The following is a 112,757-nucleotide window of genomic DNA, read 5'->3' on the forward strand; positions in this document are numbered from 1 at the left end:
GGTCGGTGGCGGAGGGACCCCCTCCGCCACCGACCGCACGGCCGTGCGCCTACCGGGCGCTCAGCGCCGCGGCCACGTCCATCACCAGCGGCTCGGTCGGGTGGACCCGCTCGACGTCGGCAACGGCCGCCATCAGCTCGAAGACGTCGGTGCCGGTGGCCTCGGCGCAGCGGGTGATCAGCGGGAAGAAGCTGGAGTGGGTCTGGGTCAGCCCGCCGACCACCTGGTAGCTGCGGTCGTCGTGCAGCCGGGCCAGTGGCCGCACCGCGGTCTCGCTCAACTGCGCCAGCGCACGGTAGTCGTAGCCGCAGTCGGCTCCGCCGCCGTGCAGGATCGCGACGAAGGACTCGGTGACGGTGTTGCCCGCGCCGCGGCCGATGCCGTCCAGCGTGGTGTCGATGTAGCGCGCGCCGGCCCGGGCCGCCGCCAGCGCGTTGGCGTTGGCCAGGCCGAGGTTGTCGTGGCCGTGGAAGCCGAGCGGCACCTCCAGCTCGCGGCCGACCTGCTCGAAGAGCTCGGTGACCTCCCACGGCAGGAAGCCGCCCACCGAGTCGACCAGGTAGACCGACTCGGCACCGTACTTGGCGCACTGGGCGGCGGCGCCGGCGACCCCGTGCGGGTCGAGCACATTGGTCTTCATCAGGTTGACGAAGGTGCTCATGCCCAGCTCCCGGGCGAGGTCGATGAAGGCCTCGGCGGGGGCCACGTCGGTGATGTCCACGCCGATCCGGACGAACTGCATGCCCTGGTCGGCGGCCCGCTTCAGGTGCTCGAGCTCGGCGATCCCGGGGATGCAGAACATGCCCCAGCGGGCCGCTTGCAGGACCTCGGTCGCGATCTCGAAGCAGCGGTCGTCGTCGACCAGCATCGGCTTGGCCAGTGCCTCGGCCGCGTTGAGTCCGAGCCCGTGGCCCAGTTCGATGAGCCGGATTCCGGACTCCTCCAGTCCGGTCAGCACATTTCGGATGGTCTCCTCGGTGAAGCGGAAATCCACCGAGTAGCTGCCGTCCCGGAGCGTGCAGTCGAGGATTTCGACCGTGCCAGGAGCGGCGCTGCCTGCGGTTTCGTGCGAAACGCCTGTCATTGAGCACTCCAGAATTCGAGAAATCGCGGCGAGCGGAACGAAGAAGGGCTCGGGCCGGGCGGCACTCGTAGTCAACCAGCCCTGGAACAAGGGGGGTTCGGCCGTTCGGGCCCGAGGCAGCATCGACCTTGAGCCTATCCGTGAATTCGCCCGAGCGACCGGCACAATGACCGGCACAACGGCAGCCTGGAGGTGCCTCTCGGGTATGCCGGCGAAGCCTTGTCGGAACTGGTGGGGACTGCGAGACTCGACAGGGGAATGCGCTGCAATGCGACCGCAGATTGATGTTTCGAGAGAGAGTGGATCGATGGCCGACGTCCTGACCCAGAGCCAGCTCGACTCCTATCGGGAGCAGGGCTTCCTTGTTGTGGAAGGCATCATCGAAAGCAGTGTCGTGGACCGTGCGCGCGGCGTCGTCGACGCGCTGCTGGCCTCTTCGGAGCTCGGCAGCGTGGCGGAGACGGAGCCCGGCGACAGCTCCAAGGCCCGCCGCATCTGGGCGCCGACCAGCCGGGACAAGGTCTTCGGCGAGATGGCCGAGGACACCCGGCTGCTGGACGCCGTGTCCCAACTGATCGGGGAGAACCTGGTCCTGCAGTACTCCAAGTTGAACGTCAAGGCGCCGCGGGTGGGCAGCGTCGTCGACTGGCACCAGGACTTCGCCTACTACCCGCACAGCAACACCGACCTGGTGGCCGTGCTGATCTACCTGGACGACGCCACGCCGGAGAACGCCTGCCTGAAGGTGGCGGCCGGCTCGCACCGCGACGGGCTGCGCAGCCACGAGGTGGACGGCTACTTCGCCGGCAAGATCACCACGCTGGAGGGGGTCGGGGTGGACCCGGCCACCGTGGTGGACTGCGTCGGGAAGGCCGGCACCGCCGTCTTCCTGCACCCGCTGGTGGTGCACGCCTCGGAGCGGAACACCTCCGACCGCTACCGCCGCGCCTTCATCCCCGCCTACCGCGCGGCCGACGCCTTCCCGCTCTACTACGGCCCGCACGCCGCGCACAACGAGCCGACCGCGAAGCTGGTGCGCGGCGTGCCCTCGAAGACCGCGCGCGGCGAGGGCGGCGTGTGGCGGCTGCCGATCGCGGCGGCCGAGTTCAACTCGCTCTTCGAGATCCAGGAGGGCGCCCACCTGAAGGCCGACCGCAAGGCCACGACCGGCTACTTCTCCCACGAGGCGCCGGCGGACGACGAGAGCTGAGTGGGGGCCGCGCTCGGCCGAACTCGCCCGCCCACGGGCGAGTTCGGCCGAGTGGCCCTCGTAGGGTGGTCGGCGAGGCCGGTGGACGCCGGCCCAGGTCGACAAGGATGGACGCCGTGCCACACGCCATCACCGCGGACGGGACCCGCATCGCCTACCAGACCCAGGGCGCGGGCGCCCCGCTGCTGCTGCTCGCCGGCCAGGCGAACAACCACCACTGGTGGGACCAGGTCCGCGACGACTTCGACACCGCCCGCCGCACCATCACCCTCGACTACCGCGGCACCGGCGACAGCGACAAGCCCGAAGGGCCGTACAGCACCCAGGGCTTCGCCGAGGACGCCGTCGCGGTGCTGGACCACCTGGGCGTCGACCGGGCCGACGTCTACGGCACCTCGATGGGCGGGCGGGTCGCCCAGTGGCTGGCCGTCCGCCATCCGCAGCGGGTCCGCTCGCTGGTGCTCGGCTGCACGTCGCCCGGCGGCCCCAAGGCCTTCGAACGCGACGACAGCGTGCGCCGCGCACTCGCCTCTCCGGACCCGGCCGAGCGCCTGCACACCCTGCTCGACCTGATGTACACCCCGCAGTGGCTGGCCACCCACCCGGGACCGCACCGCACCCTCGGCGACCCGGCCATGCCGCCGCACGCCCGGCGCGCCCACCTGCGCGCCAGCAACGGGCACGACGCATGGGACGCGCTGGCGCAGATCCTCGCGCCCACCCTGGTGCTGCACGGCACCGACGACCGGTTCAACCCCACCGCCAACGCCGCCCTGCTCGCGGAGCGGATCCCCGGCGCGCAGGTCCGGCTGATCCCCGGCGCACGCCACGCGTACTTCGAGGAGTTCCGCGACCTGGCCGGCCCGCTCGTGCTGGACTTCCTGGACCGAAAGGTTTCCCCTGCATGACCCAGTCAGCCGACTCGTCACGGACCGCCGTCCTGCCGGTCCGGGACGAACTGCGCGGCCTGTCGCCCTACGGCGCGCCCGCCCTGGACGTCCCCGTCAGCCTGAACGTCAATGAGAACCCCTACCCGCTGCCCGAGCCGCTGGTCGAGCGGATCGCCGAGCGGGTGCGGGCGGCGGCCCGCGACCTCAACCGCTACCCGGACCGGGACGCCGTCGAGCTGCGCGCCGCGCTGGCCGCCTACCTGAACCGCAGCGGTGCGGCGGAGTTGACGTACCGTCAGATCTATCCGGCCAACGGCTCCAACGAGGTCATCCAGCTGCTGATGCAGGCCTTCGGCGGCCCCGGCCGCAGCGCGCTCGGCTTCGAACCCTCCTACCCCGTGCACCCGTTGATAGCCCGCGGTACCGGGACCGAGTGGATCGCGGTCGCGCGCGACGAGGAGTTCGGAGTGGACCCGACCGCGGCACGGGCGGCCATCGCCGAGCGGCGGCCGCACCTCGTCCTCCTCACGGCGCCGAACAACCCGACCGGCACGGCCCTTTCGGCCGAGCTGGTGCTGGACCTCTACGAGGCCGCGCAGCAGGCCCGGCCGTCCCTGGTGGTGGTCGACGAGGCGTACGCGGAGTTCTCCCACCACCCCTCGCTGCTGCCGCTGCTGCGGGACCGGCCGAACCTGGTGGTGACCCGCACCATGTCCAAGGCCTTCGGGGCCGCCGGACTGCGGGTCGGCTGCCTGGCCGCCGCTGAGGCGGTGGTGGACGCCGTGCAACTCGTCCGGCTGCCTTACCACTTGTCCTCGCTGACGCAGGCCGTCGCGCTCGCCGTGCTGGAGGACAGCGCCCAACTGCTGCGCCAGGTCGACCTGCTCAAGTCCGAACGGGACCGGGTCAGCGCGGAGCTGCGCGCGCTGGGCTTCCAGGTCACCGAATCCGACGCCAACTTCGTGCAGTTCGGCCGATTCGCCGAGCCGCGCCGTGCCTGGCAGGCGATCCTCGACCGGGGCGTGCTGATCCGCGACAGCGGGGTGCCGCAGCGGTTGCGGGCCTCGGTGGGGACGCCGGCGGAGAACGACTGCTTCCTCGACGCGGCCCGCGCGGTGCGCTCGTTGGCGCACTGACCGGTTCGTCCCGAGACGGCGGCTTCCAGGTCCGGCGGCCGCCCCCCTGTGAAAGGTCCTCAACGTGCCCACCCATCTGCCCGTCTTCCTCGTCACCACCTGGTTACTGGCCATGCTGCCGGGCGTGGGGCAGGCGCTGATGCTCCGCCAGGCCCTGGCCGGCGGGCTGCGGACGGCCTGGGCCACCATCGCGGGCAACGCCACCGGGCTGGTGCTCTGGTCCACCGCGGCCGCCGCCGGGCTCTCCGCCATCCTGCTGGCCAACCCCCGGATATACGCGGCGATCCGGATCATCGGGGGAGTCCTCCTGGTCGCCCTGGGGATCAGCACCCTGTACACGCGCCGCACGGCGCGCGGGCGGGCGGGCGAAGCGACCCCCACCGCGCCGAGCACCGAGGCCGGCCCGCGCACCGGGTTCTGGAAGGGCTACCTGCTGGGTCTGAGCACCAACCTGGGCAACCCCAAGGCGGGTGTCTTCGCGGTCTCCGTGCTGCCGCAGTTCGTGACCACCAACGGCCCGGTCCTGCTCTCCAGCCTTGCCCTCGGGGGGCTCTGGGCCATGGTGAACGCCACCTGGTACGTGCTGTTCACCTTCGCGGTCGGCCGGGGCCGGGCGCTGGTCTCCCGGCCGGCCGTCCAGCGCGGGCTCAGCGCGGTCACCGGGGTGGTGCTGATCGTGGTCGGCGCGGCCGTCGCCGCCGGTGCCTGAGGCGGCACCGGCGCACGTCCCGACAGGCCGCGCCGGCCGAGGTGTCAGGCCTTCCGGTGGCGGATCACCAGCGCCGCCACCAGCACGGCGGCCGCCGCCACCGCGGTGCCCAGGACGAAGGCCGCGTCGATGCCCTGCACCAGGCGGTGCGCCGCGCTGCCGGTGCCGTGCCGGCTGGTGTTGCTGAAGAGCGAGACCAGCACCGCCGTGCCCACCGTGCCGCCGGTCCACTGCAGGGTCTGCAGCAGCCCGGCCGCCGCGCCGGACCGGGCCGGTGTCACACCGCGCAGCACCAGTGCGCTCATCGGCATGAAGCTCATGCCGCCGCCCAGCCCGATCAGCACCAGCGGGCCCAGCAACTGGGCGGGGTAGCCGCCGTGTTCGGACAACTGGGTGAGCCAGACACCGCCGAGCACCACCAGCGCCGCGCCGGTGACCAGCACCGCCCGGATGTTGACGCGGGCCAGCGCCCGGGGCATCAGCCGCACGGTGGTGAACAGCACCAGGGTCATCGGCAGGAAGCCGAGCCCGGTGCGCAGCGCGCTGTAGCCCAGCACCTCCTGGAAGTAGAGGGTGAGCAGGAAGAAGAGCGGGAACATGCCGGCCGGGATCAGGAACATGTTGAGGTAGGCGCCGATCCGGCCCCGGTCGCGGAGGAACTCCAGTGGCAGCAGCGGCTGGCGGGCCTTCAACTCCACGGCCAGGAAGGCGGTCAGCAGCAGCGCGGCGGCGGTCAGCGTGGCCAGTGCCAGTGCGTCGGTCCAGCCGCGGTCGGCGGCCCGCAGCACGCCGTAGACCAGCACGGTGCTGCCCAGGGTGCCGGTGATCGCGCCGGCGACGTCGAACCGGCCGGGCTGCCGCTCCGGCTCCTGGATCACCCGGGGCGCGGCCAGTGCGACCACCACGCCGATCGGCACATTGATCAGCAGCGCCCAGCGCCAGGAGAACCAGCTGGTGAGCGCCCCGCCGAGCAGCATGCCGAGCGAGCCGCCCAGCCCGGCGCCGGCCGAGTAGAAGCTGAGCGCCCGGTTGCGGGCCGGGCCCTCGTCGAAGTTGACGGCGATCAGCGCCAGCACATTGGGCGTGCTCAGCGCCGCGCCGACGCCCTGCACGGCGCGGGCGGCGAGCAGCAGTCCGGCGTTGGGGGCCAGGCCGCCGAGCAGCGAGGCGACGGTGAACAGAGCGACACCCGCGCTGAACGCGCGGCGGCGGCCGAGCACATCGCCGACCCGGCTGCCGAGCAGCAGTAAGCCGCCGAAGGTCAGGGCGTAGGCGTTGGGTACCCAGGACAGCGCGGTGGCGCTGAAGTGCAGTTGGCGCTGCAGCGCGGGCAGGGCCACGCTCACCACGGTGGCGTCGAGGGCGATCAGCATGTAGGCGCCGAGCAGTACGGCCAGGGTGGCTCCTGAACCGCGGTCGGACACCGTGGCGGTGTTGGATACGGGGGCAAGGGTCGTCATGGGTCGGACTCCAGGGCAGAATAAGCGGAGGAAGTCTCCAGTTGACGGTCAGAAATATACGGAGACACTCTCCGTTTAGCAAGGAGGTACGTACGCCATGTCAGCTCCCGAGTCCGGCACGGCCGTTGACGTGGCGTCGGGCGTCGCGCCGGCGCGGCCGATGCGCGCCGACGCCCGACGCAACTACGAGCGGCTGGTGAGCGCGGCGGCGGAGGCGTTCGCCGAGCGCGGCGAGCGGGCCTCGATGGACGAGATCGCCAAGCGGGCCGGCGTCGGCGCGGGCACCCTCTACCGGCACTTCCCGGCCCGCGAGGACCTGGTGGCCGTGGTCTACCGGGGCGGCCTGGAGGAGACCTGCGCCAAGGGGCGGGCGCTGCTGGCCGAGCGCGAGCCGGGCGACGCGCTGTACGCCTGGCTGGAGGTGATGGCACTGCACTGGCGGGCCATCGGAGAGCTGCGGACCCTGATGAGCGCCGTCTTCGCGGAGCGAGGCGACCTCAAGGAGAGCTGCCACGACCTGATCTTCGGCATGGCCGACGAGCTCATCGACGACGCCAAGGCGGCCGGGACGGTGCGCGGCGATCTGACCGCGCCGGAGGCGCTGCGACTGGTGCACGCCACCGTGGTGGCCTGCGAGTCCAAGCCGGGCACCGTGGAGGTCGCGCTGGAGCGGATGCTGGAGCTGGTCACGGACGGGCTGCGCCCCCGCGACTGAGCCGTGCCGGGAGGGCGTTCGCCCTCCCGGGTTCCGCACACTCATTGAGTCCGTATGCGAATCAACGACTTGTTGAATTCGGCCCCCGGAAGCCTTGACGCCCCAACTGGCCGCCGCCTACCGTGATTCCGCATAACAGAACTGAGCTTCCGCGATGTGGAATCGAGTAGGAGCAGGAGTCAGCCGATGCCTCGAATGACAGCCGCCCGCGCGGCAGTTGAGATCCTCAAGCGCGAAGGAGTCGAGGTCGCGTTCGGGGTGCCGGGCGCCGCGATCAACCCGTTCTACAAGGCGATCAAGGAGGGCGGCGGGATCCGGCACACCCTGGCCCGGCACGTCGAGGGCGCCTCCCACATGGCCGAGGGCTACACCCGGGCCAAGGCCGGCAACATCGGGGTCTGCATCGGCACCTCGGGACCGGCCGGCACCGACATGATCACCGGCCTCTACTCGGCGATCGCCGACTCCGTTCCGATCCTGTGCATCACCGGCCAGGCGCCGGTCGCCAAGCTGCACAAGGAGGACTTCCAGGCGGTCGACATCGCCGCCATCGCCCGGCCCGTCACCAAGGCCGCCACCACCGTGCTGGAGGCGGCCCAGGTCCCCGGGGTGTTCCAGCAGGCCTTCCACCTGATGCGGTCCGGCCGTCCGGGCCCGGTGCTGATCGACCTGCCGATCGACGTCCAGCAGACCGAGATCGACTTCGATCCCGACACCTACCACCCGCTGCCCGTCCACCGGCCGACCGCCACCCGGCCCCAGGCCGAGCGGGCGCTGTCCTACCTGCTGGCGTCCGAGCGCCCGCTGATCGTGGCCGGTGGCGGCATCATCAACGCCGACGCGGCCGACCTGCTGGTCGAGTTCGCCGAACTGACCGGCACCCCGGTGATCCCCACCCTGATGGGCTGGGGCGCCATCCCCGACGACCACGAGCTCAACGCCGGCATGGTGGGCGTCCAGACCGCGCACCGCTACGGCAACGCCAACTTCCTCGCCGCGGACTTCGTGCTCGGCATCGGCAACCGCTGGGCCAACCGCCACACCGGCTACCGGCTGGACGTCTACACCGAGGGCCGCACCTTCGTCCACGTCGACATCGACCCCACCCAGATCGGCCGGATCTTCGCCCCCGCCTTCGGCATCGCCTCCGACGCCAGGGCCGCGCTGGAGCTGTTCATCGAGGTGGCCGAGGAGCTCAAGGCCGCCGGGCGGCTGCCGGACCGCGCCGACTGGATCGCAAAGACCCAGGAGCGCAAGGCCACCCTGCTGCGCCGCACCCACTTCGACGACGTGCCGATGAAGCCGCAGCGGGTCTACGAGGAGATGAACAAGGCCTTCGGTCCGGACACCCGCTACGTCACCACCATCGGCCTGTCCCAGATCGCCGGTGCCCAACTGCTGCACGTCTACCGGCCGCGCCACTGGATCAACTGCGGCCAGGCCGGGCCGCTCGGCTGGACCATCCCGGCCGCGCTCGGCGTCGCCACCGCGGACCCGGCGAGCCCGGTGGTCGCGCTCTCCGGCGACTACGACTTCCAGTTCATGCTGGAGGAGCTCGCGGTCGGAGCCCAGCACCGGATCCCCTACATCCATGTGCTGGTGAACAACGCCTACCTGGGCCTGATCCGGCAGGCGCAACTCGGCCTGGACATCGACTTCCAGGTCAACCTGGAGTTCGAGAACATCAACGCGCCCGAGCTGGGCGGCTACGGCGTCGACCACGTCAAGGTGGTCGAGGGGCTGGGCTGCAAGGCGATCCGGGTCACCGACCCCGGCGAGCTGGGTGCCGCCTTCGAGACAGCCAAGAAGCTGGCCGCCGAACACCGGGTGCCGGTGGTGGTCGAGGCGATCCTGGAGCGGGTCACCAACATCTCGATGAGCCCGACCGCCGACATCGCGCAGGTCGTCGAGTGGGAGGAGTTGGCCACCGAGCCCGGCCACGCGCCCACCGCCATCAAGACGTTGAAGGGACAGCCGCTCCCAAGACACCGAGGGCCCGTCGGACGGTGATGTCCAACGGGCCCCCAGGGCCTGATTTCTGATGCTCCGTCAGGAGTTGCAGGGATTGCCCCGGCCGAGCCCGTAGTCGCCGCTGATCCGGTAGGTGCCGGGAGTCGGCGCATAGAGCTCCGTCCAGTCGCCCGACTGGCGCAGGCAGCCGTGGTTGCTGTCGAGGTGCCCCACGCCCAGCCACGGCGACCACGGCACCTTCAGCCGCACCGTGCCGCCGACCGGCATGTCGACGGTCATCGAAGCCGCACCCGCGTGCTCCACCACGGCCGGCGGATCGGCCAGCGGGGTGGCGTCGGCCACCTGGTAGACCGTCCAGGCGCCGTGCTGCCAGACCTGCTTCAGCCAGGGCTGGCCGGCCCGGATCAGCGCCGCCTCATCGGTCGCGCCGTTGTCCGGCTTGTCCGAGGAGAGCGCCACATAGCCGACCCCCCACTGCCGCAGCCAGCCGTGGTAGTCGTCGGCGGTGAGCTTCTTGGTGGCGTAGAACAGCGGGTTGCGGGTGACGTCCGCCTGCCGGTTCCAGCCGCGCGCCAGGTCGACGTACGGCGCCACCCCGCTGGCCTCCCAGTGCGAGGAGAGCGGCACCACCTCGACCCGGCCGCGGTCGGCGCCCAGCTGCTGCAGCTCGTTGATCAGCGCACCGCCGTCCCGGGCCGCCGGGGCCTTCGGCGCCGTCGCCAGCAGGTCGCCGATGGTCCGGCCGGTGATCCAACCGGCCACCGACAGGAAGGCGATCAGCGTCAGCGCCGCCCGCTTGCGGCTCTGCGCGCTGCTGGTCAGCGCGGCCAGCAGCGCGGTGCCCGCGAACAGCAGGCTGAGCCGCTCCACATTGCTGCCCACCGGCGACGGGATCAGGAAGACCAGCACCGTGCCGATCACATAGACGATCCCGGCCCGGCGCACCGCCGCCCACTCGCGCGGCACCAGCAGGATCACCGCCAGCGCCGCCGCCACCACCAGCACCATGTTGTGGAACGAGAACGGCTGCACCCCGCTGAACGGGAAGAGCAGCGTGGTCGCGCCGACCACCACCGCGGGCGCCAGGAGGAGCGGGTAGCTGTCCCGCCGCCGCCCGGTCAGGAACAGGCCGGCCGCCGCGACCTCAAGGAACACGCCCACCACCGGGCTGCTCATGGTGCCCAGTGCGGCCAGCACGAAGAGCAGGGTGCCGCGCAGTCGCGGGCCGGCGCAGGTGAAGGCGACCACAGTGGCGGCCAGGCCGAAGGCCAGCCCCAGCGCGAAGGTCACCCGGCCCGAGGCCACGTCGCACCAGAGCGCGAAGGCCGTGAACAGCGCCGGCCACATCGGCCGGGACACGCCCGACCGGGTGAGCAGCAGGGCACCGAAACCCGCACTGGCGATGCCGGCCAGCGCCCCCGTGGTCCGCACCCCGAGGAAGCTCATCAGATAGGGCGACAGCACGCTGTAGGACGCGATGTGCATCCCGCCGTACCAGGACAGGTTGTAGGCCGAGTCCGGATGCTGCCGGGCGAAGTCGGTCCAGGCGTACTGGGCGGACAGATCGCCCGCGTCATTGGCCAGCCAGAACACCCAGACCAGATGGAGCAGGGCGGACAGCACGGTCGCGGCGACCACCGGGTGGCGCGGGGCCGCCCGCAGAGTCCGGCGCAGCGAACTGCGCAGTGCGGGCAGCCGGGCGGCGGGAATCGCCGATCCCACGGTGGACATAGCGGATCTCTCTCGAAGTCGAGTGTTTCGACCCAATAACTTACGTGGTGATGCCGCGCGGCCACGCCGCGGCCCCGGACCCTCGCCGTGGGTCCGGGGCCGCGGTCCGCCCGCCGTGAGAGGGCGGCGGACGGAGTCCGGGTCACGCACCGTCCCTGGGCGGCCCGGAGTCTGGGGGTCCGCGCAGGTCAGCCGCGTGCGGTCAGCTCCTGGGCGGCGCGGGCGCAGGTCAGCGCGATCCGGTCCTCGTCCGCCGTGGTCAGCCGGCCCCGCTCGACGACCGCGTTGCCGTTGACGAACAGCACCGACAGCGGCGGCAGTGCGCCGAGGACCAGGGCGGCGACCGGGTCGGCGATCGAGGAGTGCATGATCCCGTCAACCTTCCAGAGCGCCAGGTCGGCCAGCTTGCCGGCCTCGATCGAGCCGATCTCGTGCCGGCGGCCGAGCAGCCGGGCGCCGCCCATGGTGCCCAGGCGCAGTGCGCCGCGGGCGGTCAGCGCGTCCGGCCGGCCGTGCAGGCGGTTGATCAGCAGGGCGTTGCGCAGCTCGGTGCCCAGCTCGCCGGACTCGTTGGAGGCGGTGCCGTCCACGCCCAGGCCGACCGGGACGCCGGCTCTGATCATGTCGGGCACCCGGGCGATGCCGGCCGCCAGCCGGGCGTTGGAGGACGGGCAGTGCGCCACGCCGGTGCCGGTCTCGGCGAACTTGGCGATGTCGGAGTCGTCCATGTGCACGCAGTGCGCCATCCAGACGTCCTCGCCGAGCCAGCCGGTGGACTCGAAGTAGTCGGTCGGGCCCATTCCGAACCGCTCCTTGCAGAACTGCTCCTCCTCGGCGGTCTCCGAGCCGTGGGTGTGCAGCCGCACGCCCTTGCGGCGAGCGAGCACGGCGGACTCGCGCAGCAGCTCGGTGGAGACCGAGAACGGCGAGCAGGGGGCGAGCGCGATCTGCAGCATCGAGCCGAACGAGGAGTCGTGCCAGCGGTCCACGGCGGCCTCGCTGGCGCTGAGGATCTCGTCGGTCCCCTCCACGGCGTGGTCCGGCGGCAGCCCGCCGTCCCTGCGGCCGCGGTCCATCGAGCCGCGCAGCGCGGTGAAGCGCAGGCCGAGCCGCTGGACGGCCTCGATCGAGGCGCCCAGGACGTCACCGGCGCCGCGCGGGAAGACGTAGTGGTGATCGCTCGCGGTGGTGCAGCCGGACTTCAGCAGCGCGGCGGCCGAGCCCAGCGAGGCGGCGTGCACCAACCGGTCGTCGATCCGGGCCCAGGTCGGGTAGAGCGCGACCAGCCAGTCGAACAGGATGTCGTCCTGGGCCAGGCCGCGGGTGATCCACTGGTAGAAGTGGTGGTGGGTGTTGACCAGCCCGGGGGTGACCAGGTGGCCCGCGCCGTCGATCCGGCGCACCACGCCGTCCAGCCACTGCGGGGCCGGGCCGTCGCCGACCGACTCGATCAGATTCCCGTTGAGCACCACGTGCCCGCGGGCGTACTCGGTGTCATCGGCGTCGACGGTGGCTATCGCCGCGTTCTCGATCACGACCCGCTGGCCGGCGGGCGGCGGTTGGACTGCCATGTGGGGGACTCCTCGCTGGACTCTCGCTGGGCTGGCGCTGCGCTCTCGCTGGGGCTCGCGCTCGGCTCTCTAGCGCACCGAAATGGCGGGGGTCACGCCGTCGCGGTGCACGGTGCCCTCGATCAAGCCGTACATCCGGTCGGCGGCGTAGTACACCTCGTTGTCGTTGGTCAGGCCGAACGGCTCCAGGTCGACCAGGAAGTGGTGCTTGTTCGGCAGCTCCAGGCGGACCTCGTCCACCTCGGCGCGGTTGTCGAGCACCCGGGTGCCCATCGCGTGCAGGGTCTGCTGCAGCGAGTAGGAGTAGGTCTCGGCGAAGGCCTCCAGCAGGTGGCGGCGGACCTGCCGGTAGCTGCGGTCCCAGTCGGGCTGGTCCTGGCCGTCGGCACCGGAGTAGGAGTACCGCCAGCGAGCGGTGACCTGGGTGGCCAGGATCCGGTCGTAGGCCTCCCGCAGGGTGGTGTACCCGTCCTTGATGAAGCCCCAGAACTCCGAGTCGGTGGTGTTCATCACGACCAGGTCCTGCAGGCCGGAGATCACCTGGACCCGCTCGCCGTCGAACACCACCTCGGTGGTGCGGACTTCACCGCCGTCGCGGACGAAGGAGTGGCCGGCCTCGCCGGTACCGCTGGAACTGGCGGGGGTCTCGATCCGGTTCCAGGCGTACTCCTCGATCCGGATCCGGGCGCTGTGCACCACACCGCGCTCGGTCGCGCTGACGAAGTGGCGGGCCAGCAGGATGCCGAACGCCTCGGCCGACTCGATGCCGTACTGCTTGGCGAAGGCGAAGACGGTGTTCTTGGTGGTGTCGGTGGGCAGGCAGTTGGCGTTCGACCCGGTGAGGTGAACGTCCGCGAACTCGCCCTGGAGGGCCACCGACACATTGAGGTCCTTGATCGAGTGCCGGGTGCCGTCCCGCTGGACGCGGACGATCCGGTTCTCGGCCTTGCCGTACTGGTTCTGACCGAGCACGTGGGCCATGGTCGGCTCCTTGGTGTCTAGCTTCCGCGATAGACGGAATATCCGAAGGGATTCAGCAGCAGCGGCACGTGGTAGTGCGGCTGCGCGGGCGCGACCGTGAAGACGATCGTGACCTCGGGGAAGAACGGCGTCCCGGTCGACGAGCGCGCGTAGTACGCCGCGGTGTCGAAGGTCAGCCGGACGACCGAGCCCGCCTCCACGGCCGGCAGGTCCTTGACCCGGCCGTCGGAGTCCGTGGCGGAGGTGCCGAGCACCGTCCAGCCACCCCCGGTGCTGAGCGCCAGCTCGACCGGGACGCCCTCGGCCGGGCGGCCCAGGCTGGTGTCGAGCACATGCGTGGAGATGCCGGTCATGGCGTGAACGACCTTAGCTAGTGCTTGATGTGACGAGAGGTCAGAAATCGACGGTAGCTCAGCTGGTCTCGTTCAGAAGCCGGTTGAGGCGGATGTCGTTGATCTTGCGCAGTTCGCCGCGCACGACCTGTGCCTCGGCGGCCGGAGTGTGCGGGTAGCGCTCGCGCAGGGCGGCGAGCATGCTGTCCGCGGTGCGGTCGGTGGCGCAGATCAGGAAGACGTGGCCGAACTTCGCCTCGTAGGCGGTGTTGGCCCGGTCGAGTTCGTCGAGCAGCGCGCGGTCCGCGCCGCGGATGCCGGCCTGCTCGCGCTCGGAGGCGGCGTCGCCCGGCCTGGGCGTGCCGATCCGGGCGTGGCCGGCCATCGCCTCCGCCAGGTCGGCGGTGCTCAGGGCGGCGGTGGCCGCCGCGTTGGCGGCCAGCAGGGCGGCCCGGTCGGACCAGGGGCGGGTGGCCGTGACCGCGGCGGCCCAGCGGGTGCTGGTGCAGATCTCCAGCAGGAGCCCCAGCAGTTCGGCGGGCTCGGCGGTGGCGAGCGCCTTCAGGGCGCCGGGTGGGTCACCTGAGGTGTGGGGGTGGTTGGTCACGAGTGGACCTCCTGGGGAGTGGTGCCACTCGCACAAGGTAGATCCACCACCCCCGACCGTCAACACTTTGTTGAAGCTTGCCGATCAGGCCTGACGATTCAAGTAGTTGTACACCGTGAAGCGGCTGACGCCCAGCGCGGCCGCCACCGTCTCCACGCCGTGGCGGACGGTGAAGGCACCGCGCTCCTCCAGCAGGGCCACCACACGCTGCTTCTCCTGTCGGTCCAGCTCGCTGAGCGGCCGGCTGCCGAACTGGCGGGTCGTCTCGGCCAGCAGTCGGTCCAGCGCACTGCTCAGGTGCGGCAGTCGGACGGCGACCGCCGGGACGCCCTCCCACTCCAGGACCACATCGTCGGGCCGGGCCTCGGCCGGGTCCAGCGGGGTGGCGCCGACGGCGTCCAGCAGCGGCTTGATCGCCGCGGCGAGCGGATGCTCCTGGGCGTCGGTCACGGCGCGTCCACCTCCTCGCCGGCCGGCAGCACGCTCACCTGGAACGAGATCCGGTTGGCGCCGGCCTCCAGGCTGTCGTGCAGCAGTCGAGTGACCGCGGCCATGACCCGCTCGGCCTCGCCCGTGGCGCTGGTGCCGAACGGGCCGACCGTGACCTCCAGGCCGGCCTCGTCCACCACCCGGCGGGCGGCGGCCGCGTGGTCCGGGAAGGCGTCCAGTTCAAACGGTTCTGTCGTGAATTCCACCATCAATCGCACGCGTTCACTGTAGCGAGCGGCGGGTCCGGGGGAAGCCGGTGCGCACTGCCGCCTTCAACAAAGTGTTGCAGAAGCCTTGACAGTGCTTCGGGCGGACATGGCAAGCTTCCGGTGAGCAGAAACCAACTTTCGTATTGCGGAATTTGAGTGAGAGAGAGGGATATGGCCGCCGCCTCCGCGTTCGCGTCCATCGGCGGACGCGCCACCGTCAACCTGTCGATCCTGTTCGCCGAACTACCGCTGCTGGAACGCCCCGCCGCAGCGGCCGCCGCCGGATTCACCAGCGCCGAGCTGTGGTGGCCGTTCGGCACCCAGGCCGTCCCGAGCGAGGCCCAACTCGACGCGCTGCGCACCGCGTTCAAGGACGCCGGGCTGCGCCTCAGCGGCCTGAACCTGCTGGACGACCTGTCGGCGGGCGCCAAGGGCACCGTCTCGCTGCCGGCCGCGAGCGAGCGTTTCCGGGCGAACCTCCCGGTGGCCGCGGCGCTGGCCGAGTCACTGGGCGCCGGCGCGCTGAACGCCCTCTACGGCAACCGGATCGCCGGATCCGACCCGGCCGCCCAGGACCAACTCGCCCTGCAGAACCTCACCTTGGCGGCCCGGGCCGCCCACTCGATCGGTGCCGTGCTGCTGATCGAGGCCCTCAACCGCGATGACGCACCCGACTACCCGCTGCACACCGCCGCCGGCGCCGTCGCCGTGGTCGACCGGATCAACGCCGCCACCGGGCTCGGCAACGCCAAGTTCCTCTGCGACCTCTACCACCTGTCGGTCAACGGCGAGCAGTTGGAAGCCGTGATCGACACCCATGCGGACCGGATCGGCCATGTGCAGATCGCCGACAACCCCGGCCGCCACCAGCCGGGCACCGGCTCGCTCGACCTCGCCGCGCTGCTCGACCGGCTGACCGCGGCCGGCTACAGCGGCCCGATCGGCCTGGAGTACCGGCCCGCCGCGGGGGTCAGCGCCGACAGCTTCGACTGGCTGCCGCGCGAGCTGCGCGCCGCGCGCTGACGGCCCTCTTTCCTACCGAAGGCCCCTTTCGATCCAAGGAGTGGCACGATGAGTCGCAGGATCGCCTTCATCGGCCTCGGCATCATGGGCAGCCCGATGGCCGCCAACCTGGTCAAGGCCGGCCACCACGTCACCGGCTACAACCTGACCCGGCCCCAGATCGACGCCCTGGTGGCGGCGGGCGGCCATGGTGCCGGCAGCATCGCCGAGGCGGTGCGGGAGGCCGAGGTCGTCATCACCATGGTCCCGGCCGACCCGCAGGTCGAGGAGGTCATCCTCGGTGCGGGCGGCGTGCTGGAGCATGCCAAGCCCGGCACCCTGGTGATCGACATGTCCTCGATCACCCCGCAGACCTCCGGCAAGGTCGAGGTCGCGGCCAGGGCGAAAGGCATCCGCACCCTGGACGCCCCGGTCTCCGGCGGCGAGGCAGCGCTGTCGATCATGGTCGGCGGTGCGGCCGAGGACTTCGCCGAGGCCAAGCCGCTCCTCGACGCCCTGGGCACCACGGTCGTCCATGTCGGCCCGGCCGGCGCCGGGCAGACCGTCAAGGCGGCCAACCAGCTGATCGTCGCGGTCAACATCCAGGTGCTGGCCGAGGCCGTGGTCTTCCTGGAGAACACGGGCGTCGACCTGGCGGCCGCGCTGGAGGTGCTCGGCGGCGGCCTGGCCGGCTCCACGGTGCTCAACCGCAAGAAGGCCAACATGCTCGGCCGCGAGTTCACGCCCGGCTTCCGGATCGACCTGCACCACAAGGACATGGGCATCGTGACCGCCGCCGCCCGCGCCGTCGGGGCACCGCTGCCGCTCGGCGCGGTGGCCGCCCAACTGGTCGCCTCGGCCCGGGCCAACGGCGACGGCTCGCTGGACCACTCGGCGCTGCTGCGCGGCGTGGAGCGACTGGCCGGGCGCGACCCGCGCTGACCTCGACTCCTCCTGGTGGCGTGTACCTGTCCGGTCGTGCCCGCGCCACCAGGAGGGCACCACCTGCGAAGCCGGCCACCCGGCCCGTCGCAAGATGGACCGCAGCATCGGTCCGACCCGGAAGTGAGCCGCCGAATGTCCGTCACCCCCGTCCAGGGCCATGTGGTCGTCGCCCCCGACAAGTTCAAGGGCACCCTGACCGCCGCCGAGGCCGCCGCCCGGCTGGCCGCGGGCATCCACCGGGTGGCGCCCGGCGTCGAGGTCCGCCAACTCCCGGTCGCGGACGGCGGCGAGGGCACCCTGGACGCCGCCTTGGCGGCCGGATTCACCCGGATCCCGGCCAAGGTGTCCGGCCCCACCGGGCTGCCGGTGGACGCCGCCTTCGCGCTCCGGGGCGACCTCGCCGTGATCGAGCTGGCCCAGGCCGCCGGCCTGGCCCGGCTGCCCGGCTGCCGCACCGCACCGCTGGCCGCCGGCACCTACGGGGTGGGCCGGCTGATCGGACGGGCCATCGGCGCCGGCGCCCGGCGGATCGTGCTGGGCCTGGGCGGCAGCGCCAGCACCGACGGCGGGGCCGGTCTGGTGCAGGCGCTCGGCGTCGGCCTCTACGACGAGGACGGCGCCGAACTCCCCCCAGGCGGTGCGGCCCTGCGCCGGCTGCACCGCCTGGAACCCGGCTCACTGGCGGACACCCTGAGCGGGGTGGAGATCACCGTCGCCTGCGATGTCGACAACCCGCTGCTCGGCCCGCGCGGAGCCACCGCCGTCTACGCCCCGCAGAAGGGCGCGGAGGGCGTCGAACTCGCCCTATTGGAGGCCGGGTTGACGCACTGGGCCGACGTGGTCCGGGAGACCACGGGCCGCGAGGTGCGCGACGCACCCGGCGCCGGAGCCGCCGGCGGGGTCGGCTTCGCCGCCCTGGCGCTGCTCGGTGCCACCATGCGACCCGGCATCGAGCTGCTGCTCGACCTGCTGGGGTTCGACGAGGCCGTGCGCGGGGCGCGGCTCGTCGTGACCGGCGAGGGCTGCCTTGACGAGCAGACACTGCACGGCAAGGCGCCCGCCGGAGTCGCCGCGGCGGCCACCAGGGCGGGGGTCCCGGTGGCCGCGGTGGCGGGCCGCGTCGACCTGCCCGAGAGCGCCTGGCGCCGGGCCGGCTTCATCGCCGCCTACGCCCTCGGCGACCTGGCCGAACAGCCCGGCGACAGCCTGACCAGGGCTGCCGAGCTGGCCGAACGCGCGGGGGAGCGGCTGGCCGGGGAGCTGCTGGCGCGGGCCTGAAGTAGGCCGGAATCCCGGCGCGTTGATGCATTGACGTTTTGTTGAAGGCGGACCTAGGCTCCCAGCCGATCCCACCGCGGCAACCCTTCCCGGAGGTTCGTGATGCAGCAGTCGAGTGCGGTGATCCGTTCCCGCCGCGTGGTCCTCCCGGACGGCGAGCGGCCGGCCGACGTACTGATCCGGGACGGCCGGATCGAGCGGCTCGGAGCTTACGGTTCGCTCACGGGTGCCGAACTCACCGACCTCGGAGACACCGCCCTGCTGCCCGGCCTGGTCGACACCCACGTGCACGTCAACGAGCCGGGACGCACCGAGTGGGAGGGCTTCGCCACCGCGACCCGGGCCGCCGCCGCCGGCGGCGTCACCACCATCATCGACATGCCGCTCAACTCCATACCGCCCACCACCACGGTGGCCGGCCTGGCCGCCAAACGCCGCGCGGCCCACGGGCAGACCTGGGTGGACCTGGGCTTCTGGGGAGGCGCCGTCCCCGGCAACACCGCCGAACTCCAGGGCCTGCACGAGGAGGGGGCGTTCGGCTTCAAGAGCTTCCTGTCACCGTCAGGGGTGGACGAGTTCGGGCACCTCGGCCCGGCCGAGCTCACCGGGGCGCTCACCGAGCAGGCCCGGCTCGGCGCCCTGGCGATCATCCACGCCGAGGACCCCGACGAACTGGCCTCGGCACCCCAGCTGCCCGGCAGCCACTACCGCGACTTCCTGGCCTCCCGCCCCGCAAGCGCCGAATCCGCCGCCGTGGCACGGCTGCTGGCCACCGCCCGGCGAACCGGGGCCCGGGTGCACATCCTGCACGTCTCCTCGGCCGACGTGCTGCCACTGCTCGCCCGGGCCCGGGCTGACGGCGTGCGGGTGACCGCCGAGACCTGCCCGCACTACCTGACCCTGGCCGCCGAGGAGATACCGGACGGCGACACCGCCTACAAGTGCTGCCCGCCGATCCGCGACGAGGCCAACCGGGACCGGCTCTGGGCGGCCCTGGCCAACGGGGAGTTCATCGGCATCGTCTCCGACCACTCGCCCGCCACCAGTGAACTGAAGCTCCGTCAGGAGGACGGCGGCAGCGGCGACTTCGCCAAGGCCTGGGGCGGCATAGCCTCGCTGCAGCTCGGCCTGCCGGCGATCTGGACCGAGGCCCGCCGACGCGGCCACCAACTGGCCGACGTGGTCCGCTGGATGGCCGCCGGACCGGCCGAACTGGTCGGCCTCACCGGCACCAAGGGCGGCATCGCGGTGGGCTGCGACGCCGACCTGGTGGCCTTCGACCCGGAGGGCAGCTTCACCGTCGACCCGGCCGGCCTGCAGCACCGCAACCCCGTCACACCCTATGCGGGCCGCACCCTCACCGGCATCGTGCGCACCACCTGGCTGCGCGGCCGACGGGTCGACGTTGCTGCCGAGCCGTTCGGCCGGCAGCTGCGCCGACCTCAACTGAGTTGAAGGAGCCATGTTATGACTGATCGTCAGATTCCGACCTTCACCGAACTGGTCAACCTCGCCTCCCGGCTGCTCGGCGCCGGGGTGGTCGCCACCAACGAGGACACCTTCGCCGACGCCGAACACCTGCTGCTCGCCGAGCCCGCCGAGTTCCGCCCGCACACCTTCGGACTCAAGGGCCAGATCATGGACGGCTGGGAGTCCCGGCGCCGGCGCGGCCGCAGCGCCGAACAGCCGCACCCCACCGACGAGGACCACGACTGGGCCATCGTCCGCCTCGGTGCCGCCGGCCGGATCCACGGCGTGATCGTGGACACCGCGCACTTCACCGGCAACTACCCGGAGAGCGGCTCGGTGCAGGCCGCCTCGATACCCGGCCACCCGTCCCCCGAGGAGGTGGCGGCCGCCGCATGGACCGACCTCGTGCCCCGCACCCCGCTGCGCGGCGACACCGCCCACGAGTTCGCGGTCACCGACCCCACCCGCTACACCCATGTGCGGCTCAACATCTGGCCGGACGGCGGCGTCGCCCGGCTGCGGGTGCACGGCGAGGTGCTGCCCGACCCGCGCGACCTGGCCGGCCTCACCTTCGACCTGGCCGCCCAGGAGCACGGCGGGGTGGCCGAGGCCGCCTCCGACCGCTACTTCTCCTCCCCGCACAACCTCAACGCTCCCGGCCGCGCCACCGTCATGGGCGAGGGCTGGGAGACCCGGCGTCGGCGTGACAAGGCCAACGACTGGGTGCGGATCGCCCTGGCCGGGGGCGGTGAGGTCCTGGCCGTCGAAGTGGACACCAGCCACTTCGTCGCCAACGCCCCCGGCTGGGCCGACCTGCTGGGGTACGACGCCACCGGCGGCGGCGATCCGGCCACCGACCCCGAGGGCTGGTTCGAGATCCTGCCGCGCACCCGACTGCAGCCCGACACCCGGCACCGGCTGCGGCTGTCCGGCGCCCGCCCCGCCACCCATGTGCGGCTGGGCGTCTACCCGGACGGCGGCATCGCCCGGCTGCGCCTCACCGGCCGGCTCACCGAGGCCGGGCGGGCGAGCCTGGCCCTGCGCTGGTTCAACGCGCTGCCCGCCGCCGAGGCCACCGCGGCGCTGGTCGCGGCCGGGCTCACCGACGCCGAGGCCGCCGCCCTGACCGCAGCCCGCCCACTGACCGGCGCCGCCGACCTCCCGGCCGCACTGCTGGGCGGCTGATCCGACTGCCCGTCGGGTCCCGATGAGCCGCCCGGGGCCGCGACTCGGGTGTGGCCGATGCGGCCCGGGGCGTGGGCGTCTTCCCGTGGTGGCACAGTTGCCTGCCCGTCGAGTCTCTGGTGACCTATCGCGGGCCGCGACCTGGGTGTGGCCGATGCCGCCCGAGCCCCGAGGCCTGGGCGCCGGGCATGGCGTGCTGCCACGGCGGTACAGGTGCCTGTCCGTCGGATTTCCGGTGGGCTGCCGCGGGCCGCGACCTGGGTGTGGCCGATGCCGCCCGAGCCCCGAGGCCTGGGCGCCGGGCATGGCGTGCTGCCGCGGTGGCACGGTCGCCCGCGCCGGGCGGCCCCGGCCCCTTCGCAGGGCCGGGGCCGCCCGGTCGGTGCTCACGCCTGCGCGGTGACGGCTCCGCCCGACGCGTGCGCGCTCCCCGACTGCCAGCGGTACTCGCTCACCTGGCCGCCGTGGACGGCGACCCGGGCCTCGACGAGCCCGCCGGTGCGCCAGATCAGGTAGTCCCCCTCGGGAAGGGGGGAGATGACCGCGCAGTGGACGGTGCGGCCGGCCAGATGGCGCGGGCGCACCGCCGCGTGGGTCCGAGCCGCGGCGCCCCCGGCGAGGCTGACCTCGATCTCCAGGCCGTCCTCGGCCGGGCTCGTGTGGATGATCAGGGCGCCGAGGGTGCCGCCGATCTCCAGGACGACGCTGCCCTCCCGCGAGGGTGCGGGAAGCGGCGGGTGCGAGTGGGAATGCGGCATGGCGTGCTGCTTTCGCTGGTGAGAGGCGGCTCAGTTGGACGGGTTGTGGTAGCCGTCGTACGGGACGCCGAGGTAGGGGAAGACGTTGAGGTAGGGGTTCTTGAGGTCGGCCGGGGTCAGGCCGTCGGTGATCACGCCCGCAGCCGCGTCCGGGGTGAACGAGCTGTCGACCAGCGGGATGGTGGCACCGGCGATGGCGCGCAGTTCGACGGTGACGACGTCGTCGAAGACGCGCCGGCCGTTGGGGAACCCGGCCGCGTCACCGGCGATCAGGCCCAGGATGTCGGGCTTGGTGGCCGGCGGCACGGCCACGTTCAGCCGCAGCATGTCGGCCTGGGTGTCGCCGGTGAAGTTCTGGAAGCCGGGCACCACTCCGGTGGGGATACCGGTGAGCAGGATGGCCAGCAGGTCGGCGCGCGGCTTGGTGTAGGCGGCCAGGTTGGGGAAGACGCCCGGGTACTCGACGGGCAGCAGCTTGGCCAGCTCCGGCATCGCGACGTACTGGGCGAAGTTCTTGTCGTCGGCCGGCGGCTGGGTGTTCCACAGGTCCTTCTTCCCCATCGGGATCACGACCTCGTTGACGAGGGGGTTACCGAGGCGGGAGACCTGGACGAACGGACCGGACTCCGTGTTGTGCCCGTCGGGGTCGATGACCCGGGCCCGGCGGCGGGACGCGGTGGTCCACACCCCGATGGTGGCGAGCGGGTCTGCGACACCGCTGGGCTTGCGGTGGTCCTTGGTCAGGTCGGTGATCGGTACCTGCAGGGCGATGCTGTGGACGTTGAGGGCCTTGGGGGTGTTCACCCCGGGGGCGGGCTCGGTGAAGGCCGGCATCACGTGCAGCTGCTGGAACGGGCGCAGGGTGAGCAGGTCGAAGATGGAGCCGAGATCGACGTAGAAGCCTTCGGCACGCTGGCCGGCGAACACCTTGGCGCCGTCCGCCAGCCGGTGCACCGCCTCGTTCGCCAGGGTCGTGTAGTCGGGGGTGGAGAGCGGTCCGATGTTGCACGGCGGGCAGCTGAGGTCTTCGGCGATGACCCGTCGGCGTTCGCCCTCGACCCGGGTGACGCTGTAGGTCTGGCGGCGGTTCCAGTTCGGGGAGTCGAGCGAGTTGATCGGCCCGGTGTTGTACAGGAAGGAGTCGGGGTTGCGGACCTCGACGCGGAACCGGAACTCGTAGCTGATGTCGGGGCGGCCGTCGTTGTCGTTGTCGATGTGGATCGCGTAGAGGACGTCCTCGCCGAACTCGTAGAAGTTCGGGCCGCCGGCCGGGCCCTGCAGCGGGATGTAGTTGGCGATCAGGGTGACGGTGTCGCAGTCGTCGGGGCTGACGAAGGCGTAGACGTCGGTGCTGTCGGCGACCGGGTCCTTGGAGATCTCGGGGGCTTCGCGGTGGGACGACACAGGAGCCTCGCTCGGTGGGTGTTGGGTGGTGGGTGGTGGCTTCTGGCAGGTTGGCGGGCCGGTCGGCCCCGACGGGCGCTGCCGCCGGGGCCGGCCGGTGCGGTTGGCTGGTTCAGTCCAGGGCGCGGACCAGGGCGGCGGCCAACTCCGGGTCCTGGACGCGGTGGTGCCGGTGGCCGCTGAACAGGTCGAGGTGGCCGGCCCGGACATCGCGTACGTGCACGATCACGGGTTCGTCGTGGTCGGCGGGCGGGTGCGGCGCACCGGCGCCGGCGGTGCGATCGTCGGCCGGCGCGGCACTGGCGGCCGTGGTTCCGGCGAGCAGGTTGACCGCCAGTCCGGCGGCACCGACCGCGGCGGCCTGGCTCATCAGGCGGCGACGCGAGACGCCCTCGGGTGGTGTGTCCGCGGCGGAGTTCTCGACAGGCATGCACTGCCCCTTCGTTCGGTGGGATGGCCGACGCGCCGAATGGAGAACCGCGTTTCACCGTGCACGAATGACTGTGCCCCGCGATTCGCTGATGCGGTGCGACACGGCCGATCGCAGCAAGACAGCCGCCGGTGGATTCACGAATAGACCGCTCAGCGGTCACGCGAAAGTGAATCGGCGTCAGCTCCCGGTGGTCAAGACGACACGCCTGAACGCCTTTTTCCGTCCACCGCTTGGCAGGCCAAATCGACGTATGGAATAGGCCGGGCCCCCGGAAATCCGCAGCGGACTCCAGGCGGCCGGCATCAATGGCGGTGACTTTGCGAAGGCCTGGTCCGGCTGGGATCCGCCTCCGCACGGGCTGACGTTCCGTCAGTACCCCCACGGGTGCGTTCTCGCTCGCCGGACCGACTTCCAGGGGCACCCGCTCCCGGGTGATGGCAGTCGGGAGCGGCCACCAGCCTACCTGTCAAGAGTGTCAGGCCCCTTGCCCGACTGGCATATGCCATTCGGCCAATACCCGTCACCTGCGGGAATTCGTCCCGTCCGACGAACCTGGCAGCCCGTCGGAAGATAGGCTGGAGGTTGGCCCCGCCGGTTGCGGCCGACGGGGCTGTCGAGTGCGGCGGAAGGAGCGGACCATGCCGGTAAACGGCCAGAGTGGTCAGATCGCGCTGGACCAGGGCGCAGCGGGACCACAGGGCGCGGTTCGCGGTGCCCTGCGGCTGCTGGAGGCCGTCGACCGACACCCCTACGGCGCCACCCTGCGCGACCTGGCACGCGAGACGGCGATGAGCGAGCCCGCCGTGCGCGAGCTGGTCAACCTGCTCAGCGCGGAGGGTTATCTGCAGTCGGTGGACGGCACCTGGCTGCTCGGCGGCACCTTCGCCATGCTCGGCCAGAGCAACCGGGAGCAGCTGGTCCGGATCCGCCTCCAGCACAAGCTCACCGAACTGCGTGACGAGCTCGGCGCCGCCGTCTACTTCAGCCGGTACCACGACGGCGAACTGCGGGTCGAGGCAGTGGCCGAGGGCGAGCACGCGCCCGCCGTGCACGAGTGGGTGGACTTCAAGGCCACCGCGCACGCCAGTGCGATCGGTAAGTGCCTGCTCAGCCAACTCGACCACGACGGCCGCCTGGACCACCTGTCCCGACATCCGATCGCCCGCCTCACCTCACGCACCATCACCGACAGCGAGCAGCTGCTGCACCGCCTGGAGCGCCAGTCGGGCGGCACGCCGATGCTCGACCTCCAGGAGTACGCGCTCGGCACGGTCTGCGCGGCGGTGCCGGTCACGGCCGGCAGCACGGTGGGCTGCCTGGCGATGTCACTGCCGGTCGGCAGCGCGCACCGGCTGCGCGCCGCCGCCGAGTTGCTGGCCGAGCGGGCGGCGCCGCTGATGCTGGCGATGGCGGTCTGACGGGCTGCGGTGGGCCCTTGGCCTCGGCCGTGATCACCCCTGGTTCGCGTCGTTCGGTCAGATGATCGGGCGGTGGTGCCGGCGCACGGCGTCGACGATCCGGTCGGTGAACGGGTCGTGGCCGTCCGCCGGGATCCGGGGGACGACGAACGACGTGCCGTCGCGGGCCAGCAGTCGGTAACCGAGCAGGCGGCCCGTGCCGCCCTGGCCGACCCGCTGCTGGTGGATGCCCCGGAGGCCGGCGATCTCAGACCATGGGACGGCCCGGGCGCCGGACCGGTCGGTGTGCACGAGCCCGCCGTCGTACAGGTACAGCGCCCCCTACCTCCCGGAGGGCACCCTCGTGGTCCACCCGGTCACCAAGGACCTGGAAGACCTCGGCGGCACACGCGCGGGCGACGCGGCGGCCCAGGTGGCCGGCTGGCCGAAGGTGCTGGCGCTGCTGGCGGCCGCCGGCCACTGACCTGCACGGGCGCTCGCCGACCCGGGCCACCCCCGTGAGGGGCGGCCCGGCTAGAGTCGGCCTGGGTAACCGAGTGTTTCCACAAGGAGCATGACGGATAATCAGCAGGTATTACCATGACTTGACCTTGCCGTCGCGCTCTTGGGGAGGGAAGCACGTGCCGAACCGCACCACCACGGACGAGGAGTTCGACGCGGATCTCGCGGGCATGCTGGCCGCGCCGCACGCCGTGCCACTGGGCCTGAAACCCGACGTTCCGTGGTTCGACTTCGACCTCGTGATCGAACTCGGCCTGGGCTACCTCAACCGCGGCGAGTCCACCGCCGCCGAGGCCGTCGCCACCGCCGCGCTGGCCTCGCGCAGCGCCAAGGTCCAGGCGGCGGGCCAACTGGTGGCCGCCCTGCTCCAGTTGAGCCGCGGCCGGTACCGCCGGGCCTGGGCTGCGACTGGAAAGGCCGCCAAATTCAGCGACCCGGACGTGGCGGCCGAGGTGGCTTTCGTGCGGGGCCTGATCCTGGAAGGCCGCGGAAACAACCGGGACGCGAGCCACCAGTACGGGGTGGTCGCCCAATCCGGGCGGTACCGGAGCGTCGGCCGCGCCGCGCTCGCCTTCGGCGAGATGCTCGCGCGCGAGAGCGGCAGCTGGGATCCCGACGCCTACGAGGTGCTCGGCGCCGCCGTCGACAGCGGCTTCCCCGAAGCCGCCGGCCCCGCCCTGCTCGCCCAGGCGACGCTGGTCGACCGCGGCCCTGACCGGGACATGGCGGAGTTCCTCTACCGCGAGGCGACCGGCGCCTCGATCCCCAGGACCGCCGCACAGGCCGCCTTCCACCTCGGCGACATCCTGCGGGAGCGCGGGGACCTGGCCGGCGCCCGGGAGCAGTTCAGGGCCGCAAGCCGGTCCAGCGACCCGGAGTTCTCCGCGAAAGGCGCGCTGAACCTGGGCGTCATGCTCATGGAGGCCGGCCAAGCCGCCGAGGCCATCGAGCTCTTCGACCTCGCCGCAGCGTCCAGCCACGAGCCCGCCGCCGCCCGCGGCCACTGCCACCTCGGCCTGCTCGCGATCGACGCCGGCGACCCCCGGACCGCCGAGCACCACCTGCGGATCGCCCTGCGCTGCAAGGACCCCCAGGTCCAGGCCGCGGCTCGGACCGGACTCGACCACCTCCGCAACGGCGGCAGGTGACGCGGCCCGCCAAGCCGCTTCCCCAGCCCAAGCCAGTCGCGGTCCGGGGGGTGTTCGCCGAGACGCCGTGAACTCCACCTCGTCGCGCAGATACCGTGGCCGCCCGTCGGCCAGCGCCTGCATGGCGGCGTCCAGACTCGGGGTCGGGCCGGGCTGGGAACTCCCGGCCCGGGGTTCCGGTCAACGGGCCCGTTCAGTGGGGCGGTCGCAGGCCGTTGAAGATCACCGAGAAGATGCGCTCCCGGCCCGCTGGGTCCGCGCTCAGGCGCTCCACCATGTCGGCGGTGCCGACCAGTAGGGCCTGCAGCTCCGGGACACCCAAGTCGGGCCGCACCGCGCCCGCTTGCTGGGCGCCGGTCAGGACCTCGGTCAGCCGGGCTCGGAGCACCTGGACCGGCTCCTGGAGGCTCTGGTGCACGTCGATCCCAGCCGCCGCCAGGGCCCGGGCGTACTCGTTCTTGCCGGCCGACTGGTCGATCACCAGGGTGAAGGTGGCGAAGAAGGCTGCGGCCGGGCCCTGCTCCGCCAGCAGCCGGGCGATCTCGGTGCTCAGTGTCTCCAGGCGGCGCAGTAGCACGGCCTCCAGCAGCGCCTCCTTGGTGGGGAAGTGCCGGAAGAGCGTGCCGACGCCGACGCCCGCCGCCTTCGCGATCTCCTCGGTGGTCACCGAGACGCCCCGGTCGGCGAACACCTGGGCGGCCACGTCCAGCAGCCGGGCCCGGTTGCGGGCCGCGTCCGCCCGTAGTGGGCGCGCCTGATCAGTGCTCACGTCGTCCTGGTCCTTCCCATCGCTGGACAACCGGAGTGGCCAGTCCGTATCGTCGCTCCCAGAGAAACCGGAGTCGTTAGTCCGATTCTAGCGATCCGTATGCCTTGGGGGTTGATCATGTCCGAAACCGCAACACCGCGCGAGGTCTTCGAGAAGCTGCACGCCGGAATCACCTCCGGTGAGTACGCCGGCCTGGCCGATCTCTATGCCGAGGATGCCGTGGTGGAGGCCGTCTTCGAGCCGCTCGCGCCGCGCCGGATCGAGGGCCAGGCCGCGATCCGGGAGCGCTTCGGGATGGTGCGCGAGAACGTTCCGTTCACGCTGACCGGGAAGAACCAGGTGATCCGCGAGACCGACGATCCGGAGGTGATCGTCGCCGAGTACGACTACGAGGTGTACCAGAAGTCGACCGACAGCACCTTCGAGGTCTCGAACATCCAGGTGCTCCGGGTGCGCGACGGCCTGATCGTGCACAGCCGGGACTTCCACGACCACCTCGGCTTCATCAAGGCCCGCGGCGGCCTGTCCGAGCTGGTGGAGAAGCTCCAGGGCGAGTGACGGCCACCTGACGGCCGGCTGACGGCGGCGGGGGGGGGGGGGGGGGCCCCCCCCCGCCCCCCCCCCCCCCCCCCGGGGGGCGCGGGGGGGGGCCGCCCCGGGGGGGGCGCCCCGCCAGGGCCCGGGGCCGCGGTGGCGGTTGGGGGTCGCCAGCCGCGGGGGGGGGGGCGCCGCCCCGGGGGGCCCGGGGGGGGGGCGGGGGGGGGGGGCCCCCCCCCGGGGGGCCCCGGCCCCGCGCCGCCGTTCGCGTGCCCGTGCTCCGCCTCAGTGCTTGGCGAACATGCTGTCCATGAAGTCGATGATCTGCTGGTCGGTCACGCCCTTGGCCATCCGGTGGCCCATCGCCAGGTCCTTCTCGGTGATGATGCCGACCAGCTTGCCGTCGTCGATCACGGGCATCCGGCGGATCTGGTGCTGCTCCATCTTCTTCAGCACCGCGTCCATGTCGTCGTCGGCGCGGACGCAGTGCAGGTGGCCGGCAAGGTCCATGGCCCGCATCGTGTCGGGGTCCTTGCCGGCGCCGAGACACTCCAGCACGATGTCACGGTCGGTGATGATGCCCTTGAGCTTCTTGTCCGGGCCGCAGATCGGCAGCGCGCCAACTCCGCTGGCCCTCATCATCTTCGAGGCCTCGCGCAGCGTCTCGTTGGCGTCGATGCATTGCGCGTTGGCGTGCATGATGTCACGGGCGGTGATCATAGTTCTGCTCCTCTCCTGCCGGACGGTACCGGCGACCTCACGCTAGGTGCGGAGAGGGCGGGTGGCGACCGGGGTTGGACCGTTCGCGATCTTATTAGACCTACTGTCGATAAGAACGCTGCAAACCCTTGTGAGGTGAGGTACCGGCCAGTAGTTTGAGGTGCTGCCACCTCAAGGTCAGTTGCCCCACACCCGCAGGTCAGGAGGGCCCCATGCCCAGAACCGCCGCAGAGGTCCACACCGACCTCGTGCTGGAGCCCCGCGATGTGAAGTTCGACTGGAGCCGGCTGCCGCTGCACTGGATCCCGGACGAGCCGTTCGCCACCCACACCATCAATGTGCTGCACCTGCTGCTGCCCGAGGGTGAGCGCTGGTTCACCGAGGTCTTCAAGGACGCGCTGCCGCTGATCACCGACGAGCAGCTGCGCGAGGAGGTGCTCGGCTTCATCGGCCAGGAGGCGATCCACGCCGAGGCCCACCAGGAGGTGCTGGACCACCTGCTCGGCCAGGGCCTCGACCCGCGCCCCTACGTGCGCCAGATCGCCTGGCTGTTCCAGCGGATCCTCGGCCCGAAGCCGCACCTAAGCCCCCGCCAGCGGCGCGAGAACGTCATCGAGCGGGTGGCCTTCGTCGCCGCGATCGAGCACTTCACCGCCTTCCTCGGCAACTGGGCGCTCAACTCACCGGGCTTGGAGCGGGCCAAGGCCGACCCGACGATGCTCGACCTGCTGCGCTGGCACGGCGCCGAGGAGGTCGAGCACCGCAGCGTCGCCTTCGACCTGCTGGTCCACCTGGACCGGGGCTACGGTCGGCGGATCCGCGGCATGGTGCTCGGCGGGCCGCTGCTGGTGCACCTGTGGGTGCGCGGCGTGCGCTACCTGCTGGCGGCCGACCCGGAGCTGCGCGGCCGGCTGAAGCCCAGCTGGCGGCAGGCCTGGGACGGCGCGCAGCGCGGCATGCTGCCGGACCCGATCCAGTCGCTCCGCTCCGGGCTGCGGTACTTCAAGCTCCGCTACCACCCCACCCAGGAGGGGTCCAGCGCCCAGGCGCTCGGCTACCTGGCCACCTCGCCCGCCGCCCGGGCCGCCGCGACCCGCTGAACCACCCCTCCAGGAGCCCCAGATGACCCCACCGGCCGCCGACCCGGCCACCGAGCCCGCCGACCCGGCCACCGAGCCCGCCGACCCGGCCACCGAGCCCGCCGCCGCGAGAGCCGCCGCCGAACGCACGGCGGAAGCCGAGCCCGCCGCCGCCGAACGCGCGGGGGCTGCCGACCCCGCCCCCGCCGGACGCCCGCAGGCCACCGGCCCCGCCCCCACCCTGGCTTTCGGCCGCACCAGCCGGCACGACCTGGACACCCCGCCGCCGGACCTCTACGGCCGCCCCCGCGCCGACCGCTTCTTCAGCCTGCTCACCCGGTTCAGCGACCTCTACACCCCCGCCCTGGCCAGCCCGCCGCTGCGCCGCAGCCCGCGCCGCCCGCCCAGCCGCGGCCGCGCCCCGCTGGTCCTGGTGGTGACCGCCCACCGTCCGGTCGCCGACGACGTGGTGGAGCTGCGCCTCGCCGACCCGGCCGGCAGCCCGCTGCCCCCCTGGCAGCCCGGCGCCCACCTCCAACTCACCCTGCCCTCCGGCCGGGTGCGCCACTACTCGCTCTGCGGCGACCCGGCCGACCGCGGCGGCTACCGGATCGCGGTGCGCCGGATCGCCGGCGGTGGCGGCGGGTCGGTGGAGATCCATGACGAACTCCACGTCGGTGCCCGGCTCACCGTCCGGCGCCCCCGCAACGGCTTCGTCTTCTGCGCCGAACCCAAGCTGCTGCTGATCGCCGGCGGCATCGGCATCACGCCGCTGCTGCCGATCGCCCGTGACGCCCAGCACCGCGGCCTCGACTGGCAGTTGGTCTATGCCGGGCGCAGCGCCGAGACCATGCCGTTCACCGAGGAGCTGACGGCGCTGGCCTCCATGGGGGTCCCCCCGGCCGGAGGCTGGGGGAGGGTCACCCTGCTGGTCGGCGGCACACCCACCGGCGAGCAACTGCTGGCCCGGGCCGGCCGGGGCGCCGCCGTCTACTGCTGCGGCCCGACCCCCATGCTGGCCGCCGTCCAACAGGCCTTCGACGCCTCGCCCGCCACCGCGCTGCACTTCGAGCGGTTCGGCGCCGCGCCGGTGCGCGACGGCCGGTCGTTCACCCTCAAGCTCTCCGGCAGCGGAGAGGAACTGGCCGTCCCCGCCGACAAGTCCGCGCTCGACGTGCTGCGCGAGGCCCGGCCCGGCACGCCGTACTCCTGCCACCAGGGGTTCTGCGGCACCTGCCAGGTCCGGGTCCTGGCCGGCACCCCCGAACACCGCGATCGCCGGCTCACCGCCGAGGAGCGCGCAGCCGGCGCCCTGCTGCCCTGCGTGTCCCGGGCGGCCGAGGGCGAGACCCTGGTCCTGGAGGTCTGACCGATGGCATCCACCTTCAACTACTCCGACGCCGACCTGGCGAAGTTCCGCGAGATCCAGCAACTCGCTTACGACTGCGCGGAGAAGACCGCCGCCTGGATCGAGCCCGGGGTCACCGAGCGGCAGGCCACCGACCGGCTGCGCCGACATCTGGTGGCCGCCGGGGTGACCGACTTCTTCCACGTGCCGTTCGCCTGGTTCGGCGACCGCACCGCGTTCCGGCACTTCCACACCCCGCTGCAGTTCTTCGCCGGCGGGCGGGTGCTGCAGGAGGGCATGCCCTATGTGCTGGACTGCGCACCGGTGGTGGACGGCTACACCGCCGACATCGGCTACGGCGGCAAGGTCGGCGAGAACCGGATCTGGGACCGGCTCGCCCAGGACCTCCAGGTCTACCGGGAGTTGATCCTGCGCGAGGTCAAGGCCCGCAAGCCGCTGAACGAGATCTACGCCGCCGTCGACGCGCAGATCGCCGCGCACGGCTACGACAACCGCCACCAGGTCTACCCTGGGCGGGTGATCGGCCACCAGGTGACCCGCAACACCAGCCGGGCCCCGGCCGGTGTGAACCTCTTCGGCTTCGGCCTGCGCACCCTGCAGACCCTGGGCCGCGAGCTCATCGCCGAACGGCTGCACGGCCGTTCACCGCTCTGGGCCGACGGCCGCTCCTCCCAGCACGCGCCGACGCCCGGCCTGTGGGCGGTCGAACCGCACATCGGCTTCCGCGACACCGGCATCAAGTTCGAGGAACTGCTGGTGGTCACCGAGGACGATGCCTACTGGCTGGACGACGACCTGCCGCACGTGCGGCGCTGGACCGAGCCCGCCCGTGGTGGGTCCGACCGTACCGAGCAGGCGGAGGCCACCCGATGAGCGACCGTACCGAGCAGGCGGAGGCCACCCGATGACCGACCGTACCGAACCTCGCCGCCGCTTCGTGCACTCGGCCGGCATCGACCTCGCCGTCTTCGAGCAGGGCGATCCGGAAGGCCCCACCGTGCTGCTGGTGCACGGCTACCCGGACACCCATGTGGTGTGGGACGACGTGGCCGCCGACCTCGCCGCCGACCACCACGTGGTGCGCTACGACGTGCGCGGCGCCGGCGAGTCGGGGATCCCGGACAGCCGTGAGGGCTACCGCCTCGCGCTGCTGGCCGCTGACCTGTTCGCGGTGGCCGACGCGGTCAGCCCCGACCGGCCGGTGCACGTGGTCGCCCACGACTGGGGCTCGCTGCAGTCCTGGGAGGCCGTCACCGAGCCCGGTGCGGAGCGCCGACTCGCCTCCTACACCAGCATCTCCGGGCCCTGCCTGGACCACATGGGCCACTGGATCCGGCACCGGATGCGCCGCCCGACCCCCCGGCACCTGCGCCAACTGCTGGTCCAGGGTGCGCACTCCTGGTACATCACCGCCTTCCACCTGCCGCTCCTGGCACCCGCCACCTGGCGGTTCGGGCTGGCCCGGGCCTGGCCGCGGGTGCTGCGTGACCTGGAGGAGGTCAGCCCCCGGGCGGGCCACCCGCAGCCGACGCTCCGTCAGGATGCGGTGCGCGGGATCGAGTTGTACCGGGCCAACATGCGGCCCACGCTGCGCTCGCCGCGCGAGCGGCCCACCAAGGTGCCGGTGCAGCTGATCACGCTGCAGCGCGATCACTACGTCAACACCTTCCTCTCCGAGGGCCTGGAGCGCTGGGTGCCGGATCTGACGCGCCGTCAGTTGAACGCCACCCACTGGTCGGCGCTGCTGGAGCAGGGGCCGAAGGTGGCCGGGATGGTGCGTGAGTTCACCGGCCGGATCGAGAACGGGAGTTCGGGAGTGGGAAGCAGCACTGGGCCGCTGGTGGTGATCACCGGGGCGGGCAGCGGGATCGGGCGCGCCACCGCGTTGGCCTTCGCCGAGCAGCAGCAGGCCACCGTGGTGGTCTGCGACCTGGACCTGGCCGCCGCCCAGCGCACCGCCGAGCTGGTCGACCTGCTCGGCGGTGCGGGCCACGCCTACCAGGTGGACGTCAGCGACGGCCCCGGCATGGACGCCTTCGCACAGACCGTCGCCACCGGCCACGGCGTGCCGGACGTGCTGGTCAACAACGCCGGCATCGGGCACTCCGGGACCTTCCTGCAGACCACCGAGAAGGAGTGGCAGCGGGTCCTGGACGTCAACCTGTGGGGCGTGATCCACGGTTGCCGGGCGTTCGGCAGCCTGATGGCCGAGCGCGGCCAGGGCGGACACATCGTCAACCTGGCCTCGGCGGCCGCCTATCTGCCGTCCAAGGTGCTGGCCGCCTACGCCACCAGCAAGGCCGCGGTGCTGATGCTCTCCGACTGCCTGCGCGCCGAACTCGCCACCAGCGGAATCGGGGTGAGCGCGATCTGCCCCGGCATCGTCAACACCAACATCACCCGCACCTCCACCTTCTCCGGGCTGACCGCCGAGCAGCAGGCCGCCAAGCAGGCCCGGGTCAGCAAGCTCTACGCCCGGCGCGGCTTCCCGCCGGAGAAGGTGGCGGCGGAGATCGTCAAGGCGGTGCGCACCGGCAAGCCGGTGGTGCCGGTCACCGCGGAGGCCAAGGCGGCGCGGCTGGTCGGGCGGCTCTGGCCGGGGGTGCTGCGGCAGTTGGCCAAGCTCAACGCGGGGTGATGTCACCCGTCGCAGGCCGGCCCGAGCCCGGCTTCGGCGACTCGGTGTGTTCCAGCAGCCCCGAGGTGATGTCCAACACCTCGGGGGTGGTGGAGAGTTCATAGTGCAGCCGGTCGGCCGGCACACCGCCCCGATGGAGCCGCTCGACCATGCTGATCACCATGGCATCCGGCCCGGCCAGGAAGACCTCATGGTCCTGCCAGTTCCCCTGGGCCGGGACTACCTCGGGCAGCCGCCCCTGCACCCCGGCCCAGCCGATTTCGTCGGACACCACCGGCACCAGCAGCAGCCGGGGAAAGCCGGCGGCCAACTGCCGCAGTGCGTCCAGGTCGTAGAGGTCGCGCTGGTAGCGGGCGCCGACGAACAGGTGCAGGGTGAGCGGGCGGTTGTGCGTGATCATCGCCTCCACCAGCGCCTTGATCGGCGCCAGCCCGGTGCCGCCGGCCACGCAGACCACCCGGCGGGCCGGCCGCTCGGGCAGCACCAGGGTGCCGCGGCCCGGCCCCAGTCGCAGCACATCGCCGACGCGGGTGTGCTGGACCAGGGCGTTGCTCACCCAGCCGGCTGGTACGGCCCGCACCTGCAAGCTCAACAGGCCGTCCTGACGTGGGGCGTTGGCGATCGAGTAGGGCCGCCAGACCCGCGGCCAGCGCGGCGTCTCCACGGTGGTGTACTGGCCGGCCCGGTAGGGGAACGGGGCGTGCGGGCGCAGGGTGATCACCGCCAGATCGGATCCGCGCCGCTCATGGCCGACCACCTCGGCGTGCCAGAACGGCGGGGTGCGGTCGGCCTCGGTCTCGGCGGCGCCGCTCATGGTGGCGGCGATCTGGTGGTAGGCGATCGTCCAGGCCCGCTCATGGGCCGGGGTCCACTGCGGACCGGCGAACCTGGCCAGGGTGGCCAGCAGTGCCTGGCCCACCGCCGCGTAATGCTCGCTGCGTACCCCGTACTTGCGGTGGTCGCGGCCTAACTGCTGTAAGAAGACCGTCAGTTCGGCGGGCCGGTCGAGCATCCGGACGGCGCCGGCCAGGGCCTGGAAGAGCCGGTCGCGCTGCACGTCCATGGCAGCCGGAAACAGCTCCCGCAGCTGGGGGTTGTGCAGGAACAGGGTGGCGTAGAAGTGGGCGGCGAGTTTGTCGCCGTGGTCCCGGAGCAGGGCGAAGCTGCTCCGGATCAGCGTGAGCTGGTCGGTCTCGGTCATGGTGGCGGGGGTGGTGACCGTTCGTCAGGGACGGGATGGCGAGCCCGTCGTGTCGTGTTCCTGACAGGCTGATTTGAGACAACTGTGCGTTGCTGAAACGGCCTTCAGAACCATACACGTACCGCGACGGCTGGTCATCCGATTGTGTGCACGGCCTGTAGTGACTTGGTGCACGGATGAGTTGCCCGTGGGCCAGTCGATGTTGTCAAGCCCGTCAATGAAACCGTCGCCGGTGGCAAGGAGCGCGGGGTGCCGCCGGGCGACCCGATGGGACGTCAGGCGTTCTGGGTCCGGCCCGGCCGACCCCAGCCGGGCCGGACCCAGAACGATGCCGCGCCCTGATGGACTCGGGGGAGACCATCAATGGCGGCAGTACCGGCAGCCGAACCCATGCATGAACGGCTGCCGGAGGTCCGACCGCTGGTGTGCCCGGGGAAGCCCTCCAGCGGTCGGAAGTCTGCTGGTCCTACTGCCTGTTGCGGCCTCCCGCCGGCTGGCTCTGGCCCTGGGCGGGGTGCGAGTGGTCGGGCCCGCCGCCGTTCCCGTCGGGGTCGCCGGTCGGCCCGGGGGCCGGGGCGGTGGGCTTGCCGTGCGCACCGCCCGAGCCGGCGCCACCCGAGTCGTCGCCCTGGTGGCCGGGCGGCCCGTGCTGGTCGCCGGATGATGAGGACGTGGTCGCAGTCGCAGTCGGCCTGTCGAGGTCCGGCGACCGCCGCGCCAGGTCGGCGCAGTACGCCCGCACCCGGTTCGAGCCGCCCGCCGCGCGCGTCAGCGGCTCGAACCGGGAGTCCGAATTGCCCTGCTGGTCGTCCTGCGGCCAGACCTTGCACAACGCCAGCAGTGCGGCCGAAGCCGGCCCGGAGAGCTGGGCCGACGGATCACCGGACGGGCTGTTCGAGGGCCCGCCGGTCGGCTTGCCGGACATCGTCGGGCTGCCGGGCTGCGGCCGGTCTGCCTGCGGGCTGCTGGTGCGGGGCGCGGTGGAGGAGTGGAGGTGGCCCTTGCCGGGCATGGTGCCCGCCGGATCGGAGGCCGCGGTGTTCTGCGCGGACAGGTTCGGCGAGTCGCCGCCGAGCACCGCGGGCAGATGCCCGGTGCCGGCCGCCACCGCGACCCCGCCGAGGGCCGTCACCGCGAGCGCCGCCACCGCGGCGCGGGCGCCGAGGAACCGCGCGGCGACGCGCGGGCGCGCCGGGACGCACTCGGCCATCGGGCGGCTCCTCTGGATGGGAATGGCGGCATGGGTCGGGGCGAGCCGAGCGGCCTCCCGAAACGCGGCCACCGCCTCCTCCTCACCGGTCAGCTCGCCGTCGGTCGCCGGGGCAGCCGCGGCCGCGAGCACTCGGGAGAGGGCGCCGTGACCACCGTCCGTACCGACGGCTTCACCGCCGAGCAGCTGCTCGGCGACGTCGCGGTCGATCCGACGGGATCGGTTGGTGCTCATCTCATGTCCTTCAGCGTCGGGGCCCCGGGCGGTGTCACACCTTCGGCCGGGTTTTTTCTCGGCCGGCCGCGCAGCTGGGCCACGGCGCCTCGCGGTGCGGGTGTGGCCGTGGGGGACTCCAGCAGCTTGGCGAGCCGGCGCAGGCCCCGGTGGGCGGCCATCCGCACGGTACCGGCCCGCTTGCCGAGCACGCGGGCGGCAGTCTCGGCGTCCAGCTGCAGCACCACGCGCAGCAGCACCGCCTCGGCCTGGTCCTTGGGCAGGCCGGCGATCATCGCCAGCGCCTCCTGGGTGCCGACGGTGGCCAGGGCCGCGCCCTCGGTGTCGTCGCCGGCCGGGAGCTCGGTCAGGTACTCCTCCGGCAGGTCGGCGGCCGGGCGGCGGCGCTTGGCCCGCAGGTGGTCCATCGCGCGGTTCCTGGCGATGGTCGCGGCCCAGCCCCGGAAGCCGTCCCCGTCGCCCTGGAAGGTGTGCAGGTCACGGGCGATCTGCAGCCAGGCCTCCGAGGCGACGTCCTCGGCGTCGGCCCCATCACCTCCCACTACTACCCGCAGATAGCGCAGCAGCAGCGGCTGCACCGTGCGGAACACCTGTCTGAAGGCGTCCTCGTCGCCGGCCTGGGCAGCCCGGACGGCGCGGTCGAGCGCCTCCGCTGCCTCGGGCTCGGCGCCTGGTGGTGCAGCGGCTGGCGGGGTCGGGGGCGGGCCGGCGGCATCGGCGAACCCGAACTGATCTGCGTTTTGCACTGCCACATCATCCGCCATCGAAGCGGCCCGAGTGGCCACCCGAGCCCCCAGAGTGCGTGCACGCGCCAAAGGCGTGGGCGGATACTCAGGAAACCAGCCTGACGGATGATCAGACTGGGAGGTTCCTGGGAACTGACGAGGGCTCAGGCTGTGATTCAGGCGACCCGGAACGCACCGCTCCGGGGTCGCTCCAGGTCGTGGTGGATCGGCCCGGTGCCGGCCGACAGCGGCAGGCAGCCGCCGCCGCGCCGGCCGGCCACGATCTCGGCCGCGATCGCCACCGCCGTCTCCTCCGGGGTGCGGGCACCCAGGTCCAGGCCGATCGGCGAGTGCAGCAGGGCGATCTCCGCCTCCGTCAGGCCGGTCTCGCGCAGCTTGGCGTTGCGCTCCAGATGGGTGCGGCGCGACCCCATCGCCCCGACGAAGCCCACCGGCAGCCGCAGCGCCCGCTCCAGCAGCGGTATGTCGAACTTGGCGTCATGGGTGAGCACGCAGATCACCGTGCGGCCGTCCAGCCGGTCGAGCTGCGAGTCCAGGTAGCGGTGCGGCCAGTCCACCACCACCTCGTCGGCCTCGGGGAACCGGCGCGCGGTGGCGAAGACCGGCCGGGCATCGCAGACCGTCACCCGGTAGCCGAGGAACGTGCCGATCCGGACCACGGCGGCGGCGAAGTCGATCGCGCCGAAGACCAGCATCCGCGGCTTGGGGACGAAGGACTCCACGAAGAAGGTGACCGTGCCGCCGACCGATCCCGCGGACGTGTCCGCTGATATCGCTGGAGTGCAAGGGCGGCCGTCCAGCGCCAGGGTCACCGTGCCGGTGCGGCCGGCGTCCAGCATCGCCCGTGCCTGCGCCACCAGCGAGCGTTCCAGCTCGCCGGTCAGCGAAGGGAGGCTGCCGTCGTGGCCGCCACCCGTGACGGCGACCGTGGCACCCAGCAGCCCGGCCGGACCGTCGACCACCCGGGCCAGTGCCACCGGAGTGCCGGCGCCGAGGTGGGCGATCCCGGCGTCCAGCCCGGCATCGCCCCCCGGCACCACCGGCTGCACGAACACCTCCAGGACCCCGCCGCAGGTCAGGCCGACCGCGAAGGCGTCCTCGTCGCTGTAGCCGAACCGCTCCAGCACCGGCCGCCCGGTCTCCAGCGCCGCCCGGCACAGCTCGTAGACGGCCCCCTCCACGCAGCCGCCGGAGACGCTGCCGATCGCCTCCCCGACGTCGTTCACCGCCAGCGCGGCCCCCGGATCGCGCGGCGCGCTGCCCGAGACGCCGACCACGGTCGCGACGGCGAACGGGCGCCCGGCGGCGTGCCACGCCCGCAACTGTTCGGCGATGTCCTGCATGTCGGCGGCTCCTGTCCTTACACAACGATGGTCTCAAAGATCGATACCGCAGTGCGTTCCCTCCGTGCCCCGATATCGCCGGATCAGTGCACGCCCAGCCATTCCTTGATCGGAGCGAGTGCGAAGTACACCAGGAACACGGCGCCGAGCACCCACATCAGCGCCCCGGGCTCCCGCCACCGGCCGGTGCCGGCCTTGATCACCAGGTGGGAGACGACCCCGGCGGCCACCCCGGCGGTGATGCTGTAGGTGAACGGCATCAGGGCACAGGTCAGGAACGCCGGGATGGCGGTCGCGCGGTCGCCCCAGTCGATGTGGCGGGCCTGGCTCATCATCATCGCGCCGATCACCACCAGCGCGGCCGAGCCCACCTCCACCGGCACCAGGCCGGCGATCGGCGCGAAGAACAGCATCAGCGCGAACATCCCGCCGGTGGCGACGGAGGCGAGGCCGGTGCGGGCGCCGTCGCCGACCCCGGTGGCCGACTCCACGAAGACCGTCTGCCCCGAGGCGCCGGCCAGGCCGCCGAGCGCGCCGCCGGCGCCGTCGATGAACAGCGCCCTGGACAGGCCCGGCATCCGGCCCTGGGCGTCCGCCAGACCCGCTTCGGTGCCGACCCCGATGATGGTCGCCATCGCGTCGAAGAAGCCGGCCAGCACCAGGGTGAAGACCGCCACCGAGGCGCTGATCGCCCCCAGGCCCTTGCCGCCGAACGCGCCGAACAGGTCGACGCGGCCGAGCAGGCCGAAGTCGGGGGCCGCGACCGGGCTGCCGTGCAGGGCGGGCGGTGCGCTGCCCCAGGACTTGGCCGGAAGGTGCGCAGCTGAGTTGACGAGCATGGCCGGCACGGTGCCGCTCGCGATGCCGATCAGGATCGCCCCGCGGACCTGGCGGGCCAGCAGCACGATGATGACCAGCAGCGTGACGGCGAAGCAGAGCACCGGCCAGCCGGTCAGCTCGCCAGCCGGCCCGAGCGACAGCAGGGTGGGCCCGCCGCTCTCCACCACGCCCGCCTTGTGCAGGCCGATCAGCGCGACGAACAGGCCGATCCCGATGGTGATCGCGTGCTTCAGCGGCAGCGGGATCCCGTTCATGATCTTCTCGCGCAGCCCGGAGACCACCAGCAGCACGATCAGCAGGCCGTAGACCACGCACAGGCCCATCGCCTGCGCCCAGGTGGTGTGCGGGACCACCAGCGCCGAGACCGCGCCCGAGACCGACAGTCCGGCGGCGGCCGCCAGCGGCACATTGCCGACCACGCCCAGCAGGATCGTGGTCACGGCTGCCGCCAGCGCCGTGGCGGTGGTCAGTTGGGCGTGGTCGAGCCGGGCGCCGGTGGCGTCGGGCCCGCTCAGGATCAGCGGATTGAGCAGGATGATGTAGGCCATCGCCATGAAGGTGGTGAGGCCGCCGCGGAGCTCGGCGCCGACGGTCGAGCCGCGGGCGGAGATCCTGAAGTACGCGTCCAGGGCGCCGAGTTGGGTTGGGGCGCCGGACGCGGCGGGTCTGGTGTCGGTGGGGTCGGGCTCCGTCGGAATCCGGGTCATGTCCACTCCCAAGTGTCAGTGGGGGTTGGGTGTGGGCGAGTCGACCTGGCGGGTCATGGGGGAACCGGGCAGGGGGACGGTTTCGACTCACGAGGGACGTTGCTACAGCGTCCCGGTGAGGTGCTCGGGACGGACCGGGATGCGGTTGAGGGCGATCCCGGTCGCCTGGCGGATCGCGGCGACGATCGAGGGGGTTGCGGAGACGGTGGGTGCCTCGCCGACCCCGCGCAGCCCGTACGGGGCGTTGGGGTCCGGCAGTTCGAGGATCTCCACCGGAATCGGCGGGGTGTCCAGGATGGTGGGGATCAGGTAGTCGGTGAACGAGGCGTTGCGCACCTTGCCGTCCCTGACGATGATCTCCTCTATGACCGCCAGGCCGAGCGCCTGGGTGCAGCCGCCCTGGATCTGGCCGACCACCGAGAGCGGGTTGAGCGCCTTGCCGACGTCCTGGACCGCCGTCAGCTCCACCACCTTGACCAAGCCCAGCTCCACATCCACGTCCACCACCGCGCGGTTGGCGCAGAAGCTGTACTGCACGTGGCCGAAGCCCTGGCCGGTCTCCGGGTGGAACGCCTCGGTGGGGCGGTGGTGGTGCTCGCGGGTCAGCTCGATCGCCTCGTCGCCGAGCAACTCCACCATGGGGACCAGCACTCCGGCGGACTTCGAGACCACCTTGCCGTCGACCAGCTCGATGTCGTGCTGCGTCCAGCCGTACCGCCGGCGGCCCTTGGCGATCAGCTCCTGCCTGACCGCCTCGGCGGCCAGCTTGACCGCGCCGCCGGTCATGTAGGTCTGGCGGGAGGCGGAGGTCGAACCCGCCGAGCCGACCTCGGTGTTGGCCGGGTGGATGGTCACCTGCTCGACGCCCAGCTCGGTGCGGGCGATCTGGGCGTGCACCGTGATGCCGCCCTGCCCCACCTCGGCCATCGCGGTGTGCACCATGGCCACCGGCTCGCCGCCGATCACCTCCAGACGCACCCGGGCGGTGGAGTAGTCGTCGAAGCCCTCGGAGAAGCCGACGTTCTTGATGCCCACCGAGTAGCCGACGCCGCGCACGATGCCCTCGCCGTGCGAGGTGTTGGAGCACGCACCGGGCAGCACGCGGATGTCCGGGTCGGCCAGGTCCAGCGGTGGCGGCAGCGGCATGTCCTTGACCCGCTGCAGCAGTTCGGCGACCGGGGCCGGCGAGTCGATCCGCTGCCCGGTCGGCATCACGTCGCCCTCCGTCATGGCGTTGAGCTGGCGCAGCACCACCGGATCCATGTCGAGTGCGGCGGCCAGCTTGTCCATCTGGCTCTCGTAGGCGAACGCCGCCTGCACCGCGCCGAAGCCGCGCATCGCCCCGCAGGACGGGTTGTTGCTGTACAGCGCGAGCGCGTGCATCCGCACGTTGGGGATCACATACGGTCCGTTGCCCAGCGAGGCCGCGTTGCCCACCACGGCCGGGGACGCGGACGCGTAGGCGCCGCCGTCCAGCACGATCCGGGCGTCGGAGAAGACCAACTTGCCGTCCCGGGTGGCGCCGTGCTCGTAGGTCAGGCGCGCCGGGTGGCGGTGCACGTGGCCGAAGAAGGACTCGTCCCGGGCGTAGACGATCTTGACCGGCTTGCCGGTGCGCAGCGCCAGCAGGCAGGCGTGGATCTGCATCGAGAGGTCCTCGCGGCCGCCGAACGCGCCGCCGACCCCGGCCAGGGTGAGCCGCACCTTCTCCTCGGGCAGGCCCAGCACCGGGGCGATCTGCTGCCGGTCCACGTGCAGCCACTGCGTGGCCACATAGAGGTCGACGCCGCCGTCCTCGGCCGGCACCGCGAGACCGGACTCCGGGCCCAGGAAGGCCTGGTCCTGCATGCCGACCTCGTACTCGCCCCGGACGATGACATCCGCCATCGCCCGCACCTCGTCGGTCACGCCCAGACCGTGGACCAGCTTCTGCTGGTGGCAGATGTTGCCGTAGCCGTGCGACTTGTACTCGTACGGCTCATGGACGTAACCGTGGACCTCCGGGTGCAGGCACTGCTCCTCGGTGACGATCGGGGGGAGCACCTCGTACTCGACCTCGATCTTCCGCACCGCGCGGCGGGCGGTCTCCGGATGGTCGGCCGCCACGATGGCGATCGCCTCGCCGTGGTAGCGGACCTTGTCGATCGCCAGCGCCGGCTGGTCCGCGATCTCCAGGCCGTAGAACTTGGCGCCGGGGATGTCCTCATGGGTCAGCACCGCGTAGACGCCCGGCAGCTTGACCGCCTGCGAGACGTCCACCGAGAGGATGTTCGCCCGTGGATGCGGCGAGCGCAGCGCCATGCCCCAGAGCATGTCCTCGTGCCACAGGTCGGAGGAGTAGGCGAACTCGCCCTTCACCTTCAAGGTGCCGTCCGGGCGCAGCGGGGAGCCGCCGATGCCGTCCTTGGACGCCTGGTTGAGCTTCCGCAGGTTCTTCTGCTCCTGGAGCGTGCGCTCGCTCATTCGGTGGCCGCCTTCCGGGCCGAGGCCAGCCGCACCGCGTCCATGATCTTCTCGTACCCGGTGCAGCGGCACAGGTTTCCGCTGAGCGCCTCCCGGATGTCGGTGTCGCTCGGCTGCGGGTCGCGGGCCAGCAGCGCGTCGGTCTGCACCAGCAGCCCCGGCGTGCAGAAACCGCACTGCACCGCGCCGGCGTCGATGAACGCCTGCTGGACCAGGCCCACTTCACCGCTCGCCGGATCGGCCAGGCCCTCCACGGTGCGCACCTCGCGGCTCTGCACCTGCCCGGCCGCGACCAGGCACGAGCAGACCGGCACCCCGTCCAGGTAGACCGTGCAGGAACCGCATTCGCCCTGCTCGCAGGCGTTCTTGGAGCCCGGCAGGCCGACCCGCTCGCGCAGCACGTAGAGCAGGCTCTCGCCCTCCCACACGTCGTCCGCCTCAACGGGCCTGCCGTTGGCGGTGAAAGTGACCCTCATGCCGCGCTCCTGATCTGCTTGCCGTAGTCGTTCCAACACCAGGTGAGGGTGCGCCGGGCCATCACCGCCAGGGTGTGCCGCCGGTAGTCGGCGGTGCCGCGCACGTCGTCGATCGGCGAGGCGGCCGCCCGGACCAGCTCGCCGAACCGCTGGACCACCTCGCCGCCGAGCACCTCGCCCGACTCCCACAGGCCGCGCTCGGCGAGCACACCCTCCAGGTACCGCTCCGCCTCGACCGCCCGGCGCGGCGTCGGGGCCGCCGAGCCGATTCCGGCGCCCACCGTGCGGCTCCTCGGGTGCAGCGCCAGGCCGAACGCGGCCACCGCGATCACCATGGCGTTGCGGGTGCCGATCTTGGAGAACTGCTGCGGGCCGTCCGCGACCGGGATGTGCACCCGGCGGATCAGCTCGTCCGGCTCCAGCGCGTTGCGCTTCACCCCGAGGTAGAAGTCGTCGATCGGGATCAGCCGGGTGCCGCGCGCCCGCGAGGCCGCCTCGACGAAGACCTCGCGGCCGGCCGCCAGCAGCGCCGGGTGCGAGTCGCCGGCGGGGGAGGCGGCGCCCAGGTTGCCGCCGACCGTGCCGCGGTTGCGGATCTGCGGCGAGCCGACCGTGTGCGCCGCCAGCGCCAGGCCCGGCAGCGGGCCGGACAGCTCCTCGATGATCCGCGCGTACGGCACCGCGGCGCCGAGCCTGACGACCTCGTCCTCGATCGACCACTCGGCCAGCTCGGTGATCCGGTTCAGGTCGAGCAGCGCCGCCGGCCGGTGCACGTCGAAGTTGATCTCGACCATGACGTCCGTGCCGCCCGAGATCGGCAGCGCGGTCGGACACTCGGCCTTGGCGGCGAGTGCCTCGTCCCAACTGGCGGGCCGCAGGAACTCCATGCGGGTGTCTCCTCACCTCGGTCACCGCGGCGTGTCCGGCGGCGTACGGCCAGTGAACCGCCGTCCGGAGCCGGCGAGGCAGTCACCGATGGCATGAAGCCCGTGCGCCGCCGCCACCCGGCATCCTGTACGTTCCTCTAAGAGGGCCCAAAGGCGCCGCTGAGCATGGCCAACGCCCTGCGAGCCCGACGCCCCGGCCGTCCCTATAGACCGTAATCCGGCGATGACGTCCGAAGCGACGGCGCCGCGCACCGGCCCGCAGCGAAGACCCGCGGCATCGGGCACACTGTCCTCCCGTCCCGACCACCCGGTCACCCACCTGGTCACCCACCGTTCAGACGAAGGAGTCAGCGGATGCGCGTCCGTGACCTGCTCGCCCCCGGCGCACCACGGCTGCGCCTGCTGGCCGCCGAGGAAGAGCTCGACCGGCAGGTCACCGGGGTGATGACCACGGACCTGCAGGACCCCAGCCGCTATCTGCACGGCGGCGAGCTGGTCATCACCGGCATGCTCTGGCGCACCGCACCGGCGGACTCCGAGCGCTTCGTGCGCACCCTGGCGGCCGGCGGGGCGGTGGCGCTGGCGGCCGGTGCGGCCGAGGTCGGCCCGATCCCCGACGACCTGATCGAGGCCTGCCGCCGGCACCGGATGCCGCTGCTGGCCGTCCCCGACGACATGGCCTTCGCCACCCTCACCGAGTACGTCGGCCGCCAGGTCTCCGCCGACCGCGCCGCCGACCTGGCCGCACTGGTCGACCGGCACCGCCAGCTGGTCTCCGCGGCCGGAGGCGGCGGACTGGACGCCGTCCTGCAGCTGCTCGGCGGTGACCTCGACCTGGACTGCTGGGTGCTCAGCCCGACCGGCCGGGTGATCGCCGGGCCGGCCGAGCACCTCGGCGCCGCCGACCGCGACCAGCTGGTCCGCGCCCACCTGGCCGCCCAGCGGCAACGCCGCCGCCCGCCGCACCGGGCCCAGTCGGCCACCGGCACCTACTCGCTGCTGCCCGCACCCGCCGACCCCGAGGCGGCGGCCCCGCTCGCCGACTGGCTGCTGGCCGTCGCCGGCGACATCACCGAGTGGACCGCCAAGCGCCAGCAGCTGGCCGAGAACCTGGCCGGGCTGGTCGCCGCCGAACGCACCCGCCGCGACGAGGACCGCCGGCTGCGCCGCCGCCTCGCCGACGAGATCCTGGCACTGCTGCAACGCGACGCCGACCCGGCCGAGATCAGCCGCACCCTGCACGCCTCCGCCGTGATGGCCGGATACCCGAGCTCCGCAGCCAACTCGCCCACACCCGAGGAGACTTGGCTGATCATCAGCGCCGAGGGAGTGGGCCTGCCGGAAGGCGCGGTGCGAGCCGTCCTGGAGGAAGCGCTCACCGACACCGCCGACCGCGCGCTGGTCGCGGGCAACGGCACCGGCGCCGTGGTGGTGCTGCCCGCGCCCGAGGCGCCCGTGCCGGCCGACGCGCTGCGCGACCTGCTGGCCCCGCTGGAGGCCGGGCTCGGCTCGGCCGGCCGGATCACCGTCGGCGTCTCCGCCCCCGCCCAGGCGGCCGGCGCCCTGCGCGGCGCCCTGGAGGAGGCCCGGCACGCCCGCCGGATCGCCGCCTCCCGGGTCGGCCGGGTCTGCGTGGCCGGCCCCGAGGAGCTCGCCTCCCACGTACTGCTGCTGGCCGCCGTGCCCGACGAGGTGCGGCGCGCGTTCCGCAGCCGGCTGCTCGACAAGGTGATCGGCTACGACCTGGAGCACCAGGCCGACCTGATCCGCACCCTGGAGGCCTTCCTGCGGTCCGACGGCTCCTGGACCCGCTGCGCCGCCCAACTGCACGTGCACGTCAACACCCTGCGGTACCGGATCGGCCGGATCGAGGAGCTGACCGGCCGTGACCTGTCGCGGCTGGAGGACCGGGTGGACTTCTACCTGGCGCTGGAGCTGGCCTGACGAGCCCCGTGCGCAGAACGGCGCCTGACGGATCACCGGATCCGTCAGGCGCCGTTCGTCGTGGTGTCGGCGCGTCGTGGTGTCAGCGCGGAGCCGGGATGATGCCGCTCAGCCACTGGAAGATGCCCGGGATCATCGGGCGCCACAGCGACGGGGTGTGCGCACCGGGCGTCAGCTGCACGGTCACCGAGGTGGGCGACTTGGCGGCGGCGGCCAGCGCCTGACCGTCCTCGTAGCCGTCGCCCTTGCCGCCGCTCTGGTACAGCGCGACGTGCGGCGGGGTGGTGGCGTGCTCCAGGATGTAGAGCGGGTTGGCGGTCTGCCGCAGCGGGTCCTTGGCGGTCAGCGACAGTTCCTCGGCGTGCGGGTCGTTGTAGCCGGAGAGGCTTATCCCGGCGCGGAAGCGGTCCGGGTGCAGCAGCGCCATCCGGTCCGCGCAGTGCGCACCGGCCGAGTACCCGAGGATCGCCCAGCCGTCCGCCGAGGTCTCGGCTCGGAAGTTGTCCATGATCATCTGCGGCACGTCCCGGGAGAGCCAGGTGTCCGCGTTGACCTTGCCCGGCACATCGGCGCAGCCGGTGTCCACGGTGGTGCTGATCAGCTGGGTGCGCGGCGAGATCAGGATGAACGGCGTCACCTTGCCGGACTGCATCAGCGGCTTCAGCTGCTCGGTGACCTTCAGTGAGCCGAACCAGGCCTTCGAGGACCCCGGGAAGCCCGGCAGCATCTCGACCACCGGGAACTTCTTGTCCTTGTACGCCGGGTCGTTGTACTGCGGCGGCAGCCACACGTTGACCTCGGCGGTCACCCCGGACAGCTGACCCTTCAGGTCGGTGGTCTGCACGTCCTTCGGCACCAGCGGGTCGTCCACGGCCTTGAACTGCTGCAGCGCCTTCGCCGGCTTGGCGTCGCTGCCCGACCCCGGCCCGCCCTTCTGGCCGGCCGCGGCTTCGGCCGGCGGGGCGGGCACCGCCTGCACGTGCTCGTCCGAACCGAGCAGGTCACTCCAGCTGCCGTAGATCATGTTGGCGTTGTTCACCATCACGAAGACCATGGTCACGGCGGTCGCCTGGCAGAACAGGATCATGATCAGCCGGGCCAGGAACTGCACCGGCTTGGGGCCGCCGACCCGCCCCCAGAGCAGCATCGCCAGCAGGATGGAGACCGGCACCAGGATGATCGTAAGGATCAGGAAGGGCTGACCTGTCAGTTGCATCTATGTATCTCGTATCCGGGATTCCTATCGCCCGGACCCCCATGGCCGGTGCGCACTCACTTATACGGGGACGCGGTGAACGCATGATCGGTTACCTCAAACCTGAGAGGAACCTGAGAGAAAGATCACGTGTACTTGAATGTCCCCGTTGTGACCGTCACTAGTTTGACACCTGTCCGGGGGCTCCTCGTGCACCGGAGGGTCCCATCTTCAGGATTCGATCAGCGGCTTCCCATCTGACGGGGCGTATCGTCTCCGCGTGAACCAGTCCTCCGCCCGTGGTGGCCAACCCGTCCTGCCCGCCCTCCTCGGTCTCGGACAGCGCGGCCTCGGCCAGCGGGCCGGGCGGCCGCACCAGACCGACGACTACCGCGACCGGCGCCGCCGCACCCTGCCAGCCGGGGTGCTCCGGTTGCCCACCATCGGGATCGACATCGGCGGCACCAAGGTCGTCGCCGGGGTGGTGAGCGGCGAGGGCACCATCGTCGAGCAGCTGCGCGCGGACACCCCGGACAAGAGCAAGAGTCCCAAGGTGGTCGAGGACGTCATCGTCGAACTGGTCCTGGAGCTCGCCGACCGGCACGACGTGCACGCGGTCGGCATCGGCGCCGCCGGCTGGGTCGACTCCGACCGCTCCCGGGTGCTGTTCGCCCCGCACCTCAACTGGCGGGACGAACCGCTGCGCGAGGCCCTCAGCGACCGGCTGAAGTTCCCGGTGGTCGTCGAGAACGACGCCAATGCCGCCGCCTGGGCCGAGTGGCGGTTCGGCGCCGGGCGCGACGAGGACCTGCTGGTGATGATCACCCTGGGCACCGGGATCGGCGGCGCGCTGGTCCGTCAGGGCCGGGTGGACCGGGGGCGGTTCGGCCTGGCGGGGGAGTTCGGCCACATGCAGGTGGTGCCCGGCGGGCACCGCTGCCCGTGCGGCAACCGGGGCTGCTGGGAGCAGTACTCCTCCGGCAACGCCCTGGTCCGCGAGGCCCGCGAGCTGGCCGCCGCCGAGTCACCGGTGGCCCAGCCGCTGCTGGCCCGGGTCGGCGGCGACGTCACCGCGATCACCGGGCCGCTGGTCACCGAGTCCGCCCGGGCCGGCGACCCGATGGCCGTGGAACTGCTGCACGACATCGGCAGCTGGCTGGGCGTGGGCCTGGCCAACCTCGCGGCCGCCCTGGACCCGGGCCGGTTCGTGATCGGCGGCGGCGTCTCGGCGGCCGGCGACCTGCTGCTCGGGCCCGCTCAGGACGCCTTCCGCCGCACCCTCACCGGCCGCGGCTTCCGCCCCGAGGCGCAGATCGTCCCGGCCGCCCTGGGCAACGAGGCCGGCCTGATCGGCGCCGCCGACCTCGCCCGGGCGGTGGCCCGCCGGTTCCGCACCGTCAAGCGATCACGGGCGGAGCGGTAGCTCCGTCAACTCGCCAGCTTCGGTCGGACGTTCGTCGGCTCAGGCATTGAGGGCAGCCGGCAGTTCGGCGGCCCGCAGCAGCCCGTGGATCGGGCCCAGCGCGGGCCGCCGGCGCCCCGTCAACTGGTCGACGATCACCGCGCAACCCGCCCAGCCCGCCCCGCACTCCAGCACCAACTCGCGCACCGCGGCCGCCTGGCTGCCGGTCTCGATCCAGTCGTCCACCAGCAGCACCCGGTCCCGCTCGCTCAGCGCCGCCCGCTGCAGCCGCAGCGTGTGCCGCAGACCGCGGTAGTCCCGATCGGTCTCCCGGGTGAGCTTCTCGCCCGGGAACAGCCCGGCCGCTTTGCGCACCGGCACGAACCCCACGCCCAACTGCACGGCCACCGCCGCGCCCAGCAGGAAACCGCGCGACTCCAGCCCGACCACCGCCGTCACGCCCGCGCGCCGGAACGGCTCCGCCAGCCCGCGCACCACGGCCGCCAGCGCGGCCCCGTTCCGGAAGACCGCCCAGACGTCGGCATGCCCGCCGTCCCAGCGGAAGTGTTCCAGCACCGCCTCTCGTGCGTTGATCTGCTTCATGTCCCGAGTCTCCCGATCGCCCTGACGGTGCATCAAGCGGTTTACCGGCGGCGCGGCGCGCGCGTGGCGGGCCGCCGAGGCGGTTGCATGGCCGGGTCGGTTGCATGGCCGGGCGGTTCACGCGGCCGGGTCGGTTGCATGGCCGGGCGGTTCGTGTGGCTCGGCGCGGGAGAGGCGAGGGAGACCGGATGGCTCAGCTGGTGCAGGCTGCTACGGCTGATCCGGTGCGGCGGCGGGTGCGGCACGGGGAGCGGGTGCTCGGCTGGCTGACCACCACCGACCACAAGGCGATCGGCAACCTCTACCTCACCACCGCCTTCGGGTTCTTCCTGTTCGCCGGGATCCTGGCGATGCTGATGCGCGCCGAGCTGGCCCGCCCGGGGCTGCAGTTCTTCACCGCCGAGCAGTACAACCAACTGTTCACCATCCACGGCACCGTGATGATGCTGCTCTTCGCCACCCCCACCTTCGCCGGCTTCGCCAACGCCGTGATGCCGCTGCAGATCGGCTCGCCCGACGTCGCCTTCCCCCGGCTGAACGCCTTCACCTACTGGGTGTTCCTGCTCGGCGGCCTGATGGTGGTCGGCGGCTTCTTCACCAGCAACGGCGCCGCCTCGTTCGGCTGGTTCGCCTACGCGCCGCTCAACGGCCCCGTGCGCAGCCCCGGCACGGGCGCCGACCTGTGGACCATGGGCCTGGTGGTCGCCGGCCTGAGCACCATCCTCGGCGCGGTCAACTTCATCACCACCATCGTCTGCCTGCGCGCCCCCGGGATGACCCTCTTCCGTATGTCGATCTTCACCTGGAACGTGCTCTTCACCTCGATCCTGGCGCTGCTCGCCTTCCCCGTGCTCACCGCCGCGCTGCTCGCCCTGGAGGCCGACCGCCGGTTCGGCACCCACGTCTTCGACCCGGCCAACGGCGGCCCGCTGCTCTGGCAGCACCTGTTCTGGTTCTTCGGGCACCCCGAGGTCTACATCGTCGCGCTGCCGTTCTTCGGCATCATCAGCGAGATCCTGCCGGTCTTCAGCCGCAAGCCGATCTTCGGCTACTACGGCCTGATCGGCGCCACCATCGCGATCACCGCACTGTCGGCGGTGGTCTGGGCGCACCACATGTTCGTCACCGGCCAGGTGCTGCTGCCGTTCTTCTCGCTCACCTCGCTGCTGATCGCGGTGCCGACCGGCGTGAAGTTCTTCAACTGGGTCGGCACCCTGTGGGGCGGATCGCTCTCCTTCGAGACCCCGATGCTGTTCTGCCTGGGCTTCCTGACGACGTTCCTGCTCGGCGGTCTGACGGGCGTGCTGCTCGCCGCCCCGCCGATCGACTTCCATGTCTCCGACAGCTTCTTCGTCGTCGCGCACCTGCACTACGTACTCTTCGGCACGGTGGTCTTCGCGACCTTCGGCGGGTTCTACTTCTGGTGGCCCAAGATGACCGGCCGGATGCTCAACGAGCGCCTCGGCAAGGTGCACTTCTGGCTGCTCTACCCGAGCTTCCACACCACCTTCCTGGTGCAGCACTGGCTCGGCGCCGAGGGCATGCCCCGCCGCTACGCCGACTACCTGGCCTCGGACGGCTTCACCACGCTCAACACCATCTCCAGCATCGGGTCGTTCACGCTGGGCCTGTCCACCCTGCCGTTCCTCTACAACGTCTGGCTGACCGGCCGAACCGGTCGCAAGGTGACCGAGGACGACCCCTGGGGGTACGGCCGCTCGCTGGAGTGGGCCACCTCCTGCCCGCCGCCACGCCACAACTTCCGTTCCATGCCCAGGATCCGATCCGAGTGCCCGGCCTTCGACCTGCACTACCCGGACCACAGCAGGGCTGTCGAGGCGGAGCGGGAGGAGAGCACCCGATGAAGGCGGAGGCATGGCTGTTCACGGGCTGGGCCGGCTTCTTCGCCGTCCTCGCCACGGTCTACGGGGTGTTCGCCCACGAGCCCGCGGGGAAGGCCGCGTTGGTGGTGGCGTTCCTGATGTCGTCGCTGGTGGCGGCCTTCTGCTGGGCCCAGCATGTGAAGCGGGGGCGGCGGCTCGCCGATGATCCGAATGCCGAAGTCGCCGACGGCGCAGGCCCGTTGGACTTCTTCGCGCCGTCGAGCATCTACCCGCTGTGGACGGCGGTGGGCGCGGCGCTGCTGGCGCTGGGGGTCATCTACGGCTGGTGGCTGACGCTGATCGGGTTCGGGGTGCTGGCACCGGGCGTCACGGGGTTCGTGTTCCAGTACGCGCTGCGGGAGGAGTGAGGCGGCGGGGCCGGCTCAGTCGGCCTGGCCGAGGTCCTTGCCGTAGCAGATCTCCACGTACGGACCCGTGCAGTACGCCGGGATCTCGCGGTAGCCGTTGCGCACGTACAGCGAGCGGGCCTCGATCAGGTCGAGGCGGGTGTTGAGCACCATCCGGGAGGCGCCGAGCAGGCGCGCCTCGCGCTCCAGCACCTCCAGCATGAGGCCCGCGCCCTGCTTGCCCCGGAAGGCGGGGCGCAGATAGACCCGGGTGAGCTCGGCGCAGTCGGCATCCAGCATCAGCACCCCGCCGCATGCGGCGGCCTCGCCGTCATAACGGCCCACCACGAACTGCCCGGTGGGCGGGGTGAGCAGCTCCACGCCGTCGTTGGTCAGGCCCTCGTCGATCTCCTGCGAGGTCGCGGGCCGCTGCCAGTAGCGGCTGGCGACCTCGTCGTAGTAGTCGCGCCGCAGGCTGGTCGCGTCCGCGGTGTCGAAGGCTTCGGGGGCCAGGTGCCAGGAGGTCATGGGACCTCTATAGCGGGGGTGCGGTGTCCGTGCCAAACGGTTTGGTCGCCCGGCTGCACGGCGAGCCCGTCGGCTGCGCCGGTCTGAAGCTGCCGCAGGGCGCCCCGGCCGAGATCAAGCGGATGTGGGTCGCGCCCGGCGCCCGGGGCCCCGGCCTCGCCCGCCGGTTCCTGGCCGAGTTGGAGGCGCGAGCTGCGCAAGCCGGCTGCACCGTGGTGCGGTTGGACACCAACAAGGCGCTCACCGTGGCGATCGGGCTGCACCACTCCTACCGCTTCCAGGAGGTCGCCGCCTTCAACGACGAGCCGTACGCCCACCATTGGTTCGAGAAGCGGATCGGCGAGCCTTGAGGGAAACGCAGGGGAACGCAACACCCCCGCCTCGGTGGCGAGGCGGGGGTGGGGGAGGGCGACTTCCCTAGAGGCCAAGGCGCTTGCGGATGCTGTCGATGCCGTCGGCCATGGCGATGAACTCTTCGGGGGTGTAGCGGGTTCCCTGGATGTCGGGGTTCTGGCTGTCGCCCATGTAGATGCCGATTAGGTGGTCGCCCTCGTCCTTGATGGGCGCGAAGGTCACGCACGAGCCGTTCGTCTGGCTGAGCGGTGACTTGAAGCGCTCGGAGACGGGTGGGGTGACATTGTACAGCTCTTGCTTCTGCATGTTCATAGTTCCTTGAGTGCGGCGCTGATCAGGTCTACGGAGTCAGCAGGGCTCAGCGCATTTCCTTGCAGATAGTCAAACAAGCGACGCCGAGCGCGCACTTGTTTGGAATCCTCCATGATCGCAAGACCGGTTCCGGTGTCCATGGTGGCAACCCCGGGATCAGCGGGGATAGGGAAGTCCAAGATGGTGAGGTTCACTTGAGACGCTGCGGCGGCCCCCGCACTGAAGGGGATGACGCGCACGGCGATGTTCGGCATCGTCGCCATCTCAACGATCTGTTCCAGCTGACCCCGCATGACCTGTGCGCCACCGACCAGCGCACGGACGGCGGCCTCTGAAAACAGAGCGTCTACGACCACTGGCCGATGGGTGCGGGTGACAATCTCCCGACGCCTCACCCGGACGGCATGCTGTGCGGCATTTCGCTCCGCGCCGACCTCACGTGTGCCGAACTCGTCGAGGCTCTGCATGTACTGCTTGGTCTGGAACAGCCAGGGGACCAGACCGCCCGTCGCAATGCTGAACTTCGACGCACTGTCCTCAAGCTCGATGAGCCTGACCAAGTTCCGTGGCAGGTGGGCCACATACTCCGTCCACCAGACCGCCTCGGTCTCCCTGGCCTGCCGGATCTCGGCAAGCAGGTCGAGCCGCGTCGCCTGGTCCACGTCGTAGAGGTCGAGCATCTTGCGCAGCTGCTGGTCCGTGGGGAGTTGGCCGCCGTTCTCGATCAGGGAGACCAAGTCCTGGCTCTTGCCGATGGCCTTACCCACCACCGCCTGAGTCAGGCGTGGCCGAACGTCCATTCGTAGGGCCTTCAGTCGACGGCCGACGTTCGCCATGGCGCGGGATGTCTGTGGCTTCGTCACCACGCGCTCTACCTCCTTGTCCGGCAGCCACGTTCTGGGACGAGAGTAGCGCGCTGAAAAGTCACCATGACTCACACGAGTGAACTTTGATGGATCATCAGGGATCGGCTTGCGTGCGAGACCCTCGTACGAGGAACATCTCTCCCGTACCAACCGCGATGAGCCGGTTGCGGAGTGTAATGCGCCCTAGATGGTGCACGACTCCTCCGGCTGGATCTGTGGAGGGGTCGTGCACAATCTGCTCGATCACGTTCATTTGGGTGACCAAGTCCGACTGATTCGGTCCGAAGATTTCGCAGCGGAGCCCGTATCGGTCCCAGCGGTCCGACGATTCATCAGATGGTGCTGCGAGACCGTCGGTGGCGATCCGGATGCCTGCGAACTCCTGGCAAGCGAACTGGCTACCAATGCGGTCAACCACGCCAATACACCCTTCCGGGTGACCTTCGCCGCGCTGCGCGGCCAGCCGGTCCGAGTCGAGGTGCGGGACTGGTCGCTCCGGCTCCCGGAACCGCGCGCCGCCGACCTGGACGACGCCGGCGGCCGGGGCTTCGAGCTGGTCGATGCGCTGGCCGCCGAGTGGCACATCGACGTGAACGAGGCGGGCGGCTACAAGGTCGTGTGCTTCACGCTGGAGGGAGACGCGGCTTGAGGAACACCGGCATGCCCGACTTCCGCGCCACGGCGAGGTTCAATCAGCCCGGACGTCCCCGCGCGGGTCGACCGGCGTGAGGATGCCGAGTCGGTCCTCGATCGCCTGGGCCGCAGCCAGACAGAGGTCTTCCCGGAACGCGCGCCCGACGATCTGCACTCCGGATGGCAGGCCGTCGGTCAGACCGGTCGGTACGGCCACCCCGGGCACGCCTACGAAGCTGGTCACGGTACACAGGCGCATCCCCGACCCGACCCGGTCCCGCCCTGCCCTGTCGCGCGACTCCAGCCCCGGTGCGACGGGTGGTTCGGTGAACGACGGGCCCAGCAACAGCGGGTACTCGTGGAGGAATTCGGCCCAGGAGCGGCGGATGTTCATCCAGGTGCCCATGAGCTTCATGAATTCGTCCGCAGTCGCGGGCGGGGTCCGCTGCATCGCCAGCTCGATGTAGCGGTCGCCGCCGTCCCCGAGGAGCCTGCGCACCGCCGGCCAGGTCGGGGCGAACTCGGTCACGGTGATCCGGCCGTACGCCTCCAGGGCTTCATCCAGTCGCGGCACGTCCGGCACCTCCCGCACGTCGTACCCGGCGTCCCGCAGGGCCTCGGCAGCGGCCGCGATGGCTCCGCGCACCGCGGGGTGGACGCCGTGCCCGCCGGGATCCGCCACGACCGCGACCTTCACCGGCCCGGGGAGCGGCTCGCCGTACGCGGGTACCGGCACGGCTCGCGGGTCGCGCGGATCGGCGCCCGCCAACACCTCGTACGCCAGCCGCAGATCGGCGACAGTCCGGGCGAACGGGCCGTCGGTGACCAGCATCTGGGACGCCGGGCCGGGATCGTCCGTGCCGAGGATGCGGTGGTCGGCCGGGAAGCGGCCGGTGGTCGGCTTCAGTCCGGCCACACCGCAGAACTGGGCTGGGACCCGCACCGATCCGCCGGAGTCGTTGCCCAGGCCGAGCGCGGCCATACCGGTCGCGACGGCCACCGCGTCGCCCCCGCTCGTGCCACCCGGGGTGCGAGTGGGATCCCAGGGATTGACCGTGTCGCCGAAGAGTTCGCTGCGGGTGTGCATCCCGGCCAGGATCAGCGTGGGCATGTTGCTGTGCCCGATCGGGATCGCGCCGGCCGCGCGCAGCCGCGCCACCGGGGGCGCGTCGGCCGGCGCCACCAGATCGCGGAAGCGCGGAGTGCCGAACGTGGTCGGCACGCCCTCGATGGCGGTGCTCTCCTTCACCGTGAACGGCACTCCCGCGAGCGGACCCAGCTCCTCGCCCGCGGCCCGCCGCCGGTCCGTCCGCACGGCGGCCTCCCGGGCCCCCTCCGCCAGGAGCTGGGTGACCGCGTTCAGTCGCGGGTTGACCTCCGCGATGCGCTCCAGATGGCTGTCGACCAGTTCGGCCGCCGAGATCTCACCACCGCGCACCGCCGCCGCCTGGGCGGCGGCCGACATCTTCCACAGGGCGTCCCGCATGCTCGCACCTTTCCCCATCCACGTTCCGATGCACTTGCATCGGAACTGTAGCCTGGGAACCGATACGAGCGCATCGAATAACGGGAGGCGACCGCCCATGCCCAGGCAGGTGGACCACGAGGGCAGACGCCGCCGGATCGCCGAGGCCGTCTGCCTCCTCGCCGACGAACACGGGCTGGAGGGCGTCACCCTGCGCGACGTCGCGGCCCGCGCGCAGGTGTCGATGGGTGCCGTCCAGCGATGCTTCCGGACCAAGGAAGAGATGCTCGTGTTCGCGCTCGGGCACATCGGCGAGCGGATCACCGAGCGCGTGCAGGCCCGCCTCGCCGGGAGTCCGGCCAAGTCAGCCGACACCGCCCTGGGCCACGCGGTCACCGAAATCGCACTGCTCCGGGAGGAACACCGCGCCGAGGCACGGGTCTGGCTCGCCTTCGTCGCTCAAGCGGCTGTCAGCGAGTCGCTCGCCGACACGCTGAAGACCAACTACGCAGCCCTGCAGGAGGCGTTCACCCGACTCATCCGGGAAGCCGGCGCGAACGCCGAGCACGCCGTCTCCCTCGACCCGCAACGAGAGGCCCGCACCCTCCTCGCCCTGGCGGACGGTCTCACCGCGCACGTCCTCATCGGCCATCTCACCCCGCAAGAGGCGGCAGACGTCCTCCACGCGCACCTGGCCAACCTCTGGGACCGGCCGTCCGGCCCGGTCACATCACCCTGAACGCCCCCGGCCAAGCGCGGTCCGACCGAGGCCCACCGCCCTATCGCCGTCGGCGACAGCAGAGTTGGGATCTGTACAGGCCACGGCCCTGCTGCGAAGTGCATCATGCGGGGCCGGGAACGGATGCCGCGTTTCGGCCGTCCAAGCGGCATGACGGCCTTACGTGTGTTCCTCTTCTGTCTGGGGATCGTTCTCCTCCTGGGCGCGGCGGTGACCGCGCTCGTCCATGTGGCCGAGCCGATCCCAGGCATGCACTGCTTCGCAAGGACCGAGACGGGTCGGGTCTGTCCGGACGTGAGGTATGTCCGCCACACCGGGATCGCCATCGGCATGGCCGTGGCCGCCGTCGCGCTGATGGCCGGCAGCCTGCTCCGCCGGCGCCGTTCCTGACTGCCACTCAGGTCGCAGTGCGCGCATGACTGGCTGGCCGCGCATGAAGCCGGCCCCCCTCATCGGGCCCCTTGGAATCGGTCATCTAGGCTGGCGCGGTGACTGATCATCAGGAGCGGGTGCAGCCGTCGGGAGTGTGGGCCACGGCGGTCGGGGTGGCCAGGGTACGGGCGCTGGAGACCGAGCGGGAGGACGCGCTGTTCCGCGACCCACTGGCACAGGCCTTCGCCACCGCCGGCGGCCTGTGGCCCTCCTCGCCGCCGCCCGATGACGAGGCCGCGCGACGCCGCCGGCTGGCCGTGTCGTTCTCCATCGTCATCAGGACGAAGTTCCTCGACGACTTGTTGCAGCAGGCCGCCGCGTCCGGGGTCCGGCAGGTCGTGCTGCTCGGCGCCGGCATGGACAGCCGGGCCTTCCGGATGGACTGGCCCGAGGGCACCCGGCTGTTCGAGGTCGACACCGCCGCGCCACTGGACTTCAAGGCTTCGGTGCTGCGCCAGGAGCGGGCCGTCGCACGCTGCGAGCGGATCACCGTCGCGGTGGATCTGCGTGAGGACTGGCCGGCCGCGCTGGCCGCCGCAGGGCACGACCCGGCCCTGCCGACCGCGTGGATCGCCGAAGGACTACTGATCTATCTGCCCGAGGATGCGGTGGAGCTACTGCTGGCCCGGATCAGCGCGCAGTCGGCGCCAGGCAGTCGGATGGGGCTGACATTGGGTTCGCGCGGCGTGGTCGAGCGCTTCGGCGGGGACGCCGCGCCGGGATCGGCGGCCTCCATGTGGGTCTCGGAGATGCCCGACGACCCGGTGGGCTGGCTGGCCGGGCACGGCTGGGAGGCCGACAGCCACACCCTGCGCGAGCGCGCTGCCGCCTACGGCCGCCCGATCAGCACCCCGCCGCAGGGCGAGGAGCGGCCCGGCGGACTGATCTCGGCGGTCCGCCGGTAGAGCGCCTCCCGGTTCCCCTGTTCGCCCCGGATGCCTTTCAAACGCCCGCTGCATCGACGCCGCTGTCACCTGGCTCCGCACGGACGGCTTCGACGTCCGCGACGAGGACGGCGTCCGGCGTTCGCCCCTACGTGCATCTGACTAGAACGGCTGGCGGTCCGGTGCGCACACCTGCCCGCGCGGCGGCAGGTGGCCGTCGACCAGGTAGCGCTCCTCGTAGCCGGCGGCACAGCTGCTCGGGTTGCCGAGGACGGTGTGCCCGTAGCCGTCGACGGTCAGCAGCCGGCCACGGGCAAGAGTGTCGGCCATGGCGTGCGAGCCTTCGTAGGGCCAGGCCGGGTCCCCGGTGTTGGCGACGACCAGGATGGGTGCGGACGTGGGGCGGTTCCATGGGCCGTCGTAGCGGTCGCGGGCGGCTTCGGCCGGCCAGGCCGCGCATCGCTGGGTCTGCCAGACCCAGTACGGGCCCACGGCACCGGAGCGCGCTCCGGCAAGATCGGCCAGGCCTGCGTAGTCCGCGTCCATGGCCGGGTTGGCCGTGTCGGCACACAGCACGCCGAGGGTCTGCGCCTGGCTGGGCAGGCCACCGGTGGGCGGTGCCGCCGCCGGCGTGTCGAGGGCGGTCCACAGGCCCTGCAACTGCGCGCCCAGGGCTGCCCAGCCGGTGTCGGGGAAGCCCGGCACCGGCGACGCCGCGTACAGCATCGACGTGACGATCGAGACCGCGGACGCGTAGTCGTACGTCAGTGCCTGCGGCGGGGTGCCGACCGTGACCGGCCCACGGCGCAGCCGGTCGAGCAACTGGGTGAACTTGGCGCGGGTCGCCTCCGGACTGCCCGCCGAGAAGGCGCAGGCCGCGGGGTCGGCGGCACCGCAGCGGTCGAGGAATGCGTCGAGCGCGCGGGCCGAGGCGAGGTCGCTGCCGGTGCGCAGGAACGGCGTCAGAGCGCGGTCCTGCGGGTTGCGGCCAGTGGTCCAGGCGACCGGGTCGATGGCGCTGTCCAGGACCATCGCGCGAAGCCGGCCGGGGAACAGGTTGGCGTAGGTGGCTCCCAGCAACGTCCCGTACGAGGTGCCCAGGTAGCTGAGCTGCTTGTCACCGACGGCCTGGCGCAGCACGTCCAGGTCGCGGGCGACGTCTGCGGTGGAGAGGTGGGCCAGCAGGCCCGTCCTGTCGCTGTCGGCGCACTGGCGGCCGAAGCGTGCGTACGTGTCGGCCCAGGCCGACTGCTGCTCCTCACCGACCGGGAAGCCTGCGGGGAGTCGGCTGAGCAGGCTTTGTTCGGCGGCGGGGTCCGTGAAGCAGTGGAGCGTGGTGGAGCTGCCGATGCCGCGCGGGTCGAAGCTCACGATGTCGAACTGCTTGCGCACTTGCTCCGGAAACAGGTCGTACACGGCGGGCAGGGCCTGGGTGCCGGATCCGCCCGGGCCGCCCGGGTTGTAGAACAGCGAGCCGATCCGGTGCGCGGGGTCGGTGGCGCGGTGGCGGATGACGGCGAGCTGGATCGACTGCCCCTGCGGGGTGCGGTAGTCCAGGGGCACCTGGGCGGTGTCGCACTCGAAGTGCTCCACGCAGGGCTGCTTCCAGTCCAGTTGCGGCACAGGTGGAGACGGCGCGGCCGCCGTGGCTGCGGATGGGGTCAGGCCGGCCAGCAGGAGCGCGGCGGCGGCAGCGGCCACCATGCGGAAAGCGGAAGTGAGGCGGGGTCGGGGCACAGATGGCTCTCTCGTTCGATGTCCTGATCGGGCGTCACCGAGTCTCATGCCGACGGCTGTCAGCACACCGACAGCTCACTGTCAGGCCGCTGGTGGCGACCCGGATGCCTGCGAACTCCTGGTCGGTGAGCGCCTGCCCTACTCCCGGAACGCGACGCACTACGCTGGCCGGACGGGGACCCAACTCACCGCGAATCGGGGACCGATGACCGCCACCGCCGACCGCATCCGCCACCTCCTCGCCGAGGGCGTCACCCGGCGCGCGTACCCCGGTGCGGTGTGGGCCGTCGGCGACGCGACGGGCACCCAGGAGGCGGGCGCCGTAGGCCTGCTGGATCCCGATCGCCCCGCTGAACCCATGCGCCCCGACACCCTGTTCGACCTCGCCAGCCTCACCAAGATCCTCGCCGTCTGGTCCGCCATCGGCGCGCTCTGGGAGGCCGACCGCCTGCCACTCGACCAACCCCTGCGCACCTACTGGCCCGAGGTGGCCGCCCACCCCCTGGGCGAGGTGACCGCACGCCACCTCCTCACCCATACCGCCGGCGTCCCCCTGTTGGCCGAGCTGAAGCAGCGCTACGGCACCGACCCCGCCGCCATCCGCGCCGGTGTCCTGCGCGAAGCGCTGCACCGGCCGCCCGGCGAGGCCGTCGAGTACACCGACCGTGCCGCGCTGATCCTCGGCTACCTGGCCGAGCACCTCACCGTGCAGCCCCTCGACCGCCTCGCCGCCACCGGGATCTGGGGCCCGCTCGGGATGCACGAGACCCGATTCGGGCCGCTCCCAGCCGAGTTGACCGCCCGCTGCGCCCCCACGGAGTTCGACCAGGACGAGGGCATCCGCTTCAAGGGCATCGTCCACGACCCGTCGGCTCGCCTGCTCGGCGGTGTCTGCGGCATCGCGGGTGCATTCGCCACCGCCGGCGACGTTGGCCGCTTCCTGCGCTACCTGCTGGACCCCGCCACCGCGCCCGCACCGCCGCCCGTGTTCGGCCCGGCCTGGACCGAACTGTCGCTCGCCGTCCACACCGGCGCCCTCGAACCGCCGCGCGGCCTGTTCTGGCACCCCGCTCCGGGAACCGACCTCGCCGACCGGATCTGGGCCCACACCGGCTTCACCGGCACTGCGATGTGGCTGTCCCCGAAGCGAGGACACTGGGCGGTCCTGCTCACCAACAAGGTCTACTACACGACGGATCGGCAGCCGATGGGCGATCTCCGCGACGAATTCCGGCGGTTGGCGCTGCCCTGACCTCAACCCTTGCGTGCTTCAGCGCAGTTCGCTTCGATCCAGACCGCCGCGAGGTCGGCGGCCGTGATTGTCAGCCGCCCCGGACGGAAGGCCAACTCATGGGTGCAGCCCTGCTGATGGGGGAGGATCTCGTCCAGGATGAGCGGTCCGAGCTCCTCCCGGATCGCACCTTCGAGCCGGATGTCGGTCACACCCTGGTAGCGGATGACCAGATCCTCCTCGTGCTTCCAGCAGTTGTGGCGGAACCGCAACTCCAGGGCGTCGGCCTCGCCCGCATCGGACAGGAACCCATCGAGCGTCAGGTCCTTCACACAACGCTGGCCGGTGAAGTTGTAATGCTCCGGGTCGGTGGCGAACGCCGCCGCGCCCGCGGGCAGATCGGCGCCCAGCTCGGGGAGCATCGCGAGGTAGGGGTGAGGGTCGAGGACACCGGTCAACTTGCCGATCGTGGCGTCAAGGTCGACGTACCGCACGCTCGTTGCTCCCCCCTGCGGGCCCGATGCCCGTCTCGAATCAGTCGCCGCGCAGGCCCTCGGCCAGCCCCCTGAACCAGACGCCGAGGTTGCCCGACGACCGGAACCTCCAGGCGCTGATGGCCACCCAGGCGGCCAGGTAGACGGGAATCAGCGGAATCGGGAGGAGCCGGTACGCGACCCAGACGCGATTACGGGCCACCATCCGATAGTAGGGCTTGTGCCGGGCGGGGTTCGTGGCCGGGTGGTGCACGCCTCGACCCCAAGGGCACATGGTCGGGCTCGCAGCCGTTGCCGACGATCACGATCCGAAGGTCGACATCGCACTGGGACAGCAACGACTCCATGGCCACCCGCAGTTCGGCGGGACGGTCGTTCATCGTCAGCAGCACGGCGTCGACACTTGGCTTACCGGACACGCCTACTCCAGGACTCGCGGCACGGGCAGTCCAACCCTGGGGCACTGTCGGTAGTCAAGCGAACACGGTACCTAGCCACGCAGCCCCGGCAGGCCCAGGGATCGCAGTTCGGTGATCCGCAGCAGGCGGGCGAGGAGTACGAAGAGCAGCAGCATCGCGCCGCCGCCCGCCGTCAGGGTAAGTAGTGGGCCCCATAGCGGGGTTGTGGTGGGGAGCAGGTGTGCCGCGCCCCAGGCCGTGAGGGCGGCGGTGGCTGCGGCGGCGGTGAGTTTGGCGTAGGTGCGGCTGAGTTGCTTGCCGTCGAGGCGGCCGGCCATGCGGCGACGCAGGCGTTGTGCGGTGATGAGGAGCCCGATGCCGTAGGAGAGGCTGTAGGCGGCGGCCATCCCGGTGACCGCCCAGCGGGTGGGGAGCAGGAGGTGGCAGGCGGTGGCGAGGGCGATGTTGCTGCCGGCGATCCAGGTGGCCATCCAGAACGGGGTGCGGGAGTCCTCGAAGGCGTAGAAGCCGCGCAGCAGCAGGAACTGGGCGGAGAAGGGGATCAGGCCGAGGGCGAGGGCCTGGAGCATGTAGCCCATGGGCCGGGTGGTGGAGGTGTCGGCGGCGCCGTGGGCGAAGAGCAGGGTGGTGATCTGCGGGCCGAAGAGGAGGAAGAAGAAGGCGCAGGGGACGATCACGACGCCGCTGACCCGCAGCGCTCGGGAGAGGTCGTCGCGCACGTCGTCGATCCGCTTCTCGGCCGCCGCGCGGCTGAGTCGTGGCAGCAACGCGGTGATCAGTGAGACGGTGACGATGGACTGCGGCAGGACCCAGATCGTCTGGGCGTAGCTGTAGGCGGTGTTGCCGACTCCGGCGTCGCGCATGGCGAGGTCGGCGGCGTTGGCGTAGTTGGTGACCACGGTGATGGCCGCCTGGTTGGCCAAGGCGAACAGCAGCGTCCAGCGGGCCGCGCTGACGCTGGAGCGCAGCCCCACGCCGCGCCAGTCGAAGCGGACCCGCCAGCGGAAGCCGGTCTCGCGCAGGTAGGGGACGAGGGCGAGGGCCTGCAGGGCGATGCCGGTGGTGGTCCCGATGCCGAGGAGGCGGACCTGGGCCGGGGTGACGTCGCTGATGCTGTGCGGCGTGGTCATCAGTGCCGTGTAGAGGCCGAACAGGGTGATCAGGACCACGTTGTTCAGTACCGGAGTCCAGGTGACGGCGCCGAACCTCTCGCGGGCGCCGAGGAGTTGGCCCAGAACGGTGGTCAGTCCGTAGAAGAATATCTGGGGCAGGAGGAACCGGGCGAAGACCACGGTGAGTTGGAAGGCGTCGTGGTGGGCGGGTGAGTCGGGCAGGTAGAGGCCGACGATCTGCGGGGCGGCCAGCACGGCGCCCGCCGTGCCGATCCCGAGGGCGCACAGCACCAGGGTCAGCAGGCGCTGCTCGTGGGCGCGTCCGCCGTCGGCGTGCTCCAGGCGGGCGCGGACCAGCTGAGGTACGAAAGCCGCGTTGAGCGCGCCGCCGATCAGCAGCGCGTAGAGGCTCACGGGCACGGTGTTCGCGGTGTTGTAGGTGGTCGCCACCAGCGCGGCTCCCAGCGCGGAGCCCTGCAGGACCAGGCGGATCAGGCCGGTGGCGCGTGAGACCAGGGTGCCGATCGCCATCAGTGCGGAGGAGCGGGCGAGCCCGCCGCCCCCGCGCGAACGGCGGGCGGCGTGGCGGCCGCGCGGCCGGCTGTCAACGTTCCCTGCCGGCAGGGCTTTCTCTGTCCGGTTGACCATGCTGCCACTGTAGGGCGGCAGGGCAGGCGAGCACGGCCTGATGATCCATCAAGTATGCACTCGGTTAGCCGTGGTAGGTGTCCGCACCCGCCAGGAGGACGTCCACCGAGCGGTCGTGGACGGTGAGGCTGAGGCAGAGCCGGCGGCGGTCCAGGAGCCAGCCGTTGGGGCGGCAGCCGGAGTTGTCGCGGTCCAGGTGCCAGCCGCGGTCGTTGGTCAGGGTGGTGCGCAGGCGGCCGGCGATCTCGTCGCCGGAGAGGCCGGAGGGGCTGCCGACCTCCACCCCCGAGCTGCAGGTGCCGGAGCCGCAGACGCCGTTGTCGTCCTTGGAGAGCAGGGTCAACCCCGAGGGCAGGGGGAGGACTTCGTCGGTGGACGGGACGAAGGAGTCGTGAGTGAACATCAGGTAGACCGGGGTGCCCAACAGGCCGAAGAAGACGAGGTAGGCGACCAACGCCACCCAGGCACCGCCGGATCGGCCGGAGTACACCCGCTTGGCGCGCGGTCCGCGAAGCCCCCGTTCGGCCAGCGCCCCGGCGGCGATGAGGAGCAGTGCGGCGGGGGCCAGGCCGACGTAGACCTCGGCCTTCGCTCTGGTGGTGAACCAGTCTTCATGGACGCCGGTGACCAGCACCGCGCAGCCCGTCAGCAGCAGTCCCACCAGGGTGCCCACGACGGGCGTCCGCGCCAGCGCGAGCCAGCAGGCCAACGGCATGAGGGCGAAGAGCAGTTCGACGACGATCACCGGCACACACCATGAGCTTCGGACATGCGCTAGATCATCACAAACGATCCCTGGCTCAGCAAGGGTCGGCCCGCTCCGCGATCAGTGCGTCCAAGCCCGCCAGGATGCGGTCCAGGCCGAACTCCAAGGCTTGGTTCTGGCCCCCGGATTCGGCGACCGAGGCCATCGCGGTGGCCACGGCCGGAAAGCGGTCCCGCTGGGTGGTCATCAACTCACCCAGTACGGCGGTCAGCTGGGACTCCGGCTGGGCGCTCGCCCGGGCCTGCACGGCGATCCCGCGAGCGTGGCCGGCCAGCAGTGCGAGGGCGTCGAGCTGCTCGGCGCCGGTGAGCCGGGTGTGGGCGAGGGCCGAGACGCCCCGCTCCATCCAGGAGACCTCGGCGGGCCCGATCGGGCGCGGGCCGACGGTGGCGTCCAGCAGCCACGGGTGGTGCGCGAAGACGGCGTACAACCGGCGCGCCCAGTCGCCGAGTTGCCCCCGCCAGTCGGCTTCCCGGCTCGCCGGGGGCTCGCCCATCGCCTGCTCCACCATCAGCGCGATCAGCTCGGCCTTCCCCGGCACATAGCGGTAGAGCGACATCTTGGTGTAGCCGAGCGCCCCGGCAAGGCGCTGCATGGACAGCGCCGCCAGGCCCTGCGAGTCCGCGATCTCGATGCCGGCCTCTGCGATGCCTGTCAGCGAGAGCGCCGGCTTCGGGCCTCGGGTGGGCTTCGGGGGTGGGCCCCACAGCAGGCGCATGGCCGCATTCGGTTCGTCGCTCACTGCCTGCCCCTTGCCGCTCGCCCAAAACTGTGTCTACAGTACACACATCAAATAGTGTCCAGTGGACACAGTTGACATGAGGGGGCAGGAATCATGGGCAAGACTGTTCTCATCTCCGGCGCGAGCATCGCCGGTCCGGCACTGGCCTATTGGCTCGCGCGGAACGGCTTCGAACCCACCGTGGTCGAGCTCGCACCCGCGATCCGCGCCGGCGGCCAGGCGGTGGACTTCCGGGGCGAGACCCACCTGACCGTGCTGGAGCGGATGGGCGTGCTGGACGAGCTGCGCCGGATCAGCACCGGTGGCCACCCGATCACCTTCGTGGACGAGAAGAACCGGCAACTGCTGCACCTGCCGGCTGAGTTCGCGGGCGGCGCGGTCGAGGTGGAGCGCGGCGACCTGGCCCACCTGCTCTACGAACACAGTCGCCCCGGCGCCGACTACCTCTTCGGCGACTCGATCACCGGCCTCGCCGAGACGGCCACCGGAGTCCACGTCACCTTCCGGCACGCCGCACCGCGGGAGTTCGACCTGGTGATCGGCGCGGACGGGCTGCACTCCAACGTCCGCCGCCTCGCCTTCGGCCGTGAGGAGCGCTACGTCACCCACCTCGGCTACTACGCGGCCACCTGGCAACTCCCCGACCACCCTGGCCTTGCGCACGGTTCGGTCGGCTACAACGCCCCCGGCCGGCTCGCCAGCATCGGCGCGGGCCGCCGCGATCCGCAGACCGCCGGTGCCTTCGCGGTCTTCGCCTCACCCCGGCTCGACTACGACCGCCATGACCTGGACCAGCAGAAGGCCCTGATCACCCAGGCCTTCACCGGTCTCGGCTGGGAGGTCCCGCGGATGCTCGAATCCCTGCACACGGCAGAGGAGTTGTACTTCGACTCGATCAGCCGCGCGGATCTGCCCAGCTGGTCGTCCGGGCGGATCGCCCTGGTCGGCGACGCGGCCTGCGGCGCCACCATCGGCGGCATGGGCACCGGCACCGGCATCGTCGCCGCCTACGTCCTCGCCGGTGAACTCGCCCTCGCCGACGGCGATCACCGCGCCGCCTTCCCCGCCTACGAGCGACGGCTGCGCGACTATGCCCGGACCTGCCAGCAGGGCGGCGACCGAACCGGCAGGTTCCTGGCGCCCAAGTCCCGCACCGGTCTGCGACTGCGCAACACCCTGCTGAGCCGGCGCGCCATCCTCAACTGGATGCTCAAGGCGGGCGAGAAGGTGGCGGAACTCGCCGAGCTGCCCGACTACCCCGCCAGGCTCGGCCACCGGGCCGGTGTGTGAACCGGGCACGGCGATCCAGGTAGCGCGAAGGCCCGCCCGGCCGCCGTGATCCGTCTCAGCCGCTGACCCGCCCCACGTGGTCGGCGCCGGTGCCCGGGAGGTAACGCGGAATCGCCTCCGGGTGGAGCCGGCCGCCTGCCGTGAAGACCGTCTCCTCGTAGGCCCGGATGGCGGCCCGCTCCTCGGGCGTCAGCCCGCCCTTCGCCAGGCCGGGCGCCAGGTGCTTGAACTGGTAGTCGGAGTGGTCGTGTCCGGGAGCGAGGATCAACTCCGGCATCCGTCGCCGGAGTTCGGCGATCTGACGGATCGAGGCATTCTGGTTGGGCACCCAGTCGCCCGCCCCGAAGGCCTGGACGTCATCGTTGGCGAGGTGGCGCAGGGTGTAGAGGGTGTCGCCGGTGATCAGCAGCTGGTAGCCGTCGAGTTGGACCAGCACGCAGAGGTGTCCCGGAGTGTGGCCCGGAGTGGGCAGCACCTTGACGGTGCCGTCGGCGGTGAGGTCATGGCTGGCGTCGAAGTTCTGGTGGCCACCCGAGTCGTAGTCGATGGTGGTGATCTTCCGGGCCGCCTCCAGCGACGGCTGGTAGACCATCGGGAGGAAGCCGAAGAGCTTCCAGTGGCGATTGGTCCACTCGTCCTTGCTGATCACCAGTTCGGCGTTGGGGAGGTAGGAGAGGCCGCCGATGTGGTCCTCGTGCAGATGGGTCGCCACGACCTTGCGGACATCCTCGGCGCGGTAGCCCAACCGCGCCAGTGCAGCGGGGAGCTCCTCGTCGCGGCTGAGCTGGTACTCGTCCTCGTCGAAGAGGTAGTGGGCGATTCCCCGGTAGTAGTCGCCGTGTTCATGGGTCTGCTGCCAGTTGATACCGGCGTCGACCAGGATCAGCCCCTCGTCGGGGTGGTCGATCAGGTAGGCATGGATCGGGACGATGATGAAGTGCTTCTTGTCGGTGGCGAACCGGTAGACCGCCTGCATACCGCGCCAACCGTCCAGGCCGCCATAGAACTGCCCGAACGGGACTTTTGTAGACCCCAGTCTCACTGAGAAAACCTTGATCATGCGCGATAGCTTTGCGCAGTCAGATCCCTGGAAACAAGGGGGTGTTCAACGTGGCTGGCGTGTTCAACGCACCCGGTCCCGGTAGTACCACCCGCTCAGCGCCGCCCGCAGCCGCTCCCGCCGCGAGTCGTCGGCGGCCGCCATCGGCTCCGGTGCCCGGTCCATGGCCAGAGTAAACTTCTGACCACTGGTCAGTGGAACGTGGTCCTGCTCGAAGCCGCCCGCCGCCGACTGCCGCACGAACCCCGTCGGCACCCCGGAGTCGAACCGCTTCCGATCCCGCGCCTGAAGTGCCAGGCAGAGCCAGCGAGTCAGCCAGAACGCCGCCGCCGGTGCCACGAACAGGCCGACCCGCAGCACCCAGTTCAGATCGTTCACCGAGATGTCGAACCAGTACGCCAGCACGTCCTGCCCGCCGGCCATCAGCAGCACCGCGTACCCGGTGAACCCCGCCACCCCCACCGCCGTGCGGGTCGGCCGGTTGCGCGGCCGGTCGCACAGGTGGTGCTCGCTGCGGTCGCCGGTGATCCACTGCTCCACGAACGGATACGCGTACAGCGCGATGAACAGCACGATCGGGAACACGATCGTCGGCAGCAGCGGGTTCCACGACACCGTGTGCCCCCAGAGCCTGGTCTCGGTTCCCGGCATCAGCCGCAGCGCACCCTCCAGGAAGCCCATGTACCAGTCGGGTTGGGCATCCGTCGAGGCCTGGTCGGGGCGGTACGGGCCGTAGTTCCAGATCGGGTTGACCTGCCCGACCGCCGCCAGCACCGCCACCACCCCGGAGACCAGCGCCAGCAACGCGCCCGTCTGCACGGCGAAGTGCGGGAAGGCCGGCTTGCCGACCACATTGCGGCCGCTGCGGCCCGGGCCGCCCCACTGGGTGTGCTTGAGGTAGAACACCAGGATCAGATGCACTGTCACCAGAGCCAGCAACAACCCTGGCAGCAGCAGCACATGGGTGGTGTAGAGGCGCGGCACGATGTCCTGGCCGGGCCACTCGCCGCCGAACGCGAAGAACGCGAGGTAGGTGCCGACCAGCGGGACGGCCAGCATGAACCCGTGGGCGGTGCGCAGACCGGTGCCGGAGAGCAGGTCGTCGGGGAGCGAGTAGCCCGCGAAGCCCTCCACCAGGGCGAGTTGGAAGAGCGTCAGGCCGATCAGCCAGTTGATTTCGCGCGGGCGGCGATAGGCGCCGGTGAAGAAGATCCGCAGCAGATGGGCCCCGATCGAGGCCACGAAGACCAGCGCCGCCCAGTGGTGCACCTGCCGGATCAGCAGCCCGCCGCGCACGTCGAAGCTGATCCGCAGGGTGCTGGCGTAGGCCTCGGTCATCCGCACACCGTGCAGCGGCAGATAGCTGCCCTGGTAGACCAGCTCGCCCATCGAGGGCCTGAAGAAGAACGTCAGGTAGACGCCGGTGAGCAGCAGCAGGATGAAGCTGTAGAGCGCCAGTTCGCCGAGCAGGAACGACCAGTGGTCGGGGAAGACCTTGCGCACCAGGCCCTTGGCCGCGTCCAGGAACGGCAGCCGCCCGTCGAGGTAGTCGGCCCCGGCCTCGGCGTGCTCGGCCAGCTCCCGGTGCCGCGAGTCCACGGCGGCGTGCCGGGCCTGCTCCCGCTGTCCGCGCAGCTCGGTCACCCGCGCCGCCTTGTCCCGCCTCAGCTGCTCGTTCCGCAACCGCCGCCGCATCCGCCGCGCACCTCTCCTCGGTTCCCCTTTCGGCCCAGTCTGGGCGCGAGGGGGCCGCCCGAGTGGCAGCGCGGGCCGCCGGGGCGCGGGGTTCACCACAATGGCGCCGCACCGCACTGTTGTCCGGGCGCTCGCGGTATGAAAGAAGAGGGGACCTGACGCCGACTCAGGAGGTCCGCCCGATGCGCCTGCCGACCCGTTCCGCTTTACCCGTCGCCCTCGCCCTGGCCGCCGCCGCGCTCTGCACGACCGCTCCCGCCCAGGCGGCCACCGCTCCCGCCTGGGCCGCCACCCCGCCGCCCAAGGTCCCCGAGGCGGCCGGCTACGGCGGCGCCGTCGCCTCGGTGGACGCCGACGCCACCGCCACCGGCATCCAGGTGCTCCGCAACGGCGGCAACGCGGTGGACGCCGCGGTGGCGACCGCCGCCGCGCTCGGCGTCACCGAGCCGTACTCCTCCGGCATCGGCGGGGGCGGCTACTTCGTCTACTACGACGCGCACAGCCGCCAAGTGCTCACCCTGGATGGCCGGGAGACCGCGCCGAAGGCCGACGACTCCTCGCTCTTCCTGGAGAACGGGCAGCCGCTGCCCTTCACCGACGCCGTCACCAGCGGCCTGTCGGTCGGAGTGCCCGGCAGCCTCGCCACCTGGCAGCAGGCGCTGAACCTGTGGGGGAGCCGCCCACTGGGCGAGCTGCTGAAGCCGGCCGAGAAGCTCGCCGACCACGGCTTCGTCGTCGACCAGACGTTCCACGACCAGACCGCGCAGAACCAGGACCGGTTCAAGGACTTCCCGGCGACCCGGCAGCTCTTCCTGCCGAACGGCCGGCTGCCGGTGGTCGGTTCGGTGCTGAAGAACGCCGACCTGGCGAACACCTACCGCGAGATCGGCCGGGACGGCATCGAGGCGCTCTACCAGGGCGACATCGGCCGGGACATCGCCGACACCGTGCAGCACCCGCCGGTCGACCCGGCCGGCACCCGGGTGGCGCGCCCCGGCAAGCTGGCCCCCTCCGACCTGGCCGCCTACGCGGTGCACCAGCAGGCGCCCACCCACGTCAACTACCACGGCTACGACGTCTACAGCATCGCGCCGTCCTCCTCCGGCGGCACCACGGTGGGCGAGGCACTCAACCTGCTGCAGGCGAGCGGCGACCTGTCGAAGGCGGACGACACCCAGTACTACCAACGGTTCCTGGAGGCCAGCCGGATCGCCTTCGCCGACCGCAACCGCTGGGTGGGCGACCCGGCGTTCAACCAGGTGCCGGCCGGCCGACTGCTCTCCGAGCGGTTCGCGGACTCGCGCGCCTGCCTGATCAACCCCGACCACGCCCAGACCAGCCCGCTGGCCCCGGGCGACCCGTACCACCCGGGCAGCTGCCCGTCGACCGCAGGCCCGGCCGTCCAGGAGACCCACGAGGGCCCCAACACCACCCACCTCACGGTCGCCGACCGCTGGGGCAACGCGGTCTCCTACACCCTGACCATCGAGCAGACCGGCGGCAGCGCGATCACCGTGCCCGGCCGCGGCTTCCTGCTCAACAACGAGCTGACCGACTTCTCCTTCGCGCCCAACACCCCCGGAGTGCCCGACCCCAACCTGCCGGGACCCGGCAAGCGGCCGCGCTCGTCGATCTCGCCGACCATCGTGCTGCGCGACGGCAAGGTGGCGTTCGCCGAGGGCTCGCCGGGCGGGGCCACCATCATCACCACGGTGCTGCAGGTGCTGCTCGGCCGGATCGACCGCGGCCTCAGCCTGGAGCAGGCGATCGCCGCGCCCCGGGCCAGCCAGCGCAACCTGGCCGCCACCGAGGCCGAGCCGGCGTTCCTGGCGCTGCCCGAGCTGAACGGGCTGAAGACGCTGGGGCAGACCTTCACGCTCAATCCGGAGATCGGTGCGGCCACCGGCGTGGAGCGGCTGCCGGACGGGCGCTGGCTGGCCGCCGCCGAGCCGGTGCGCCGCGGCGGCGGGTCGGCGGCGGTGGTCCGGCCGGACCGCTGAGGAGCCGACCTGACCGGACCTGTCGGTGGGCGGCGGTAGATTCGAGGACGGGTGACCTCCGGGCGCCCGTCGTCAGTCGTTGAACGTCGTCAGTCGTTGAACGTCCTCAAGCGTTGAACATCGTCAGGCGTTGAACATCGTCAGGCGTTGAACATCGTCAGGCGTTGAACGTCCGTAGTCGTTGAATGTCCGTTCCGTCCGCTAGCTAAGGCCTTCGTCGTGACCCTGCGCATCGCCACCTGGAACATCAACTCCGTGACCGCGCGGCTGCCCAAGCTGCTGGAGTGGCTGGAGAGCGCCAAGCCCGATGTGCTCTGCCTGCAGGAGCTGAAGGTCGCCACCGACGCCTTCCCCTATGACGCGGTGCGGGAGCTCGGCTACGAGACCGAGGCGCACGGCACCGGGCGGTGGAACGGCGTGGCGATCATCTCCAAGGTGGGCTTCGCCGATGTGGTGCGCGGCCTGCCCAACCAGCCCGGCTACCAGGCGGACGACGCGCTGCTGCCCGAGCTGGAGCCGCGCGCCATCGCGGCCACCTGCGGGCCGGTGCGGGTCTGGTCGGTCTACGTGCCCAACGGGCGCGAGGTGGGCCACGCGCACTACCGCTACAAGCTGGACTGGCTGGCGACGCTCCGTCAGGACATCGCCGAGGACGCGGCCGCCGAGCGCCCGTTCGCGGTGCTCGGCGACTACAACGTGGCCCCGACCGACGAGGACGTCTTCGACCTGGCCGCCTTCGAGGGCCAGACCCACGTCACCCCGCTGGAGCGCCAGGCGCTGGCCGACCTGCGCGCGGCCGGCCTGTCCGACGTGGTGCCGCGCCCCCTCAAGTACGACCGCCCCTACACCTACTGGGACTACCGCCAGCTCGCGTTCCCGAAGAACCGCGGCATGCGGATCGACCTGGTGTACGGCAACGCCGCGTTCGCCGCCGCCGTCAGCGACAGCTACGTCGACCGCGAGGCCCGCAAGGGCAAGGGCACCTCCGACCACGCGCCGGTCGTGGTCGACCTCGACCTCTAGTCCCAACGCCGTTCAGTTTGGGCGTGGGGGTCGTTTGTCAGGACCGGTAGGCAAAGCAGCGGAGCTGCCGTAGAAGAGGTCTGTCACTCCAAGACATCCTCACCACGGGAGCCCCGCTGTTGAAACAGACTGCCACAACGCGGACGGCCAATGTAGCGAGTGGTGCGTTCGCGCCGGGTCATATCGGCGAGTTGACCCGGATCGTGCTGCTGACCACCCTCACCGATCCATCCCCGCACCCGGCACACGAGCTCATCCGGGTCTACCACGAGCGCTGGGAGGTCGAAACGGCGTACCCGGAGCTCGAGTCCACGATTCTGGGTGGACGGGTCCTGCGTGCCCGCATCCCCTCCGGGGTCGAGCAGGAGGTCTGGGCTCTGCTGGTGACCTACCCAGGCGCTGCGGATCGCCATGCCGGACGCGACCGACAGCGTCCCGGGCACCGATCCGGACCGGGCCGGCTTCACCGCCGCGCTGGCCGCCGCCCGCGACCAACTCGTCCTGGCAGCGGGCGTCATCGCCGACACCGTCATCGACCTGGTCGGGGTCATCGGCCGCCACATACTGGCCCACCTCCTGCCCCAGCGGCGGGTCCGCACCAAAGACCGCATCGTCAAACGAGCGATCTCCAAGTACAACGCACACCGACCCGCCATCGACCGAGCCAGCTACAAGGCCACCATCAGCATCACCATGCTGACAATCGACCCTTGACGCCACCCAACCCGGCCCAACTGAACGGCGTTGCTACTAGCCGTTCCCGATGCGCTTCCGCGCCGCCGGCACCGTCCTGCCGACCACGGTGGCGAGTGTCGCTCCGAGGACGCTGACGCCGACCAGGGGCAACCAGGTCGCGGAAGCCCCCGTCGACAGTAGTCCGGAGAGCACGATCGGGACGGCTGCTCCGGCGAGGGTCACGGCGAGTTGGTTGAAGGCGAGGTACCGGCCGCGCAGGGCGTCCGGGGCGCTCTCCGCGGCGATCGTCGAAGAGACCGGGCCGCCGAGGATCTCGCCGAGCGTGTATAGGGCTGCGCCGAGCAGTAGGACGCCGACGACGACGGCGGTCACGGCCATGCCGTCGGCGGCGAGGAACAGCAGGTAGCCGACGGCGAAGGCGACGTGCCCTGCGACGAGGACCCGGCTGCGGACGCGTCCTCGCAGCCGGCCGACGACGACGCTTTGACCGAAACCGACCATCAGGGTATTGAGCACGAAGGCCGCCCCGGCCGTCCAGCCTGGCAGCCCCAGCACGTGGACGGCGTAGACCGGGATCGCGATGCTGAAGGAGTACAGGGAGACGGCGAAGCACAGCTGCTGTCCGACGACCGGCAGGAACCGCCAGTCCCGGAGCACTCGCCGCCAGCCTCCGGCGGCGTCGCGCCCGGCTTCCGGCCTGGCGTTCGGAACGGCCCGCATCAGGGCGAAGGCGGCTACGTACGACACGGCGTTGACGGCCACGATCGCGGTGTAGACGCTGTGTGTCCCGACACCGACGGCGACGGCGGCCAGGAGTCCGCCGAGCGCGTATCCGAGGTTGCGGATGGACCCGAGCAGGCCGAACCAGCGCTCGCGGTCACTGGGAGCGGCCAGTGCCGTGACGGTCACGCCGTAGCAGCCGAAGAACACCGCGCGGCCGGCGCTGTTCACCCAGGCGCAGACGGCGATCTGCCAGGTGTGGTCCACGACGAGATACCCGGCGAAGCCGAGGGCCTGGGCCAGGTTGGCCGCCTGCAGCACCGGCTTGGAGCCGTACCGGTCGATCACCCCGCCGACGAGGGGGCCCGCCGGGAGCGCCAGCAGCCCGCCCGCCGTCAGCGCCGCGCCCACCTGCACCAGCGACAGCGAGGTCGTCGCCAGGAAGTACAGCATCGTGACGGGGATGAAGACCCCCGTGCCGACCGAGTCGATGACGATCGCCGCCACGAAACGGCCGTGCCCGGCTATCGAGAGACGGGCAGGGGGAGTGGTTGCGGGTGCGGTTGCCGTAGCGATCACGGCACGACGGTATAGCAGCAACGCCGTTCAGTTGGGCCGGGTTGGGTGGCGTCAAGGGTCGATTGTCAGCATGGTGATGCTGATGGTGGCCTTGTAGCTGGCTCGGTCGATGGCGGGTCGGTGTGCGTTGTACTTGGAGATCGCTCGTTTGACGATGCGGTCTTTGGTGCGGACCCGCCGCTGGGGCAGGAGGTGGGCCAGTATGTGGCGGCCGATGACCCTGACCAGGTCGATGACGGTGTCGGCGATGACGCCCGCCGCCAGGACGAGTTGGTCGCGGGCGGCGGCCGGCGCGGCGGTGAAGCCGGCCCGGTCGGCTCCGCTGCTTTGCCTACCGGTCCTGACAAACGACCCCCACGCCCAAACTGAACGGCGTTGCCTCTAGTCCTGCGCGCGCTGGGCCTCCGCCTTGAGGGCGGCGGTGGCCAGCAGGTACTGGGCCACGAGGTAGGTCGACATGATCCAGAACTCGTGGCCCGGGAGCTGCTTCCAGCCGGCCAGCCGGGTGGCGATCAGGGTGTCGGAGAGCAGGAAGAGCCCGCCGCCCAGGCCGGCCCGCAGGCCCAGGCCGGTGGAGGCCACCGCCGTACTGGCCAGCAGCAGGCTGTAGCCGGCCACCGGGACCTTCAGCGCGCCCAGCCCCGGCCAGAGCTGGTTGAGCAGCACCGCCCAGGCCAGCGCGTAGCCGGCCGCCACGATGGCGAGCCGCCGACGGTCCGTCATCGCGCCCTGCTTGGCGAACATCGCGATGTAGCAGACGTGTGCCGCCGCGAAGGAGCCCATGCCGGCTAGGAAGGCGGGCTCGGAGTCGAACTGCAGCAGCACGTCGCCCGCGGCACTGGCCACCAGCGCGGGGGTGAGCAGCGACGGCGTCGGCCCCTCGGTGGCGACCGCGTGCGCGGCCAGCAGCGGCATCAGGGCGGGCTTGGTCGCCTGCTCGGCCACCGAGGTGCCGGTGAGCAGCGAACCGAGGTGCGCGGCCGAGGTCGCGGCGAAGGCGGAGAACAGGCCGCGGGCCCGCCCGGCGAGACGGCCGCTGGTGGTGAGGCTGTGCAACATGCGCTGATGCCCTCCGGGCTGGGGACGGGGATCCCGGGACAACGGATCTCCGGTGTGAGTTGGTACGGGAACTCCGGCACGATAATTGACGTGGCGGGTCGGCCGGAAGACATTGTTACCGACGCGTAGAGGGCGCACCGACCCGCGTCGTCCACGGGCGCCCCGTCAGGTGCCTTAGGCTGTCCCGTCGGGAGTCATCGGTGGCTCCCGCAGCAAGGCGGCAGGCAAGACGGCAGGCGAGACGGGCGGCACGGCGGAGGGGCGCGTGAACGGGGGCGGAGCGCTGCACGGCACCGAACTGCCCGGCGGCACCATGACCCTCCGTAGGCGCACCGAGTTCGCGGCCCCCGCCGCCGAGCCCACCCGCAGCCGGCAGCCCGAGGCCGACCAGCTGCTGCTGCTGGCCCGCCGGTTCGCCGCATGCGAGCCGTGCCAGGCGCACGAGCTGTTCACCGACGCGTTCGGCCTCTACGGCGCCCGGCACTTCGGGACCGCCCCCGCGCCGGCCGCCGCTGATCTGCCGGCGGTCAGCTGGTGGCACGGCCCGACGGTCCATCAACCGCTGCCCCGGGCCCGGCGCGGCCGCCGCCCGGCCCCGGCCGGTACCGTACCGGCCGTCCGCGGCAGCGCGGGACGGCACCGCAAGCGCGAGGCCAGCGCCGTGCAGGCCACCGAGCGGCGGGCCGCGGCCCGGCTGCTGCTGGCCCAGCCGCTGGTGACCGCCGACGCACCGGCGTTCGTCCTGATCAACCGTCATGTCGCGTGGCTCACCGAGCGGTTCGCCGAGCTGCTCGGCTATCCGCTGCTCGCCGGGGACGGCTTCGCCCGGCTGGTCAAGGCCGAGCTCGGCCCGGGCGCCGGGCGCCAGTTGCTGCTGGCCGGGGCCCCGGGCACGCCGCGGCGCTATGCGGCGCTCGCGGCGGCCCTCGCGGTGGTGCTGCTCGGCCCGGACCGCTGGCCCCCGGGTCAGCTCGCCGCCCGGATCGCCCAGACCTGCGCCGCCGAGTCGGTGACCGTCGAGACGGCCGACGTGGCCGCCGCCGTCGCCCAGCTGACCGAGTGGCGGGCGATCACCGAACTGCCCGAGGCCTGGCACGGCGCGAACCATGCGCTGGCCGCCGCGCTGGCCGCCGCCTGCCGGCCGGCCCAGCCGGAGGACCCGCCGGTGCCGCGCACCACCATCCCGGTCGCGGTGCGGCGGCGGCTGGCCGAGACCCCGGTGCTGCTGGTGCAGGAGCTCACTGGGCTGGAGCACGAGTGGCTCTGGGAGGCCCGGGAGCGGGAGGCGGAGCTGTTCGCCGACTTCCTCGGCCTGGTCGCCGAGATCCGGGCGGAGGGTGTGGCGCTGCTCGACCCGGCCGGCGAGCTGACCGACCTCAGGCTGCCCGGCCCCGGGCCGCTGGCGGAGGCGGCGCTGCTGCTGGTGGAGCGCCTGGTGGAGGAGCTGCGGCCGCTGCCGGGCGAGCCGGCGGAGGTCGGGGTGCCGATCGCGGAGGCGCTGATAGACGGGATCCTCGGGGACGTCGCCGACGAGTGGCACCCGGAGGAGCCGGGGGGCGACGCCGAGCGCCGGGCCCATCTGTCGGACCGCGCCGCGTTCCGGCGCGAGGTGCTGGAGCTGCTGCATCGCCTGGGCCTGATCGCCCCGGACCCGGCGGCCGCGGCCGGCCGGGGCGGTTGGCGGCTGCTGGCGCCCGCCGCCCGCTACGCGGCGGAGCTCGGCGAGCTGCCGGCGGGCGGGACGGGGCGGCACTCCCGTCGCTGAGGGACTGCCTGACGGGACCTCAGAGTTGACGGGGTGTCAGGGTCGGTGGGCCAGTGCTTGACCAGAGGTCACCGTCAGTGCGCCGCGCCCGCGTTGACCGAGACCTGCTGGTGCCCGACGGTCTCCACGGTGGCACCCACGCCGAGGCCGCCGAGCGCCACCGAGGCGGCCACCGCGGCGCACGCCAGCAGTCGGCGGTGGCGCTTGGGCAGCGGAAAGCGCACCTGGTCAACGGGGTCGTGACCGCTCAGCGGTGAGCGGTCGGGGAAGCGCGGTTCGTCCATGATGAGGAGCATTCCACTCCGGTGTTAAACGATGACGACACCGGGATGAACGCAGCCCAGGTGGCACACATCGAAACGGATCATGGCAAGTCCGACTTACGTAACGTCACATCACTTCGGGTCTGAGCTCCCGGAGCAGGGTCTCCTGGACGGCGGAAGCCACCAGCACCCCGTCGCGGTCGTAGAACTCGCCGAGCGCCAACCCGCGCCCGTCCGACGCCGACGGGCTCCGCTGGGCGAACAGCACCCACTCGTCGGCCCGGATCGGTCGGTGGAACCACATCGCGTGGTCCAGCGAGGCGAGCGACACCTTGGTCGGGTCGGTGCGCTGGAAGGGGTGCTTCTGCACGTGCAATGCGGTGGTCGAGGCCAGCGTGAGATCCGAGAGGTAGGTCAGCGCGCAGGTCTGGATCAGCGGGTCGTCGGCGGGCAGCGGGGTGCCGGTGCGCAGCCAGACGAACTGCTGCGGCACCCCGGGCAGCTCCGGCGGCATGCCCGGTGCGTCCGGCGGGACGAACCGGATCTCCAGCGAGTGGTAGCCGAGGGCCTTGCGGAAGTCGTCCGGGTCGTTGGCGGCCCAGGTGGGGAACGGGTCTTCCAACCCCTCCGGGCCCGGCACCGGCGGCATGGTGCGCTGGCGCTCGCGGCTCGTCTCCAGGACCTTGAACGAGGCGGACAGCGTGAAGATCGCCTCGCCGCGCTGCACCGCCGTGACCCGGCGGGTGGCGTAGGAGCGGCCGTCCCTGAGCCGCTCCACCTGGTAGACGATCGCACGGCGCGGATCGCCGGGGCGCATGAAGTAGCCGTGCAGCGAGTGCACGTGCCGTGCCGGGTCGACGGTGCGACCGCCCGCGGTGAGGGCCTGCGCGGCCACCTGGCCGCCGAACGCCCGCAGCGGGGCGCCGGCGTGGCACCAGCCGCGGTAGAGGTTCTCGTCCAGCTCCTCGATCCGCAGCAGGTCGAGGAAGTGTACGGGCTTGGGCTCGCCCGGTTGCTGCTCGCGGGCCGGCGCGTCGATCGTCATCCCGACATACTGGCAGATCACCACGCCAGTGTTACTGCTGGGTAGCCGGGGCGCCCGGCCGCCCTCAGGCCGGGACCTCGTCCTCCTGCCCGGCCGCCGCCAGCGCCGACTCCGCGTCCGCCGGCGCGAGCCCGTCCACCGGAACCGGCAGGCCGGGCGCGGCCACCGCGTGCCACCACGGCTCCAGCGCGGGCGGCGCGGCCGGCTCGAACGGCCGCCCGATCACCGGCACCGCGACCTCGGCACCGAGCACCGCGGCCGCCGCCAAGGTCCGCTCCACCGGCTCCTCCCAGGCGTGCTGCGCCAGGTTGAAGGTGCCCCAGTGGATCGGCAGCAGCAGATCGCCGCGCAGCTCCAGATGCGCCCGCACGCCCTCCTCCGGGGTCATGTGCACCTCGGGCCAGAACGGGCTGTAGGCGCCGACCTGCACCATGGTCGCGTCGAACGGGCCCAGTCGCCGCCCGGTCTCGGCGAACCCGGGGAAGTAGCCGGTGTCGCCGCTGTGGAAGACCCGGTGCTGCGGCCCGGCCACCGCCCAGGACGCCCAGAGGAAGTGGCTGCTGGTCCGCGGACCGCGACTGCAGTAGTGGCGGGCCGGGGTGGCGGTCAGGGTGAGACCGGCCACCTCGGCCGACTCCCACCAGTCCAGCTCGGTGATCCGCTCGGCGGGCACGCCCCAGTGCTCCAGGTGCGCGCCGACCCCCAGCGGGGCCGCGAACTGCGCACCGCTGCCGATCAGCGCCTGGATCGAGGTCATGTCCAGGTGGTCGTAGTGGTCGTGCGACACCACCACCACGTCCACCGGGCCGAGGTCGGCGATCCGGATCGGCATCGGGTGCAGCCGCCTGGGACCGATCCCGGAGAACGGCGAGCAGCGCAGCCCCCAGACCGGGTCGAACAGCACCCGCCGCCCGTCCAGCTCGGCCAGCACGGTGGCGTGGCCGAGCCAGCTCAGCCGCAGGCCCGAGGCCGGCGGTTCCGCCAGCTCCGCCGATCGCAGCCGGTGCACCGGGATCGGGCGGGTCGGCGCCCGGCGGGCGCGGTTGCTCGCCAGTTGGGCCCGGGTGATCTCCAGCGGCGAGCGCTCATAGACCACGCGGCGGGTCGGCACCGGGTTGCGGAAGGCGCCGTCCACGAAGTTGGGGCTGGCCAGGATCCGGGCCAGCCGCGCGCCGGTCGGTTCGGCGCCGAAGGCGTCCGTCCGCACTCGCCGCCAGCCGGCGGCCGTCAGGTCGCGAAGCCGGGTGATCGGAGAAGAGTCGGGAGCGGAGCCGAGCACAGCACCTCCAAGACGCGTGGACGTCGACGGCGGCGCGGCGAACGGAGCCGCGCCGTGACGTCCGGCAGCCGCTCGATACGATCACCATCTCGTCCGCAGCGTACCGAAGGGGCCTCGTTGGGGCGCGGTAGATGCGCGGGACGACCGCCGTTCGGGCGTGCCCGGACCGACAGTGCGTCAGTTGTGCGCGCCTGACGCACCGTCGGGTGCCCTTTGGAGAGGGGTCAGAGGTAGAAGCGGGTGATCGTCTCGGCCACGCAGTGCGGCTTGGCGCTGGCCTCGCTGCTGACCGTGAACCGCACCACCGCTTGGCGCCCGCCCGGCACCTCGGTCACCGAGAGCAGCTCGGCGGTGGCCCGCACCGGGGTGCCGACCGGCACCGGGGCCGGGAAGCGCACCTTGTCGGAGCCGTAGTTGACCGCCATCCGCACCCCGCCGACGCTGTAGCACTCCTTGGCCAGCAGCGGGATCAGCGACAGGGTCAGGTAGCCGTGTGCGATCGGGCCGCCGAACGGGCCCTCCTTGGCGCGCTCCGGGTCCACATGGATCCACTGATGGTCCCCGGTGGCCTCGGCGAACAGGTTCACCTGCTCCTGGGTGACGGTGTGCCAGGCGCTGCTGCCGAGCTCGGTGCCGACCGCCGCGGTCAGCTCGTCGAGGGAGGCGAAGGACGTCATGGGGCGCTCCACGGCCGGTCGGGGGCACGGACGGGCGGACGGCCTACCACCCGTGCTGGGGAGCGTAGTCCTACCGGTCGGTCAGTTGTTCCCGGGGCCGGAAGCAGTCGCGGACAGGGCCCTGCCGTGCAGGCGTCGGCCGGTCACCAGGTCCGTCGTCAGCCGGACGAACAGCGGCTCGGCCGTGCTCGCCCAGGGCCGCGGGCCGGTGCGCAGCAGCCGTGCGTGCACCGCCGGATCGCGGACCACCTCGGCCCGGCCGTGCACCACCACGCTCCAGCCGGTGCGGCTCGCCTCGTCCAGCCGATCGGCCTGGAAGACCGTCACCGCGCCGTGCAGCGCCCGGGCCGCCGCGCCGTCCGGCACCAGCGCGAGCAGCAGCCGCCCGTCCGCCTCGAGCTGGAACTCCACCGGCACCACCCGCAGCAGCGCGTGCTCGGTGTACACCACCCGGCCGATGGGCACGGTGCTGAGCAGCCGAAGGCACTCGGCCTCGCCCAGATCCTCGATACGGTCGACACGGTCCATATCCCGATGGTGCGCCCAGTGCGGCGGGGGACAGTAGGGCCCATGGTCCCGGAGCGGACCGGAGAACACAGGGAGTGCCGGACGACGGAGTGCCGGCGAACGGCGGCGACACGGTGACGAGGGGTGCGGGCGGATGACGGCGGGGACTTCTGGGACTTCTGGGGCGGCCGGGACAGCGGGGGCTCCGGGAGCGGCGAGCGGCGTCGACCTGGTGCTGATCGGCGCCGACGGCGGGCCGGACAAGGCCTTCGCGGGTTCGGCGCAGGTCGCCCTCGGCGCCGAGGCGCTGGCCCGGGCGCTGCCGCCGGTCTGCTTCGACACCGGCAGCCGGGGCTGCCGGGTCACCGTGGTGCCGCCCGAGGCGGACGCCAACGCGATGCTGACGGCGCTGCGGGCGGCGGCCCGGCAGGAGGGGCGCTACCTGGTGGTCGGGCTGCTCGGCCAATTGGTCGCCGACCCGCGCGGGCGCCGGCTGGCGCTGGTCACCGCCGGCAGCACCGCCGACAACGCCTACCGCCGCGGGCTGGCCTGGGACTGGGTGGTGAGCACCATGGTGCACGGCACCCAGGCGGAGGCGCTGCTGCTGGTGGACGTGGTGGCCCGCCCGGACACCTGGGCGCTGCTCTCCGGCGCCTCCCAGGAGGTGGGCGAGCTGCTGACCCACTCCCGGGTGCCGCTCTGGGGCCGGATCGGTCCGTTCCCGACCGGCCGCCGCAGCCGCTCCGCGACCGTGCCCGGCGGTGAAGGATCGTTCAGCTGGGCCCTCTCCCGGGTGCTGGAGCGCGGGGTGCCGACGGCTCCGCCGGCCGTCGGACCGGCGGACATGCAGGACGCGGTGGCTGCAGAGCTCGCCTGGGGTGAGCTGGCGTCAGGCATCCCGGGCAGACTGCTCGTCCCTCCTTCGGGTGGCCGGTTGTTGCTCCGAAATCGGGCGGCGGTGCGTGGTGCGCTGGCCGGATTGTCGGTTTCCGAAGAACTGTTGGCTGTTCTGTGGCGCGAAAACACCACAACGGATCCGGGTTCCGACTAAGGTCAGAGCCCCGAGGTGTTGCCCCGGGCGGGTGTGGTGGCGAACAATCTGCCTCACATCGTAATTCGGCAACGGACGGCGCCTTTCGGTCAAGCAGGGACGCCGCCAACTCCGGCCAGCTGTCGGGCAGTCGCGACAAGGTGGGGCTATGGGCCGTGACAGGGCTTTGTTACGCCTACGGGTACGCCTACGGGCGATCGGGGTCGGCGCGGCGCTGCTGCTTTTCACCGCGGCCTGCGCACAGGGCGGCGCGGGGAGCGCGAGTCATTTGTCAAGCGCTGATCCCAGTGGGGTGATTGGTACCAATGGGACGGTTGGGGGCGGCGAAACCGGTGGGGGGAACGGGGTTTCGACGGGTGCCGGTGCGGGCAGTTCGACCAGTGCGTCGGGCGGGGGGGATCAAGCGCCGACGAGCGGCCCGCAGGAGGCCGTCGGTCGGGTGGTGCTGAAGACCTATCAGGACTGGTGGGCGGCGCAGGTGAAGGCGTATGCCGGGGGTGATCCCCAGGGGGCCCAGGTGCGGGTGTACTCCGCCGATGTGGCGCTGGCGAATGTTCTTATGAGTTTACGTTCGCTGCAAGGCGCCAAAATGGTCATGACCGGTCAGCCCGTGCTCGATCCTGTTGTCAAGAGTCTTGATCTCAGCGGCACTTCCCAGACGGCGGTAATCTCCGACTGTGTGGATGTCAGCGGCTGGCACCAGGCCGATGCGAGTACCGGATCAATGAAGGACGCGCCACAGCGCCTGACCCGGTATCCGGCGACCGCCGTGCTGCGGAGCAGCGGCGCCCTCTGGAAAGTCTTCGAGTTCAACCGTGAGACGGGTCGGACATGCTGAGGACCTTGCGACGACACCTCGGACTACTCGCCCTGCTGACCGGCCTGCTGGCCGGCGCCACCATTCCGGCGCGGGCGGCCGCACCGACCGGCGGCATCAACCAGTGCCTGGTGCTGGCGATCTGCGTGGAACTCTCCCAGTCGGGCAGCGGTGGCTCACCCGGCGGCGGTCAGGGGAACACCGGCTCCAGCAGTGGCGGCGGTGAGCCGGTCTGCTCCTGGAAGGGCGTCCAGAAGCCGTGCTGGGACCCTGACCTGGGGTGGTTCGACAACAGCAGTGACAGCGGCCAGGGCTGCTACTTCAAGGCGCTCGACCCCTCGGATCCGGCCTTGAAGGGGCAGACGCCCCAACCGGGCAAATCCCCCTACCTGCAGTCCTGCTGGGACGCCAACGGCAACCCCACGTACTCGACGATCAGCTGGCTCGCCCAGGCCCCCAACGCCGGCACCCCGGCCCCGACTCCCGGCACGGTGGCCCAAATGGCCATCGCCCAGCTGCAGTTCATCCGTCCCGTGATCCACACCGCCCCCACCGGCAAGTCCCTGGTCACGGTCCCCGTCTTCCTCTGGTACGACCACGGCACCGCGGCCGCGCCCGACGACCAGACGATCGGCCCGCAGAGCCAGACCGTGAACCTCAACGGCATCAGCGTCACCGCCACCGCCACGCTCACCAAGGTGGCCTGGGACATGGGATACCAGGCCAACAGGAAGGAGGTGGTAGCGGACTGCAACGGCCCGGGGGTGCCGTACGCGGACGGAATGGAGAACAACCCGCCCGCCGGCGCCTGCTACTGGAGGTTCGGCTCGCTCTCGCCCGCCAACGGCGCGCCCCCGACCGGCGCGCCCGCGCCCACCGCCGCACCGTCCCCGGGCGGCGGGTACTGGCCGGTGGCCACCGAGACGTGGACCGTCACCACCGTCGACAACAACAACCCCAACGGCCCGGCGCCCTGGGACCCGCTGACCCTCGAGGTCTCCAGCCTGCCCGTACAGCTCCAGGTCAACCAGCTCCAGGTGCTCAACTAACCATGTCTGACCGTCAGTTCGGGACAACCGCCCGGCTGCGTACGTGAGGAAGGCCGCCGCCCGATGGACAGCCGCACCACGCCGACCCTCGGCACCGCCGCCGCTTCGGCCCGCGACGGCGGCCGTCCCACCGCGCCGTCCCGCTCGCTGCGGTCGCGCCGACGGCGACCGGCGGTGCTGGCGATGTCCGTCGCGCTGATCGCCGCCGGCGGGCTCGGCGGGGCGGTGCTCTACAACAGCACCGGGCAGCGGATCGCGGTGCTGGCGCTGGCCCGTGACGTGCCGTACGGGCAGCCCCTCACGGCACAGGACCTGGTGGTGGCCCGGATCGCCAGCGATCCCGCGCTCGCCCCGATCAGCGCCTCCGACCTGAGCCGGGCGGTCGGCCGCCGCGCCACCACCGACCTGCACCGCGGCACCCTGCTGCTGGCCGCCGACCTCACCAGCGCGCTGGTGGTGCAGCCCGGCATGCAGGAGGTCGGCCTGCCCGTGCACACCGGCCAACTGCCCGCCGTCGGCCTGCAACTCGGGCAGCAGATCGAGATCGTGCAACTGGGCGACAGCGGCGGCGGCGCGCCGCAGACCATGAACGCGGTGGTCGCCCAGACCGGCAAGGGCGGCGACAACCAGGTGATCGACGTGGCGGTGCCGCCCGCCGACGCCGTCAAGCTGGCCCAGTGGGCGGCCGGCGGCAAGTTCCAGATCATCCTGGCGCCCAAGGCGGGCGGCGCGGCCCCCAGCTCCGTCCCCAGCCCGGCCCCGAGCCCCTCGGGGAGCGCCTGATGGCCGTCATCGCGGTGGTCGGCGGCCTGGGCGCGCCGGGAGCCACCACCTCCGCGCTCGCCCTGCTGCTCGCCTGGCCGCTGGCCGACGGACGCAAGGTGCTGCTGGTCGAGTGCGACCCTGACGGCGGGGCCGCGCTGGCCGGCGCTCTGGAGGGCCGGGTCGAGGCGGTGTACGGGCTGCGCAACCTCGCCGTCGCCGACCGGCGCGGGCTGCTCGCCGAGGCGCTCTGGGAACAGCTGATCGACGTCTCGCCCGGCGGCACCGGAGACCGCCTGCTGCTGCCCGGCCTGACCGATCCGGCCCAGGCCGCCGGGCTCGCCTACACCTGGGAGCCGCTGGTGGAGATGCTGCGCGGGCTGCACACCCAGGGCTACGACGTGCTGCTCGACCTCGGCCGCTCGGGCGCCCACGGCCCGGGAGCCGTGCTGGCCCGGCGCGCCGACTGCGTGGCCGCCACCATCCGCACCACGCTGCGCGGCCTCAGCACGGCCCGCCCGCGCCTCACCGCGCTGCGCGAGGACCTGGCCGCCGCCGGCAACGGCGCGGACGGGCTGGGGCTGCTGCTGGTCACCGAAGGGCCGTACCCCGCCGCGGACGTCACCCGGGAGCTGCAACTGCCCGTGCACGGCGAGCTGCCGTACGCCCCGCGGCCCGCCCGAGTGCTCTCGGACGGCGGGGACAGCACGGACCGGCGGTTCATCAGATCGGAGCTGATGCGGGCCGCCCGGACGGTCGCGGACCGGCTGCTGGCGGTGGCGCAGGAGCGGCGGCGGCGGTTGACGCCGGCGCAGACGAGCGCGGGCCCGGAGTGGGGGGCGCCTCAGCCGCCGCAGGCCCCCGGGTGGGGAGAACAGCCGCAGGTCCCGGGGCGGGGCGAGCCGCAGCCCGTGGCCCACGCGCCCGAGGTGTCGGGTGGGTTTCAGGGCTATGCGGCGGGGGGCTATCAGCAGCCCGAGCCGTCGGAGGGCTACCAGGGCCATGCGGCGGAAGCGGGCTATCAGCAGCCCGAGCAGGGCTATGCGGCCGGGGCCGGCGCGGGTGACGGCTGGGGCGGCCCGGTGCCGGGCACCACGGACGCCGCCGCGGGGGAGCCGGCCGTCGCGGCGCCGGATGGCGGCGCCCGCCGGGGTTCGGAGGCCGGGGCGATGGACGCCGCGTTGCGGCAGCAGGCGTGGCCGGATGGCGGCGCCCGCCGGGGTTCGGAGGCCGGGGCGATGGACGCCGCGTTGCGGCAGCAGGCGTGGCCGGACGGCTGGGCACGGACTGTGCGGGACGGCCAGGAGCAGTCCGCCGCCACCCCGCAGGGTCGCGACGCCGGGATATCGGGACTCGCCCGGGTGGTGGGGGACTACGCCCTGGAGCCGCCGCCCGCACCCGCCCGGGCCGAGGAGCCGGCCGCGCGCTCCTGGCTCGACGGCGCCGCCGTGCCGACTGGTGGCGCGGCCGAGCTCACGCCGGTGCCGCCTGGCCTGGTGCCGGGGGTACCGGTCGCTGGGCAGGCGTTCGCCTCGCCCGCCGGGCAGGTGTTCGTGCCGCAGGCCGGACCGGTACAGGTGCGACCGGGCGCGGCGCCGTACTCGCCGGCCACTGCCGGGTCGCCGCCGCTTGCCGGGGTGGCTCCGCACCAGGCGGCGTCGTATCCGCCGGCCGGCGGAGGGTCGTTGCCCCTCGCGGGGGTGGCTTCGTACCCGCCGGCCACTGCCGGGTTGCCGCCGCTTGCCGGGGTGGCTCCGCACCCGGCGGTGTCGTATCCGCCGGCCAGCGAGGGGTCGTTGCCCCTCGCTGGGGTGGCTTCGTACCCGCCGGCGTCGTATCCGCCGGCCGGCGGAGGGTCGTCGCCCCTCGCGGGGGTGGCTTCGTACCCGCCGGCCACTGCCGGGTCGCCGCCGCTCGCCGGGATAGCTCCGCACCCGGCGGCGCCCGAACCGTTCCCGGCGCCGGCCGAGGAGACCGAGACTCAAGGGGAGGTGCTCCGTGCGCGGTAGCCCCATGCGTGACCGTGCGGCCGCCGACCCGGCGGGCCTGCCGTGGTCGGTCGAGCCGGAGGACGCGGAGCCCGAGTACCGGCTGCCGGCACCCGGCCCCGCGCCCACCGCCCCCGGCGCCACGCCCGGTCCGGCGGTCCCCGGGCCGGCGCGGTCGTCCGGGCAGTTCACCGGCCCGGGCGGCGGCCAGCCGTGGACCGTGTCGCCCGCCGGCCCGCAGCCGACCCGGATCACCCACCCCTGGCCCCAGCCTGCCCCCACGCCTGCCCCGGCCCCTGCCGCCCCCGCTCCCGGCTCCGCCACGGCGCTGCCCGTGCTGCCCGCCCCCGACCCGTGGAGCGCCAAGCCCGCGCCGCCGACCGTGGACCCGCAGGTGGCCCGTGAGCTCAAGCGCCGGGTGGCGGCAGAACTCCATCAGCAGCTCGCCCAGCTGACGGTCAGTCAGGGCAGCGAGGTGGACCGCGCTACCCGGCGGCAGCGCGGCCGGGCGCTGATCGAGGAGGCGGTGGCCCGCTGGTCGGACGCCTTCGCGCAGAGCCATGGCGTGGCGCCGACCAGGGAGCAGGACCGGGCCCTGGCCGAGGCGGTCTACGACCTGCTGTTCCGGGCCGGCCGCCTGCAGCCCTACCTGGACGACCCGGAGATCGAGAACATCCTGATCAACGGCTGTGACGACGTCTGGATCTCGCGCGTCCACCAGCCACTCAGCCAGGTTCCGCCGGTCGCCGACTCGGATGCCGAACTCATCGAACTGCTCCAGGACTTGGCGCGCCAGCACGGCGGCGGCGAGCGCAGCCTGAACACCGCGAACCCGACCCTGGCGCTGCGCCTGGAGGGCGGCATGCGCCTGCAGGCGATGACCGAGGTGACGCCCCGCCCGTATGTGGCGATCCGCCGGCACCGGGTCGCCTCGGCCACTCTCGCCGACATGGTCGACCTCGGCACCGTGGACTCGACCATCGCCGCCTTCCTGGCCTCGGCGATCCGGGCCCGGAAGAACGTGATGATCACCGGCACCCAGGGGGTCGGCAAGACCAGCCTGCTGCGGGCGATGGCGGCCGAGATCCCGCCGGACGAGCGGATCGGCACCCTGGAGTCGGAGTTCGAGCTCTGGCTGCACACCCTCGGCCATCTGCGGCAGGTGGTGCCGATGGAGGCCCGGGAGGGCAACGGCGAGCGGATCGACGGCAAGCCGGCCGGTGAGCTGACCATCGGCGAGCTGATCCCGGCGGCGCTGCGGATGACCCTCTCCCGGATCATCGTCGGCGAGGTCCGCTCCGCCGAAGTCGTCCCCATGCTGCGGGTGATGACCAACGGCGAGGGCGGGTCGATGTGCACGCTGCACGCCCGCGGTCCGCAGATGGTGGTGGACCGCATCGCCGAACTCTGCCTTGAATACGGCTCACATATGACAGATGCGCTTGCCTACCGGCTGACCGCCAACGCCGTCGACCTGATCGTGCACCTCGCCATGGTCGACGAGACGGCGCTCGGTGGCCGTCGGCACCGTTTCGTCTCGCACGTCATGGAAGTGACCGGCCTCGGCGAGCACGGCCGACCGGCCCTGAACACCGTCTTCGGCCCGCGCCCCGACCTGGGCGAGCCGCGGGCCGTGCCGCACACCCCGCCCAACTGCCTGGACGACCTGCGGCGGGCCGGCTTCGATGCCGGTCTGCTGCAGTCCGCGTACGGGAGTTGGGCGGCGCCGCTGTCGCTGCGGATCGGCGGCGCCCGGTGAAACCTGATCTGATGTCCCGTCACATCCCCTTCAAGGAACGGTGATGCTGCTCTTCGCCCTGTGCGGCGTCCTGATCGCGGGCGGCCTGGTGGCGCTGCTGGTCGGGCTGCGCGGCTCCGCCGGCACGCCGGCGGGCCATGGCGCGCCGGGTCGGCTGGCCCTGCGGATGCGGCTGCTCTGGTACGGCACGACCGGCGCGCCCGATCGCGGCACCCTGCGGCTGCGCCGGATCCAGGCCGCGCTGGCACTGATCACCGCCGCGCTCGCCTGGCTGTTCAGTGGGATCCCGCTCAGCGTGCTGCTGGGCCCCGGGCTGGTCTTCGGGCTGCCCTGGCTGTTCGCGGTCACCCGTGCCGACCATCGGCAGATCCGCCGCCTGGAGGGCCTCGCGGAGTGGACCCAGCGGCTCTCCGATGTGCTGCTGCTCGGCACCGGCCTCACCCAGGCTCTGGTCACCAGTCGGCGTACCGCCCCGGCCGCCCTGCAGGGCGAAGTGGACGAGCTGGCCGCCCGGTTGCAGGCCCGCTGGCGCACCGAGGACGCACTGCGCGCCTTCGCCGACACGCTGGCCGACGCGACCGCCGACAAGGTGCTGGCCGCATTGGTGCTGCGGGCCGGCGACAGCGGACCTGGGCTGGCCCGGGCGCTCGCCGACCTCGCCGAGTCGGTCCGCGAGGAGGTGCGCCAGCGGCGGACGATCGAGGCCGACCGGTCCAAGCACCGCACCACGGTCCGCTGGCTGGTCAGCATCATCCTGCTGGTCGTCGTGGTCGGCTCGCTCAACTCCCGCTACACCGCGCCCTATGGCACCGTCCAGGGCCAACTGGTACTGGCTGTGCTGGGGTTGGCGTTCATCGGGGTGATCGCCTGGATGCGCTCGCTGGCCGCGGGCAAGCCGCTGCCCCGGCTGCTGGAGCCGGACCGGCGCAGCCAGGTGGCCGCGCTGCCCGGGGCGGCCGAGGAGTCGGTGGCCGAACCGGTCGGGGAGGTCCGATGATCTCGCCCTGGGCGGTGCTGGCCGGCATCGCGGCGGCCGCCGGCCTGGCCCTGCTGATCGCCGAACTGCGGCCGGCGCCACCGGATCTGGGCACGGCGCTGGACCGGCTGCACCGCGCTCCCGGTTCGCCGCGGCCCGGCGCCGAGGCCGAGGACGAGCGCTGGTACGACCGGCTCGGCAGCAAGGCGCTGGGCCTGGTGGGTGCCCGACTGCCCACCCAGTCACTGGCGTTGATCGGTCGCAGCCCAGCCCGGTTCATGGCCCACAAGCTGCTGTTCGCGCTGATCGGCCTGCTGTTGCCGGCGTATCTCACCGCGATGGCGGCGTTCGTCGGCTTCGGCCCGCCGGTCGCGCTGCCGGTGGTGCTCAGCCTGGCGCTGGCCGCCGGCGGCTGGCTGCTGCCGGACGGCATCGTGCAGGGCGAGGCCAAGGAGGCCAGGACGGAGTACCTGCACGCGATCTCCGCCTACCTCGAACTGGTCGCCCTGGAACGGGCCTCCGACCACGGCCCGGCCGAGGCGATGCGGCGGGCGGCGGCGGTCGGCCGCAGCGCCGTCTTCCGCCGGATCCAGGACGCCCTGGAGCGCGCCGCCACCGACCGGGTGCCGCCCTGGGAGGGGCTGGAGGCGCTGGCCGGCGAGCTCGGCCTGCCCCAACTGCAGGACGTGGCCGACATCATGCGGCTGTCGGGCAGCGACGGCGCCGCCGTCTACGACACCCTGCGGGCCCGCGCCAAGGGCCTTCGCGACGAGTTGCTCGCCGACGACCTGGCCAAGGCCGGTGCCACCAGTGAGCAGATGGTGGCGCCCGGTGCGGCGCTCACCATGCTGATGACCGTGCTGATCACCTACCCCGCGCTCTACCAGATGCTCCATGTGTTCTGAACTTCGGTCCGTTCGCCCGGACTTCAGCGCCGAGACGTCCCGACCCCCGACGTCCCCCCTCCCGAGGAGATCCACTGATGAAGAACCTGCGTGCCCTGGCGGGCCTGTTCCTGGTGTCGCTACTCCTACCGCTGCAGCCGGCGATGGCGCTGCTGCGGGTGACCGCCGCCCGCGCCAAAGCGGCTCATGCCGAGGGCGACCACGGTGCGCTGAGCATCGAGTTGGCGCTGATCGTGGTCGTCGTGGTGGCGATCGCCGGAGCGATCGTCGCCGCGGTGGCGACCCTCGGGCAGAAGGCCAAGGGCGACATTCCGCAGAACCTGCCGATCCCTGCGAACAGCTGACGCTACGTCAGGAAGGTGCCGACCGAGGGGTTCTCAGCATCAGCTTCGCGATGGTGTTCCCGATCATCATCGTCCTGGTGATGCTGGTGGTCCAGGGTGCGCTGATCTGGTACTCGGACAGTGTCGCCCTGGCCGCCGCGCGCGAAGGCGCGGACGCCGCCCGGGTCTACGGCACCACCGACAACAGCCTGGCCGAGCCCCGGGCCGAGCTGTTCCTCCAGCACTTCAACGGGCTGCTCGGTGACACCGTGGTCACGGTGCCGAAGCGCCGGCCCGGGGACACCGTCGTCACGGTCACCGTGACCGTGCACCCGCTGTTCGTGCTGCCGGGGGAGTTGACCTTCTCCCAGACCGCCCAGGCCCCGATCGAGAGGTACCAGCCATGACGGCCCTGCCCACCGGGCCGCCGCCGCGCGGCGGCGCCAAGCCGCCACGCGGCGGGCGCGGCAGCGCCAAGCTGCTACCGGGCGAGCGCGGCAGCCTGGCGATCGAGGCGGCGCTGGTGGTCCCGGTGGTCCTGGGGCTGCTGTGCCTGATCCTGGTCGCCGGGCGGGCCGAGCAGACCGCCGGGACGCTGCAGGAGGCGGCCAGGACCGGCGCCAGGGCGGGCTCGCTGGCCCCGGCGGGCCACGAGCAGTCCGCGGCCACCGACGCGGTCAACCAGATGCTCACCCAGAGCGGGGTGCACTGCGACGGTCTGCAGGTCGCGGCCACCGTGGAGCAGTTGACGGCTGATCCGCTGCCGCAGGACGTCCGGGTGGATGTGTCCTGCAAGGTTCCGGTGAATGATTTGTCGCCGATTTGGGTACCCGGCGCCTTGGAGTTGCAGGGGACCTTCCGATCCGTCATCGACCAGTACCGCTCGACGTAGCAGCGCGTCGGGCCGGGCAGTTGAGGTCCCAAGCCCTGGGGAGGGGAACGTGAGGGTCCGTCGGGGTGACCGCGACCGCGGCACCATCTCGATCTTCGTGGCGCTCGGCTCCGCCATGATGCTGATGTTCCTCGGCATCGTGCTGGACTGCGGCGGCGAACTGCGGGCCATCGTCAACGCCGACGAGATGGCCCAGGAGGCGGCCCGGGTCGGCGGCCAGCAGATCGATCAGCCGACCCTGTTCAAACAGGGCCAGTACCTGATCAACACCAAGGCCGCCTATGCCGCGGCCACCGCCTTCCTGCAGAAGGACCCGGCCTACCGGGGCCTGGTCGCCGAACCCCCGGACCCGGCCAAACCGCCGCCGCCGCTGGCCACCAGCATCACCGTGGTCGTCCACCCCGTCTACCGGACCGCGCTGCTCGGGCTGTTCGGTGTCTCCACCCTGTCGATCCAAGGAACCGGTACCGCGACCATGGTGGTCGGCGGCCAGAATGCGGGGGGTGCCTGATGGCCGCGACACGAACCAAGACCCAGGGGCGACACGGGAGTTCGAACGGCCGTCCGCGCCCGGCCCCGGTCGGCCCGCCGGGCCGCCGCCGCAGCCCGATGCGCGCACTGCCGACCGCGCTGGGCGCGCTGCTGGTGCTCGCCGTGCTGCTGGTCGGGGTGCCCGCCGCGCTGCTCTACGGCACCCAGGCGGTGTCCGCGATGGGAGGCGTCGGGCACCAGGACATCGGGCAGTTGCTCACCTCGCCGGACGACGGGCGGCTCTTCCTCTGGGCGCTGGTCGCGATCGGCTGGCTCGGTTGGGGCTGCTTCGCGCTGTCGGTGCTGCTGGAGATCCCGGCGCAGCTGCGCGGCCGGGTGGTGCGGCGGCTGCCGGCCTTCGGGTGGAGCCAGCGGCTCGCGGGCGGGCTGGTCGGTGCGGTGATCGCGCTGCTCCCGGTGGCCGGGGGCGCGTTCGCCGCGACCGCGAGCCCGGCGCAGCTCGGCGCCGCCACGGCACCGGCCCAACTCGCTTCCGCCGCGCAGCAGGCCGCGCTCACCACGGCCTCCGCGACCACCGCGGCGCCCGCCGCCGACCCCGGCCCGCAGGCGCCGACCTACACCGTCAAGGACAGCCGCCCGGCCGACAGCCTCTGGTCGATCGCGGAACACCAACTCGGCTCGGGTGACCGCTGGCAGGAGATCGCCAAGCTCAACGCCGGTCGGGTGATGGATGGTTCCGGTACCGTCTTCGATGCGGACCGGCCCATCCAGCCCGGCTGGCGGCTGCTGATGCCCGCCGACGCCAAGCCCGACACCGCCTCCGCGCCCGCGTCCACCAACGCGACCGCTCCGGCGGGCGGTTCGGGCGGGGCGCGGCACGCCACCGCGACCGTGCAGCCCGGTGACACGCTCTCGGCCATCGCCCTGCGGGAGATGGGTAGTTCGGATGCCTGGCCGCAGCTGTTCGACGCCAACAAGGGCGTGACCGCACCGGACGGGGAGAAGCTGACCGACCCGAACACGCTGGAGCCCGGCATGGTGCTGACCATTCCGGGCGCCGCGCCCACCCAGCCGGCTCCGGCTCCGAGCCCGGCGGCACCCAGCCAGCCCGCGCCCGCACAGTCTGGGCCCGCACAGCCCGCACAGCCCGCACAGTCCGCACAGCCCGCACAGGGCTCGCCCGCGCCGGGTTCGGCTACCCCGCAGCCCGGTTCGGCGCCGTCGGCACCCGCAGGCCGGGACGTGTCGCCGCACCCGGCCCCCCACCTGACCCCGCCCCCGCAGGTCGCCGCCCACCCCGGCGGGCCCGTCGAGGACGCCAAGAGCAGCTACACCGCCGCCCTCGCCGCCTCCGGGATCGGCGTGCTGCTCGCCGCCGTGCTGATCGGCGCCGTGGCCCACCGGCGCGGCCAGCAGCAGCGGAACCGCCGCCCCCGGCGCCGGATCCCGATGCCCGCGCTGCCCGCCGCCACCTTCGAGGCCGAATTGAAGGCCCGGCAGAGCAGCACCGGCCTGGACCTGCTCAACCGGTCACTGCGCACCCTGGGCCGCAACGTCAGCCGCACCGGCAAGCGGCTGCCCCCGCTCGCCGCCGTCCGGGTCACCAACGGCGGCGTCGTCGAACTGCACCTGGCCGCCGCCGCCGTGCCGATCGCCCCGTTCCGGGCCGCGCACGCCGCCAACGTCTGGTGGTGCGCGGGCGACTCCGACGACCTGCTCTCCGCCGAGCAGGCCGCCAAGGTCCCGGCGCCCTACCCGGCGCTGGTCACCCTGGGCACGGCCCCCGACGGCGCGGCGGTCCTCGCCGACCTGGAGACCATCCGGCTCATGCACCTCTCCGGTCACCCCGACGACGCCCGGGCGGTGCTGCGCACCATCGCGCTGGAACTCGCGCACAGCCCGCTGGCCGACAACCTCAACCTGCACCTGATCGGCTTCCCCGAGGAACTGCCGGTCTCCGACACCGTCGCCGACCGGGTGCACCGCTACCCGACCCTCGCCGAGGCGCTCACCGAACTCGGCCCGCGCATCGACGAGGCACGCGGCGCCCTGGTGAACGTCGGTGCCGCGCACCCCCGGGACGCCCGCAGCCGCGGCGAGGCCGACGAGGCCTGGGTGCCCGACATCGTGCTCTCCGCACAGCCGCCCACCGGTGACGTCCCGTCAGAGCTGGGACGGCTGCTGGACGGCCGCCCGCGCACCTGCCTGGCCGTGATCTCCCGGGCGCCCGAGCGCGGCGCCGGCCCGGTCGCCCGCTGGACGCTGCCCAGCACCGGCGCCGCCGTGCTGCCCGGCCTGCACCTCTCCGTGCAGTTGCAGCGGCTGACCGAGGAACAGTTCGCACACTGGAGCGAGTTGCTCAGCACCACTGCCGCAACCGCCGAGGAAGAGGCGCCTGCCTGGACCTATGACGGGGACGAGATCGAGCCCGCCGAACTGCCCAAGCCCGTGCCGGTGCTGGCCGGCGTCGCCGCCGGCACGGCCTCCTTCGTGGGCGGTGCGCTGCCCGACGGCCCGCCCGAGAGCGGACCCAAGCTGATCGCCCGCCTGATCGGCACCGGCAGCAGCCCGTTCGCCTCGCTCGACCCGGCCGGTGCGGGTGGCGCCAAGCGGCCGGGTCGGCAGGCGGACGCGCCGGTGATCGAGAACCTTCCGGCGCTGGTGGCGATGCCGCCCCTGGACGTCCCGCCTCCCGCAGACCCGCTGCCTCCCGCAGACCCGCAGCCGGGTGTGGATGCCGCGCCGCCCGCCGATGTCCCCACCGAGACCGCCGACACCACCGAGCCCGTGCCCACCCATGAAACGGCCCAGGCGGCGGCCCCGGCCGACCCGCGCATGCCGTTCCGGCCCGAGCCGATCCCTGCCACCGAGCCCGGCTCCACCCCGCCCGGCTCCACCCCGCCCGACGGCACCCCCCTGGCCGCCCGCACCGACGCGGACGACCTGCTCGCCATCCTCCGCTCGCCCGAGGCGCACGCCATCCGCACCACCCCCCGGGTGCGCCTGCTCGGCCCGGTCGACGTGCTCGGCGCCACCGGGCCGGCCGAACCCGGCGACCTGCCCGCCCTGACCGAAGCAGCCGCCTTCCTGGCGCTCAACCCGGGCACCGACCCGGCGGCCGTCCAGCGGGCCCTGCACCCGGGCGACCACGCCCGCCCGGACCACCCCGCGGCCGCCACCGTCGGCGAGCTCGCCGCCTGGTTCGGCGGCGACCCCGACGGCCGGGCGTTCCTGCGCCAGGACGAGCTGGAGAACTGCACCTTCGCCCCGACGGTCACCTGTGACTGGGACGAGTTCCGCAGCCTCTACCGGCGCGGCATGCGCAGCACCAGCACCACTGCCGACGCCGCCCTGGCCCACGCCCTCGCCCTGGTCCGCGGCGCCCCGTTCGCCGAGGCCCCGGCCACCGGCTACGGCTGGGCCGAGGCGACCCGGCAGGACATGCTGGCCGCGATCATCGACACCGCCCATGAACTGGCCGCCCGCCGGCTGCAGTACGGCGACCACCGCAGCGCCGAGGCAGCCGTCTTCCGCGGCCTCGCCGTGGCCCCCGACGTCGAACTGCTGCACCGCGACCTGTTCTACGCCTACGCCTCGGCCGGCGCCCGCGATCAACTCCTGAAGGCCGTCAACCGGTTGGACGCCCTGAGTCGCCGCACCGGCCGCAGCCTGGACCCGGACACCGTGGCCCTGCTGCGCGATCTGCTCTCCAATCCCTGACGATCCGTCAATCCTGCAGGGTCCAAGGTTCGGTGAGCACTGTCGGCGGATCATGAGCACCGTCCGAGCAAATCCGAGTGATCATGAGCATCGGTGACGTTCGGTAGTTGTCAGTTGTCGGACTCTTGCGGTCTTTCGCGCCTGGACGGTACGGGTGCTCCGTACCGTCCAGGGCATGACGGTACGGAGCCCAAGAAAGAGCCGTAACGAACGCAGGGGACCTCGACCAGCTTGCCCGGCCACGCCAGAGCCTCCGCGATCTCTGGGTCGCGCAGGCGATCCATCGGCTTGACGTTGACGACCCGCACCGCTCCCGACCTCAGAAGCAGCAGGAAGTCCGGGACATGGCGGCGCACCCGATCGCCCGTCTGAGCCACCAGTCGGCACGGCTGGGCGAAGATGCCACGCACGTCTGGATCGAAGTCCGCCAGGCTGATCGAGCTGCTGGAGCGTTGGGGGGGCGGGCTGACCGCGGACCGCGTCGAGCGGCGCATGGCGGTACGGCTCTCACGGGAACGCCTGAGGCTCGTAGCCGTGGACGACGCACCGCAGGACGACGTCGCCCAGCTTCCATCCCTCCGTCGGCTGACAGCCCTGGACGCACCATCAGATGAGGACAGCGGGCCTGACGGCCGATCCGGCCTGCAGACGGCACCGGGTGCAGGTGCAGATCAGGGCGGCGATGACGACGAGGAGGAGGAATGCGATGCGACTTTCCCCGGCGACGCTGATGCCTCCATCGACGAAGCGGACTTGTACACGGACGCTTGGGAGACTCGATGAGCCAGGGCGACGAGCATGAAGAATTCGAAGGGGATGACCGGCAGTACTCCCTCACCCGACTCAAGGGTTGGCTGGAGTTCGTCAACAGCTCCAGCCGCATCCAGCCGGAACGGCTGTCGGCCAAGGAGACTCGCGCTGCCGACATGGGATCTCGTGCGGTACAACGATCGGCGTGCGGTCTGGCACGCCAACATCGGGCCGATCAAGACGCCCCAGCTGCTGAGCCTGCACGACGACCTCGCAGAGATCGTCGACTCCAACCGGCAGGACGGCGACAAGGCCAAGCCGGCGGCGCTGGTGGACGCCTATCCAGGACTGGGCAAGAGCACGGCCGTCTGCGAATTCGGGCGCGGCTACTATCTTGAACAGATCGCCTTGCGTGGCGAGACGACTCCCGATGGGCACCGCCGAGTCCCGCTCATCTACATCGACCTAACGGGCAACACCCGTATCCGAGGCCCGAACGCGGCGATCTGCCGTCGCAGCGACCCTCGTCCAGCAGCCACGCTACGTTGATGTCGCAGACGAACGCTGGGATGAGGACGCGCGGTTCATCGCCACCGCCCGCGAGGCCATCCCCCGCCTCATTGCCGAGGTCCGGCGGCTCCGTCGGGAGTCCGGCAACGGGTGATGCACCATGCCACGGCGGTGATCCAAGGCACCTCGGGTGGGCGTCCGGGGCTATCTGACAAATGATCAACGCGCACTGGTACCGGGCGATGGGTAATGACCTTGCTGTGATCGTGCAGGCCAGCGATGCTGGGCCGATGCCGGGTCAGCGGAAGAGAAAACGTCAGCAGCAGGACGAGGCACGGCGGGCAGCTGCCCGCTTCGCGCCTGAGGAGGGCCGTTGGGAAGTGCTCTTCGAGACCTCGGACGAGTCGGAGTGGCGGGCTCATATTTGATCGGCGGGTTTCCGCAGTTCAGGCATGATGCCGGCATGGCGAGGCATGCTCGGGCCGTTGGGTTGTCTCGTTGGTGGAGATGCCGGGATGGCGTCGGTGGTGGGTCTCCTGGAGGAGCGAGAGCCGGCCGCGCGTGAGCGCCTGGAGGAGCTTCGGGAGGTGGCGGACCGGGTACTCGCTGAGCTCGCCGAAGCGGAGACGGCCTGGCACGAGTGGCTGATCGCCCGGCAGCGCGTTGGCGAGGTTCTGTCCGGGCCGCGGCCCGGACGGGCAGGTGAAGCTGGCCCGGGAGCCGGTGAGTCTTCCGGGTCGGAGCCCGCGACGAACGCGCCCGCCGAGGTTCCCCTACCGAGGGCCGCGCGATGGGGCTCGATCGTCCCGGTGTGGCGTCCCGCGCTTTCCATGGACGCGCTCGCTCCCCACTACCAGCGCATCCTCGCTACGCTCACCGAACAAGCATCCGGCGGGGAGCCAGTGATGTCCTGTCAGGAGATCACTGCCGTACTCGGACTGGAGCCGGTTCCGGCAAGTGTGGAAGGAGTTCGGTCGAAGATGAAGCGGCTGGCCGACCGGGGCTGGGCCGACGAGCCCACCCCGGGACGGTTCACGCTCGCCGCCGGGCCAGCCGGCGGCTCATGAGCATCGTCATCGACCACAGCACCATCTGCTCATGCACGGCGGGGCAGCGAATCGTCTCGTCCTCGCGTGATCGCCAACGAAAGAGCAACCGATGCAACCGATTGTCCTATTCGACCTTGACGGCCTTTTGATCGACTCCGAGCCGATCTGGGACGCGGCAAAGCGTGAAGTGTTCGGTCCGCGTGGCCTGCACCTCACAACGGAGATGCAGGCGGCGACGCGCGGGCTGCGGCAAAGGGACATGGTGGCCTATTGGTTCGATCGAGCCACCATTCAAGCCGACCCCGACGACGTCGAGCAGCAGATCGTGGCCGCCGTGTGCCGTCGGCTGGAGGGAGTGGCGCTGAAACCCGGCGCCGAACACGCCGTCGCGGCGTGCGCGCTAGCATCGAGGGCGATGGCCGTCGTGTCATCTTCGCCGGAGTCGGTGATTCGCGCTGCGCTCGCGAGCACCGGCCTTGACCGATCTTTCGATGCCGTGTTTTCGGCCGAAGACGACGAACACGGCAAGCCCCACCCGGGCGCCTACCTCCGCGCAGCCGCCGCCCTCGGCGCGTCACCCGACGAATGCATTGTGCTCGAGGACTCGCTCAACGGCGTCCTCGCCGGCGTGTCAGCCCAGATGACGGTCGTCGCCGTTCCCGAGGCCGCTGATCGCTGCGATCCTCGCTTTGCGATTGCCACTCTGGTACTGGAGTCCCTCAAGGATCTCGATACCTCTGTATTCGGCGCGCATGTGTCCAGGGGGAGCCGGAACGCCAGGTGGGCATCGCGCGCTGCGGATCCTCAACCGTTCCACCGGAACTTCGGTGAACCCGGAGCACTTCGACAACATTGACCAGATCGTGCTGTATGACGCCCTCGATCGTGGGTTCGGGCCTTCACGGGTGAAGGCCCGAACCCACCCCGGGACGGTTCACGCTCGCCGCCGGGCCAGCCGGCGGCTCATGAGCCGTACTGCCACCGACAGATGTTGGACGCTGTTCGCTATCTGGTGGCGGGCGGCATCACCTGGCGAGCGATGCGGGGCGACTTCCCGGCGTGGGACCGCGTCTACGCATTCGCGCGGCGGTGGCGTGTGAAGGGCTTGCTCGCGGAACTGCACAACCGGTTGCGCGGCCTGGTCCGCAAGGAGGCCGGCCGCGATCCGGAGCCGACCGCGGCGGTGATCGACGCGCAGCCACTGCGGGCGGCGGCCACGGTGCCGGCGGCCACCTGCGGCTACGACGGGGCCAAGAAGGTGCCGGGGCGCAAGCGGCACCCGTCCCGCGCCTGGTCCTGCTGGACGAGGTCGAGACCGATGACGGCTCTGCCTTCGAGCTGGACCGGTCGCTGTTCTTGGCAGCTGGCGACCGGATTAAGTTCGAACGCAGTGGGCTCACTGCCGTTCGCTCAGACGGCCACCGGGTTCAGCCCGCCGCCGCCTGGTCCACGCGCTGCAGGGTCGGATACCGCCGAAATGCTGTGGCTCCCAACTGAACGTTGCCACTCCGGGCGCATCACAGTGCGTATGCGCCAACGTCCACGCCCCTGTCCTATGAGTCAGCGAGTGCTCAAGACTCGCCAACACAGCCGGTGCTCATGTCGCCCGGATTCCGACGCTTCCGCAGGAACGAGTGCGCAATGAGTTCCTGACCCTACAAATCCTTCCCGGTGGACGGGCGATACGCCTGCGATACGCCGCCCGGCCAGGATCTGGCCCGGCAACACGGCAACGGTTCGTCCATCGGGAAGGAAGCAGCACATGACTGTCCGTTCGGAGAAGCGCGCCGCGATTCGTCGCGCCGCGACCAAGGCCGCGCTGGTCGGCACCGCCGTCGTGGCCGCGCTGAGCCTGACCGCGACCGAGGCCAACGCGACCGTCGGCGCCGGCGTGCGGGTGGCGCAGTTCACCCTGTCGCAGGCCGACTGGTCCGTCAACGACGTCATCTTCACCACCGGCGGCGGCTACGAGCTCACGCTGCAGTCCGACGGCAACCTCGTGCTGTACAAGACCGTCAGCGGTCCCGGCCAGCAGGCGATCTGGGCGAGCGGCACCAAGGGCAAGGGCGTGACCAACGTCGACTGGTCGCAGTCGGGTTACGCGAAGCTGCTGAACAGTTCGGGCGGCGTGGTCTGCACCCTGGGCATGCTCAACCCGGCCCCCGGCGGCCAGGCCGTGCTCCAGAACGACGGCAACTTCGTCTTCTACAACACCGCGGGCAACCCGACCTGGGCCACCAACACCTACAACAACGGTCAGATGGGCAACCTGGACTACTGCTACACCTGATCGGCCTGGAACACGACGGCTCGACTGACCGCCGGGGACCGCACCACGCGGTCCCCGGCGCTCTGCCGTTCGGGCGATCGAGGCCGCCGCGATACGGCCGCGATACGGGCCTTGGTGAGCATCGAGGGGTGCGAAGCGCGGTCGCCGCCCCGGCAGCGCGTCGCCGCTTGCTCGTCCTTCGAAAGGAAGCCCGATGTCCCGCACCATCATGAAGCGCTCGTCGATCGGCGGCGCCGTCACCAAGGCCGCGCTGGTCGGCACCGCCGTCGTGGCCGCGCTGAGCCTGACCGCGACCGAGGCCAACGCGACCGTCGGCGCCGGCATCCGGTCCGCGACCTTCACCCTGTCGCAGGCCGACTGGTACCCCGGTACCAACGGCTACACCGAGAACTTCCCGTACGCCATCGCGCTCCAGGCCGACGGCAACTTCGTGCTGACCAAGTGGGACAGCAACGGTGCCCCCCACACCATCTGGGCGAGCGGCACCAACGGCAAGGGCGTGACCCACATCGACTGGTCGCAGTCCGGCTACGCCAAGCTCGAGGACTCCAACAACAACATCGTCTGCACCCTGGGCGCCCTCAACCCGGCCCCCGGTGGCCAGGCCGTGATGCAGAACGACGGCAACTTCGTCTTCTACAACAGCGCCGGCAACCCGACCTGGGCCACCAACACCTACAACAACGGCCAGATGGGCAACCTGGACTACTGCTACACCTGATCGGCCCGCAGCACGATCGCTTGATTCGATGGCCGGGGACCGCACCACGCGGTCCCCGGTTGCTTCGCGTTCTTCGCGTTGGTGCACAGTGATGTGTGAGGTCGCACACGGACAAGGATGTGTGGCCACTGCCACAAGACTTCTCCTGACAGTGATTTGTGTCCGCCTGTTCAATGACCGTTATGTGACCGACCTGTAAGTAGCGGGGTGGCGGATGGTGCGATATCGCCGGACCCGGGACCTCCGTGAGTAATTCCGAGGACTTTGGTCCCTGCCGGGTAGACACCTCGGGTTCTCATAGTGGTTGGAATGTCCTCCACAGTGATCGACAACGCACCGTATTCGGCCTTTCACCGCCGTCTGGCGCTGGCCTGCTCCGGCGGGCCGTTGCTGGACGGCTACATCCTCAGCATCGTCGGCGTGGCCCTGATCGGCATGACCCCCGAACTGGGTTTGAGCACGGCCGACGTGAGCTTGATCGGCGCCTCGGCACTGGTCGGGATGTTCGTCGGCGGGGCGGTGTTCGGCGTGCTGACGGACCGGATCGGCCGCGAGGTGATGTACACCCTCGACCTGCTGGTGATGGTGGTCTGCTCGATCGCGTCGTTCTGGGCCACGGACGTCTGGGCGATCGTCGCGCTGCGCTTCGTGCTCGGCATGGCGGTGGCCGCCGACTACCCGATCGCCACCTCCCTGCTGGCCGAATGGCTGCCGATCAAGGAGCGCGGCCGGCTGCTCGGCAAGCAGATCGTCGCCTGGTACGCCGGCTCGGTGCTGGCGTACGTCGTCGGCTACCTGTTCCTGCAGCTGGGCGGGTCGGGCAGCTGGCGCTGGATGCAGGCGAGTTCGGCCGTGCTCTGCGTGTTCTTCCTGGTGATCAGGCGCGGCTCCCCGGAGTCACCGCTCTGGCTCGCCCAGCACGGCCGCGGCGAGGAGGCGGTCGCGGTGGTGCGCAAGCACCTCGGTCGCGACGTCACCGTCGAGGAACTCGGCGGCGGCGCCCAGACGTTGGACGGTGAACGGCTGGACGCCGGTTCGCTGCGCGTGCTGTTCAGTCCGGCGTACCGTCGCCGCACCCTGTTCTGCGGGCTGTTCTTCCTCTGCCAGGTGGCCCCGCTGTTCGCGATGCTGACCTTCGGCCCGGCCATCCTGGGATCCTTCGGCCTGCCCGGCGGCACCGTGATGGACACCCTGGGCACCGGCCTGATCAGCCTGGTCTTCCTGATCGGGTGCTACCCCGCGCTGCGGTCCATCGACAGCCACGGCCGCCGGCCCACGATCATCTGGTCGTTCGCGCTGATGATCGTGCCGCTGGTCTTCCTCGGCATCTGGCCCACCGCCCCCGCCCTGCTGGCCCTGCTCGCCCTCTGCGCCTACGCGTTCCTGTGCGGCGGCCCCAACGTCCTTGACTGGACGTACCCCAATGAGCTCTTCCCGACGTCCGTCCGCGCCACGGCCGTTGGCCTGGCCACCTCGGTCAGCCGGATCGGCGCGGCAGTGGGCACTTTCCTGCTCCCGGTTGCCCTGACCGGCCTCGGCATCGGTCCCACCATGCTGCTGGCCGCCGCCCTGACGGCAATCGGCCTGCTGGTGAGCGTGCGTTGGGCGGAGGAGACCAAGGGCATGGGCTTGGAGCAGGCCGCAGCCCTCGCAATTCCGCCTCAGGGCAACCGGGTTGTCACTGACGGACCGTCAAAGACCCGACTGTCGCAGGGCTGACCTCGATCCCATCCCCTCGGGGTACGCCCTCATGAACCGCCCTCACTCGGCCCCACCGGCCGGGTGAGGGCGGCCAGCGTGCGCACGGCGGTGTCGATGGCGCTCGGCCGGATGTTGGCGTAGCCGAGGACGATCCGGTCGGAATGCTCGCGGGCCTCGCCTAGGAGGAAGCGGGAAATGCTGCCGATGGCAAGGTCGTTGTGGGCGGCGGCGATCACCAGGCGGTCGGGATCCGGGGCGCCCGGTGACCGGACGACGAGGTGGATCCCTGCGGCGATACCGGTGATCTCCGCGTGGGGCAGGTGCCGGCCGAGTGCCGAGACCAGTGCGTCGCGGTGGCAGTGGTAGTGCTTGCGGATCCGCCGGAGGTGGCGTTCGTAGGCGCCGCTGTCGATCAGGTGCGCCAGGGCGAGTTGGTCGAGGGTGGGACTGCCGACGTCGCAGGCCTTCTTGGTCTGCGTCACCGCGTCGACCAGCGCGGACGGCAGTACCAGCCAACCCAGCCGCAGCGCGGGGGAGAGGGTCTTGCTGACCGTGCCGACGTAGGCGACGTGCTCGGGGGCCAATCCCTGAACCGCGCCGAGGGGTTGCCGGTCGAAGCGGAACTCCGCGTCGTAGTCGTCCTCGATGACCAGCCGGCCGTCGCGGGCCCAGTCCAGCAGCGCGGTGCGGCGGTGCGGTGCCAGCGTGACCCCGAGTGGGAACTGATGGGCGGGGGTGACGACGGCGGCGTGCGCGTGGTGCGGTAATCGGTTGATCTGCATGCCGTGCTCGTCAACGGGGCACAGCGTCCAGTCGCCGCCGGCCGCCGTGATGGTGCGGTCCCGGCCGACGGCGCCGGGGTTCTCCAGCGCGATGGTCGGCCGCCCCGAGAGTGTGGCGAGTGTGCTGGTGAGCAGGGAAAGCGCTTGGGTGAAGCCGGCGCAGATGATGATGCGGTCGGGGTGCGCCACGACCGCCCGGGCCCTTCTCAAGTAGTCGGCCACTGCACACCGTAGAACTGCCGAGCCGCGCGGGTCGGGATTGCCGAAGGCGGCGTCAGGGGCCTGCCGCACCGCGTGCGTGATCGCGCGCAGCCAGGCCGCGCGCGGGAACTCCGCCAGGGCGGGAAGGCCCGGGCGCAGGTCGTAGCGCGGGGTCCACGGTTCCTGGGTGGTGGCGCACCCGGTTGTCGCGGCAACCACGCCGACCCGGGTCGCACAGCGTTCGGTGCTGATGAGGTAACCTTCAGCAACGAGTTGCTCGTAAACCTCGACCACCAACCGGCGGGACACCCCGAGGTCGGCAGCGAGTACGCGGCTGGACGGCAGCAGCGTACCGGCGGTCAACACACCGGCGCGGATCAGATCTCGCAGCCGCTGCTCCAACTGGAGCCGCAGCGGCGTCGGCGAGCAGCGGTCAAGGCTGATCAAGACCTCGGCAGCCGACATTCTGGTACCCAAATCCGTCATGGCTCTGGTTCCTCTCCCCCGTACCAGACCAGGTCTAGCGTGAACTCATGAACACGAACACGCTGACCGCAAAGACGATTGACTGTACCTGGGTCGAGGACGCCAAGCGCGTCAACCTGGCCGAGCTGTCGGCCCTTTACAAGATGGTGTCGATGGGCGAGAAGTCGCCGCAGTCGCTGGCCATCGCCCTGAGCAACAGCATGTTCGTCTGCTTCGTCTACGCGGGCGACATGCTCATCGGAGCGGGCCGGGTGCTGGGCGACGGGGTCGACACCGCCTACCTCGCCGACATCGCGGTCCACCCGGACTACCAGGGGCTGGGGTTGGGCGACAGAATCGTCAGACACCTGCTCGAGAGATCGAGCGGCCACCGGAAGGTCATCCTCTTCGCCAAGCCCGGCACCGAGCCCTTCTACCGGCGCTACGGTTTCCTGCGGCTGCCCACCGCGATGGCCCTCTTCGACGACCCCGAAGCCGCCCTCCGCAAGGGCCTGCTCACCCCCGAGCCCTGACCCGCCCCACCACCCGCCCGCCGGGGACCGCCCCCGAGGCCCCCGGCCCTGTCGTACATAGACCCCAACTCGGCTTCAAACCAAGCCCTTTAGCAGCGACGGACCCTCAAACTCCCGCGCCACGGCATCCATGACAAGCTCATCGCAAACCTGCCCGAGCCAGTACCCGGCCTGCCGCAACGTCCCAGCCACCCGAAAGCCCGCCTTCCGATCAGCCCCGACCGCCCGCAGCCTCCATATCCGCCGCGGGCGCGGCGCCGGCAGAGTGCCGACGGCCGCGCGGGCGACGATCACCGCTCACCGTTCACGGGTGGAAGCCGACCTCCGGGTTCTGCGCCGTCGGCCCGTCCAGGATCGGCTGGGGGATCCCCTTCAGCTGCAGGTCGAAGAAGGCCGCGACGTACTCGCGAGTGAGCTCGATCCCGCGCTCGGCCGGCATCGTGGTGCCGGGAGGGTTCGGGTAGCCGAAGTCGTTCAGCAGTAACTGGTTGTCGGTGAACGTGCCGTGGTTCGAGCCCGCGAAGGTCAGCCAGCGCTTCCAGCCGTTCAGCTTGGCCCAGGCGTCCGTCCAGGTCGGGTCCTCCACCCCGGCGCCCAGCGGGTGACCGATCATCATGAACGGCTTGCCGCCGAGTCCGCCGGTGGGGACGGCGTAGTCCATCGTGCCGTCCAGGTTGACTCCGGCCCGGATCCGGTCGTCCGTGGCCAGGGACGGAACGGCCGCCGAGCCGCCGATCGAGTGCCCCGCCATCCCGATCCGCCGGGCGTCGATCATCCGGGAGTACCGCCAGGCGGGGTGCGGGTGGGCGGTCAGCTGGTCGATGACGAAGGACATGTCCGTCGCCCGGCTCGCGTCGATCACTGCGGGGCCGCCGGGCGGCCAGGTGTCACAGATGGCGCACGTGAGCGTCTGCCCGTCGGGGAACGTCGTGCCGGTGTTCTCATAGGTGTGGTCGACGAGTGCGACGACGTATCCCCGGCTGGCCAGGTCCTCGGCGAGGCTGGTCAGTTCGGTGCGAGGCATGGTGAAGCCGGGGGAGAGCAGCACCAGCGGGAAGCGGCCGGGTTCCGGGCGGGCGTCGGTCCTCGACCAGGTCCCTACGCTGGTGACCGCGTCGGTGGGGACGGTGTTGCCGGGCAGCTTCCCGTCCAGCATCAGCCGCGCGGCCTCCGGCGTCATGTATGGGGCCGGGCCGCCGGTGCCTGGGTCGGCGGGGTAGTACATCGACACCATCAGCTGGCGCGGGCCCGCCGACGGGACCCACGGGTCGGGCCGGTCCTGGTCCACCAGCTGCAGGATGTCCCGCCCGACGGCGTACGGGCCGGTTGGGCGCGGCAGCTCGATGTGGACCCCGGTCGGCACGGTGGCGGAGGCGGCCGGCCCGGCCGTCGGGGAGGAGGCGACCGCGGTGGGAGTGGCAGCGAGCGCGGTGCTGGAAGCGACGATGGACAGCGGCAGGGCGAGCAACAGCCCTGCCACTGCGACAGTGCGACGAATGCCGGTCATGCGATGACCATAGGTTCATCGCAAGGGAGTTGACGTCCACTCAGAGAAGTAGGGGGTTAGCCGGAAGGATGAGGCGAACCGCCGCTTCCGCCCCTACGGGTATGCCCGGAGGAGTACTCCGGGCGATCCGGTTAGCGGGAGCACGGGAACAGCGGCCGAGCCGGGCTCGCCACCGCCATATGGGGGCGTCGCATCCCGCACAGACGCCGCGCGGGAGTCGTGAGGCGATCGTCAGACCACGCTGGAGGGCGGCGGCAGAGCCCCGCCCGGAGTGGTGTTGGCATCGTGCCGCCGGCTCGGTGTCTGTGGCGCTGGTGCCAGGGAGGAGGTGCGTTTCTGTGCAGAGGGTCCGCTTGGGGGTGCCAGAATCGGGAACGAGACTGTCAGCCAAACGGGGGCAGGCATGATGGCACCGGACGGGATCGGTGTGCTGCTGAGGGGCATCCGCGAGGCAGCCGAACGTTCTCGGGGGGAGCAGGCATTGCTCCTTCAGAAGCTTCAGGGCGGGCAGTGGTTCGATCCGGAGAACCTGAAGCGCTGGGAGACCGAACGGCGAATGCCGATTCTGCGATGGCACGGTCTGCTGGCCGATGGCTACGGACTGACGCAGAAACAGATCATCGCGGCGGTTTCGGCATCACGCCGATGGCGGAGGCTGAGGCGCGCCGCCGATGATGGAGCGAAGGGCGGAGAGCAGGTGGATCGATGGCGGTTTCTCGCGGCGGCGGCAGCGGTGACCGGTGCCGCGCCACTGTCCGGGATGGCGGATGCGCGAAGGGGTATCGACGCTGGTCTGTCGGGCTCCGACGTTGGTGACCTGGCCTATGTGGTCCCCATCCATACCCAGACAGGTCGCCGCAAGGACTGGTCCGCTTGCGGGCTGAATCACTACAGCGCACGCTCGATGGCCCGGCTCATCAGCGGTTGGCGGAGCTGCTGGCAAGCTGATGGCCCGTGGACAAACGAATTCACTGAGCGTGTGACGCGGATCTGGTGCCCTTAGCCGGAGTTGGCCGGTGCGGGCTCCAAGACCGCTTAGGCGCAAGTCGGTTACCCGAGCAGCGTGAAGCCCCCGGTTCGGCGGGCGAACCGGGGACCTGAACTGGTGTTCTGTCAGCTCACGTTGACGGCGGTGTCGTCGAGCACGAAGCTGGTCTGGTACTGGTTGTCCTCGGTGCCGGTGAACTTGAGGGTGACGGTCTGGCCGGCGTAGGCGGACAGGTTGAAGGAGTGCTGGGCGTACGCGGTGTTGGCGTTTAGGTTGGAGTAGGTGGCCAGGGTGCCGAGCACGGTGCCGGAGCTGTTCAGGACCTGGACGTTGAGGGTGTCGTAGGCCTTGGTGGTCGAGGTCTCGGCGGTGTCGACGTGCAGCCAGAAGCTGAAGTCGTAGTTGGTGCAGCCGGTCGGCAGGGTGATCGACTGGGCCAGGGTGTCGGTGTGGGTGGTGCCGTAACCGTCAAGCCAGGCGTCGTAGTTGCCGGAGTGGGACGGCTCGGAGGTCAGATCGCTGTTGATGACGCCCGAGGAGCCGGTCCACGGCGAGAGCGCGCCCGTCTCGAAGCCCGGGTTGCCGAGGAGCTGGGCCGAGGTGCAGCCGCCGCCGGAGGCCGGGTTGACGGTCCAGGTGAAGCTGGCGGAACCGCTGGCGTTGGTGCTGTCCTTGGCGGTGACGGTCACGTTGCTGGTGCCGGCGGTGGTCGGGGTGCCGCTGATCAGGCCCGAGGAGCTGATCGACAGGCCGGCGGGCAGGCCGGTGGCCGAGTAGCTCAGGGTCTGGCCGCTGGCCGAGTCGCCGGCGCTGACCTGCACGCTGGCGACGGTGCCGACGGTGCCGGTCTGGTTGCCCGGGTTGGTCACCGTGACGGTGTTGCCAGTGCCGCCACCGCCGTTGATGGTCCAGCTGAAGGTGGTGGTGCCGGTCGGACCGGTGGAGTCGGTGGCGGTGACCGTCACGTTGGAGGTGCCGGCGGTGGTCGGGGTGCCGCTGATCAGGCCGGTGCTGGAGTTGATCGACAGGCCGGCGGGCAGGCCGCTCGCCGAGTAGCTCAGGGTGCCGCTGGCGGTGTCGCCGGCGCTGATCTGCAGGCTGGCGGCGGTGCCGACGGTGCCGGTCTGGTTGCCCGGGGTGGTCACGGTGACGGTGCCGCTGCCACTGCCACTGCCCGCAGTGTGGTTGAAGTCGGCGGTGATGGCCGACTCGAGGCCGCTGACCACGCCCGAGTCACTGAGGATGATGCCCAGTTCGCGGTTGTGGTTGAGCGAGTTGTCGGAGAAGTTCTCCGAGCCCGCGAAGGCCTTGGCGGTCGAGGTGCCGTAGTCGGACACGATCGCCTTGGCGTGGATGTAGTAGCCCGTCGAGCTGGTGTAGGTGGTCACCTTGCCGCCGGCCGCGGTGACCTGGTTCAACTGGGTGGTGTAGGAGCCGCTGGTGTTCTCGGCGACCACGCGGACCGCGACGCCGCGCTGGGCGTCCGCGACGATCGCGTTGACCAGGGCGGCGTCGCCGAACTCCTCCTCCTCGACGTCCAGGCTGTGCTGTGCCCCGTTGATCAGGTTCAGCAGCTGGGTCTGCGAGTCGGTGGGCGACCACACCAGGTTGTCGCCGTCGGAGGGGGTGATCGAGGTCTTGGCGTAGTCCGCGTTGTACACGGCCTCGATCGCGGCGACATCGGCGCTGTCGGTGTCGAAGACGCCGTAGTCACGCGAGGTCGAGTAGTACGTGGTGTCGAAGTTGCCCGTGCTGATGTACGACTTGGTGCCGTCGACGGTGATCGTCTTCTGGTGCGTGTAGGTGAACGCACTGGAGGAGTAGGTCACTCCGACGCCCGCGGACTGCAGTGCGCTGTAGGCGGCGCTGTTGACCGAGCTGTGGTTGGGGTCGATGAGCACTCTGACCGTGACACCGGCGTTGTGCTTGGCGATCAGGTCGTTGACGAGCGTGGTGTCACGAAGCTCGTAGATGGTGACGTCGATCGACTTGGTGGCCGAGTTGACGAAGTTGTAGATGGCGCTCTCGCCCTGGTCCGGGAGTACGACCAGGGAGTAGGTGCCCGTGGCGGCGTGGGCGGCGGCGGTCGGCACGAGGACCGCGGCCATGGAAGTGGCGCCTGCTGCGAGAGTGGTCAGCAGACGGCGGGTGACGCTCATCCAGATGCTCCTGACTGACATGTTCGGGCATGGTGGGGCATGTTCGGGCATGCTGAGCTCAAGCTGGGGACAACGCGCGTAGACCCAAGTAAGGCACAGGGCCGATGCAACGTGAAGTGCTCATGCCTTACCAGTAGTTGAACAGGGAGCGGGAAAATGAGGATTCGGCTACGAGACGTTGAACTCCGGGATCTGGCCGCCTATCTGGCGATGCGCTGCGATCCGGTGATGATGGCCGAGCTCGGCGGCCCGCTGCCTGCGGAAGGAATGGCCGCCAAGGTCGAGCGGGACGTAGCCGAAGCAGCGTCAGACCGCTCCTGGATCAAGATGATTGAGGTCGATGGCGGTACGGCGGGAACCGTCGCACTCTGGTCCCACCAGGACTCTCCACAGGACTCCCACGCGAGCCGCGGCAATGACGGCGCACTCGTCAGCGAGATCGGGTGGATGGTGCTCCCGCGCTACCAGGGGCGCGGGCTCGCCAAGTTGGCCGTCCGGGAGCTCATCGACCGGGCCGCCGACGACGGACGCTGGGGTGCGGTGCACGCCTTTCCCGCCGTCACCAACGGTCCGTCGAACGGGATTTGCCGCTCCATCGGCTTCACGCTTCGCGGAGAACGCCGGGTCGAGTTCGCCGGGCGCCTGATCCACACCAACCACTGGGTGCACCGGGCAGGCTGAGGGCCGCTCAGCACCGCGGAATCGTGCAGAGCGGCTGGCTCGGCCGGGCGGCAGCGCCGTCCTGCTGCTGCGCGTACTCACGGGCGAAGAGGTGCAGCAGCGCCGGGTAGCGGTACCGGCCCGGGGTGCGACTGTTCAGCAGATGCGCGTCGACCAGCCGCTCCAGCAGGTGCTCGGCGTGGGGGGCGGAACTGCCCAGCGCCTCGGCGGCGGTCCGGGTGCCGACCGTGGCCAGCCCGGGCAGCGCCAGCCGACCGAACGCCGCCGCCGTCGCCGGGTCCAGCGCACGCAGGGCGCCGGCGAAGGCGGTCCGCAGGTCCAGCTCACCGATCCGCAGTTCGTCGAGCCGCCGCCGCGGGTCGACCAGGCGGTCCGCCAGTCGGCGCACCGTCCAGCCCGGCCGGGTCGCCAGCCGCAGCGCACAGATCCGCAGCGCCAGCGGCAAGCCGTCGCAGAGCGCCGCCAGTTCGGTCAGTGCCGCCGCGTCGCCCGCCAGTTCGGTCCGCGTTGCCGCGTCGCCCGCCGGTCCGGTCCGCGTCGTCGAGTCGCCCGCCGGCTCGGCTGACCCCGCCGGGCCGTCCGCCAGTTGCCGCGGATCCACGGCCCGACGGAGGAAGGTCACCGCATCGGGCAGCGGCAGCGGACCGAGCGCCACGGGCACGGCGCCGATCAGCTCGGGCAGTCGACGCCGGCTGGTCACCAGCACCGCGCCCGCCGTGTCGGTGGGCAGCAGCGGCCGCACCTGCGCCGCGTTGTGCGCATCCTCCAGCACCACCAGCAGGCGCCGCCCGGCCACGATGCCGCGGAACAGGGCGGCCCGGTCCGCGGCCGCCATCGGCAGCCGGTCGGCCGGCACACCGAGCGCGGCCAGGAACGCGGCCAGCACCTCGTGCGGGGTGGCCGGGTCGGGCCGGCTGCCCCGCAGGTCGGCGCGGAGCACGCCGTCGGGGAACGCCCGCTGTGCCGCACGCGCCGCCTGCCCGGCCAGCGTCCGCTTGCCGCTGCCGGCCGGGCCCGACAGCACCGTGGCGCAGATACCGGTGCCGCGCTGCACGGTGAGCAGCCGGGTCAGCTCGGCCAGCTCGGTGACCCGGCCGGTGAAGTCGGCCAGCGGAGCGGCGAGCTGGGTGGGGGTCAGCGGGGTGAAGGGGGCGTTCCCCGAGGGTGCCTGGCGGCGGGAGGGGAGGGGCGGGGGCGTCTGGCGCGGTGCGGGAAGGAGCGGTGCGGGGCGGTGCTGGTGACCGGTCGCCGGCTCGTCCACCGGGGCGGGTTCCAGGTCGGCGCGCAGGATCCGCTGGTGCAACTCGCGCAGCTCGGCGCCGGGGAGGATCCCGAGCTCCTCGTCCAGGGCGCGCCGCACCCGCTGGTAGACGGTCAGCGCCTCGGCCTGCCGGCCCTCCTGGTAGAGCGCGGTCATCAGCTGCGCCCAGAACCGCTCCCGGCCCGGATGGGCGGCGGTCAGCGCATACAGCTCGGCGACCATCGAGCGGCGGCGTAGCCGCAGCTCGGCCGTCACCCTCGCCTCCATCGCCTGCAACCGGTGGTCGGCGAGCCGCTCCGCCTGCTCGCGGTGGAGCCGGTCGGAGGGCACGTCCAGCAGGGCGTCGCCGCGCCAGACGGCCAGCGCGGCCTCCAGCAGTTCGACCGCCTGCTCGTCGTCCCTGCGGTCGAGCGCGGCCGCACCGCTTCGGTGCAGCTCGGTGAAGCGGTGCAGGTCGAACTCCTCGGGCGCCGCTTCGAGCAGGTACCCGCCGGCGCGGGTCTGCAGCCGCGCGCCGGCCGCGCCGAGGCCGGCGCGCAACCGCATCACGCTGTTCTGCAGGGCGGACCTGGCGGTGCGCGGCGGCCGGCCGTCCCAGACGCAGTCGGCGAGCGTCTCGGCGGTGGTCACCTGGCCGTGGCGCAGCAGCAGCGCGGCCAGCAGCACCCGCTGCTTGGGTGCGGCGACCGGATGCTCGCCGTGTTCGTCGCGAACCAGCAGCGGACCGAGGATTCCGAACTCCATGACCCCGTTCTAGCCCGGCCCGGGATTGATCAGGGGGTGCCGGCCCGCCGATCAATCAACTCCGGACAACGACGCAGGTCAGAGGCGCTGGTCAGCGTCGCTGGTCAATGGGCGGTCAGGGCCCAGTCCACGGCGGAGAGTGTGACCATCGACAGCAGGGTGGAGAAGAGCACCGAGTCCCGGGGCAGCGCCGTGCTCAGCCCGTACTGCCGGGCGTAGATGAAGACGTTCTGGGCGGTCGGCAGGGCCGAGCAGACCACCACCGCGAGCAGTTGGTGGGTGGTCAGGTGCAGCAGCAGGCTGCCGACGGTGAAGGCGACCAGCGGCTGCACCAGGTTCTTGGCGAGGACGGCGAGCCCTACCTCGGCACGGTGGGTGGTGGCCTCGGGAGCCCGCTCGGCGGCGGGGCGGGCGTGCAGCGACATGCCCAGCGTGATCAGCGCGGTCGGTACCCCGGCGGTACCGAGCAGCTCGCAGGAGTGGCCCAGCGCCCCGGGCAGCCGGAACCCGGTCGCCGAGCAGACGACGCCGAGTGCGGAGGCCAGGATGATCGGGTTGCGCAGCGGCATCCGGACCATCCGGAGCAGCCGGTTCGTCCCGTCGCCCTGGTCGGTGCCGGCGTCCAGCGCGCCCAGGATCACCGGCGTCACGAGCAGCACCTGGAAGAGCAGCACGGGGCCGACGAATGAGGCGTCGCCCAGCACCTGCACCGCGACCGGGATCCCGAGATTGGCCGAGTTGACGTAGCCCGCGGCCATCCCGGCTATCGCCTGATCGGCCGGCCGGCGCCCGAAGAGCCAGCGTGCGGCGGCCCAGCCCAGCAGACTCGCCGCCAGGGTGCCCGCGGCGAACGCCACCATCGAGGGGTTGGCGAAGCTGTGCAGCGGAGCCTTGGCGAGCATCGTGAACAGGGCCGCCGGCATGGCGACGTGGAAGACGAACCGGCCGAGCACCAGCTCGGCCTGGTCGCCGAGCAGCCCGGTGCGGCTGACCAGGTAGCCGATCGCGGTCAGGATCCAGATCGGGACGAATGCGGAGAGCAGCGGTTGCAGGGAGTGCATGGATCCTTCCAGTGCCGGTGCTGCCTGGGGCGGTGGTTGGCGCTGGCCCGTCCGAACGGTCGGGCCGGCGCTCAGTCAACCAGGCTGCCGGAAGCACGGATTCCGCACCCTGCCGTTTCACGCCACGGCCCTCCCGTTCGGTTTCGGCTCGGTCGGCGAGTGGTGTGCCGATTCGGTGTCATGTCCCTGCGGAAGGTGTTTCGGTGGTAGAGATGACGGAACGGATCGGTTGGGAGTAGCCGTATGAGCGTTCAGGACGAGGCATCAGGCCCGGAGAACGGGAACGGGCCCGGCGGCAAGGCGCGTTTCGACGACATCTACAACCAGGCAGATCCACGGGCGTACTTCACCCGGCTGGAGCCGCTCGGAT

The 112,757-nt window shown here is 71.7% G+C and carries 106 protein-coding genes and 5 pseudogenes (1 of these 111 running past the window's edge); 61 read left to right on the forward strand and 50 right to left on the reverse strand.

Annotated elements, in window-relative coordinates:
- Positions 1 to 49: 49 nt before the first annotated feature.
- A complete protein-coding gene (locus P3T35_RS08010) occupies positions 50 to 1,084 on the reverse strand; it encodes a 4-hydroxy-2-oxovalerate aldolase (protein ID WP_180356732.1) in 1,035 nt (344 codons plus the stop codon).
- 307 nt (positions 1,085 to 1,391) lie between these two features.
- On the opposite strand from P3T35_RS08010, the gene P3T35_RS08015 reads away from it, so the two are divergent.
- From P3T35_RS08015 to P3T35_RS08030, 4 genes are all read left to right on the forward strand, one after another.
- Positions 1,392 to 2,294: a phytanoyl-CoA dioxygenase family protein gene (locus P3T35_RS08015; RefSeq protein WP_101383626.1), complete on the forward strand. Its 903-nt coding sequence runs from the start codon at positions 1,392 to 1,394 to the stop codon at positions 2,292 to 2,294.
- 116 nt (positions 2,295 to 2,410) lie between these two features.
- Positions 2,411 to 3,202: an alpha/beta fold hydrolase gene (locus P3T35_RS08020; RefSeq protein ID WP_180356733.1), complete on the forward strand. Its 792-nt coding sequence runs from the start codon at positions 2,411 to 2,413 to the stop codon at positions 3,200 to 3,202.
- A complete protein-coding gene (locus P3T35_RS08025; RefSeq protein ID WP_101383628.1) occupies positions 3,199 to 4,320 on the forward strand; it encodes a histidinol-phosphate transaminase in 1,122 nt (373 codons plus the stop codon). Before P3T35_RS08020 ends, P3T35_RS08025 begins: the two co-directional genes overlap by 4 nt.
- Positions 4,321 to 4,384: 64 nt before the next feature.
- Positions 4,385 to 5,029 carry a LysE family translocator gene (locus P3T35_RS08030; RefSeq protein WP_101383629.1) on the forward strand — a complete coding sequence of 215 codons (645 nt, stop codon included), beginning with the start codon at positions 4,385 to 4,387 and terminating at the stop codon, positions 5,027 to 5,029.
- Positions 5,030 to 5,073: 44 nt separating this feature from the next.
- On the opposite strand, the gene P3T35_RS08035 is transcribed toward P3T35_RS08030, so the two are convergent.
- The gene (locus P3T35_RS08035; protein ID WP_101383630.1) at positions 5,074 to 6,489 is read right to left on the reverse strand and encodes an MFS transporter; all 1,416 of its coding nucleotides are present in this window, start codon (positions 6,487 to 6,489) and stop codon (positions 5,074 to 5,076) included.
- A 97-nt stretch (positions 6,490 to 6,586) separates the two neighbouring features.
- Between P3T35_RS08035 and P3T35_RS08040 the strand changes: the two genes are divergently transcribed.
- Entirely contained in the window at positions 6,587 to 7,204 is a 618-nt protein-coding gene (locus tag P3T35_RS08040; protein ID WP_101383631.1) for a TetR/AcrR family transcriptional regulator, read from the forward strand.
- Between the two features lie 186 nt (positions 7,205 to 7,390).
- On the forward strand, positions 7,391 to 9,214 hold the full coding sequence (gcl, locus tag P3T35_RS08045; protein ID WP_101383632.1) for a glyoxylate carboligase: 1,824 nt from the start codon (positions 7,391 to 7,393) through the stop codon (positions 9,212 to 9,214).
- A 39-nt stretch (positions 9,215 to 9,253) separates the two neighbouring features.
- On the opposite strand, the gene P3T35_RS08050 is transcribed toward gcl, so the two are convergent.
- The 7 genes from P3T35_RS08050 to P3T35_RS08080 form a co-directional block, all read right to left on the reverse strand.
- Entirely contained in the window at positions 9,254 to 10,906 is a 1,653-nt protein-coding gene (locus P3T35_RS08050) for an MFS transporter (RefSeq protein WP_218976737.1), read from the reverse strand.
- A gap of 188 nt (positions 10,907 to 11,094) precedes the next feature.
- Positions 11,095 to 12,477 (reverse strand): 8-oxoguanine deaminase, encoded by a 1,383-nt coding sequence (locus P3T35_RS08055; protein WP_101383633.1) that lies wholly within the window; start codon positions 12,475 to 12,477, stop codon positions 11,095 to 11,097.
- Positions 12,478 to 12,546: 69 nt separating this feature from the next.
- Complete coding sequence (gene pucL / locus P3T35_RS08060; protein WP_101383634.1) at positions 12,547 to 13,458, reverse strand: factor-independent urate hydroxylase; 912 nt, start codon at positions 13,456 to 13,458, stop codon at positions 12,547 to 12,549.
- Between the two features lie 17 nt (positions 13,459 to 13,475).
- Entirely contained in the window at positions 13,476 to 13,811 is a 336-nt protein-coding gene (gene uraH / locus P3T35_RS08065; RefSeq protein ID WP_101383635.1) for a hydroxyisourate hydrolase, read from the reverse strand.
- 58 nt (positions 13,812 to 13,869) lie between these two features.
- Positions 13,870 to 14,397 (reverse strand): 2-oxo-4-hydroxy-4-carboxy-5-ureidoimidazoline decarboxylase, encoded by a 528-nt coding sequence (gene uraD / locus P3T35_RS08070; RefSeq protein WP_101383636.1) that lies wholly within the window; start codon positions 14,395 to 14,397, stop codon positions 13,870 to 13,872.
- A gap of 84 nt (positions 14,398 to 14,481) precedes the next feature.
- Entirely contained in the window at positions 14,482 to 14,847 is a 366-nt protein-coding gene (locus tag P3T35_RS08075) for a helix-turn-helix domain-containing protein (protein WP_101383637.1), read from the reverse strand.
- On the reverse strand, positions 14,844 to 15,104 hold the full coding sequence (locus P3T35_RS08080; RefSeq protein WP_280704813.1) for a thiamine-binding protein: 261 nt from the start codon (positions 15,102 to 15,104) through the stop codon (positions 14,844 to 14,846). Before P3T35_RS08080 ends, P3T35_RS08075 begins: the two co-directional genes overlap by 4 nt.
- Before the next feature lie 162 nt (positions 15,105 to 15,266).
- Here P3T35_RS08080 and P3T35_RS08085 point away from each other — a divergent pair, with 162 nt between their 5' ends.
- From P3T35_RS08085 to alc, 5 genes are all read left to right on the forward strand, one after another.
- Complete coding sequence (locus tag P3T35_RS08085) at positions 15,267 to 16,118, forward strand: TIM barrel protein (RefSeq protein WP_101383639.1); 852 nt, start codon at positions 15,267 to 15,269, stop codon at positions 16,116 to 16,118.
- Between the two features lie 48 nt (positions 16,119 to 16,166).
- Entirely contained in the window at positions 16,167 to 17,039 is an 873-nt protein-coding gene (locus P3T35_RS08090; RefSeq protein WP_101383640.1) for a 2-hydroxy-3-oxopropionate reductase, read from the forward strand.
- 135 nt (positions 17,040 to 17,174) lie between these two features.
- Positions 17,175 to 18,320, forward strand: coding sequence for a glycerate kinase (locus tag P3T35_RS08095; protein ID WP_101383641.1), 1,146 nt, complete (start codon positions 17,175 to 17,177; stop codon positions 18,318 to 18,320).
- A 102-nt stretch (positions 18,321 to 18,422) separates the two neighbouring features.
- Positions 18,423 to 19,775, forward strand: coding sequence for an allantoinase AllB (allB, locus tag P3T35_RS08100; RefSeq protein ID WP_101383642.1), 1,353 nt, complete (start codon positions 18,423 to 18,425; stop codon positions 19,773 to 19,775).
- Positions 19,776 to 19,787: 12 nt separating this feature from the next.
- Positions 19,788 to 20,975: an allantoicase gene (alc, locus tag P3T35_RS08105; protein ID WP_101383643.1), complete on the forward strand. Its 1,188-nt coding sequence runs from the start codon at positions 19,788 to 19,790 to the stop codon at positions 20,973 to 20,975.
- 386 nt (positions 20,976 to 21,361) lie between these two features.
- Here the strand turns inward: alc and P3T35_RS08110 are convergent, their stop codons facing one another.
- The 3 genes from P3T35_RS08110 to P3T35_RS08120 form a co-directional block, all read right to left on the reverse strand.
- The gene (locus tag P3T35_RS08110; RefSeq protein WP_101383644.1) at positions 21,362 to 21,733 is read right to left on the reverse strand and encodes a phospholipase; all 372 of its coding nucleotides are present in this window, start codon (positions 21,731 to 21,733) and stop codon (positions 21,362 to 21,364) included.
- Between the two features lie 30 nt (positions 21,734 to 21,763).
- Positions 21,764 to 23,137, reverse strand: coding sequence for a DUF4331 domain-containing protein (locus tag P3T35_RS08115; RefSeq protein WP_101383645.1), 1,374 nt, complete (start codon positions 23,135 to 23,137; stop codon positions 21,764 to 21,766).
- Positions 23,138 to 23,249: 112 nt separating this feature from the next.
- Complete coding sequence (locus P3T35_RS08120) at positions 23,250 to 23,567, reverse strand: hypothetical protein (RefSeq protein ID WP_101383646.1); 318 nt, start codon at positions 23,565 to 23,567, stop codon at positions 23,250 to 23,252.
- A gap of 641 nt (positions 23,568 to 24,208) precedes the next feature.
- Between P3T35_RS08120 and P3T35_RS08125 the strand changes: the two genes are divergently transcribed.
- Positions 24,209 to 24,988 carry an IclR family transcriptional regulator C-terminal domain-containing protein gene (locus P3T35_RS08125; protein ID WP_101383647.1) on the forward strand — a complete coding sequence of 260 codons (780 nt, stop codon included), beginning with the start codon at positions 24,209 to 24,211 and terminating at the stop codon, positions 24,986 to 24,988.
- A gap of 57 nt (positions 24,989 to 25,045) precedes the next feature.
- On the opposite strand, the gene P3T35_RS08130 is transcribed toward P3T35_RS08125, so the two are convergent.
- Positions 25,046 to 25,279 carry a PH domain-containing protein gene (locus P3T35_RS08130; RefSeq protein WP_180356734.1) on the reverse strand — a complete coding sequence of 78 codons (234 nt, stop codon included), beginning with the start codon at positions 25,277 to 25,279 and terminating at the stop codon, positions 25,046 to 25,048.
- Here P3T35_RS08130 and P3T35_RS08135 point away from each other — a divergent pair.
- Together P3T35_RS08135 and P3T35_RS08140 are read left to right on the forward strand one after the other, a co-directional pair.
- Positions 25,272 to 25,451, forward strand: coding sequence for a hypothetical protein (locus P3T35_RS08135; protein ID WP_101383649.1), 180 nt, complete (start codon positions 25,272 to 25,274; stop codon positions 25,449 to 25,451). The genes P3T35_RS08130 and P3T35_RS08135 overlap by 8 nt on opposite strands.
- A gap of 157 nt (positions 25,452 to 25,608) precedes the next feature.
- Complete coding sequence (locus tag P3T35_RS08140; protein ID WP_101383650.1) at positions 25,609 to 26,637, forward strand: tetratricopeptide repeat protein; 1,029 nt, start codon at positions 25,609 to 25,611, stop codon at positions 26,635 to 26,637.
- 193 nt (positions 26,638 to 26,830) lie between these two features.
- On the opposite strand, the gene P3T35_RS08145 is transcribed toward P3T35_RS08140, so the two are convergent.
- Positions 26,831 to 27,406, reverse strand: coding sequence for a TetR/AcrR family transcriptional regulator (locus tag P3T35_RS08145; RefSeq protein WP_101385462.1), 576 nt, complete (start codon positions 27,404 to 27,406; stop codon positions 26,831 to 26,833).
- A 117-nt stretch (positions 27,407 to 27,523) separates the two neighbouring features.
- Between P3T35_RS08145 and P3T35_RS08150 the strand changes: the two genes are divergently transcribed.
- Entirely contained in the window at positions 27,524 to 27,964 is a 441-nt protein-coding gene (locus P3T35_RS08150; RefSeq protein WP_180356735.1) for a nuclear transport factor 2 family protein, read from the forward strand.
- A gap of 264 nt (positions 27,965 to 28,228) precedes the next feature.
- On the opposite strand, the gene P3T35_RS08155 is transcribed toward P3T35_RS08150, so the two are convergent.
- Positions 28,229 to 28,663, reverse strand: coding sequence for a CBS domain-containing protein (locus P3T35_RS08155; RefSeq protein ID WP_101383652.1), 435 nt, complete (start codon positions 28,661 to 28,663; stop codon positions 28,229 to 28,231).
- A gap of 212 nt (positions 28,664 to 28,875) precedes the next feature.
- Here P3T35_RS08155 and P3T35_RS08160 point away from each other — a divergent pair, with 212 nt between their 5' ends.
- The 4 genes from P3T35_RS08160 to P3T35_RS08175 are packed head-to-tail and all read left to right on the forward strand — an operon-like array spanning position 28,876 to position 33,749.
- Complete coding sequence (locus tag P3T35_RS08160) at positions 28,876 to 29,763, forward strand: metal-dependent hydrolase (RefSeq protein ID WP_101383653.1); 888 nt, start codon at positions 28,876 to 28,878, stop codon at positions 29,761 to 29,763.
- 22 nt (positions 29,764 to 29,785) lie between these two features.
- Positions 29,786 to 31,111: a PDR/VanB family oxidoreductase gene (locus P3T35_RS08165; RefSeq protein WP_101383654.1), complete on the forward strand. Its 1,326-nt coding sequence runs from the start codon at positions 29,786 to 29,788 to the stop codon at positions 31,109 to 31,111.
- Between the two features lie 3 nt (positions 31,112 to 31,114).
- Positions 31,115 to 31,984 (forward strand): M24 family metallopeptidase, encoded by an 870-nt coding sequence (locus P3T35_RS08170; protein ID WP_101383655.1) that lies wholly within the window; start codon positions 31,115 to 31,117, stop codon positions 31,982 to 31,984.
- A 31-nt stretch (positions 31,985 to 32,015) separates the two neighbouring features.
- Positions 32,016 to 33,749: an SDR family oxidoreductase gene (locus P3T35_RS08175; protein ID WP_101383656.1), complete on the forward strand. Its 1,734-nt coding sequence runs from the start codon at positions 32,016 to 32,018 to the stop codon at positions 33,747 to 33,749.
- Here P3T35_RS08175 and P3T35_RS08180 read toward each other — a convergent pair.
- From P3T35_RS08180 to P3T35_RS08215, 8 genes are all read right to left on the reverse strand, one after another.
- Positions 33,736 to 34,950 carry a globin domain-containing protein gene (locus P3T35_RS08180; RefSeq protein WP_101383657.1) on the reverse strand — a complete coding sequence of 405 codons (1,215 nt, stop codon included), beginning with the start codon at positions 34,948 to 34,950 and terminating at the stop codon, positions 33,736 to 33,738. The two genes, P3T35_RS08175 and P3T35_RS08180, sit on opposite strands and share 14 nt — an antisense overlap.
- 466 nt (positions 34,951 to 35,416) lie before the next feature.
- Positions 35,417 to 36,394 (reverse strand): hypothetical protein, encoded by a 978-nt coding sequence (locus tag P3T35_RS08185; protein WP_101383658.1) that lies wholly within the window; start codon positions 36,392 to 36,394, stop codon positions 35,417 to 35,419.
- The gene (locus P3T35_RS08190; protein ID WP_280704832.1) at positions 36,391 to 37,140 is read right to left on the reverse strand and encodes an RNA polymerase sigma factor; all 750 of its coding nucleotides are present in this window, start codon (positions 37,138 to 37,140) and stop codon (positions 36,391 to 36,393) included. The genes P3T35_RS08185 and P3T35_RS08190 overlap by 4 nt, the downstream gene beginning before the upstream one ends.
- 155 nt (positions 37,141 to 37,295) lie before the next feature.
- Positions 37,296 to 38,483 carry an XdhC/CoxI family protein gene (locus tag P3T35_RS08195; protein WP_101383660.1) on the reverse strand — a complete coding sequence of 396 codons (1,188 nt, stop codon included), beginning with the start codon at positions 38,481 to 38,483 and terminating at the stop codon, positions 37,296 to 37,298.
- A gap of 83 nt (positions 38,484 to 38,566) precedes the next feature.
- Complete coding sequence (locus tag P3T35_RS08200) at positions 38,567 to 40,036, reverse strand: NCS2 family permease (RefSeq protein WP_280704835.1); 1,470 nt, start codon at positions 40,034 to 40,036, stop codon at positions 38,567 to 38,569.
- A gap of 96 nt (positions 40,037 to 40,132) precedes the next feature.
- On the reverse strand, positions 40,133 to 42,493 hold the full coding sequence (gene pucD / locus P3T35_RS08205; protein WP_101383662.1) for a xanthine dehydrogenase subunit D: 2,361 nt from the start codon (positions 42,491 to 42,493) through the stop codon (positions 40,133 to 40,135).
- Complete coding sequence (locus P3T35_RS08210; RefSeq protein ID WP_101383663.1) at positions 42,490 to 42,969, reverse strand: (2Fe-2S)-binding protein; 480 nt, start codon at positions 42,967 to 42,969, stop codon at positions 42,490 to 42,492. The genes pucD and P3T35_RS08210 overlap by 4 nt, the downstream gene beginning before the upstream one ends.
- A complete protein-coding gene (locus P3T35_RS08215) occupies positions 42,966 to 43,856 on the reverse strand; it encodes an FAD binding domain-containing protein (RefSeq protein ID WP_101383664.1) in 891 nt (296 codons plus the stop codon). Before P3T35_RS08215 ends, P3T35_RS08210 begins: the two co-directional genes overlap by 4 nt.
- Before the next feature lie 354 nt (positions 43,857 to 44,210).
- Here P3T35_RS08215 and P3T35_RS08220 point away from each other — a divergent pair, with 354 nt between their 5' ends.
- Positions 44,211 to 45,800 carry a PucR family transcriptional regulator gene (locus P3T35_RS08220; protein WP_101383665.1) on the forward strand — a complete coding sequence of 530 codons (1,590 nt, stop codon included), beginning with the start codon at positions 44,211 to 44,213 and terminating at the stop codon, positions 45,798 to 45,800.
- 82 nt (positions 45,801 to 45,882) lie between these two features.
- Here the strand turns inward: P3T35_RS08220 and P3T35_RS08225 are convergent, their stop codons facing one another.
- On the reverse strand, positions 45,883 to 47,016 hold the full coding sequence (locus P3T35_RS08225) for an alpha/beta hydrolase-fold protein (protein WP_101383666.1): 1,134 nt from the start codon (positions 47,014 to 47,016) through the stop codon (positions 45,883 to 45,885).
- A gap of 259 nt (positions 47,017 to 47,275) precedes the next feature.
- On the opposite strand from P3T35_RS08225, the gene P3T35_RS08230 reads away from it, so the two are divergent.
- On the forward strand, positions 47,276 to 48,418 hold the full coding sequence (locus P3T35_RS08230; RefSeq protein WP_280704840.1) for an ROK family glucokinase: 1,143 nt from the start codon (positions 47,276 to 47,278) through the stop codon (positions 48,416 to 48,418).
- A gap of 39 nt (positions 48,419 to 48,457) precedes the next feature.
- On the opposite strand, the gene P3T35_RS08235 is transcribed toward P3T35_RS08230, so the two are convergent.
- Positions 48,458 to 49,000, reverse strand: coding sequence for a phosphoribosyltransferase family protein (locus tag P3T35_RS08235; RefSeq protein ID WP_101383667.1), 543 nt, complete (start codon positions 48,998 to 49,000; stop codon positions 48,458 to 48,460).
- A gap of 188 nt (positions 49,001 to 49,188) precedes the next feature.
- On the opposite strand from P3T35_RS08235, the gene ctaD reads away from it, so the two are divergent.
- On the forward strand, positions 49,189 to 50,865 hold the full coding sequence (gene ctaD, locus P3T35_RS08240; protein ID WP_101383668.1) for a cytochrome c oxidase subunit I: 1,677 nt from the start codon (positions 49,189 to 49,191) through the stop codon (positions 50,863 to 50,865).
- Positions 50,862 to 51,251, forward strand: a complete 390-nt coding sequence (locus P3T35_RS08245) for a cytochrome c oxidase subunit 4 (protein ID WP_101383669.1) — start codon at positions 50,862 to 50,864, stop codon at positions 51,249 to 51,251. Before ctaD ends, P3T35_RS08245 begins: the two co-directional genes overlap by 4 nt.
- Before the next feature lie 15 nt (positions 51,252 to 51,266).
- On the opposite strand, the gene P3T35_RS08250 is transcribed toward P3T35_RS08245, so the two are convergent.
- Positions 51,267 to 51,758 carry a GNAT family N-acetyltransferase gene (locus tag P3T35_RS08250; protein WP_101383670.1) on the reverse strand — a complete coding sequence of 164 codons (492 nt, stop codon included), beginning with the start codon at positions 51,756 to 51,758 and terminating at the stop codon, positions 51,267 to 51,269.
- Positions 51,759 to 51,799: 41 nt separating this feature from the next.
- Here P3T35_RS08250 and P3T35_RS08255 point away from each other — a divergent pair.
- Positions 51,800 to 52,108: pseudogene (locus tag P3T35_RS08255) on the forward strand (GNAT family N-acetyltransferase); the annotation flags it as partial.
- Between the two features lie 67 nt (positions 52,109 to 52,175).
- On the opposite strand, the gene P3T35_RS08260 reads toward P3T35_RS08255, so the two are convergent.
- Positions 52,176 to 52,418: a DUF397 domain-containing protein gene (locus P3T35_RS08260; protein ID WP_101383671.1), complete on the reverse strand. Its 243-nt coding sequence runs from the start codon at positions 52,416 to 52,418 to the stop codon at positions 52,176 to 52,178.
- A gap of 2 nt (positions 52,419 to 52,420) precedes the next feature.
- Positions 52,421 to 53,290, reverse strand: a complete 870-nt coding sequence (locus P3T35_RS08265; protein ID WP_101383672.1) for a helix-turn-helix transcriptional regulator — start codon at positions 53,288 to 53,290, stop codon at positions 52,421 to 52,423.
- A 226-nt stretch (positions 53,291 to 53,516) separates the two neighbouring features.
- On the opposite strand from P3T35_RS08265, the gene P3T35_RS08270 reads away from it, so the two are divergent.
- Entirely contained in the window at positions 53,517 to 53,939 is a 423-nt protein-coding gene (locus P3T35_RS08270) for an ATP-binding protein (protein ID WP_280704845.1), read from the forward strand.
- 39 nt (positions 53,940 to 53,978) lie between these two features.
- Here the strand turns inward: P3T35_RS08270 and P3T35_RS08275 are convergent, their stop codons facing one another.
- Positions 53,979 to 55,409 carry an amidase gene (locus P3T35_RS08275; RefSeq protein WP_101383674.1) on the reverse strand — a complete coding sequence of 477 codons (1,431 nt, stop codon included), beginning with the start codon at positions 55,407 to 55,409 and terminating at the stop codon, positions 53,979 to 53,981.
- Between the two features lie 97 nt (positions 55,410 to 55,506).
- Between P3T35_RS08275 and P3T35_RS08280 the strand changes: the two genes are divergently transcribed.
- The 3 genes from P3T35_RS08280 (at position 55,507) to P3T35_RS08290 (ending at position 57,464) form a co-directional block, all read left to right on the forward strand.
- A complete protein-coding gene (locus tag P3T35_RS08280) occupies positions 55,507 to 56,127 on the forward strand; it encodes a TetR family transcriptional regulator C-terminal domain-containing protein (RefSeq protein ID WP_101383675.1) in 621 nt (206 codons plus the stop codon).
- A 150-nt stretch (positions 56,128 to 56,277) separates the two neighbouring features.
- A complete protein-coding gene (locus P3T35_RS08285; RefSeq protein ID WP_143676985.1) occupies positions 56,278 to 56,517 on the forward strand; it encodes a hypothetical protein in 240 nt (79 codons plus the stop codon).
- Between the two features lie 98 nt (positions 56,518 to 56,615).
- Positions 56,616 to 57,464 (forward strand): class I SAM-dependent methyltransferase, encoded by an 849-nt coding sequence (locus tag P3T35_RS08290; RefSeq protein WP_101383677.1) that lies wholly within the window; start codon positions 56,616 to 56,618, stop codon positions 57,462 to 57,464.
- 141 nt (positions 57,465 to 57,605) lie between these two features.
- Here P3T35_RS08290 and P3T35_RS08295 read toward each other — a convergent pair whose 3' ends face one another.
- The gene (locus P3T35_RS08295; protein ID WP_180356736.1) at positions 57,606 to 59,147 is read right to left on the reverse strand and encodes an alpha/beta fold hydrolase; all 1,542 of its coding nucleotides are present in this window, start codon (positions 59,145 to 59,147) and stop codon (positions 57,606 to 57,608) included.
- Between the two features lie 238 nt (positions 59,148 to 59,385).
- Between P3T35_RS08295 and P3T35_RS08300 the strand changes: the two genes are divergently transcribed.
- Positions 59,386 to 60,432, forward strand: coding sequence for a serine hydrolase domain-containing protein (locus tag P3T35_RS08300; protein WP_101383679.1), 1,047 nt, complete (start codon positions 59,386 to 59,388; stop codon positions 60,430 to 60,432).
- Between the two features lie 2 nt (positions 60,433 to 60,434).
- Here P3T35_RS08300 and P3T35_RS08305 read toward each other — a convergent pair whose 3' ends face one another.
- The 5 genes and pseudogenes from P3T35_RS08305 to P3T35_RS08325 all read right to left on the reverse strand — a co-directional run bounded on the left by P3T35_RS08305 (position 60,435) and on the right by P3T35_RS08325 (position 64,592).
- Complete coding sequence (locus P3T35_RS08305) at positions 60,435 to 60,905, reverse strand: hypothetical protein (RefSeq protein ID WP_101383680.1); 471 nt, start codon at positions 60,903 to 60,905, stop codon at positions 60,435 to 60,437.
- Between the two features lie 46 nt (positions 60,906 to 60,951).
- Positions 60,952 to 61,285, reverse strand: a pseudogene (locus P3T35_RS08310) (hypothetical protein); the annotation flags it as partial.
- A 110-nt stretch (positions 61,286 to 61,395) separates the two neighbouring features.
- Entirely contained in the window at positions 61,396 to 63,084 is a 1,689-nt protein-coding gene (gene murJ, locus P3T35_RS08315) for a murein biosynthesis integral membrane protein MurJ (protein ID WP_101383681.1), read from the reverse strand.
- 64 nt (positions 63,085 to 63,148) lie between these two features.
- Entirely contained in the window at positions 63,149 to 63,829 is a 681-nt protein-coding gene (locus tag P3T35_RS08320; protein ID WP_143676987.1) for a hypothetical protein, read from the reverse strand.
- Positions 63,830 to 63,884: 55 nt separating this feature from the next.
- Positions 63,885 to 64,592: a TetR/AcrR family transcriptional regulator C-terminal domain-containing protein gene (locus P3T35_RS08325; RefSeq protein ID WP_280704859.1), complete on the reverse strand. Its 708-nt coding sequence runs from the start codon at positions 64,590 to 64,592 to the stop codon at positions 63,885 to 63,887.
- Between the two features lie 93 nt (positions 64,593 to 64,685).
- Between P3T35_RS08325 and P3T35_RS08330 the strand changes: the two genes are divergently transcribed.
- Complete coding sequence (locus P3T35_RS08330) at positions 64,686 to 65,882, forward strand: FAD-dependent monooxygenase (RefSeq protein ID WP_101383684.1); 1,197 nt, start codon at positions 64,686 to 64,688, stop codon at positions 65,880 to 65,882.
- Positions 65,883 to 65,937: 55 nt separating this feature from the next.
- Here the strand turns inward: P3T35_RS08330 and P3T35_RS08335 are convergent, their stop codons facing one another.
- On the reverse strand, positions 65,938 to 66,924 hold the full coding sequence (locus P3T35_RS08335; protein ID WP_180356737.1) for an N-acyl homoserine lactonase family protein: 987 nt from the start codon (positions 66,922 to 66,924) through the stop codon (positions 65,938 to 65,940).
- Between the two features lie 81 nt (positions 66,925 to 67,005).
- Positions 67,006 to 68,637, reverse strand: coding sequence for a ubiquinol-cytochrome c reductase cytochrome b subunit (locus P3T35_RS08340; RefSeq protein ID WP_101383686.1), 1,632 nt, complete (start codon positions 68,635 to 68,637; stop codon positions 67,006 to 67,008).
- Between the two features lie 182 nt (positions 68,638 to 68,819).
- Between P3T35_RS08340 and ggt the strand changes: the two genes are divergently transcribed.
- The 4 genes and pseudogenes from ggt to P3T35_RS08360 all read left to right on the forward strand — a co-directional run bounded on the left by ggt (position 68,820) and on the right by P3T35_RS08360 (position 72,374).
- On the forward strand, positions 68,820 to 70,637 hold the full coding sequence (gene ggt / locus P3T35_RS08345) for a gamma-glutamyltransferase (protein ID WP_101383687.1): 1,818 nt from the start codon (positions 68,820 to 68,822) through the stop codon (positions 70,635 to 70,637).
- Positions 70,638 to 70,862: 225 nt separating this feature from the next.
- Entirely contained in the window at positions 70,863 to 71,660 is a 798-nt protein-coding gene (locus tag P3T35_RS08350) for an exodeoxyribonuclease III (RefSeq protein WP_101385464.1), read from the forward strand.
- A 203-nt stretch (positions 71,661 to 71,863) separates the two neighbouring features.
- Positions 71,864 to 71,992, forward strand: a pseudogene (locus tag P3T35_RS08355) (IS4 family transposase); the annotation flags it as partial.
- Positions 71,993 to 72,071: 79 nt separating this feature from the next.
- Positions 72,072 to 72,374, forward strand: a complete 303-nt coding sequence (locus P3T35_RS08360) for a hypothetical protein (RefSeq protein ID WP_280705181.1) — start codon at positions 72,072 to 72,074, stop codon at positions 72,372 to 72,374.
- Between the two features lie 36 nt (positions 72,375 to 72,410).
- On the opposite strand, the gene P3T35_RS08365 is transcribed toward P3T35_RS08360, so the two are convergent.
- Positions 72,411 to 73,655 carry an MFS transporter gene (locus P3T35_RS08365; RefSeq protein ID WP_280704863.1) on the reverse strand — a complete coding sequence of 415 codons (1,245 nt, stop codon included), beginning with the start codon at positions 73,653 to 73,655 and terminating at the stop codon, positions 72,411 to 72,413.
- Between the two features lie 381 nt (positions 73,656 to 74,036).
- On the reverse strand, positions 74,037 to 74,714 hold the full coding sequence (locus P3T35_RS08370) for a lysoplasmalogenase (RefSeq protein WP_101383688.1): 678 nt from the start codon (positions 74,712 to 74,714) through the stop codon (positions 74,037 to 74,039).
- A gap of 265 nt (positions 74,715 to 74,979) precedes the next feature.
- On the opposite strand from P3T35_RS08370, the gene P3T35_RS08375 reads away from it, so the two are divergent.
- The gene (locus P3T35_RS08375; RefSeq protein WP_101383689.1) at positions 74,980 to 76,479 is read left to right on the forward strand and encodes a DUF2398 family protein; all 1,500 of its coding nucleotides are present in this window, start codon (positions 74,980 to 74,982) and stop codon (positions 76,477 to 76,479) included.
- Between the two features lie 74 nt (positions 76,480 to 76,553).
- On the opposite strand, the gene P3T35_RS08380 is transcribed toward P3T35_RS08375, so the two are convergent.
- From P3T35_RS08380 to P3T35_RS08400, 5 genes are all read right to left on the reverse strand, one after another.
- Positions 76,554 to 76,763 carry a hypothetical protein gene (locus P3T35_RS08380; protein ID WP_141632882.1) on the reverse strand — a complete coding sequence of 70 codons (210 nt, stop codon included), beginning with the start codon at positions 76,761 to 76,763 and terminating at the stop codon, positions 76,554 to 76,556.
- Between the two features lie 106 nt (positions 76,764 to 76,869).
- Complete coding sequence (locus P3T35_RS08385; protein WP_101385466.1) at positions 76,870 to 77,787, reverse strand: acyl-CoA thioesterase II; 918 nt, start codon at positions 77,785 to 77,787, stop codon at positions 76,870 to 76,872.
- Between the two features lie 64 nt (positions 77,788 to 77,851).
- The gene (locus tag P3T35_RS08390) at positions 77,852 to 79,036 is read right to left on the reverse strand and encodes an MBL fold metallo-hydrolase (protein WP_280705133.1); all 1,185 of its coding nucleotides are present in this window, start codon (positions 79,034 to 79,036) and stop codon (positions 77,852 to 77,854) included.
- A gap of 254 nt (positions 79,037 to 79,290) precedes the next feature.
- Positions 79,291 to 79,743, reverse strand: coding sequence for a MaoC family dehydratase (locus P3T35_RS08395; RefSeq protein WP_101383692.1), 453 nt, complete (start codon positions 79,741 to 79,743; stop codon positions 79,291 to 79,293).
- A gap of 81 nt (positions 79,744 to 79,824) precedes the next feature.
- A complete protein-coding gene (locus P3T35_RS08400; RefSeq protein WP_101383693.1) occupies positions 79,825 to 80,271 on the reverse strand; it encodes a pyridoxamine 5'-phosphate oxidase family protein in 447 nt (148 codons plus the stop codon).
- Between the two features lie 133 nt (positions 80,272 to 80,404).
- Between P3T35_RS08400 and P3T35_RS08405 the strand changes: the two genes are divergently transcribed.
- The 22 genes and pseudogenes from P3T35_RS08405 (at position 80,405) to P3T35_RS08510 (ending at position 102,023) form a co-directional block, all read left to right on the forward strand.
- Positions 80,405 to 81,301 carry a hypothetical protein gene (locus P3T35_RS08405; protein WP_143676988.1) on the forward strand — a complete coding sequence of 299 codons (897 nt, stop codon included), beginning with the start codon at positions 80,405 to 80,407 and terminating at the stop codon, positions 81,299 to 81,301.
- Between the two features lie 439 nt (positions 81,302 to 81,740).
- A complete protein-coding gene (locus P3T35_RS08410) occupies positions 81,741 to 82,139 on the forward strand; it encodes a hypothetical protein (protein WP_101383695.1) in 399 nt (132 codons plus the stop codon).
- A 5-nt stretch (positions 82,140 to 82,144) separates the two neighbouring features.
- A complete protein-coding gene (locus P3T35_RS08415; protein WP_143676989.1) occupies positions 82,145 to 83,167 on the forward strand; it encodes a hypothetical protein in 1,023 nt (340 codons plus the stop codon).
- Positions 83,168 to 83,230: 63 nt separating this feature from the next.
- Positions 83,231 to 83,950, forward strand: coding sequence for an SAF domain-containing protein (locus P3T35_RS08420; protein WP_101383697.1), 720 nt, complete (start codon positions 83,231 to 83,233; stop codon positions 83,948 to 83,950).
- Complete coding sequence (locus tag P3T35_RS08425; protein ID WP_180356738.1) at positions 83,950 to 85,938, forward strand: hypothetical protein; 1,989 nt, start codon at positions 83,950 to 83,952, stop codon at positions 85,936 to 85,938. The genes P3T35_RS08420 and P3T35_RS08425 overlap by 1 nt, the downstream gene beginning before the upstream one ends.
- Positions 85,939 to 85,942: 4 nt before the next feature.
- Positions 85,943 to 87,676 (forward strand): CpaF/VirB11 family protein, encoded by a 1,734-nt coding sequence (locus tag P3T35_RS08430; protein WP_280704874.1) that lies wholly within the window; start codon positions 85,943 to 85,945, stop codon positions 87,674 to 87,676.
- Positions 87,677 to 87,719: 43 nt separating this feature from the next.
- Entirely contained in the window at positions 87,720 to 88,673 is a 954-nt protein-coding gene (locus tag P3T35_RS08435) for a type II secretion system F family protein (protein WP_101383698.1), read from the forward strand.
- Positions 88,670 to 89,557, forward strand: a complete 888-nt coding sequence (locus P3T35_RS08440; RefSeq protein WP_101383699.1) for a type II secretion system F family protein — start codon at positions 88,670 to 88,672, stop codon at positions 89,555 to 89,557. Before P3T35_RS08435 ends, P3T35_RS08440 begins: the two co-directional genes overlap by 4 nt.
- A 77-nt stretch (positions 89,558 to 89,634) precedes the next feature.
- Complete coding sequence (locus P3T35_RS08445; RefSeq protein WP_180356739.1) at positions 89,635 to 89,901, forward strand: hypothetical protein; 267 nt, start codon at positions 89,635 to 89,637, stop codon at positions 89,899 to 89,901.
- Between the two features lie 38 nt (positions 89,902 to 89,939).
- Positions 89,940 to 90,287 carry a TadE/TadG family type IV pilus assembly protein gene (locus P3T35_RS08450; protein ID WP_280705137.1) on the forward strand — a complete coding sequence of 116 codons (348 nt, stop codon included), beginning with the start codon at positions 89,940 to 89,942 and terminating at the stop codon, positions 90,285 to 90,287.
- On the forward strand, positions 90,284 to 90,772 hold the full coding sequence (locus P3T35_RS08455; RefSeq protein WP_101383701.1) for a TadE/TadG family type IV pilus assembly protein: 489 nt from the start codon (positions 90,284 to 90,286) through the stop codon (positions 90,770 to 90,772). The genes P3T35_RS08450 and P3T35_RS08455 overlap by 4 nt, the downstream gene beginning before the upstream one ends.
- 49 nt (positions 90,773 to 90,821) lie before the next feature.
- Positions 90,822 to 91,283 carry a hypothetical protein gene (locus P3T35_RS08460; protein ID WP_101383702.1) on the forward strand — a complete coding sequence of 154 codons (462 nt, stop codon included), beginning with the start codon at positions 90,822 to 90,824 and terminating at the stop codon, positions 91,281 to 91,283.
- Entirely contained in the window at positions 91,283 to 94,984 is a 3,702-nt protein-coding gene (locus P3T35_RS08465) for a LysM peptidoglycan-binding domain-containing protein (RefSeq protein WP_107503376.1), read from the forward strand. The genes P3T35_RS08460 and P3T35_RS08465 overlap by 1 nt, the downstream gene beginning before the upstream one ends.
- A 534-nt stretch (positions 94,985 to 95,518) precedes the next feature.
- Entirely contained in the window at positions 95,519 to 95,767 is a 249-nt protein-coding gene (locus P3T35_RS08470; protein WP_143676990.1) for a hypothetical protein, read from the forward strand.
- Between the two features lie 153 nt (positions 95,768 to 95,920).
- Positions 95,921 to 96,283, forward strand: a complete 363-nt coding sequence (locus P3T35_RS08475; RefSeq protein WP_101383704.1) for a hypothetical protein — start codon at positions 95,921 to 95,923, stop codon at positions 96,281 to 96,283.
- Positions 96,284 to 96,459: 176 nt separating this feature from the next.
- Entirely contained in the window at positions 96,460 to 96,672 is a 213-nt protein-coding gene (locus P3T35_RS08480) for a hypothetical protein (protein WP_101383705.1), read from the forward strand.
- Positions 96,673 to 96,759: 87 nt separating this feature from the next.
- Positions 96,760 to 97,311 (forward strand): hypothetical protein, encoded by a 552-nt coding sequence (locus P3T35_RS08485; protein ID WP_101383706.1) that lies wholly within the window; start codon positions 96,760 to 96,762, stop codon positions 97,309 to 97,311.
- A gap of 91 nt (positions 97,312 to 97,402) precedes the next feature.
- A complete protein-coding gene (locus P3T35_RS08490) occupies positions 97,403 to 98,149 on the forward strand; it encodes an HAD-IA family hydrolase (protein WP_101383707.1) in 747 nt (248 codons plus the stop codon).
- Between the two features lie 114 nt (positions 98,150 to 98,263).
- A pseudogene (locus tag P3T35_RS08495) lies at positions 98,264 to 98,938 on the forward strand (transposase); the annotation flags it as partial.
- Between the two features lie 117 nt (positions 98,939 to 99,055).
- The gene (locus tag P3T35_RS08500; protein WP_101383708.1) at positions 99,056 to 99,583 is read left to right on the forward strand and encodes a hypothetical protein; all 528 of its coding nucleotides are present in this window, start codon (positions 99,056 to 99,058) and stop codon (positions 99,581 to 99,583) included.
- A 193-nt stretch (positions 99,584 to 99,776) separates the two neighbouring features.
- Positions 99,777 to 100,304 (forward strand): hypothetical protein, encoded by a 528-nt coding sequence (locus P3T35_RS08505; RefSeq protein ID WP_101383709.1) that lies wholly within the window; start codon positions 99,777 to 99,779, stop codon positions 100,302 to 100,304.
- Between the two features lie 309 nt (positions 100,305 to 100,613).
- Positions 100,614 to 102,023, forward strand: a complete 1,410-nt coding sequence (locus tag P3T35_RS08510; RefSeq protein WP_101383710.1) for an MFS transporter — start codon at positions 100,614 to 100,616, stop codon at positions 102,021 to 102,023.
- Positions 102,024 to 102,052: 29 nt separating this feature from the next.
- On the opposite strand, the gene P3T35_RS08515 is transcribed toward P3T35_RS08510, so the two are convergent.
- Entirely contained in the window at positions 102,053 to 103,474 is a 1,422-nt protein-coding gene (locus tag P3T35_RS08515) for a PLP-dependent aminotransferase family protein (RefSeq protein WP_101383711.1), read from the reverse strand.
- 47 nt (positions 103,475 to 103,521) lie between these two features.
- Between P3T35_RS08515 and P3T35_RS08520 the strand changes: the two genes are divergently transcribed.
- Positions 103,522 to 103,986: a GNAT family N-acetyltransferase gene (locus P3T35_RS08520; protein WP_101383712.1), complete on the forward strand. Its 465-nt coding sequence runs from the start codon at positions 103,522 to 103,524 to the stop codon at positions 103,984 to 103,986.
- Positions 103,987 to 104,061: 75 nt separating this feature from the next.
- Here the strand turns inward: P3T35_RS08520 and P3T35_RS08525 are convergent.
- Positions 104,062 to 104,208 (reverse strand): annotated as a pseudogene (locus P3T35_RS08525) (GNAT family N-acetyltransferase); the annotation flags it as partial.
- A gap of 82 nt (positions 104,209 to 104,290) precedes the next feature.
- Positions 104,291 to 105,493: an alpha/beta hydrolase gene (locus tag P3T35_RS08530; RefSeq protein ID WP_101383713.1), complete on the reverse strand. Its 1,203-nt coding sequence runs from the start codon at positions 105,491 to 105,493 to the stop codon at positions 104,291 to 104,293.
- 403 nt (positions 105,494 to 105,896) lie between these two features.
- Here P3T35_RS08530 and P3T35_RS08535 point away from each other — a divergent pair, with 403 nt between their 5' ends.
- Entirely contained in the window at positions 105,897 to 106,496 is a 600-nt protein-coding gene (locus tag P3T35_RS08535) for a hypothetical protein (protein ID WP_143676991.1), read from the forward strand.
- 110 nt (positions 106,497 to 106,606) lie between these two features.
- On the opposite strand, the gene P3T35_RS08540 is transcribed toward P3T35_RS08535, so the two are convergent.
- Positions 106,607 to 108,640: a putative Ig domain-containing protein gene (locus P3T35_RS08540; RefSeq protein ID WP_280704882.1), complete on the reverse strand. Its 2,034-nt coding sequence runs from the start codon at positions 108,638 to 108,640 to the stop codon at positions 106,607 to 106,609.
- Between the two features lie 162 nt (positions 108,641 to 108,802).
- On the opposite strand from P3T35_RS08540, the gene P3T35_RS08545 reads away from it, so the two are divergent.
- A complete protein-coding gene (locus P3T35_RS08545) occupies positions 108,803 to 109,321 on the forward strand; it encodes a GNAT family N-acetyltransferase (RefSeq protein WP_101385469.1) in 519 nt (172 codons plus the stop codon).
- Between the two features lie 7 nt (positions 109,322 to 109,328).
- Here P3T35_RS08545 and P3T35_RS08550 read toward each other — a convergent pair whose 3' ends face one another.
- Positions 109,329 to 111,326, reverse strand: coding sequence for an AfsR/SARP family transcriptional regulator (locus tag P3T35_RS08550; RefSeq protein WP_101383714.1), 1,998 nt, complete (start codon positions 111,324 to 111,326; stop codon positions 109,329 to 109,331).
- A gap of 104 nt (positions 111,327 to 111,430) precedes the next feature.
- Positions 111,431 to 112,387, reverse strand: coding sequence for an AEC family transporter (locus P3T35_RS08555; RefSeq protein ID WP_101383715.1), 957 nt, complete (start codon positions 112,385 to 112,387; stop codon positions 111,431 to 111,433).
- A 243-nt stretch (positions 112,388 to 112,630) separates the two neighbouring features.
- On the opposite strand from P3T35_RS08555, the gene P3T35_RS08560 reads away from it, so the two are divergent.
- On the forward strand, positions 112,631 to 112,757 hold the start of the coding sequence (locus P3T35_RS08560; RefSeq protein WP_101383716.1) for a hypothetical protein. 716 nt of this gene lie beyond the right edge of the window; 127 of the gene's 843 nt are visible here — the first part of the coding sequence; the start codon lies at positions 112,631 to 112,633; its stop codon lies off the right edge, out of view.

It is taken from the genome of Kitasatospora sp. GP30 (assembly GCF_029892145.1).
Lineage (GTDB): Bacteria > Actinomycetota > Actinomycetes > Streptomycetales > Streptomycetaceae > Kitasatospora > Kitasatospora acidiphila.

Coding starts and splice junctions, on each gene's coding strand:
- P3T35_RS08010 (WP_180356732.1), bottom strand. CDS start 1,084: ATGACAGGCGTTTCGCACGAAACCGCAGGCAGCGCCGCTCCTGGCACG.
- P3T35_RS08015 (WP_101383626.1), top strand. CDS start 1,392: ATGGCCGACGTCCTGACCCAGAGCCAGCTCGACTCCTATCGGGAGCAG.
- P3T35_RS08025 (WP_101383628.1), top strand. CDS start 3,199: ATGACCCAGTCAGCCGACTCGTCACGGACCGCCGTCCTGCCGGTCCGG.
- P3T35_RS08035 (WP_101383630.1), bottom strand. CDS start 6,489: ATGACGACCCTTGCCCCCGTATCCAACACCGCCACGGTGTCCGACCGC.
- P3T35_RS08040 (WP_101383631.1), top strand. CDS start 6,587: ATGTCAGCTCCCGAGTCCGGCACGGCCGTTGACGTGGCGTCGGGCGTC.
- gcl (WP_101383632.1), top strand. CDS start 7,391: ATGCCTCGAATGACAGCCGCCCGCGCGGCAGTTGAGATCCTCAAGCGC.
- P3T35_RS08050 (WP_218976737.1), bottom strand. CDS start 10,906: ATGTCCACCGTGGGATCGGCGATTCCCGCCGCCCGGCTGCCCGCACTG.
- P3T35_RS08055 (WP_101383633.1), bottom strand. CDS start 12,477: ATGGCAGTCCAACCGCCGCCCGCCGGCCAGCGGGTCGTGATCGAGAAC.
- pucL (WP_101383634.1), bottom strand. CDS start 13,458: ATGGCCCACGTGCTCGGTCAGAACCAGTACGGCAAGGCCGAGAACCGG.
- uraH (WP_101383635.1), bottom strand. CDS start 13,811: ATGACCGGCATCTCCACGCATGTGCTCGACACCAGCCTGGGCCGCCCG.
- P3T35_RS08085 (WP_101383639.1), top strand. CDS start 15,267: ATGGCCGCCGCCTCCGCGTTCGCGTCCATCGGCGGACGCGCCACCGTC.
- P3T35_RS08090 (WP_101383640.1), top strand. CDS start 16,167: ATGAGTCGCAGGATCGCCTTCATCGGCCTCGGCATCATGGGCAGCCCG.
- P3T35_RS08095 (WP_101383641.1), top strand. CDS start 17,175: ATGTCCGTCACCCCCGTCCAGGGCCATGTGGTCGTCGCCCCCGACAAG.
- allB (WP_101383642.1), top strand. CDS start 18,423: ATGCAGCAGTCGAGTGCGGTGATCCGTTCCCGCCGCGTGGTCCTCCCG.
- alc (WP_101383643.1), top strand. CDS start 19,788: ATGACTGATCGTCAGATTCCGACCTTCACCGAACTGGTCAACCTCGCC.
- P3T35_RS08110 (WP_101383644.1), bottom strand. CDS start 21,733: ATGCCGCATTCCCACTCGCACCCGCCGCTTCCCGCACCCTCGCGGGAG.
- P3T35_RS08120 (WP_101383646.1), bottom strand. CDS start 23,567: ATGCCTGTCGAGAACTCCGCCGCGGACACACCACCCGAGGGCGTCTCG.
- P3T35_RS08125 (WP_101383647.1), top strand. CDS start 24,209: ATGCCGGTAAACGGCCAGAGTGGTCAGATCGCGCTGGACCAGGGCGCA.
- P3T35_RS08150 (WP_180356735.1), top strand. CDS start 27,524: ATGTCCGAAACCGCAACACCGCGCGAGGTCTTCGAGAAGCTGCACGCC.
- P3T35_RS08155 (WP_101383652.1), bottom strand. CDS start 28,663: ATGATCACCGCCCGTGACATCATGCACGCCAACGCGCAATGCATCGAC.
- P3T35_RS08160 (WP_101383653.1), top strand. CDS start 28,876: ATGCCCAGAACCGCCGCAGAGGTCCACACCGACCTCGTGCTGGAGCCC.
- P3T35_RS08165 (WP_101383654.1), top strand. CDS start 29,786: ATGACCCCACCGGCCGCCGACCCGGCCACCGAGCCCGCCGACCCGGCC.
- P3T35_RS08170 (WP_101383655.1), top strand. CDS start 31,115: ATGGCATCCACCTTCAACTACTCCGACGCCGACCTGGCGAAGTTCCGC.
- P3T35_RS08175 (WP_101383656.1), top strand. CDS start 32,016: ATGACCGACCGTACCGAACCTCGCCGCCGCTTCGTGCACTCGGCCGGC.
- P3T35_RS08180 (WP_101383657.1), bottom strand. CDS start 34,950: ATGACCGAGACCGACCAGCTCACGCTGATCCGGAGCAGCTTCGCCCTG.
- P3T35_RS08185 (WP_101383658.1), bottom strand. CDS start 36,394: ATGAGCACCAACCGATCCCGTCGGATCGACCGCGACGTCGCCGAGCAG.
- P3T35_RS08195 (WP_101383660.1), bottom strand. CDS start 38,483: ATGCAGGACATCGCCGAACAGTTGCGGGCGTGGCACGCCGCCGGGCGC.
- pucD (WP_101383662.1), bottom strand. CDS start 42,493: ATGAGCGAGCGCACGCTCCAGGAGCAGAAGAACCTGCGGAAGCTCAAC.
- P3T35_RS08210 (WP_101383663.1), bottom strand. CDS start 42,969: ATGAGGGTCACTTTCACCGCCAACGGCAGGCCCGTTGAGGCGGACGAC.
- P3T35_RS08215 (WP_101383664.1), bottom strand. CDS start 43,856: ATGGAGTTCCTGCGGCCCGCCAGTTGGGACGAGGCACTCGCCGCCAAG.
- P3T35_RS08220 (WP_101383665.1), top strand. CDS start 44,211: ATGCGCGTCCGTGACCTGCTCGCCCCCGGCGCACCACGGCTGCGCCTG.
- P3T35_RS08225 (WP_101383666.1), bottom strand. CDS start 47,016: ATGCAACTGACAGGTCAGCCCTTCCTGATCCTTACGATCATCCTGGTG.
- P3T35_RS08235 (WP_101383667.1), bottom strand. CDS start 49,000: ATGAAGCAGATCAACGCACGAGAGGCGGTGCTGGAACACTTCCGCTGG.
- ctaD (WP_101383668.1), top strand. CDS start 49,189: ATGGCTCAGCTGGTGCAGGCTGCTACGGCTGATCCGGTGCGGCGGCGG.
- P3T35_RS08245 (WP_101383669.1), top strand. CDS start 50,862: ATGAAGGCGGAGGCATGGCTGTTCACGGGCTGGGCCGGCTTCTTCGCC.
- P3T35_RS08250 (WP_101383670.1), bottom strand. CDS start 51,758: ATGACCTCCTGGCACCTGGCCCCCGAAGCCTTCGACACCGCGGACGCG.
- P3T35_RS08260 (WP_101383671.1), bottom strand. CDS start 52,418: ATGCAGAAGCAAGAGCTGTACAATGTCACCCCACCCGTCTCCGAGCGC.
- P3T35_RS08275 (WP_101383674.1), bottom strand. CDS start 55,409: ATGCGGGACGCCCTGTGGAAGATGTCGGCCGCCGCCCAGGCGGCGGCG.
- P3T35_RS08280 (WP_101383675.1), top strand. CDS start 55,507: ATGCCCAGGCAGGTGGACCACGAGGGCAGACGCCGCCGGATCGCCGAG.
- P3T35_RS08285 (WP_143676985.1), top strand. CDS start 56,278: ATGACGGCCTTACGTGTGTTCCTCTTCTGTCTGGGGATCGTTCTCCTC.
- P3T35_RS08295 (WP_180356736.1), bottom strand. CDS start 59,147: ATGGTGGCCGCTGCCGCCGCCGCGCTCCTGCTGGCCGGCCTGACCCCA.
- P3T35_RS08300 (WP_101383679.1), top strand. CDS start 59,386: ATGACCGCCACCGCCGACCGCATCCGCCACCTCCTCGCCGAGGGCGTC.
- murJ (WP_101383681.1), bottom strand. CDS start 63,084: ATGGTCAACCGGACAGAGAAAGCCCTGCCGGCAGGGAACGTTGACAGC.
- P3T35_RS08330 (WP_101383684.1), top strand. CDS start 64,686: ATGGGCAAGACTGTTCTCATCTCCGGCGCGAGCATCGCCGGTCCGGCA.
- P3T35_RS08340 (WP_101383686.1), bottom strand. CDS start 68,637: ATGCGGCGGCGGTTGCGGAACGAGCAGCTGAGGCGGGACAAGGCGGCG.
- ggt (WP_101383687.1), top strand. CDS start 68,820: ATGCGCCTGCCGACCCGTTCCGCTTTACCCGTCGCCCTCGCCCTGGCC.
- P3T35_RS08360 (WP_280705181.1), top strand. CDS start 72,072: ATGCCGGACGCGACCGACAGCGTCCCGGGCACCGATCCGGACCGGGCC.
- P3T35_RS08370 (WP_101383688.1), bottom strand. CDS start 74,714: ATGTTGCACAGCCTCACCACCAGCGGCCGTCTCGCCGGGCGGGCCCGC.
- P3T35_RS08380 (WP_141632882.1), bottom strand. CDS start 76,763: ATGGACGAACCGCGCTTCCCCGACCGCTCACCGCTGAGCGGTCACGAC.
- P3T35_RS08385 (WP_101385466.1), bottom strand. CDS start 77,787: ATGACGATCGACGCGCCGGCCCGCGAGCAGCAACCGGGCGAGCCCAAG.
- P3T35_RS08395 (WP_101383692.1), bottom strand. CDS start 79,743: ATGACGTCCTTCGCCTCCCTCGACGAGCTGACCGCGGCGGTCGGCACC.
- P3T35_RS08400 (WP_101383693.1), bottom strand. CDS start 80,271: ATGGACCGTGTCGACCGTATCGAGGATCTGGGCGAGGCCGAGTGCCTT.
- P3T35_RS08405 (WP_143676988.1), top strand. CDS start 80,405: ATGACGGCGGGGACTTCTGGGACTTCTGGGGCGGCCGGGACAGCGGGG.
- P3T35_RS08420 (WP_101383697.1), top strand. CDS start 83,231: ATGGACAGCCGCACCACGCCGACCCTCGGCACCGCCGCCGCTTCGGCC.
- P3T35_RS08425 (WP_180356738.1), top strand. CDS start 83,950: ATGGCCGTCATCGCGGTGGTCGGCGGCCTGGGCGCGCCGGGAGCCACC.
- P3T35_RS08430 (WP_280704874.1), top strand. CDS start 85,943: ATGCGTGACCGTGCGGCCGCCGACCCGGCGGGCCTGCCGTGGTCGGTC.
- P3T35_RS08435 (WP_101383698.1), top strand. CDS start 87,720: ATGCTGCTCTTCGCCCTGTGCGGCGTCCTGATCGCGGGCGGCCTGGTG.
- P3T35_RS08440 (WP_101383699.1), top strand. CDS start 88,670: ATGATCTCGCCCTGGGCGGTGCTGGCCGGCATCGCGGCGGCCGCCGGC.
- P3T35_RS08445 (WP_180356739.1), top strand. CDS start 89,635: ATGAAGAACCTGCGTGCCCTGGCGGGCCTGTTCCTGGTGTCGCTACTC.
- P3T35_RS08455 (WP_101383701.1), top strand. CDS start 90,284: ATGACGGCCCTGCCCACCGGGCCGCCGCCGCGCGGCGGCGCCAAGCCG.
- P3T35_RS08465 (WP_107503376.1), top strand. CDS start 91,283: ATGGCCGCGACACGAACCAAGACCCAGGGGCGACACGGGAGTTCGAAC.
- P3T35_RS08480 (WP_101383705.1), top strand. CDS start 96,460: ATGATCAACGCGCACTGGTACCGGGCGATGGGTAATGACCTTGCTGTG.
- P3T35_RS08485 (WP_101383706.1), top strand. CDS start 96,760: ATGGCGTCGGTGGTGGGTCTCCTGGAGGAGCGAGAGCCGGCCGCGCGT.
- P3T35_RS08490 (WP_101383707.1), top strand. CDS start 97,403: ATGCAACCGATTGTCCTATTCGACCTTGACGGCCTTTTGATCGACTCC.
- P3T35_RS08500 (WP_101383708.1), top strand. CDS start 99,056: ATGACTGTCCGTTCGGAGAAGCGCGCCGCGATTCGTCGCGCCGCGACC.
- P3T35_RS08505 (WP_101383709.1), top strand. CDS start 99,777: ATGTCCCGCACCATCATGAAGCGCTCGTCGATCGGCGGCGCCGTCACC.
- P3T35_RS08510 (WP_101383710.1), top strand. CDS start 100,614: ATGTCCTCCACAGTGATCGACAACGCACCGTATTCGGCCTTTCACCGC.
- P3T35_RS08515 (WP_101383711.1), bottom strand. CDS start 103,474: ATGACGGATTTGGGTACCAGAATGTCGGCTGCCGAGGTCTTGATCAGC.
- P3T35_RS08520 (WP_101383712.1), top strand. CDS start 103,522: ATGAACACGAACACGCTGACCGCAAAGACGATTGACTGTACCTGGGTC.
- P3T35_RS08530 (WP_101383713.1), bottom strand. CDS start 105,493: ATGACCGGCATTCGTCGCACTGTCGCAGTGGCAGGGCTGTTGCTCGCC.
- P3T35_RS08535 (WP_143676991.1), top strand. CDS start 105,897: ATGATGGCACCGGACGGGATCGGTGTGCTGCTGAGGGGCATCCGCGAG.
- P3T35_RS08540 (WP_280704882.1), bottom strand. CDS start 108,640: ATGAGCGTCACCCGCCGTCTGCTGACCACTCTCGCAGCAGGCGCCACT.
- P3T35_RS08550 (WP_101383714.1), bottom strand. CDS start 111,326: ATGGAGTTCGGAATCCTCGGTCCGCTGCTGGTTCGCGACGAACACGGC.
- P3T35_RS08555 (WP_101383715.1), bottom strand. CDS start 112,387: ATGCACTCCCTGCAACCGCTGCTCTCCGCATTCGTCCCGATCTGGATC.